97 protein-coding genes, 2 tRNA genes and 1 pseudogene (2 of these 100 only partly in view) are annotated in these 115343 nt (G+C 64.7%); 66 read left to right on the top strand and 34 right to left on the bottom strand.

Going from position 1 to position 115343, the window contains the following annotated elements; translation table 11 throughout:
- A protein-coding gene (locus CLV01_RS26455) for a class I SAM-dependent methyltransferase (protein ID WP_099732854.1) crosses the window boundary here: on the top strand, positions 1 to 40 show its final stretch. Its footprint begins 833 nt before the window's first position; the window shows 40 of its 873 coding nt (coding positions 834-873); its start codon lies off the left edge, out of view; the stop codon is at positions 38 to 40.
- Positions 41 to 341: 301 nt separating this feature from the next.
- Positions 342 to 1799 carry an outer membrane protein assembly factor BamB family protein gene (locus tag CLV01_RS26450; RefSeq protein WP_180288459.1) on the top strand — a complete coding sequence of 486 codons (1458 nt, stop codon included), beginning with the start codon at positions 342 to 344 and terminating at the stop codon, positions 1797 to 1799.
- Between the two features lie 78 nt (positions 1800 to 1877).
- Here the strand turns inward: CLV01_RS26450 and CLV01_RS26445 are convergent, their stop codons facing one another.
- Entirely contained in the window at positions 1878 to 2969 is a 1092-nt protein-coding gene (locus CLV01_RS26445; protein ID WP_099732856.1) for an MBL fold metallo-hydrolase, read from the bottom strand.
- 192 nt (positions 2970 to 3161) lie between these two features.
- Between CLV01_RS26445 and CLV01_RS26440 the strand changes: the two genes are divergently transcribed.
- The 3 genes from CLV01_RS26440 (at position 3162) to CLV01_RS26430 (ending at position 7179) form a co-directional block, all read left to right on the top strand.
- Complete coding sequence (locus tag CLV01_RS26440; protein WP_063328267.1) at positions 3162 to 4577, top strand: alkaline phosphatase; 1416 nt, start codon at positions 3162 to 3164, stop codon at positions 4575 to 4577.
- A gap of 191 nt (positions 4578 to 4768) precedes the next feature.
- The gene (locus CLV01_RS26435; RefSeq protein ID WP_099732857.1) at positions 4769 to 6286 is read left to right on the top strand and encodes an alkaline phosphatase; all 1518 of its coding nucleotides are present in this window, start codon (positions 4769 to 4771) and stop codon (positions 6284 to 6286) included.
- Between the two features lie 95 nt (positions 6287 to 6381).
- Entirely contained in the window at positions 6382 to 7179 is a 798-nt protein-coding gene (locus CLV01_RS26430; protein WP_099732858.1) for a hypothetical protein, read from the top strand.
- Between the two features lie 202 nt (positions 7180 to 7381).
- On the opposite strand, the gene CLV01_RS26425 is transcribed toward CLV01_RS26430, so the two are convergent.
- From CLV01_RS26425 to CLV01_RS26405, 5 genes are all read right to left on the bottom strand, one after another.
- Entirely contained in the window at positions 7382 to 8389 is a 1008-nt protein-coding gene (locus CLV01_RS26425) for a Bug family tripartite tricarboxylate transporter substrate binding protein (RefSeq protein ID WP_099732859.1), read from the bottom strand.
- Between the two features lie 175 nt (positions 8390 to 8564).
- Positions 8565 to 9305, bottom strand: a complete 741-nt coding sequence (locus tag CLV01_RS26420) for an SDR family NAD(P)-dependent oxidoreductase (protein ID WP_016450985.1) — start codon at positions 9303 to 9305, stop codon at positions 8565 to 8567.
- 7 nt (positions 9306 to 9312) lie between these two features.
- Positions 9313 to 10524 carry a 3-oxoadipyl-CoA thiolase gene (pcaF, locus tag CLV01_RS26415; protein WP_099732860.1) on the bottom strand — a complete coding sequence of 404 codons (1212 nt, stop codon included), beginning with the start codon at positions 10522 to 10524 and terminating at the stop codon, positions 9313 to 9315.
- 74 nt (positions 10525 to 10598) lie between these two features.
- On the bottom strand, positions 10599 to 11258 hold the full coding sequence (locus CLV01_RS26410) for a 3-oxoacid CoA-transferase subunit B (RefSeq protein ID WP_026062883.1): 660 nt from the start codon (positions 11256 to 11258) through the stop codon (positions 10599 to 10601).
- Between the two features lie 26 nt (positions 11259 to 11284).
- On the bottom strand, positions 11285 to 11986 hold the full coding sequence (locus tag CLV01_RS26405) for a 3-oxoacid CoA-transferase subunit A (RefSeq protein WP_012207359.1): 702 nt from the start codon (positions 11984 to 11986) through the stop codon (positions 11285 to 11287).
- A gap of 86 nt (positions 11987 to 12072) precedes the next feature.
- Between CLV01_RS26405 and CLV01_RS26400 the strand changes: the two genes are divergently transcribed.
- From CLV01_RS26400 to CLV01_RS26385, 4 genes are all read left to right on the top strand, one after another.
- Positions 12073 to 12912 carry an IclR family transcriptional regulator domain-containing protein gene (locus tag CLV01_RS26400; RefSeq protein ID WP_034396993.1) on the top strand — a complete coding sequence of 280 codons (840 nt, stop codon included), beginning with the start codon at positions 12073 to 12075 and terminating at the stop codon, positions 12910 to 12912.
- A gap of 55 nt (positions 12913 to 12967) precedes the next feature.
- Entirely contained in the window at positions 12968 to 13678 is a 711-nt protein-coding gene (locus tag CLV01_RS26395) for a transposase (RefSeq protein WP_013800776.1), read from the top strand.
- Between the two features lie 188 nt (positions 13679 to 13866).
- Positions 13867 to 18597, top strand: a complete 4731-nt coding sequence (locus tag CLV01_RS26390) for a glutamate synthase-related protein (RefSeq protein WP_099732861.1) — start codon at positions 13867 to 13869, stop codon at positions 18595 to 18597.
- 69 nt (positions 18598 to 18666) lie between these two features.
- On the top strand, positions 18667 to 20142 hold the full coding sequence (locus tag CLV01_RS26385) for a glutamate synthase subunit beta (protein WP_034396989.1): 1476 nt from the start codon (positions 18667 to 18669) through the stop codon (positions 20140 to 20142).
- 210 nt (positions 20143 to 20352) lie between these two features.
- Here the strand turns inward: CLV01_RS26385 and tatC are convergent, their stop codons facing one another.
- From tatC to galE, 10 genes are all read right to left on the bottom strand, one after another.
- The gene (tatC, locus tag CLV01_RS26380; RefSeq protein ID WP_013800779.1) at positions 20353 to 21177 is read right to left on the bottom strand and encodes a twin-arginine translocase subunit TatC; all 825 of its coding nucleotides are present in this window, start codon (positions 21175 to 21177) and stop codon (positions 20353 to 20355) included.
- Positions 21178 to 21327: 150 nt separating this feature from the next.
- Entirely contained in the window at positions 21328 to 21825 is a 498-nt protein-coding gene (tatB, locus tag CLV01_RS26375) for a Sec-independent protein translocase protein TatB (RefSeq protein WP_099732862.1), read from the bottom strand.
- 21 nt (positions 21826 to 21846) lie between these two features.
- Positions 21847 to 22086, bottom strand: a complete 240-nt coding sequence (gene tatA / locus CLV01_RS26370; protein ID WP_013800780.1) for a Sec-independent protein translocase subunit TatA — start codon at positions 22084 to 22086, stop codon at positions 21847 to 21849.
- 193 nt (positions 22087 to 22279) lie between these two features.
- A complete protein-coding gene (locus tag CLV01_RS26365; protein ID WP_012207351.1) occupies positions 22280 to 22642 on the bottom strand; it encodes a histidine triad nucleotide-binding protein in 363 nt (120 codons plus the stop codon).
- Positions 22643 to 22683: 41 nt separating this feature from the next.
- Positions 22684 to 23715 carry a patatin-like phospholipase family protein gene (locus CLV01_RS26360; protein ID WP_065345563.1) on the bottom strand — a complete coding sequence of 344 codons (1032 nt, stop codon included), beginning with the start codon at positions 23713 to 23715 and terminating at the stop codon, positions 22684 to 22686.
- A gap of 19 nt (positions 23716 to 23734) precedes the next feature.
- A complete protein-coding gene (locus CLV01_RS26355; protein WP_013800783.1) occupies positions 23735 to 24127 on the bottom strand; it encodes a DUF4870 family protein in 393 nt (130 codons plus the stop codon).
- Positions 24124 to 24537 (bottom strand): phosphoribosyl-ATP diphosphatase, encoded by a 414-nt coding sequence (locus CLV01_RS26350; protein ID WP_043822256.1) that lies wholly within the window; start codon positions 24535 to 24537, stop codon positions 24124 to 24126. Before CLV01_RS26350 ends, CLV01_RS26355 begins: the two co-directional genes overlap by 4 nt.
- Complete coding sequence (gene hisI, locus CLV01_RS26345; RefSeq protein WP_013800785.1) at positions 24534 to 24932, bottom strand: phosphoribosyl-AMP cyclohydrolase; 399 nt, start codon at positions 24930 to 24932, stop codon at positions 24534 to 24536. Before hisI ends, CLV01_RS26350 begins: the two co-directional genes overlap by 4 nt.
- A gap of 244 nt (positions 24933 to 25176) precedes the next feature.
- Positions 25177 to 25977: an imidazole glycerol phosphate synthase subunit HisF gene (gene hisF, locus CLV01_RS26340; RefSeq protein WP_016450993.1), complete on the bottom strand. Its 801-nt coding sequence runs from the start codon at positions 25975 to 25977 to the stop codon at positions 25177 to 25179.
- 76 nt (positions 25978 to 26053) lie between these two features.
- A complete protein-coding gene (gene galE / locus CLV01_RS26335; RefSeq protein ID WP_099732863.1) occupies positions 26054 to 27064 on the bottom strand; it encodes a UDP-glucose 4-epimerase GalE in 1011 nt (336 codons plus the stop codon).
- Positions 27065 to 27299: 235 nt separating this feature from the next.
- Here galE and CLV01_RS26330 point away from each other — a divergent pair, with 235 nt between their 5' ends.
- The 29 genes from CLV01_RS26330 (at position 27300) to hisA (ending at position 56930) form a co-directional block, all read left to right on the top strand.
- Complete coding sequence (locus CLV01_RS26330) at positions 27300 to 30128, top strand: bifunctional glycoside hydrolase 114/ polysaccharide deacetylase family protein (protein ID WP_099732864.1); 2829 nt, start codon at positions 27300 to 27302, stop codon at positions 30126 to 30128.
- Positions 30094 to 33933: a tetratricopeptide repeat protein gene (locus CLV01_RS26325; protein WP_099732865.1), complete on the top strand. Its 3840-nt coding sequence runs from the start codon at positions 30094 to 30096 to the stop codon at positions 33931 to 33933. Before CLV01_RS26330 ends, CLV01_RS26325 begins: the two co-directional genes overlap by 35 nt.
- Before the next feature lie 25 nt (positions 33934 to 33958).
- Positions 33959 to 34510, top strand: a complete 552-nt coding sequence (locus tag CLV01_RS26320; RefSeq protein ID WP_099732866.1) for a penicillin-binding protein activator LpoB — start codon at positions 33959 to 33961, stop codon at positions 34508 to 34510.
- 23 nt (positions 34511 to 34533) lie between these two features.
- Positions 34534 to 35913 (top strand): PelD GGDEF domain-containing protein, encoded by a 1380-nt coding sequence (locus CLV01_RS26315; RefSeq protein WP_099732867.1) that lies wholly within the window; start codon positions 34534 to 34536, stop codon positions 35911 to 35913.
- Entirely contained in the window at positions 35906 to 36928 is a 1023-nt protein-coding gene (locus tag CLV01_RS26310) for a hypothetical protein (protein WP_012207340.1), read from the top strand. Before CLV01_RS26315 ends, CLV01_RS26310 begins: the two co-directional genes overlap by 8 nt.
- On the top strand, positions 36925 to 38481 hold the full coding sequence (pelF, locus tag CLV01_RS26305) for a GT4 family glycosyltransferase PelF (protein ID WP_099732868.1): 1557 nt from the start codon (positions 36925 to 36927) through the stop codon (positions 38479 to 38481). The genes CLV01_RS26310 and pelF overlap by 4 nt, the downstream gene beginning before the upstream one ends.
- Complete coding sequence (pelG, locus tag CLV01_RS26300) at positions 38481 to 39854, top strand: exopolysaccharide Pel transporter PelG (RefSeq protein ID WP_012207338.1); 1374 nt, start codon at positions 38481 to 38483, stop codon at positions 39852 to 39854. Before pelF ends, pelG begins: the two co-directional genes overlap by 1 nt.
- Positions 39855 to 40062: 208 nt before the next feature.
- Complete coding sequence (locus CLV01_RS26295) at positions 40063 to 40869, top strand: amino acid ABC transporter substrate-binding protein (protein ID WP_012207337.1); 807 nt, start codon at positions 40063 to 40065, stop codon at positions 40867 to 40869.
- Between the two features lie 131 nt (positions 40870 to 41000).
- Positions 41001 to 41654, top strand: coding sequence for an amino acid ABC transporter permease (locus CLV01_RS26290; RefSeq protein WP_012207336.1), 654 nt, complete (start codon positions 41001 to 41003; stop codon positions 41652 to 41654).
- Positions 41635 to 42423 carry an amino acid ABC transporter ATP-binding protein gene (locus CLV01_RS26285; RefSeq protein ID WP_373681080.1) on the top strand — a complete coding sequence of 263 codons (789 nt, stop codon included), beginning with the start codon at positions 41635 to 41637 and terminating at the stop codon, positions 42421 to 42423. Before CLV01_RS26290 ends, CLV01_RS26285 begins: the two co-directional genes overlap by 20 nt.
- A gap of 218 nt (positions 42424 to 42641) precedes the next feature.
- Positions 42642 to 43481 carry an ABC transporter ATP-binding protein gene (locus CLV01_RS26280; protein WP_099732869.1) on the top strand — a complete coding sequence of 280 codons (840 nt, stop codon included), beginning with the start codon at positions 42642 to 42644 and terminating at the stop codon, positions 43479 to 43481.
- Entirely contained in the window at positions 43478 to 44260 is a 783-nt protein-coding gene (mlaE, locus tag CLV01_RS26275; RefSeq protein ID WP_012207333.1) for a lipid asymmetry maintenance ABC transporter permease subunit MlaE, read from the top strand. Before CLV01_RS26280 ends, mlaE begins: the two co-directional genes overlap by 4 nt.
- 44 nt (positions 44261 to 44304) lie before the next feature.
- Complete coding sequence (gene mlaD, locus CLV01_RS26270) at positions 44305 to 44790, top strand: outer membrane lipid asymmetry maintenance protein MlaD (protein ID WP_012207332.1); 486 nt, start codon at positions 44305 to 44307, stop codon at positions 44788 to 44790.
- Positions 44787 to 45590: an MlaA family lipoprotein gene (locus CLV01_RS26265; RefSeq protein ID WP_013800795.1), complete on the top strand. Its 804-nt coding sequence runs from the start codon at positions 44787 to 44789 to the stop codon at positions 45588 to 45590. The genes mlaD and CLV01_RS26265 overlap by 4 nt, the downstream gene beginning before the upstream one ends.
- Positions 45591 to 45706: 116 nt before the next feature.
- Entirely contained in the window at positions 45707 to 46348 is a 642-nt protein-coding gene (locus tag CLV01_RS26260; protein WP_012207330.1) for an MlaC/ttg2D family ABC transporter substrate-binding protein, read from the top strand.
- A gap of 20 nt (positions 46349 to 46368) precedes the next feature.
- On the top strand, positions 46369 to 46650 hold the full coding sequence (locus tag CLV01_RS26255; RefSeq protein WP_043822279.1) for an STAS domain-containing protein: 282 nt from the start codon (positions 46369 to 46371) through the stop codon (positions 46648 to 46650).
- A gap of 73 nt (positions 46651 to 46723) precedes the next feature.
- Positions 46724 to 47653: an ABC transporter ATP-binding protein gene (locus tag CLV01_RS26250; RefSeq protein ID WP_017405469.1), complete on the top strand. Its 930-nt coding sequence runs from the start codon at positions 46724 to 46726 to the stop codon at positions 47651 to 47653.
- The gene (locus tag CLV01_RS26245) at positions 47650 to 48405 is read left to right on the top strand and encodes an ABC transporter permease (protein WP_012207327.1); all 756 of its coding nucleotides are present in this window, start codon (positions 47650 to 47652) and stop codon (positions 48403 to 48405) included. The genes CLV01_RS26250 and CLV01_RS26245 overlap by 4 nt, the downstream gene beginning before the upstream one ends.
- Positions 48406 to 48531: 126 nt before the next feature.
- Entirely contained in the window at positions 48532 to 48780 is a 249-nt protein-coding gene (locus CLV01_RS26240; RefSeq protein ID WP_012207326.1) for a BolA family protein, read from the top strand.
- A gap of 96 nt (positions 48781 to 48876) precedes the next feature.
- Positions 48877 to 50145, top strand: coding sequence for a UDP-N-acetylglucosamine 1-carboxyvinyltransferase (gene murA, locus CLV01_RS26235; protein WP_099732870.1), 1269 nt, complete (start codon positions 48877 to 48879; stop codon positions 50143 to 50145).
- Positions 50142 to 50792 (top strand): ATP phosphoribosyltransferase, encoded by a 651-nt coding sequence (hisG, locus tag CLV01_RS26230; RefSeq protein WP_012207324.1) that lies wholly within the window; start codon positions 50142 to 50144, stop codon positions 50790 to 50792. Before murA ends, hisG begins: the two co-directional genes overlap by 4 nt.
- The gene (locus CLV01_RS26225) at positions 50776 to 51447 is read left to right on the top strand and encodes a DUF6348 family protein (RefSeq protein ID WP_099732871.1); all 672 of its coding nucleotides are present in this window, start codon (positions 50776 to 50778) and stop codon (positions 51445 to 51447) included. The genes hisG and CLV01_RS26225 overlap by 17 nt, the downstream gene beginning before the upstream one ends.
- A 17-nt stretch (positions 51448 to 51464) precedes the next feature.
- The gene (gene hisD, locus CLV01_RS26220) at positions 51465 to 52781 is read left to right on the top strand and encodes a histidinol dehydrogenase (RefSeq protein ID WP_013800800.1); all 1317 of its coding nucleotides are present in this window, start codon (positions 51465 to 51467) and stop codon (positions 52779 to 52781) included.
- Between the two features lie 134 nt (positions 52782 to 52915).
- Positions 52916 to 53164, top strand: coding sequence for a DUF6364 family protein (locus CLV01_RS26215; protein ID WP_099732872.1), 249 nt, complete (start codon positions 52916 to 52918; stop codon positions 53162 to 53164).
- Positions 53161 to 53598, top strand: a complete 438-nt coding sequence (locus tag CLV01_RS26210) for a PIN domain-containing protein (RefSeq protein WP_012207320.1) — start codon at positions 53161 to 53163, stop codon at positions 53596 to 53598. Before CLV01_RS26215 ends, CLV01_RS26210 begins: the two co-directional genes overlap by 4 nt.
- A gap of 53 nt (positions 53599 to 53651) precedes the next feature.
- The gene (gene hisC / locus CLV01_RS26205; protein ID WP_099732873.1) at positions 53652 to 54776 is read left to right on the top strand and encodes a histidinol-phosphate transaminase; all 1125 of its coding nucleotides are present in this window, start codon (positions 53652 to 53654) and stop codon (positions 54774 to 54776) included.
- Entirely contained in the window at positions 54773 to 55378 is a 606-nt protein-coding gene (gene hisB, locus CLV01_RS26200) for an imidazoleglycerol-phosphate dehydratase HisB (RefSeq protein ID WP_099732874.1), read from the top strand. The genes hisC and hisB overlap by 4 nt, the downstream gene beginning before the upstream one ends.
- 81 nt (positions 55379 to 55459) lie before the next feature.
- Positions 55460 to 56128 carry an imidazole glycerol phosphate synthase subunit HisH gene (gene hisH, locus CLV01_RS26195; RefSeq protein WP_013800802.1) on the top strand — a complete coding sequence of 223 codons (669 nt, stop codon included), beginning with the start codon at positions 55460 to 55462 and terminating at the stop codon, positions 56126 to 56128.
- A gap of 61 nt (positions 56129 to 56189) precedes the next feature.
- On the top strand, positions 56190 to 56930 hold the full coding sequence (gene hisA, locus CLV01_RS26190; protein WP_012207316.1) for a 1-(5-phosphoribosyl)-5-[(5-phosphoribosylamino)methylideneamino]imidazole-4-carboxamide isomerase: 741 nt from the start codon (positions 56190 to 56192) through the stop codon (positions 56928 to 56930).
- An 85-nt stretch (positions 56931 to 57015) separates the two neighbouring features.
- Here the strand turns inward: hisA and CLV01_RS26185 are convergent, their stop codons facing one another.
- Positions 57016 to 58206, bottom strand: coding sequence for a spherulation-specific family 4 protein (locus CLV01_RS26185; RefSeq protein ID WP_099732875.1), 1191 nt, complete (start codon positions 58204 to 58206; stop codon positions 57016 to 57018).
- A gap of 85 nt (positions 58207 to 58291) precedes the next feature.
- Between CLV01_RS26185 and CLV01_RS26180 the strand changes: the two genes are divergently transcribed.
- Positions 58292 to 59194, top strand: coding sequence for a D-hexose-6-phosphate mutarotase (locus tag CLV01_RS26180; protein WP_099732876.1), 903 nt, complete (start codon positions 58292 to 58294; stop codon positions 59192 to 59194).
- Positions 59195 to 59264: 70 nt separating this feature from the next.
- Here CLV01_RS26180 and CLV01_RS26175 read toward each other — a convergent pair whose 3' ends face one another.
- Positions 59265 to 60416 carry a S1C family serine protease gene (locus tag CLV01_RS26175; RefSeq protein ID WP_012207313.1) on the bottom strand — a complete coding sequence of 384 codons (1152 nt, stop codon included), beginning with the start codon at positions 60414 to 60416 and terminating at the stop codon, positions 59265 to 59267.
- A gap of 358 nt (positions 60417 to 60774) precedes the next feature.
- Here CLV01_RS26175 and CLV01_RS26170 point away from each other — a divergent pair, with 358 nt between their 5' ends.
- The 8 genes and pseudogenes from CLV01_RS26170 to CLV01_RS26145 all read left to right on the top strand — a co-directional run bounded on the left by CLV01_RS26170 (position 60775) and on the right by CLV01_RS26145 (position 80784).
- Complete coding sequence (locus CLV01_RS26170) at positions 60775 to 65247, top strand: IPTL-CTERM sorting domain-containing protein (protein WP_180288458.1); 4473 nt, start codon at positions 60775 to 60777, stop codon at positions 65245 to 65247.
- Positions 65248 to 65510: 263 nt separating this feature from the next.
- A complete protein-coding gene (locus tag CLV01_RS26165; protein WP_099732878.1) occupies positions 65511 to 66194 on the top strand; it encodes a hypothetical protein in 684 nt (227 codons plus the stop codon).
- A 135-nt stretch (positions 66195 to 66329) separates the two neighbouring features.
- Positions 66330 to 70718 (top strand): hypothetical protein, encoded by a 4389-nt coding sequence (locus tag CLV01_RS26160; protein ID WP_099735334.1) that lies wholly within the window; start codon positions 66330 to 66332, stop codon positions 70716 to 70718.
- A gap of 13 nt (positions 70719 to 70731) precedes the next feature.
- A complete protein-coding gene (locus tag CLV01_RS28995; protein ID WP_180288457.1) occupies positions 70732 to 75012 on the top strand; it encodes an Ig-like domain-containing protein in 4281 nt (1426 codons plus the stop codon).
- Positions 75013 to 75191: 179 nt separating this feature from the next.
- A complete protein-coding gene (locus CLV01_RS26155) occupies positions 75192 to 79265 on the top strand; it encodes an RHS repeat-associated core domain-containing protein (RefSeq protein ID WP_180288456.1) in 4074 nt (1357 codons plus the stop codon).
- A complete protein-coding gene (locus CLV01_RS28990) occupies positions 79262 to 79687 on the top strand; it encodes a hypothetical protein (protein WP_143290000.1) in 426 nt (141 codons plus the stop codon). The genes CLV01_RS26155 and CLV01_RS28990 overlap by 4 nt, the downstream gene beginning before the upstream one ends.
- Before the next feature lie 130 nt (positions 79688 to 79817).
- Positions 79818 to 79916: pseudogene (locus tag CLV01_RS29750) on the top strand (integrase core domain-containing protein); the annotation flags it as partial.
- Between the two features lie 60 nt (positions 79917 to 79976).
- A protein-coding gene (locus CLV01_RS26145; RefSeq protein WP_099735050.1) for an IS5 family transposase occupies positions 79977 to 80784 on the top strand; the annotation gives its coding sequence in 2 pieces (ribosomal slippage) (positions 79977 to 80314 and positions 80313 to 80784; 810 coding nt in all).
- 211 nt (positions 80785 to 80995) lie between these two features.
- Here the strand turns inward: CLV01_RS26145 and CLV01_RS26140 are convergent.
- Positions 80996 to 83143 (bottom strand): LamG domain-containing protein, encoded by a 2148-nt coding sequence (locus CLV01_RS26140; RefSeq protein ID WP_143290001.1) that lies wholly within the window; start codon positions 83141 to 83143, stop codon positions 80996 to 80998.
- A gap of 753 nt (positions 83144 to 83896) precedes the next feature.
- On the opposite strand from CLV01_RS26140, the gene CLV01_RS26135 reads away from it, so the two are divergent.
- From CLV01_RS26135 to pdxA, 3 genes are all read left to right on the top strand, one after another.
- Positions 83897 to 85222: an MFS transporter gene (locus tag CLV01_RS26135; protein ID WP_016445594.1), complete on the top strand. Its 1326-nt coding sequence runs from the start codon at positions 83897 to 83899 to the stop codon at positions 85220 to 85222.
- 74 nt (positions 85223 to 85296) lie between these two features.
- Positions 85297 to 86049, top strand: a complete 753-nt coding sequence (locus CLV01_RS26130; protein ID WP_099732882.1) for a Nif3-like dinuclear metal center hexameric protein — start codon at positions 85297 to 85299, stop codon at positions 86047 to 86049.
- A 101-nt stretch (positions 86050 to 86150) separates the two neighbouring features.
- Positions 86151 to 87212: a 4-hydroxythreonine-4-phosphate dehydrogenase PdxA gene (gene pdxA, locus CLV01_RS26125; RefSeq protein WP_099732883.1), complete on the top strand. Its 1062-nt coding sequence runs from the start codon at positions 86151 to 86153 to the stop codon at positions 87210 to 87212.
- A 92-nt stretch (positions 87213 to 87304) separates the two neighbouring features.
- Here the strand turns inward: pdxA and mscL are convergent, their stop codons facing one another.
- Positions 87305 to 87733, bottom strand: coding sequence for a large conductance mechanosensitive channel protein MscL (gene mscL, locus CLV01_RS26120; RefSeq protein WP_012207302.1), 429 nt, complete (start codon positions 87731 to 87733; stop codon positions 87305 to 87307).
- Between the two features lie 149 nt (positions 87734 to 87882).
- Between mscL and petA the strand changes: the two genes are divergently transcribed.
- The 6 genes from petA (at position 87883) to CLV01_RS26090 (ending at position 92203) form a co-directional block, all read left to right on the top strand.
- Positions 87883 to 88479 (top strand): ubiquinol-cytochrome c reductase iron-sulfur subunit, encoded by a 597-nt coding sequence (petA, locus tag CLV01_RS26115; RefSeq protein ID WP_012207301.1) that lies wholly within the window; start codon positions 87883 to 87885, stop codon positions 88477 to 88479.
- 14 nt (positions 88480 to 88493) lie between these two features.
- Positions 88494 to 89909 carry a cytochrome b gene (locus tag CLV01_RS26110; protein WP_013800811.1) on the top strand — a complete coding sequence of 472 codons (1416 nt, stop codon included), beginning with the start codon at positions 88494 to 88496 and terminating at the stop codon, positions 89907 to 89909.
- 17 nt (positions 89910 to 89926) lie between these two features.
- Positions 89927 to 90682, top strand: coding sequence for a cytochrome c1 (locus tag CLV01_RS26105; RefSeq protein ID WP_012207299.1), 756 nt, complete (start codon positions 89927 to 89929; stop codon positions 90680 to 90682).
- Positions 90683 to 90785: 103 nt separating this feature from the next.
- Positions 90786 to 91397, top strand: coding sequence for a glutathione S-transferase N-terminal domain-containing protein (locus tag CLV01_RS26100; RefSeq protein WP_012207298.1), 612 nt, complete (start codon positions 90786 to 90788; stop codon positions 91395 to 91397).
- A 101-nt stretch (positions 91398 to 91498) separates the two neighbouring features.
- Positions 91499 to 92029, top strand: a complete 531-nt coding sequence (locus CLV01_RS26095; RefSeq protein WP_065345739.1) for a ClpXP protease specificity-enhancing factor — start codon at positions 91499 to 91501, stop codon at positions 92027 to 92029.
- 98 nt (positions 92030 to 92127) lie between these two features.
- Positions 92128 to 92203: transfer RNA gene (locus tag CLV01_RS26090), tRNA-Thr, on the top strand.
- Between the two features lie 70 nt (positions 92204 to 92273).
- On the opposite strand, the gene CLV01_RS26085 is transcribed toward CLV01_RS26090, so the two are convergent.
- Positions 92274 to 92579 carry a hypothetical protein gene (locus CLV01_RS26085; RefSeq protein ID WP_034396930.1) on the bottom strand — a complete coding sequence of 102 codons (306 nt, stop codon included), beginning with the start codon at positions 92577 to 92579 and terminating at the stop codon, positions 92274 to 92276.
- Between the two features lie 311 nt (positions 92580 to 92890).
- Between CLV01_RS26085 and secA the strand changes: the two genes are divergently transcribed.
- The 4 genes from secA to CLV01_RS26065 all read left to right on the top strand — a co-directional run bounded on the left by secA (position 92891) and on the right by CLV01_RS26065 (position 98828).
- Positions 92891 to 95638, top strand: a complete 2748-nt coding sequence (gene secA / locus CLV01_RS26080; RefSeq protein ID WP_013800813.1) for a preprotein translocase subunit SecA — start codon at positions 92891 to 92893, stop codon at positions 95636 to 95638.
- Positions 95639 to 95904: 266 nt separating this feature from the next.
- A complete protein-coding gene (gene argJ / locus CLV01_RS26075; RefSeq protein ID WP_099732884.1) occupies positions 95905 to 97137 on the top strand; it encodes a bifunctional glutamate N-acetyltransferase/amino-acid acetyltransferase ArgJ in 1233 nt (410 codons plus the stop codon).
- Positions 97138 to 97302: 165 nt separating this feature from the next.
- A complete protein-coding gene (locus CLV01_RS26070) occupies positions 97303 to 98259 on the top strand; it encodes an ATP-binding protein (RefSeq protein WP_099732885.1) in 957 nt (318 codons plus the stop codon).
- A 50-nt stretch (positions 98260 to 98309) separates the two neighbouring features.
- Positions 98310 to 98828 (top strand): (deoxy)nucleoside triphosphate pyrophosphohydrolase, encoded by a 519-nt coding sequence (locus CLV01_RS26065; protein ID WP_099732886.1) that lies wholly within the window; start codon positions 98310 to 98312, stop codon positions 98826 to 98828.
- A 10-nt stretch (positions 98829 to 98838) separates the two neighbouring features.
- Here CLV01_RS26065 and CLV01_RS26060 read toward each other — a convergent pair whose 3' ends face one another.
- The 8 genes from CLV01_RS26060 to CLV01_RS26025 form a co-directional block, all read right to left on the bottom strand.
- A complete protein-coding gene (locus tag CLV01_RS26060; RefSeq protein ID WP_085930583.1) occupies positions 98839 to 99075 on the bottom strand; it encodes a DNA gyrase inhibitor YacG in 237 nt (78 codons plus the stop codon).
- A 17-nt stretch (positions 99076 to 99092) separates the two neighbouring features.
- The gene (gene zapD / locus CLV01_RS26055; protein WP_012207290.1) at positions 99093 to 99848 is read right to left on the bottom strand and encodes a cell division protein ZapD; all 756 of its coding nucleotides are present in this window, start codon (positions 99846 to 99848) and stop codon (positions 99093 to 99095) included.
- Positions 99849 to 99937: 89 nt separating this feature from the next.
- The gene (coaE, locus tag CLV01_RS26050; RefSeq protein WP_099732887.1) at positions 99938 to 100582 is read right to left on the bottom strand and encodes a dephospho-CoA kinase; all 645 of its coding nucleotides are present in this window, start codon (positions 100580 to 100582) and stop codon (positions 99938 to 99940) included.
- 14 nt (positions 100583 to 100596) lie between these two features.
- Positions 100597 to 101484: a prepilin peptidase gene (locus tag CLV01_RS26045; RefSeq protein ID WP_099732888.1), complete on the bottom strand. Its 888-nt coding sequence runs from the start codon at positions 101482 to 101484 to the stop codon at positions 100597 to 100599.
- Positions 101484 to 102701, bottom strand: coding sequence for a type II secretion system F family protein (locus tag CLV01_RS26040; protein ID WP_099732889.1), 1218 nt, complete (start codon positions 102699 to 102701; stop codon positions 101484 to 101486). Before CLV01_RS26040 ends, CLV01_RS26045 begins: the two co-directional genes overlap by 1 nt.
- Before the next feature lie 38 nt (positions 102702 to 102739).
- Positions 102740 to 104482, bottom strand: a complete 1743-nt coding sequence (gene pilB, locus CLV01_RS26035; RefSeq protein WP_099732890.1) for a type IV-A pilus assembly ATPase PilB — start codon at positions 104480 to 104482, stop codon at positions 102740 to 102742.
- A gap of 130 nt (positions 104483 to 104612) precedes the next feature.
- Positions 104613 to 104689: transfer RNA gene (locus tag CLV01_RS26030), tRNA-Pro, on the bottom strand.
- A gap of 33 nt (positions 104690 to 104722) precedes the next feature.
- Complete coding sequence (locus CLV01_RS26025; RefSeq protein WP_034396917.1) at positions 104723 to 105652, bottom strand: polyprenyl synthetase family protein; 930 nt, start codon at positions 105650 to 105652, stop codon at positions 104723 to 104725.
- A gap of 230 nt (positions 105653 to 105882) precedes the next feature.
- On the opposite strand from CLV01_RS26025, the gene rplU reads away from it, so the two are divergent.
- The 4 genes from rplU (at position 105883) to proB (ending at position 108964) form a co-directional block, all read left to right on the top strand.
- Positions 105883 to 106194: a 50S ribosomal protein L21 gene (gene rplU / locus CLV01_RS26020; RefSeq protein WP_012207284.1), complete on the top strand. Its 312-nt coding sequence runs from the start codon at positions 105883 to 105885 to the stop codon at positions 106192 to 106194.
- Between the two features lie 15 nt (positions 106195 to 106209).
- Entirely contained in the window at positions 106210 to 106467 is a 258-nt protein-coding gene (rpmA, locus tag CLV01_RS26015) for a 50S ribosomal protein L27 (protein ID WP_012207283.1), read from the top strand.
- A 149-nt stretch (positions 106468 to 106616) separates the two neighbouring features.
- Positions 106617 to 107732, top strand: coding sequence for an Obg family GTPase CgtA (cgtA, locus tag CLV01_RS26010; RefSeq protein WP_012207282.1), 1116 nt, complete (start codon positions 106617 to 106619; stop codon positions 107730 to 107732).
- 83 nt (positions 107733 to 107815) lie between these two features.
- Entirely contained in the window at positions 107816 to 108964 is a 1149-nt protein-coding gene (proB, locus tag CLV01_RS26005; RefSeq protein ID WP_012207281.1) for a glutamate 5-kinase, read from the top strand.
- A gap of 66 nt (positions 108965 to 109030) precedes the next feature.
- Here proB and CLV01_RS26000 read toward each other — a convergent pair whose 3' ends face one another.
- On the bottom strand, positions 109031 to 109720 hold the full coding sequence (locus tag CLV01_RS26000; protein WP_099732891.1) for an RNA pyrophosphohydrolase: 690 nt from the start codon (positions 109718 to 109720) through the stop codon (positions 109031 to 109033).
- A gap of 93 nt (positions 109721 to 109813) precedes the next feature.
- Between CLV01_RS26000 and CLV01_RS25995 the strand changes: the two genes are divergently transcribed.
- On the top strand, positions 109814 to 111559 hold the full coding sequence (locus CLV01_RS25995; protein WP_065345749.1) for a proline--tRNA ligase: 1746 nt from the start codon (positions 109814 to 109816) through the stop codon (positions 111557 to 111559).
- Entirely contained in the window at positions 111556 to 112209 is a 654-nt protein-coding gene (locus tag CLV01_RS25990; RefSeq protein WP_034396910.1) for a lytic transglycosylase domain-containing protein, read from the top strand. Before CLV01_RS25995 ends, CLV01_RS25990 begins: the two co-directional genes overlap by 4 nt.
- A 54-nt stretch (positions 112210 to 112263) precedes the next feature.
- Here CLV01_RS25990 and CLV01_RS25985 read toward each other — a convergent pair whose 3' ends face one another.
- The 4 genes from CLV01_RS25985 to prfA form a co-directional block, all read right to left on the bottom strand.
- On the bottom strand, positions 112264 to 113637 hold the full coding sequence (locus tag CLV01_RS25985; RefSeq protein WP_099732892.1) for a hemolysin family protein: 1374 nt from the start codon (positions 113635 to 113637) through the stop codon (positions 112264 to 112266).
- Positions 113638 to 113824: 187 nt separating this feature from the next.
- Positions 113825 to 114148, bottom strand: a complete 324-nt coding sequence (grxD, locus tag CLV01_RS25980; RefSeq protein ID WP_012207276.1) for a Grx4 family monothiol glutaredoxin — start codon at positions 114146 to 114148, stop codon at positions 113825 to 113827.
- A gap of 116 nt (positions 114149 to 114264) precedes the next feature.
- A complete protein-coding gene (gene prmC / locus CLV01_RS25975) occupies positions 114265 to 115119 on the bottom strand; it encodes a peptide chain release factor N(5)-glutamine methyltransferase (protein WP_099735333.1) in 855 nt (284 codons plus the stop codon).
- 24 nt (positions 115120 to 115143) lie between these two features.
- Positions 115144 to 115343 carry the end of a peptide chain release factor 1 gene (gene prfA, locus CLV01_RS25970; RefSeq protein ID WP_099735051.1) on the bottom strand. 883 nt of this gene lie beyond the right edge of the window, so 200 of the gene's 1083 nt are visible here — the last part of the coding sequence; its start codon lies off the right edge, out of view; it ends in the stop codon at positions 115144 to 115146.

The raw sequence follows: 115343 nt of genomic DNA, 5'->3' as shown, positions 1-115343 counted from the left end.
CTTGTCAGGGTCTGCACTGGCGCACCGCTTTGGCCAATAGTGATACAGATTGCTGCGCAAGGTGTGCGCACCTGACTCTTTGTGTGGCGTCTGATTTTTATTTTGGATAGCTATTGGGTGAGCGATAGATGTAATTTTTTGAGTATCGAGGTTTGTGGATAATGGTGCTCGGATATATTTGTTAGCTCTCACCATCGGTGGAAGTTCCACAGCTTCAAATAGATACAAGGCAGAAAATGTATAGATACTCGCTATGGCTGGCACTCTCTCTGGTAGCTTGCGGTGGTGGCGGAGGTGGGGATACGACGCCACCAAAGCCCACTGAGCCTGAAAATGGTTGGTTGACGTTTGACAAGCCGGATGTCGTGGTGCTCCAGGGCGATTCGGAGCAAGTTACGGTGAAGGCTACGTCTACCAAGGCGCTTTCCGCGCCGCTGAATGTGCGTGTCGATGCTACGGATGAGTTCGTTTCTGGTACGACGGTTACCTATGAAAAGATCGCAGGTTTCGAGTTCAATCTGAGTACAGCTACTAGTGCACCGGTTGGCAAGCGCAGCGGCGTATTGAAGGTCTTTTTGTGCAGTGATGATGCACGCGTATGCAACTCACCCTATCCAGGCTCGCCCTGGACCGTTCCCTATGAAATCGAGGTGGTCTCCAAGGCTTTGAAGCAGACCCCGCTGGCCATGCTGCCTGGTGCTGTGGCTTGGAACAACTTGGGTGGCAATGCTGCGCGCACGGGTTATGTGCCGACCAATATCACCTTGAGTCCGGCTAATTTTTCCTTGCGCTGGGCAAAGCGGGGAGGACCTTCAACCTCAATGTGGAGACTGACAGAAGCCGTCGTGGTCGATGGACGGGTTTACACAGGCGGTAATAGCCTTCGTGCCTATGGAGAAGCCGACGGCACGCTGCTCTGGGGGTCGTCGTTTAACTCTGGCCCAGCGGTTGTCAGCCAGGGCAACGTATTTTCTTATGCGGATGAAACGACTTTTGCTCCCAATCGTCTGTATGTGCGCAATGCCGTGACTGGATCCTCGGTGAACACGCCCGATCACTACGAAGGACAGGAAGACCGCTCGTTGCTGGTTGCGGATGATGACTCGGTCTATGCCCCGTTCACCTTCAGAATGACGGCTGTGGACGGTATTGTGGCGTGGCGGGATTATGCGCCCATGCGCAGTCTGCCTTCCAGGGCTTCCGATCGGTTGTATATGGCAGATGCGTCCAACGTCTATGCCCGGGATATCAAGGATGGCAGAGAGATAGCGCGCATTGCAACCGGAGGTGAGCAAAGGGAAGTCCGCAGGGCGACCGGTACCCTCGCCGATGGTCAGGATCGCGTGCTAGTCTCGCATTTCAACCAGGGCAATGCCTCGCTTGGCAGCTACTCGATTGGGCAAAAGCAAAAACTCTGGGATGTCGAGGCTTCCTTTCTGAGCCGCCCAGCCTTGGCGGACGATACGGTCTATGTAGTCAATGTGCCGCAGCCCGCCAAGGGCGTCGCCACGCTGGAGGCGCGTTCATCGGCAACAGGTGCCGTGGTCTGGTCCACGCCGCTGCCTGATGCCGTGGTGCCGGTCGGCGAGGAGGCTGTCTATCACGTTGCTGTGGTCGGCAACTTGGTCTTTGTGTCTTCTGACCGTAAATTCGGGGCGTCCACCTACGCGATTGACCGTTCCAGCCATGCTATTGGCTGGCGCCATCCCGTCAATGGAAGTCTGGCAGTTTCCGACAACGGCATCCTGTATGTCGCGCAGGCGCTCGACGCCAGCCTGTTCGCCATCAATCTGCGTTGATGTAGTAAGGGAAAGCGGCTGGAAATTCGAGCCGCTTTCTTATTTGCTCTTGTATTTCCGCTGGCGAGGTCTTTTTTCTCAGCGCGTTGCGCGATACCAGGCGATGCCATCGGCATCGATGCTGCGCTCCACCTGCCCTGCATGCATCAGGTGGTTGAGGCAGGCCAGGCTCTCGCCCGTGGCCATGCCCAGCAGGGCGGGGCTGGATTCGCTGATGGGGCGTGAGAACAGGGCGCCGAAGACATCGACGGCGCGACGCGGTTCGGCCAGTGCGGCCAGCAAGCGGGCGTTGGCGCGTTCCTGGCCTGCGGCCAGTGAATCGATGCGTGCATGCAGGCCGCGAAAGCAATCGCCATGCGCGGGCAGGACGAGCACATCGTCGGGCACTTCGCGCCTGACCTTTTCCAGAGAATCCATCCAGTCGGCCATGGGGTTGGCGTCTGGCTCCATGGCATGGACCGAGACGTTGGACGAGATGCGCGGCAGTACCTGGTCGCCCGAGATCAACAGCTTGAGATCGGGGCAGTAGAGGCTGGCGTGCTCGGGCGAGTGGCCGCTGCCGACCACCACGCGCCACAGGTGCTTTCCTATGCGCAGTTCCTCTCCGTCGTGCAGGCGGCGGTAGCTGTCGGGAAGGGCGTGGATGTGCTTGCCGAAATTGCCGAAGCGGGCGCGGTAGGACTCCAGCGCGCTGTCACTCCAGCCTGCGCGGCGGTAGAAGGCGATGGCGTCGGGCGGCGCCTCGCGGCTGCAGTCCGAGACCACGACGCGGCAGTTCAGATATTCCAGGCGCGTCATGTACAGCGGCACATGGAACTTGCGCGTCAGCCAGCCGGCCAGGCCCACATGGTCGGGGTGCATGTGGGTGACCAGCACGCGCGTCAGCGAGCGGCCATCGGTGGATTGGGAGAACAGCGCGCGCCAGGTGGCCACGCCTTCGTCGGTGCGCGCACCGGTATCGACGATGGCCCAGCCCTCGCCGTCATCGATGGCCCAGAGATTGATGTGATCCAGCGCATAGGGCAGGGGCATGCGTATCCAGAGCACGCCGGGTGCGACCTCCAGCGTCTGCCCGCGCTGCGGTGGCGCCTCGAACGGGTAGTCGAGCACCGGCTTGGGCGGCGCATCCGTGGCGTGCGAGGCGTTCGGGGCTTGGGCTTTCTGGTCCATGGGGTTCCTTGTTCAGTCGCGGGGGTGGCCGGGTGCTCCCCGGCTGGCAGCGCATCCCCGCAACGATACGCCTGCCGCTGCTGCCTTGCTGTCACGGGCTCGTCACAGGTCGCTCCTACAGTGCACGGGTCAATCAACAGGGGGAGGGCGCGGCCGTGCTGCGGGGTCCCCTGCCTACAGAGGGATATCCGCATGAAATTGAAGATGTTGTGCAGCGCGCTGGCTGGTGCCTCGCTGCTGTTGAGCGCCTGTGGCGGCAGCGACGGTTCGTCCGCAGCCGCTCCGACCAAGAACGTGCTGTTCTTCCTGGGTGACGGCATGGGCATCACCACCATGACCGCCGCGCGCATCTACAGCGTGGGCGAAGACGGTGAGCTGACCATGGACAAGCTGCCCGAGACGGCCTTCGTCCACACCTTCTCGAACGACGCCCAGGTGACGGACAGCGCGCCCTCGATGGCCGCCTACATGACCGGCGTGAAGATGAACAACGAAGTCATCTCCATGACGCCCGACACCAAGGCCACGGACGCTGCGGGCAAGGCCTATCACACCAACTACGACAGCACCTGCCCCAGCGGCAACGGTCAGGCCGTTCCCACGCTGCTCGAGCAGATGAAGTCCGCCGGCTACGGCACGGGCGTGGTCTCCACCGCGCGCATCACGCATGCCACGCCGGCAACCACCTACTCGCACGTCTGCCACCGCGATGCGGAGAACACCATCGCCGCGGCCCTGGTGCCCGGCGGCTCCGGCTACAACAGCAAGCTCGGTGACGGCGTGGACGTGATCCTGGGTGGCGGCTCCTACTACTTCACGCCCAAGGCCGACGGCGGCCGCCGCAACGACAGCCGCAACCTGATCGCCGAGTTCAAGACGCAGAAGTACAGCTACGCCGCCAACAAGAGCGAGTTCGACAAGCTGCCCGTGGACGGCAGCAAGATCGCCGGCCTGTTCACCAAGGACCACATGGCCTATGACCTGGACCGCGATGCGACCAAGGAACCGAGCCTGGCCGAGATGACGGGCAAGGCCATCGACGCACTGTCAGCCAAGAAGAAGGGCTTCTTCCTGATGGTGGAAGGCGGCCGCATCGACCATGCGCTGCACGCCACCAACGCGCGCCGCGCGCTGCAGGACACCGTGGCCTTCGACAACGCCATCCAGACCGCGCTGGACAAGATGGCCAAGCTCGATCCGGGCCTGAAGAACACGCTGATCGTCGTCACCGCCGACCATGACCACACGCTGCACCTGAACGGCTATGCCGCGCGCACCGGCAAGACCGAGGCCGGCAAGCCCGGCGTGCTGGGCCTGGTCAAGAACTACGTGGACGGCAAGGCCTCCACCGATGTGGACGGCAATCCCTACACCATCCTGGGCTTCGGCAACGGTCCCAAGCGCCTGGCCACGCGGGGTCCCATCGACGCAGCCTCGCTGGAGAGCCCCGACTACCTGCAGGAGGCCGTGGTGCCCCTGGCCTCCGAAACCCACGGCGGCGGCGACGTGTTCCTGGGCGCGCAAGGCATGGGTGCCGATACGTTCTCGGGCGTGATCGACAACACGGCCGTGTTCAACCTGATCAAGAAGAGCATCGGCTTGCAATGAAACACCCCCTGAGCGACTGCGTCGCTTCCCCCTCTCTCGCTTCGCGGGAGGGGGACGACGCCCTCGCTGCGGGGCGGCCCTTGCTCGGCGTCCGCCGCCTGGGCCACGCCGGTTTCATGCGGTCCTAGCACGCTGTACGACCAGGGTCTTGTACCGCAATCAAGGCATTCAAAGTATTCAAGGAATTCCACATGCATCCGATCCTCCAAAAGACCTCCCTCGCCCTGGCTGCGGCCGGCGCGCTGGCGCTGCTGGCTCCCGCCGCCCATGCGGCTGGCGAGGCCAAGAACGTCATCTTCTTCCTCGGCGACGGCATGGGCCCGGTCACCGTGACCGCCGCGCGCATCTACAAGGGTGAGAAGCAGCTGGCTGCCAATCCCACGGCACTGACCAGCAGCGAGCGCGCCACGCTGACCATGCAGTCCCTGCCTTACGCCAGCCGCGTCAAGACCTTCTCGCGCGATGGCCAGACCACGGACAGCGCGCCTTCGATGGCGGCCTACATGACCGGCGTGAAGATGAACAACGAAGTCATCTCCATGTCGGCCGAGACCCTGGCCTATGCGGCCAACGGCCAGCAGTACATCAACGGCGAGGACACCACCTGCCCGGCCGGCAACGGCCAGCCCGCGCAGACCCTGCTGGAACTGTCCAAGGCCAAGGGCCGTGCCGTGGGCGCCATCTCCACCACGCGCGTGGGCCATGCGACGCCTGCGGCCACCTACGCCCACATCTGCAACCGCAATGGCTACAACAGCATTGCCGAGCAGTCCGTGCCCGGCCATGCCAACTACAACGCCAAGCTGGGCGACGGCATCGACGTGCTCATGGGCGGCGGCCAGCGCAACTACCTGCCCAAGTCGGTCAACCCCAGCAGCAAGCGCACGGACACGGCCAACCTCGTGGACATGATGAAGGCCAAGGGCTACGCCTATGTCGCCAAGGGCAGCGAGCTGGCGGCCCTGGACGCGACCAAGGCCCCCAAGCTGCTGGGCCTGTTCACGCAAAGCGAAATGGCCTACGAGCTGGACCGCGTCAAGCAAAAGCTGGACGAGCCCAGCCTGGCCGACATGACCGGCAAGGCGCTGGACGTGCTCAGCCGCAATGACAAGGGCTTCTTCCTGATGGTGGAAGGCGGCCGCATCGACCACGCACTGCACGGCACCAATGCCAAGCGCGCGCTGGAAGACACGCTGGCCTTCGACCGCGCCATCGAGACCGCCATGGCCTACATGGAAAAGAAGGACCCGGGCCTGAAGAACACGCTGATCGTCGTCACGGCCGATCACGACCACAACATGGTGTTCAACGGCTACTCCAAGATCGGCAACCCGATCCTGGGCAAGGTGCAGGACTACCAGACCGGCCAGATGGCCAAGGCCCAGGACGGCAAGCCCTACACCACGCTGGCCTTCGGCAACGGCGGACGTCCTAACGCCACGGCCTCCAGCCAGGTCAATGCCGAAGATGGCAACAAACCCTGGATCGCTCCCACGCGCGGCGCCTCGCGCGACGACGTGACGGCCGTGGACACCACGGACGACAACTACCTGCAGGAAGTCGGCCTGAACCTGGGCACGCCGGGCTCCGAGACCCATGGCGGCGGCGACGTGATGCTGTTCGCCGGCGGCGCGGGCGCCAAGATCTTCAAGGGCACGATGGACAACACCAAGGTGTTCTCCAAGGTCCGCGAAGCCGCTGGACTGTAATTGTTTCTTCCTTCGTTGGCTGCTTGCCAACCCCTGGCCGGAGCCGTGGCACATGCGTGTGCCCGGCCCCGGTTTTTTCGCATTGGCTGGATTCCATGACGCTTTCCCTTCCGGCGCCGCGCGCGGCGCGCCACATCTACGCGGCCGCGCTGCTGGCCTGTTCCGTCTCCGCAGCATGGGCCGCCGAGCCGGCCAAGGCGGCGGCATCCGCACCCACGGCCGCAGTCCCTGCGGATTCCGTGGCGCGCACCACGGCCGCCGTACAGGCCACGCCCGAAGCCGACCTGCGCATCACCTACGAAGCCATGAGCGTGGGCAGCGACGGCGTGCAGCGCAGCAGCGTCTATACCAACCGCGTCTACCGCCGCAAGGCCCAGCTGTGGATAGAGCGCGAAATGCCCGCCGCCCTGCGCCAGAGCCAGGACCACGGCCATGACCACGCCCATGGCCCGCACGCCGGCCACGCCCATGACGAAGCCCGCGCCGCACCCCTGTCCATCCGCCGCGCCGATGACGGCAAGGTCGGCGTGGAAGTCATCCTGGCCAAGCTGCGCCGCGTCATCAGCGTGGACCTGGCCCACCACGGCAACGTCGGCTACGGCGGCTCCTTCGACAACGTGTACTGGATCGTGCCTCCCACCGCGCTGCAGGGCATGGAGCGCGTGGGCAAGCCACACAACGGCGTGCAGCGCTACCGCGGCACGGCAGGCGAACAGACCACCGTCATCGACTGGGACGTGGCCAACCAGTTCGCCCGCCGCGTGGAACGCAGCGACTCCCACGGCACCGAGCGCATCGTCGTCACCGCCACCAAGCTGCCCGCCCCGCTGGCCCAGCCCTGGAAGACCATCGAAGGCTATGACAAGGGCGACTACTCCGATCTGCTGGATTGAAATGATTACCCCCTGAGTCGCTTCGCGCCTTCCCCGTTGCACGGCGCCCTCGGTGCGGGGCGGCGCGGCCGGCTCAGGCCCTTCCTCGGTGTCCCTGAGTTGGGCCGCGCTCGTTCGTGCGATGTGGGCGGTGCTTAGCAATAGGTCGGTGCTCCAATGAAAAAGAGCTGCACGCAGCAGCTCTTTTATACGGAAACGAAGGTCAGACTTGCGCCCCGGAGTCCTTGACGACCTTGCTCCACTTGGCGGACTCGGCCTTGATATAGGTGAGGAACTCGGCCGGCGTGTCGATCACGACATCACCGCCTTGGTCGTTGATCTTCTTGACCACGGCCGGGTCCTTGAGCACCTTGGCAATGGCCGTGTACAGGCGCTGCTGCACGGCGGCGGGCGTCTTGGCCTGAGTCCAGAGGCCGAACCACGAAGTGGCCTCGTAGCCGGGCACACCGGCTTCGGCCACGGTGGGCACATCGGGCAGTTCGGGCGAGCGCTTGGCGGTGGTCACGGCGATGGGACGCAGCTTGCCCGAGCGCACATGCTGGATGGCCGAGGGCATGTTGTCGAACATGATGGCTATCTGGTTGCCCAGCAGGTCGGTGATGGCCGGGGCGCTGCCCTTGTAGGGCACGTGCACCATGTCCAGGCCCGTCATGGAGCGGAACAGCTCGCCCGACAGGTGGATGGAGCTGCCGCTGCCCGAGGAGCCGTAGTTCAGCTTGCCGGGATTGGCGCGCGCGTAGGCGATCATTTCCTTGACGGTCTTGAACGGCTGGCTGGGGTGGGCCACCAGCAGGTTGGGCACGTTGGCCACGCGCGTCAGGGGCGAGAAGTCCTTGATGGGGTCGAAGCCGGGCTTGGCGTAGAGCGCGGCATTGATGGCATGCGTGCCCACGGTGCCCATGAACAGCGTGTAGCCGTCGGCCGGTGCACGCGCGGCGGCCACGGCGCCGATGTTGCCGCCCGCGCCGGGCTTGTTGTCCACGATCACGGTCTGGCCCAGTTCCTGCTGCAGCGCCTGGGCGACGATACGCGCCAGGATGTCGGTGGTGCCGCCAGCGGCGAAGGGCACGAGGATGGTGATGGGCTTGCTGGGGAAGCCGTCCTGGGCCAGGGCGGCGGTGCCGGACAGGGCGCCGAGGGCGGTCAGGGATGCGGCGGCCAGCGCCTGCAGGCCACGGCGGCGGGTGAAGTGGGTGGTTTGATCGGACATCGAGAGGTCTCCTGATTCGGCAATAAGGTGGATGGCCGGGCCCGGCAACGCCGGTCTGGGCCAGGGCAAGGCCCTGTGTGGCGCCCGCCTGTGCAGGCGGGCGCTTCCAGTGGTTCTTCTTGAAGGGTGTTGTGCCTGGGAAGGCGTTCGGTCAGATGGTCGGTCCGACGTTCGGTCAGACGGGCGCCACGCCCAGCGTGGTGCCGCCGCAGATGTAGAGCACCTGGCCGGTGACGAAGCCGTTGTCGGGCGACAGGAAGAACAGCGCGGCACGGGCCACGTCTTCCGGTGTGCCCATGCGGCCCACGGCAATGCTGTTGAGGATGCGCTGGGTCTGCGGCGCGCCCTCGGGGTTGCTCTTGGTGAACAGCTCGGTGGCGATGGGGCCGGGGCCCAGGGCGTTGACCGTGATGCGGTCGCGGCCCAGTTCCATGGCCAGGGTGCGCGTCAGGCCGATCAGGCCGGCCTTGGTCGCCGAGTAGACGATGCGGTCAGGCTTGCCCAGCGCGGCGCGCGAGGACATGTTCACGATGCGCCCCTCGCCGCAGGCACGCAGTGTGGGCAGGAAGGCCTGGACCAGCAGCATGGGCGCGCGCAGGTGCAGTCCCACCACGTCGTCGAGATGCTGGGTGCTGGCGTTGTCGATGGTGCCGGGGCGCGTGGCGCCCGCGTTGTTGACCAGGGCCACCACGTTGTGCGCGGCGGCAATGCGGGCTGCCGCCTCGGCGGTGGCCTGCTCGCTGGTCAGGTCGGCCTGGTAGCTCACCAGCAGCGGATGGCTCCAATCGGGCAGCACGTAGTCGAGGTTGACCACGGCGCGGCCCTGGGCCAGCAGGGCCTCGGCGATGGCACGGCCGATGCCGTTGCTGGCGCCGCTGACCACGGTGACGGGTGTCTTGTTATCCACGGTGCTCATCGCAGTCTCAGACCTTTTCCAGGATCACGGCAATGCCCTGGCCCACGCCGATGCACATGGTGCACAGCGCGTAGCGGCCGCCCAGCGTGTGCAGCTGGTTCACGGCGGTGGTGGCCAGGCGCGCGCCCGATGCACCCAGCGGATGGCCCAGCGCAATGGCGCCGCCCCATTGGTTGACGCGGCGGTCATCGTCGGCAATGCCCAGATCGCGCAGCACGGCCAGGCCCTGCGCGGCGAAGGCTTCGTTCAGCTCGATCACGTCCATCTGCTCCAGCGTCAGGCCGGTCAGGGCCAGCACCTTGCGCACGGCGGGCGCCGGGCCGAAGCCCATGATGCGCGGGGCCACGCCGGCCACGGCCATGCCGACCACGCGGGCGCGGGGCACCAGGTTGTATTGCTGGGCGGCTTCCTCGTTGGCCAGCAGCAGGGCGCAGGCGCCGTCGTTCACGCCGCTGGCATTGCCGGCCGTCACCGTGCCATCCGAGCGCACCACGCCCTTGAGCTTGGCCAGCGCCTCGATGGTGGTGGCGCGCGGATGTTCGTCCTGGCTCACCACGATGGCGTCGCCCTTCTTCTGGGCAATGGACACGGACACGATTTCCTTGGCCAGGTAGCCGGCCGCGATGGCGGCGGCGGCCTTTTGCTGGCTGGCCAGGGCCATGCGGTCCTGGGCTTCGCGCTCGATCTTGAAGTCGTCGGCCACGTTCTCTGCCGTCTCGGGCATGGAGTCCACGCCGTACTGCTGCTTCATCAGCTTGTTGACGAAGCGCCAGCCGATGGTGGTGTCGTACACGGCGTTGCTGCGGCTGAAGGCGCTTTCTGCCTTGGGCATGACGAAGGGCGCACGGCTCATGCTTTCCACGCCGCCCGCGATCATCAGGCGGGCCTCGCCCGCCTTGATGGCGCGCGCGGCCGTGCCCACGGCGTCCAGGCCCGAACCGCACAGGCGGTTGATGGTGGCGCCCGGCACATCGATGGGCAGGCCGGCCAGCAGGGCGGACATGCGCGCCACGTTGCGGTTGTCTTCGCCGGCCTGGTTGGCGCAGCCGTAAAGCACGTCGGCCACGGCCGTCCAGTCCACGCCGGGGTTGCGCTCCATCAGCGCCTTGATCGGCACGGCGCCGAGGTCATCGGCACGCACCGGGGACAGGGCGCCACCGTAGCGGCCGAAGGGGGTGCGGATGGCGTCGCAGATGAAGGCCTGGTTGGACTGGCTCATGGTGTCTCCTGGGAAAAGAATGAAGAGGTGCCTGGGTGCGCCGCAGCGCACCCACTGGATGGGGAGCTGAGGGATCAGGCCGTGGCCGTCGCGTCCTTGATGGGCAGGCCCACGATGGACTGCAGCTCGGCGTGCGAGAGGCCGGGCACGGTGTCGATCAGGCGCAGGCCCTCGGGCGTGCATTCCAGCGTGCACAGGTCGGTGTAGATGCGCTTGACGCAGGACAGGCCCGTGAGCGGATAGCTGCAGGCCTCGACGACCTTGCATTCGCCGGTCTTGGTCAGCAGGTCCATCATCACCCAGGTCTGGCGTGCACCCACGGCCAGGTCCATGGCGCCGCCCACGGCGGGAATGGCACCGGCCTCGCCCGTGCTCCAGTTGGCCAGGTCGCCCGTGGCCGAGACCTGGAAGGCGCCCAGCACGCAGATGTCCAGGTGGCCGCCGCGCATCATGGCGAAGCTGTCGGCATGGTGGAAGTAGCAGCCGCCCGGCAGCAGGGTGACGGGCTGCTTGCCCGCATTGGTCAGGTCATAGTCCTCCTGGCCTTCGGCGGGCGCCGGGCCCATGCCCAGGATGCCGTTCTCGCTTTGCAGGATGACCTCGCGGCCGGCCGGGATGTGGTTGGCGACCTGGGTGGGCATGCCGATGCCCAGGTTGACATAGGCGCCGTCGAAGATGTCTTCGGCCACGCGCCGGGCCAGCTCTTGCTTGCTGCGTTTCTGGTAGCTGCTCATGCTCTTGCTTTCGGCGGTTGGGGCGCTCATGCGGTTTTCTTGAAGCCGCCGGCCTGGGTGGCCACGCGGTCGATCTTCACGATCTGGCTCACGTAGATGCCGGGCGTGACCACGGCCTCGGGGTCCAGCGCGCCCAGCTCCACGATCTCGTGCACGGTGGCGATCGTGTGCTTGGCCGCCGTGGCCATCACGGGTCCGAAGTTGCGGGCCGACATGCGGTAGGTCAGGTTGCCCCAGCGGTCGCCCTTCTCGGCCTTGACCAGTGCCACGTCGCCGTGGATGGGATGCTCCAGCACATAGTGCTTGCCGTTGATCTCGCGCGTTTCCTTGCCGTTGGCCAGCTCCGTGCCATAGGCCGTGGGGCAGAAGAAGCCGCCGATGCCGGCGCCGGCAGCGCGCAGGCGCTCGGCCAGGTTGCCCTGGGGCACGAGTTCCAGCTCGATCTTGCCGCTGCGGTACAGGTCGTCGAACACCCAGCTGTCCACCTGGCGGGGGAAGCTGCAGATGATCTTGCGCACCTGGCCGCTCTTGAGCAGGGCCGCCAGCCCCTGGTCTCCGTTGCCCGCGTTGTTGTTGACCACGGTCAGCTCGCGTGCGCCCTGGGCGATCAGGCCGTCGATGAGTTCGGTGGGATTGCCCGAGGTGCCGAAGCCCCCGATCAGCACGGTGGAGCCGTCCTGGACGCCCGACAACGCCTCGGCGATGGTGTCGGTGATTTTGTTGATCACTTGCTTGTCTCCGGTATGCAGGCCGCTGGCGCTGCGCTAAAATGTTCGTATGTAGAACAAAAGTTCGCAGAAAGAATTATAGAGCCATGGAAAAAAATGCCGCTTCCGTAATTTCCACAGGTGGGGTTGAAGAAGAGGGCGGCACGCCGCGCCCCGGCGACAGCTATGTGCAGTCCTTCGCGCGCGGCCTGGGCGTGATCCGCTCGTTCAGTGCCGAGGCGCCCGCGCAGACGCTCAGCGAGGTGGCGTCGCGCACGGGGCTCACGCGCGCCGGGGCCCGGCGCATCCTGCTGACGCTGCAGACGCTGGGCTATGTGAAGAGCGACGGCAAGCTGTTCCAGCTCACGCCGCGCATCATGGAACTGGGCTTTGCCTACCTCAGCTCCACCCCGGTCTGGAACCTGGCCGAGCCCGTGATGGAAAACCTGGTCGACGAGGTCAAGGAGTCCTGCTCGGCCGCCGTGCTCGATGGCGGCGACATCGTCTATGTGCTGCGCGTGCACACCCACAAGATCATGAGCACCAACCTCGGCGTTGGCTCACGCCTGCCGGCCTGCTGGACCTCGATGGGGCGCGTGCTGCTGGCCGGCGAGAGCGATGAATCCCTGCAGGCCCTGCTGGATGCGCGCGAGCGCCGGCAGTTCACGGCCCTGACCGAGCAGGATGATGACCGCCTGCGCCAGCGCATTCTGGAGGTGCGCGCCCAGGGCTGGGCCCTGGTGGATCAGGAACTGGCCGAAGGCCTGATCTCCATCGCGGCGCCCGTGAAGAACGCGGCCGGGCGCACCGTGGCTGCGCTCAACATCAGCGGCCAGGCCAACCGCAACAGCGCCGAGATGATGCGCGGGCAACTGCTGCCCCGGCTGCTGGCTGCCACGCAGCTGGTGAGCCAGCTGCTGCGGGCCTCATCGCGGCTTTCCCTGTAGGGCGGCGGGCGGCGCGGCGCTCCATAATTGCCGATCCACGCCCCGCACTCGCACCATGGCCCGCCTGCCCCGACTCACCCTTGCGGATCTGCCGCACCACATCATCCAGCTCGGCAACAACGGCGGGGACATCTTCATCGATGCCCAGGACCGGGAAACCATGCTGGGGCTGCTGCGCGAGATGGCGCGCAGCTGCGAGTTGGCCGTGCATGCCTACGTGCTGCTGCCCAGCCAGTTCCACCTGCTGGCCACGCCCCGCACCGGCGATGGCCTGCCCAAGTTCATGCAGGCCGTGGGCCGGCGCTATGTGCGCTACTTCAACGACCGCCACGGCCGCAGCGGCACGCTGTGGGAAGGCCGCTATCGCGGCACGGTGCTGCAGCCCAGCTGGCTGCTGCCCACCATGGTCTTCATGGACGACAGCCCCGTGCGCGCCGGCTTGGTCCAGCGGCCGGCCGACTGGCCCTGGTCCAGCTACGCGCACAACGCCGGCCTGCGCAGCGACGCGCTGATCCAGCCGCATGCCGTGTTCTGGGAGCTGGGCAACACCCCGTTTGCGCGGGATGCGGCCTATGTGGAAGCCGTGGAAGAGGGGGTTGGCGCCGACGACGCCGAACGCATCAGCCAGTCGGCGCTGCGGGGTTGGGCGCTGGGCGATGAGCAATTCATTGCCGATTTACAACAGCGCACCGAGCGCCGTGTGACCCGCCAACGTGCCGGTCGTCCGCCCGGACGGACCAATGAGCGCACCACAACAGTGCGTTAGTACCCACTGATGGCCTGCAAGTGCTTGATTCCTCACTACAGGTCTTTGTGAAATAAATATGTCCCTTATTAATTTCCGATTTTTTTGTTCTGGAATTAATTGGGATCTGACCCTTATATAAATTTATTGCATGAGGTGATGCCTTGCCTTAATCTTGCGTTCCCTGCGAAAAATTTGAGGATTCCGCCATGACGACGGCTGCCGAGATCAAGCATCTCCAAGACCACGGTCTGTACTCCAAGAGCAACGAGCACGACGCCTGCGGCCTCGGCTTTGTTGCACATATCAAGGGCGTCAAGCGCCATGACATCGTCACCGGCGCGCTCAAGATCCTCGAAAACATCGACCATCGCGGCGCCGTGGGCGCCGACAAGCTCATGGGCGATGGCGCGGGCATTCTGATCCAGATTCCCGACCAGCTCTACCGCGAAGAGATGGCAAAGCAGGGCGTGGCCCTGCCGCCGGCGGGCGAGTACGGTGTGGGCATGATCTTCCTGCCGAAGGAACACGCCTCGCGCCTGGCCTGCGAGCAGGAGATGGAACGCGCCATCAAGGCCGAAGGCCAGGTCCTGCTGGGCTGGCGCGATGTGCCCGTGAACCGCGACATGCCCATGTCGCCCACGGTCCAGGAAAAGGAGCCCATCCTGCGCCAGGTCTTCATCGGCCGCGGCGCCGACGTGATCGTGCAGGACGCGCTGGAGCGCAAGCTGTACGTGATCCGCAAGACGGCCAGCGCCGCCATCCAGAATCTCAAGCTCAAGCACAGCAAGGAATACTACGTTCCCAGCATGAGCAGCCGCACCGTGGTCTACAAGGGCCTGCTGCTGGCCGACCAGGTGGGCGTGTACTACAACGACCTGTCCGACGAGCGCTGCGTCTCGGCCATCGGCCTGGTGCACCAGCGCTTTTCCACCAACACCTTCCCCGAGTGGCCGCTGGCCCACCCCTACCGCTACGTGGCCCACAACGGTGAAATCAACACCGTGCGCGGCAACTACAACTGGATGCTGGCGCGCGAAGGCGTGATGGCCTCGCCCGTGCTGGCCGAGGACCTCAAGAAGCTCTATCCCATCAGCTTCGCAGGCCAGTCCGACACGGCAACGTTCGACAACTGCCTGGAACTGCTGACCATGGCCGGCTACCCCATCAGCCAGGCCGTGATGATGATGATTCCCGAGCCCTGGGAGCAGCACGAGTCCATGGACGAGCGCCGCCGCGCCTTCTATGAATACCACGCCGCCATGATGGAGCCCTGGGACGGCCCGGCCTCCATCGTGTTCACCGACGGCCGCCAGATCGGCGCCACGCTGGACCGCAACGGCCTGCGCCCCTCGCGCTACGTGATCACCGATGACGACCTGGTCATCCTGGCTTCCGAGGCCGGCGTGCTGCCCGTGCCCGACAGCTCCATCGTGCGCAAGTGGCGCCTGCAGCCCGGCAAGATGCTGCTGATCGACCTGGAGCAGGGCCGCCTGATCGAGGACGACGAGCTCAAGGCCAACATCGTCAACACCAAGCCCTACAAGCAGTGGATCGAGAACCTGCGCATCAAGCTGGGCAGCGTGGGCGGTGACACCCATGCCGGCCCCGAGGCCGCCAGCCTGCCGCTGCTCGAGCGCCAGCAGGCCTTCGGCTTCACGCAGGAAGACATCAAGTTCCTGCTGGCCCCCATGGCCAAGAACGGCGAGGAAGGCATCGGCTCCATGGGCAACGACAGCCCGCTGGCCGTGCTGTCGGACAAGAACAAGCCGCTGTACAACTACTTCCGCCAGATGTTCGCGCAGGTGACCAACCCGCCGATCGACCCCATCCGCGAAGCCATCGTGATGTCGCTGGTGTCCTTCATCGGACCCAAGCCCAACCTGCTGGACATCAACCAGGTCAACCCGCCCATGCGCCTCGAAGTGCACCAGCCCGTGCTGGACTTCGCCGACATGGCCAAGCTGCGCGACATCGAACGCCACACGCAGGGCAAGTTCAAGAGCGCAACGATCGACATCACCTACCCGCTGTCCTGGGGCAAGCAGGGCGTGGAAGCCAAGCTGGCATCGCTGTGCGCGCAGGCCGTGGACGCCATCAAGGGCGGCGCCAACATCCTGATCATCAGCGACCGCCATGTGAGCGCCACCCAGGTGGCCATCCCCGCGCTGCTGGCGCTGTCGGCCATCCACCAGCACCTGGTGCGCGAGGGCCTGCGCACCACGGCCGGCCTGGTCGTGGAAACGGGCACGGCGCGCGAAGTGCACCACTTCGCCGTGCTGGCAGGCTACGGCGCCGAGGCCGTGCATCCCTACCTGGCCATGGAAACCCTGGCCGACATGCACAAGGAGCTGGGCGGCGACCTGTCGGCCGACAAGGCCATCTACAACTACGTCAAGGCCATCGGCAAGGGCCTGTCCAAGATCATGTCCAAGATGGGCGTGTCCACCTACATGTCCTATTGCGGCGCCCAGCTGTTCGAGGTGATCGGCCTGAACAGCGACACCGTGGACAAGTACTTCACCGGCACGGCCAGCCGCGTCGAGGGCATCGGCGTCTTCGAGATCGCCGAGGAAACCATCCGCAACCACCGCGCGGCCTTCGGTGACGATCCCGTGCTGGAGACCATGCTGGACGCCGGCGGCGAATACGCCTGGCGCGCCCGTGGCGAAGAGCACATGTGGTCGCCCGACGCCATCGCCAAGCTGCAGCATTCCACGCGCTCCAACAGCTGGAGCACGTACAAGGAATACGCCCAGCTGATCAACGACCAGAGCAAGCGCCACATGACGCTGCGCGGCCTGTTCGAGTTCAAGTTCGACCCGGCCAAGGCCATTGCACTGGACCAGGTCGAATCGGCCAAGGACATCGTCAAGCGCTTTGCCACGGGCGCCATGTCCCTGGGCTCGATCAGCACCGAGGCCCATGCCACGCTGGCCGTGGCCATGAACCGCATCGGCGGCAAGAGCAACACCGGCGAAGGCGGGGAAGATCCCCAGCGCTACCGCAACGAGCTCAAGGGCATCCCGATCAAGAAGGGCGAGACCCTGGGCTCCATCATCGGCGCCGACAAGGTCGAGGCCGACATCGAGCTGCAGGACGGCGACTCGCTGCGCTCCAGGATCAAGCAGGTGGCATCGGGCCGCTTCGGCGTCACGGCCGAGTATCTGTCGTCCTCGGACCAGGTGCAGATCAAGATGGCCCAGGGCGCCAAGCCCGGCGAAGGCGGCCAGCTGCCCGGCGGCAAGGTGTCCGACTACATCGGCAAGCTGCGCCACTCCGTGCCCGGCGTCGGCCTGATCTCGCCCCCGCCCCACCACGACATCTACTCCATTGAGGATCTGGCCCAGCTGATCCACGACCTGAAGAACGTGGCACCGCACGCCGACATCTCGGTCAAGCTCGTGTCCGAAGTGGGCGTGGGCACCATCGCGGCCGGCGTGGCCAAGTGCAAGAGCGACCACGTGGTGATCGCGGGGCACGACGGCGGCACGGGCGCATCGCCCTGGTCGTCCATCAAGCATGCGGGCTCGCCCTGGGAAATCGGCCTGGCCGAGACCCAGCAGACCCTGGTGCTCAACCGCCTGCGCGGCCGTATCCGCGTTCAGGCCGACGGTCAGATGAAGACCGGCCGCGACGTCGTCATCGGCGCGCTGCTGGGCGCCGACGAGTTCGGCTTCGCCACGGCGCCCCTGGTCGTCGAGGGCTGCATCATGATGCGCAAGTGCCACCTGAACACCTGCCCCGTGGGCGTGGCCACGCAGGACCCGGTGCTGCGCGCCAAGTTCTCGGGCAAGCCCGAGCATGTGGTGAACTACTTCTTCTTCATTGCCGAGGAAGTGCGCCAGATCATGGCCCAGCTGGGCGTGGCCAAGTTCGACGACCTGATCGGCCGTGCCGACCTGCTGGACACCCGCAAGGGCCTGCAGCACTGGAAGGCCCAGGGCCTGGACTTCTCGCGCCTGTTCGCCCAGCCCGAAGTGCCCGCCGACGTGGCGCGCTTCCATGTCGAAAAGCAGGACCACCTGCTGGACAAGGCGCTGGACGTGAAGCTCATCGAGCGTTGCAAGCCCGCCATCGAGAACGGCGAGCGCGTGCGCATCATGGAAGTGGCGCGCAACGTCAACCGCTCCGTGGGCGCCATGCTCTCCGGTGCCGTGACGCGCGTGCATCCCGAAGGCCTGCCGGATGACACCATCCGCATCCACTTCGAGGGAACCGGCGGCCAGTCCTTCGGCGCCTTCCTGTGCAACGGCATCACGCTGAACCTGCGCGGCGATGCCAACGACTACACGGGCAAGGGCCTGTCCGGCGGCCGCGTGGTGGTGCATGCCAGCCATGAATTCCGTGGCGACACGACGACCAACACCATCGTCGGCAACACCGTGATGTTCGGTGCCACCAGCGGCGAGGCCTTCTTCGGCGGCGTGGCCGGCGAGCGTTTCGCGGTGCGCCTGTCGGGCGCCACGGCCGTGGTCGAAGGCGTGGGCGACCACGGCTGCGAATACATGACCGGCGGCACCGTGGTGGTGCTGGGCAAGACGGGCCGCAACTTCGCGGCCGGCATGAGCGGCGGCGTGGCCTATGTGTATGACGAGGATGGCCGCTTCGCCGAGCGCTGCAACAAGGCGTCCGTCTCGCTGGACCAGGTGCTGCCCCACGACGAACACCTGGCCCAGGTCTCGCCCGCCGTCTGGCACCGCCGCGAAACCGACGAACGCCAGCTGCGCGCACTGATCGAGGCGCACAGCCGCTGGACCGGCTCCAAGCGCGCCCGCGACCTGCTGGACAACTGGGCGGCGGCCCGCTCCAAGTTCGTCAAGGTCTTCCCCAGCGAGTACAAGCGTGCCCTGTCCGAGATGTACGAGCGCCAGGTGATGGAAGAGCCCGCCACGCCCGAGGTCGAGGAACACGCCAAGGAAGCCGTGGCCGCCAAATAACAAGGAAGTGAAGGATGCGGGCAGCAGCCCGCATCCATCCCTGCACCCCACACATCAGGACAACGAATCATGGGAAAGACCACCGGCTTCATGGAATATGAGCGCCTTGAGGAGGGCTACGCGCCCGTCGTCGAGCGCGTGAAGCACTACAAGGAATTCGTCATCGGCCTCGATGACAGCCAGGCCAAGATCCAGGGCGCGCGCTGCATGGACTGCGGCACGCCGTTCTGCAACAGCGGCTGCCCGGTCAACAACATCATTCCGGACTTCAACGACCTGGTCTTCCACGGCGGCTGGAAGAGCGCCAGCGCCGTGCTGCACAGCACCAACAACTTCCCCGAGTTCACCGGCCGCATCTGCCCCGCACCCTGCGAGGCCGCCTGCACGCTGAACATCAACGACGACGCCGTGGGCATCAAGTCCATCGAGCACGCCATCATCGACCGTGCCTGGGCCGAAGGCTGGGTCAAGCCCCTGCCCAGCAGCCGCAAGACCGGCAAGAAGGTCGCCGTGGTCGGCGCAGGCCCCGCAGGCCTGGCCGCATCGCAGCAACTGGCGCGCGCCGGCCACGATGTCACGCTGTTCGAGAAGAACGACCGCGTGGGCGGCCTGCTGCGCTACGGCATTCCCGACTTCAAGATGGAGAAGTCGCACATCGACCGCCGCGTCGAGCAGCTCGTAGCCGAAGGCGTCAAGATCCGTACCGGCGTGCTGGTGGCGGGCAAGGACGGCCTGGGCGAAGACTCCAAGGTCACCAACTGGGCCAAGGAAACCGTCAGCCCCGAGCAGCTCATGGCCGAGTTCGACGCCGTGCTGCTGACAGGCGGTGCCGAGCAGTCGCGCGACCTGCCCGTGCCGGGGCGCGAACTCAAGGGCATCCATTTCGCCATGGAGTTCCTGCCGCAGCAAAACAAGGTCAACGCCGGCGACAAGCTCAAGGGCCAGCTGCGGGCCGATGGCAAGCATGTCATCGTCATCGGTGGCGGCGACACCGGCTCCGACTGCGTGGGCACCAGCAACCGCCACGGCGCTGTCAGCGTGACCCAGTTCGAGCTGATGCCCATGCCGCCCGAGCAGGAAAACAAGCCCCTGGTCTGGCCCTACTGGCCGATCAAGCTGCGCACCAGCTCCAGCCACGAGGAAGGCTGCGAGCGCGAGTTCGCCATCGCCACCAAGGAGTTCATCGGCGAGAAGGGCCAGGTCACGGCCGTCAAGACCGTGCGCATCGAAATGAAGGACGGCAAGATGGTCGAAGTACCCGGCAGCGAGCAGGTGCTCAAGGCCGACCTGGTGCTGCTGGCCATGGGCTTCGTCAGCCCCGTGCAGGCCGTGCTCGACGCCTTTGGCGTGGACAAGGACGCACGCGGCAACGCCAAGGCCACCACCGACTTCACGGGCGGCTACGCCACCAGCGTGCCCAAGCTCTTCGCCGCCGGCGACGTGCGCCGCGGCCAGTCCCTGGTCGTCTGGGCCATCCGCGAAGGCCGCCAGGCCGCTCGCTCCATCGATGAATTCTTGATGGGCGCGTCCGACCTGCCGCGTTGAGATGCCAACCCCGGAAGGGGCTTGGCCATAGACAAAGAAAAAGCCCTTGGTGATGAACCAAGGGCTTTTTATTACAGATTCCTCGTGTTTCAGCGTAGGCCCTTGAAACTGGCGCGCCCTAAAGCGAGGGACACCGAGGAAGGGCCTGGGCCGGCCGCGCCGCCCCGCACCGAGGGTGTCGTCCCCCTCTGGGGGAAGGCGCGAAGCGACTCAGGGGGAGGGTTTATCCTCTGCCGGCTTGTCCACTGCGGTGCCGGGCTCGGCTTCTTCTTCCGGTGCCTTGGAGACGCGGCTGAACCAGCCGGCGCCCAGGATGCCTATTTCGTAAAGAATGCACATCGGAATGGCCAGGGCCAGTTGGGAGATCACGTCGGGCGGCGTGACCACGGCGGCGATGATGAAGGCCACCACGATGAAGTAGCCGCGGAAGGACTTGAGCTTGGCGATGTCCACCAGGCCGAAGCGCACCAGCAGCATGACCACGATGGGCACCTGGAAGGCCAGGCCAAAGGCCAGGTACAGCGACAGGATGGCCTCCACATACGATGCAATGTCCGGCGTGGCCGCCACGCTGTCCGGGGTGAAGCCCTGGATGAAGGCAAACATCTTGTCGAGCACGAAGAACTGCACGAAGGCGATGCCGATATAGGCCAGCAGGCTGCCGAAGATGATCAGCGGCAGCGCAAAGCGCTTTTCATGGCTGTACAGGCCGGGCGCCACGAAGGCCCACATCTGGTACATGATCCAGGGCAGCACGGCCAGCACGCCCACCATCATCAGCACCTTGAGCGGTACGAAGAAGGGCGTGAACACGCCCACCGCGATGAGCTTGGCATCGGGCGGCATGTGGGCCTTGATCGGATGGGCGATGAAGTCGATCAGCCCGTTGGGGCCGGGCCACACGGCCAGCACGGCGATCGCCAGACCGATGCCGTAGATGCAATAGAGCAGGCGGTCGCGCAGCTCCATCAGGTGCTGGACGAAAGGCTGCTCGGTGCCTGCCAGCTCGTCGTCTTTAGGTGGAATGTCGGACATGGTGCGAAACCGCGGCGGGCCGCAAGGGCATCCACGGACCTGGGGTGAAAAGCAGAAAGCCCGACGGATCGGGCAGGATTCGGCAATGGCGGGTGCCCGGGTGGCAGAGGCTGGGCTGGTTGCCTCGTGGCCCGCGGCGCGCCGGCATCTTCAGCGGGACTTCTGGGGGCGAAAGCGCGCCACGCGCGCCGCGCCCGACTGCGCCTTGGTGCGCACGCCGGCGCGGGCCTTGTACCACTGGGGCACGGCGGCACGCTTGAGGCGCCAGTTCTTGCCCGGGTGGCGGTAGGCCGGCGCCACGGCGCTGTACGTATCGCTGTCGGTGCCGTAGGAAGAGGAGTCGTACGAGGAAGACGTGCCGTTGAGCGATGCCGTGGACTCGTTCCAGTCCTTCTCGAAGTTGGCGGCCGAAGTGTGGATGGACTGCTCGACGTCACGCGCCGCGCCTTCCACCGTGTCCTTCATCTTGCGCAACTCGTCGAGTTCCATCGAACGGTTGACCTCTGCCTTCACATCGGAGACATAGCGCTGGGCCTTGCCCAGCAGGGTGCCGACGGTACGCGCCACGCGCGGCAGCTTCTCGGGACCGATGACCACGAGGGCCACGGCACCGATGAGCGCCATCTTGGAAAGGCCAATATCAAACATGGAAGCTTGGCGTGCGGGCCATCAGCTCTTTTGCTTGGCTTCGACGTCGATGGTGGTCTTGTCGGCAGCCGTCTGGCCGGCAACCTGGCCGGGAGCGGCTGCGGGAGTGTCGGTGGAGGTCGAGCCGTCCTTCACGCCGTCCTTGAAGCCCTTGACGGCGCCGCCGAGGTCGGAACCGATGTTCTTCAGCTTCTTGGTGCCGAACACCAGAACCACGATGGCCAGGACGATCAGCCAATGCCAGATGGAAAACGAGCCCATGAGAATCTCTCCTAAGAATTGCAGGTCATTTTAGACGCCGGGCCATGGCGGCAGTTCGCAAGGCCCCACAAAAGCCGTTTGGCCGACGCAAGAAACAGGGGGTGCCTCAAGCAAGAGACGGGCCACCTTGTGCCGGGCGTCAGCCGTCTGCCGCAGGCAGCGTGGCCGCCGCGGCGTTTTCAGCCCTTGAGTTTCAGCCCTTGAGCCAGGGGCGGGGGCCGCCCATGACGTGGATATGCAGGTGGTGGACTTCCTGGCCGCCTTCGGTGCCCGTGTTGACCACCAGGCGAAAGCCGCCGTCGGGATACGGGTTGCAGCCTTGCTCGGCGGCCAGGCGGGGCGCCAGCGCCATCAGGCGGCCCAGCAGCGGGGCGTCCTCGGCCTGGACCTGGGCCATGGAGGGGATGTGCTTCTTGGGCACCATCAGGAAGTGGATGGGCGCGCCGGGATGGATGTCGTGGAAGGCGAAGACGTCCTCGTCCTCATAGACCTTGCGGGAAGGGATCTCGCCTTTGGTGATGCGGCAAAACAGGCAGTTCGGGTCGTGGTCGTGCATGGCGCTACAGGAATCCTGGGAAGCTGGCGGTAGGTTGGAAATCAGGCCGGATTGTCGTTGATGCGCAGCGTCTGGCGTACGCCGATGTCGCTGCGGTGCTGCTGGAGCCACTGCTGGCCCTGCTCGCGTCCGAGCTCGAACAGCTCGCGCACGAAGCGCATGTCGGAGCGCGTCTTGGTCGAGGCGCCATAACCCTTGAGCACAGAGCCGCCGTCCACGCGGTGCAGCAGCACCTTTTTGTAGCGTGCCGGGTCCAGCTTGCCCTGCTCTAGCAGGCGCTTGACGAACTCGATGGCGCGCAGCTCGGCCAGCAGGCCGGCGTTGAAGGTGACCTCGTTCATGCGGTCCATGATGTCGGCCGCCGTGTTGGGCAGATCGGTGTGCTCGATGGGGTTGATCTGCACCAGCAGGATGTCGCTGGACGCCGTGCCGTAGATCAGCGGGTACAGCGCCGGGTTGCCCGAAAAGCCGCCATCCCAGTACGGCTCGCCGTCGATTTCCACGGCCTTGAACAGCTGGGGCAGGCAGGCCGAGGCCATGACCGCGTCGGCACTGAGTTTTCTGCCCGAAAAGATGCAGCCCCGGCCCGTGCGCACATTGGTGGCGCAGACAAAGACCTTGGGCACCACGCCTTCCACGGGCGGATGCGTCAGCGCCTCGAAATCCACGACCCGTTCGAGCAGCTTGCGCAGCGGGTTGATGTCCAACGGGTTGGTCTGGTAGGGCGAGAAGAACTGGTTGAGCACGCCCATGAAGGGGCTGCCCGGCAGGGGCGCGCCCCACATCAGGCTGCCCATGGTGCCCACGCCTTCCCACAGTTCGGTCAGCGTGGCGCGGGCCAGCTCGGCCCCCAGCGCCTGGGCGGCCACCGGATCGCTTTCCTGGCGTGCAGCCTTGGCAAAGCCCTGGGCCAGGGCCACTGCATTCATGGCACCGGCGCTGGTGCCGCTGATGCCGTCGAAGACAAAGCTGCCGTCTTCCAGCAGCGCATCGAGCACGCCCCAGGTCAGGGCACCGTGCGAGCCCCCGCCCTGCAGGGCGAGGTTGATCTTGCAGGTCGGGGTCGGAGTCATGGCGGTTTGCCCGGGACCTTCAGCGGTCCACGGCCTGGTTGCGGTTCATGGCGACCATGCCGCGCACGATGCGGTAGAGGAACCAGATGGAGATGACGGTCCAGGCGATCCAGCCGGGCACGAAGAACAGCAGCCACAGCGGCGCCGTGACCAGGTACAGGATGCCGGCCCAGATCACGCTGCGGATGCGCCACGAGAAGTGGTTGGCCATCCAGCTGCCTTCGGCGTCGCCGCGCTTGACCAGATCGATGATCAGGGCGATCACCAGCAGCGCAATGCTGGGCTGTGCGCCCGGCACGACGGCGGCCACGGCCACCACCAGGTGCAGCAGGTAGCTGACCCAGCCCCAGGCCTTGAGGCCCTCGATGCGGGACTGGTCCAGGGCACGGACTTCGATGTAATCGTCATTCATGGCAGCGGTCCTTTCTCGTTCACATCACGTTCCTGGGCCTTGCGCAGCGCCTTTTCCTCGATGCCGCTGGTGCCTTCGCGGCGTTCCAGTTCGGCAACGACCTGGGCGGGCGTCAGGCCATAGTGGGCCAGGGCGATCATGCTATGGAACCACAGATCGGCCACTTCGTAGAGGATTTTGCCGGCGTCCCCGCCATGGTCTGCGTCCTTGGCGGCCATGACCACTTCGGTGGCCTCTTCGCCGATCTTCTTCAGAAAGGCATCCGGGCCCTTGTGCAGCAGGCGGGCGACGTAGCTCTTGTCGGGGTCGCCGCCGTTGGCGGGCTTGCGGCTTTCGATGACGGCGGCCAGGCGCGCCAGGGCGTCCAGCGAGGAAGTGCTTGCGGTGTCGTTCATGTTCGTGGAATTCATTTGTAGATCGATTCGGGGTCTTTCAAGACCGGATCGACGGCCTGCCACTGGCCGTTCTGCAGCACGCTGTAGAAGCAGCTGTGGCGCCCCGTGTGGCAGGCAATGCCGGGCTCGTGGCCGGTCTGGGTGATCTTGAGCAGGACCACGTCGTTGTCGCAGTCGATGCGCACTTCGTGCACGGTCTGCACGTGGCCCGATTCCTCGCCCTTGAACCACAGCTTGTTGCGCGAGCGGCTGAAGTAGACGGCGCGGCCGAGCTCGGCCGTCTTGGCCAGGGCCTCGCGGTTCATCCAGGCGAACATCATCACGTCGCCCGTGTCCTTTTCCTGCGCGATCACGGGCACCAGGCCCTGCGCATCCCATTTGACTTGATCTAGCCAGTTCATTGCCTGCATTGTGAATATCCTGGGTGGGCATCCCTGTGACAGGATTGTCAGGAATTGCCTGGATTGAAAATACACCCCCTGAGTCGCTTCGCGCCTTCCCCCTCTCTCGCCGCGCGGGAGGGAGACGACAGCCTTGCTGCGGGGCGGCCCTTGCTCGCTGTCCCTGGTTCCTTGGGCCGCGCCGGTTTCATGGGTTGTGGGCGGCGCGAGCGCCATGGAAAACTGAAATGAAGGAGTCCGCCGACGCGCCGTATCAGAGGCGCACGGGCACGCCGCGCTCGGCCATGCGCTGCTTGGCCTGGCCCACGGTGAATTCACCGTAGTGGAAGATGCTGGCGGCCAGCACGGCGTCGGCGCCGCCCAGGGTCACGCCATCGGCCAGGTCGTCCAGCGAGCCCACGCCGCCCGAGGCGATCACGGGTACGGGCACGGCGTCGCTGACGGCGCGCGTGAGCTTCAGGTCGAACCCGGACTTGGTGCCGTCGCGGTCCATGCTGGTCAGCAGGATCTCGCCCGCGCCGCGGCGCGCCATTTCGGCGGCCCACTGCACGGCATCCAGGCCGGTGTTCTTGCGTCCGCCGTGGCTGTACACGTCCCAGCCGGGGCCGGCAGCGCGGCCATCGGCTCCCATGCGCTGCTCGTCCTCGGCGGTGCGCCGCTTGGCATCGATGGCCACGACGATGCATTGCGCGCCGTACTTGTCCGAGGCCGCATTGATCACATCGGGATTGGCGATGGCGGCCGAGTTGAAGCTGGTCTTGTCGGCGCCCGCGTTGAGCAGGCGGCGCACGTCCTCGACGGTGCGCACGCCACCGCCCACGGTCAGCGGAATGAAGACCTGGCTGGCCACCGATTCGATGATGGGCAGGATCAGGTCTCGGCCATCGCTGGTGGCCGTGATGTCCAGGAAGGTCAGCTCGTCCGCGCCCTGGGCGTTGTAGCGCGCGGCGATCTCCACCGGGTCGCCCGCATCGCGCAGTTCCACGAAGTTCACGCCTTTGACGACGCGCCCTCCCGTGACGTCAAGACAGGGGATGATGCGTTTGGCAAGCATGGGCAGACTCGTGGCTAGGGCGTGAAACAAGGGCGAAAAGATACCACGCCCTCGGCGCCCGCAGGCGCTGCGGGGTTCAGCGCTTGAGGCCTGCGGCCTGGCTTTGCCAGCGCCATGCGTCCTCGCACATGCGATCGATATCCAGCGCAGCCTTCCAGCCCAGCAGGCGCTCGGCCTCCGCGGGGTCGGCCCAGCACTGGGCCACGTCGCCGGGGCGGCGCGCCACGATCTGGTAGGGCACGGGGCGGCCGCTGGCGCGCTCGAAGGCCTTGACCATCTCCAGCACCGAGACCGGGCGCCCCGTGCCCAGGTTCACGGTCAGCAGGCCCTGCTGCTCGCGCAGATAGCGCAGCGCCGCCAGGTGGCCGCGCGCCAGGTCGGTGACGTGGATGTAGTCGCGCACGCCCGTGCCGTCCGGCGTCGCATAGTCATCGCCATAGACACTGAGCTGCTGGCGCTGGCCGATGGCGACCTGCGAGACATAGGGCATGAGGTTGTTGGGGATGTCGCGCGGGTCCTCGCCGATCAGGCCGCTTTCATGGGCGCCCACGGGGTTGAAGTAGCGCAGCCGTGCCAGGCTCCACTGGCCGGGCTCGGCCCGGTCCAGATCGGCCAGCATTTCCTCGATCCACAGCTTGCTGCGGCCGTAGGGGTTGGTGGCGGACAGCGGAAAGTCTTCGCGGATCGGCAGGCTGGCCGGATCGCCGTAGACCGTGGCCGAGGAGGAGAACACCAGGCTGCGCACGCCCGCCGTCCGCATGGCCTGCAGCAGGGCCACCGTGCCGCCCACGTTGTGTTCGTAGTAGCGCAGCGGCTGGGCCACGGACTCGCCCACGGCCTTGAGCGCGGCGAAGTGGATCACCTCGCGGATGGAGTGCTCGGCAAACAGCCGCTCCAGCGCGGCGCGGTCGCGCACGTCGCCCTCGACGCACAGCGGGCGCCGGCCCGTGATGCGTTCCATGCGGTCGAGCACATCGGGGCTGCTGTTGCTGAAGTTGTCGTAGATCAGGTAGGGCTCGCCCGCAGCGGCGAGTTCCACGCAGGTATGCGAGCCGATGAAGCCGGCGCCGCCTGTGACCAGAATCATGAATACCTTTCATTGGTGATTTTTCTGCCTGCCTAGTATCGCCATAACCCAGCTTCCCCCGTGCTTCAAGGGCGCCGAGCACAAAAGTAGGGAGAAGACACGTTTGCAGACAAAAACCGGTATGCTCGCGCCCGCATTTCGTCGGACTGACGATAGCTTTTATCAAATCGACTAGAAATTTGATGTACAAAAACTATGAATTGACTGTGCGTGGCCGCACCCCAAGGAGAAGGCCGTGAACGCTTTCCTGCGAACCTGCCTGTTTTGCTGGGGGGTGCTGTGCGGCTGGGCGGTGCAGGCCGCCGAGCCAGCGGTTGCCGTCTATTACGGGAACAAGGCCTTGCTCAGTGAACTGAGCCTCTACGACATCGCTGTCGTGGAGCCGGGCCACGGCTACGACCCCGTTCAATTCCGCAAGCAGGCTCCGGGCAGCGAACTCTACGCATATGCCTCCGTGGCCGAGGTGCTGCCCGAGCGCGCCTACTTCAGCAAGATTCCCGAGGCCTGGAAGATGGCGCGCAACGGCGCCTGGCAGTCCATCGTCCTGGACCAGACGCCTGCCCAGTGGCCCGCCTTCTTTGCCGACGAGGTGATCGCACCGCTGTGGAAGCAGGGCTTTCGCGGCTTCTTCCTGGACACGCTGGACTCCTACCGCCTGGCCGCGAATTTCGACGAAAAGGCCCAGCAGGACGGCCTGGTGCGCGTCATCGAGACGCTGCACCAGCGCTACCCCGGCATCCGCCTGATCCTGAACCGGGGCTTCGAGATCGTGCCGCGCGTGCGCGACAAGGTACAGATGGTGGCGGCGGAGTCGCTGTTGCGGGGCTGGGATGCCAGCCTCAAGCGCTATGTGAACGTGCCCGAGAAAGACCGTGAATGGCTGCTGCAGCAACTGCAGACCATCCGCGAGCGTGACCGCCTGCCGGTGCTGTCCATCGACTACGTGGCCCCGCACGACCGGGATGCCACGCGCGAGACGGCCCGCCGCATTGCGCAGCTGGGCATCATTCCGTGGGTGTCGGATGCAGGCCTGCAGACCCTGGGCATAGGCCAGGTGGAGGCGGTGGCGCGCAGGGTGTTGATTCTCTACAACGGTGCCGACTATCCGTCCATCAACGGCGCATCGGCGCACCGCTTCCTGGAAATGCCCATCAACTACATGGGCTATGTTGCCGACTACGCCGATGTGCGCGAGCCCCTGCCCGAAGGCGTGGCGCGCGACCGCTATGCCGGCGTGGTGAGCTGGTTCGGCGGCGCGGTGCCCGAGATGCGGGCCAAAAGCGTGCGGCAGTGGCTGGCGAATCAGGTGCAGCAGGGCATGCCGCTGCTGGTGCTCAATACGCTGGGCCTGTCCCAGGACCGCACCATGTCGGCCGCCCTGGGCACGCGCAGCACGGAAGCGGCACCTGTGTTCCCGCTGCGGCGCGCCGAAAAGGCGCCGCTCATGGGTTTCGAGATACAGCCGGCCGAGCCAGCGCACGATTACGAAGGCTGGGAGTTCACTCCACAGATGGCCAGGGGCAGCCGTGAGCTGCTGTCCTTCGACGACAAGCGGGGGCGCCGCTTCGTCTCTGCCGCCATCACGCCCTGGGGCGGCTTTGCGCTCATGCCCTATGTGGTGGTGAGCATGCCGGGCACCGACCAGTCGCGCTGGGTGATCGATCCGTTCGCGCTGCTGCGCGAGGCGCTGCGCCTGAAGGATTTCCCCGCGCCCGATGTCTCCACGGAGAACGGCCGCCGCCTGTTGCTGGCCCATGTGGATGGCGACGGCTTTCCCTCCAAGGCCGAGCTGCCGGGAACGCCCTTCGCGGGCGAAGTGCTGCGCCGCGAGATTCTGGAGCGCTACAAGATCCCGCACACCATCTCGGTCATCGAGGCCGAGGTCTCGCCGCAGGGCCTGTATCCGCAGTGGGCCGAGCAGCTGGAGGGCATTGCCAAGCGCATCTTCGCCATGCCCCATGTCGAGATCGCCAGCCATTCCTACTCGCACCCCTTCTTCTGGGAGCCCGGGGCAGCGCCCGACGGGGATGACAGCAAGGAGGTGAACCTCAACCTCCACATCCCCGGCTACCAGATGGACATGAACCGGGAGATCAATGGCTCGGTCGACTACATCCGCAAGCGCCTGGCGCCGCCCGGCAAGCCGGTGGACGTGTTCCTGTGGACCGGCAACACGGCGCCCAGCGCCGAGGCCCTGGCCATCTCCGATGCCGCCGGCCTGCTCAACATGAATGGTGGCGACACGGCCATCACGCGCAGCAATCCTTCGCTGACCGAGGTGCGCAGCTGGGGTCTGCGCAAGGGCGGCCACCTGCAGATCTATGCGCCCGTCACCAACGAGAACATCTACACCAACCTCTGGCACGGGCCGTTCTACGGCTTCGAGCGCGTCATCGAGACCTTCGAGATGACCGAGGCTCCCCGGCGCTTGAAGGCCGTGGACATCTACTACCACTCCTACTCCGCCAGCAAGCAGGCCAGCATCAAGGCGTTGCACAGGATCTACCAGTGGGCGCTGGCGCAGCGGCTGAACCCGGTCTACAGCTCCGAGTACATCCGCAAGGTGCAGGATTTCTACGAATTCGCCATCGGCCGCGACGCGCAGGGCTGGCGCCTGCGGGGTCCGGGCCAGCTGCGCACGCTGCGCATGCCGCCCGGCATGGCCCTGCCTTCCATGGCTGCCAGCAGCGGCATTGCCGGCTATGCCAAGGGGGCAGACGGCAGCTACCTGCATCTGGCCGGCAGCGCCGGATACCTGGTGCAACAGACGCAACAGGACGCCGCAGGCGCGGCCGCCCACGCGGCGCGCCCCTATCTGGTGGATGCCAATGCCCGGCTCACGCAATGGCAGCCCCAGGCCGACGGCGGCGTGCGCTTCGCCCTGCAGGGCCATGTGCCGCTGGAGCTGCGCATGTACCTGCCTGCCGGCTGTTCGCTGAGTTCTGCGAACGCCGCCACGCCCCTCCTTGCCGTGGCGGGTGCCGATACCGGCAACGCCAACCTCCGTTCCTTCAGAAGTACCCAAAACAGTGTCGAACTCCAAGCGCAATGCCGGGGGCTCTGAGCGCCCCATCACGGTTCCCTTCTGGCTGATCGCGCTGCTGGCGGTACTGATCGGTGGCGCCCTGTGGATGCTGTTTCCCAAGCAGGATCTGGAGCGCCGGCTCTCCGTCACCGGAGATGACTCCGAGCTGTCCTACAACTACCTGAGCAACCTGCTCAAGAGCGATCCCGGCAACGAGAACCTGCGCGCCCTGCTCAAGGCCAAGGAAGAGCGCCTGCAGGCCATCAAGCTGGCGCGGGAAGAGGCGGCCAAGCAGGCACTGCCCAGCGCAGCCGTCCAGGCCTGGGACCACTGGCAGGCCGCCTACCAGGGCTATCTGGAGGCGCAAAAGCAGGACCACCGCGCGGGCGGCCAGGCCGAGGCGCTGGCGCCGCAGGTGATGCAGGCGTTGAAGGACGTGCCGCTGCAGGGGCTGACCCAGGAGCAGGCTCTGTACCTGGCCTCGTCGGCGCTGGTGCTCAAGGACGCACCGCTGGCCCTGGGCATCTACGACGACGTGGCAGGCCGCCAGGCCGATCCCGCGCGCAAGGCGCAGGTCTATGAATCCGCAGCGCGGCAGGCGCTGGGCATGTCCCTGTACGAGGAATCGGCCCGGCTGCTGCGCCAGGCCAGCGCCACGACCGAGGACGTCCAGCAGTCGCGCGCCTACCTCTGGCAGGCCCTGCAGGTGCTGCAGTCCGGCAACCGTGCCAACGAAGCGCTGGCGCTGGCGCGCCAGCAGGAAGAACTGCTGGGCAGCGACCCCGAGACGCTGCGAAGGCTCATCGGCCTGGCGCGCGCGGCCGGCAACCGGGCCGAGGCTGAGCGCTATGCCAAGCGGCTGCTGCAGCTGTCGCTGCTGCAGCAATGGCAGACGCAGGTGGCCGGGGCTTCGGGTGTCGGTCCGGACCCGGTTGCCGACGACGGCGCCTGGGCGCTGCAGCCCGTGGCCTGGACCGCCCCGGGCTGGCGCATGCTGCGCACGGCCGATCCCGTGCGCAAGCCGCCGCCGGGCCTGCCCTTTGACGACAAGACCTACCTGCTGGGCTACGAGGTGTTCCTCGAAAACCGCAACCTGGAAGATGCCTGGCGCGTGGCCACGGCCGCCGTGCGCCAGGCGCCGCAGGACATGGCCTGGCGCGAACGCCTGGCCCAGGTGTCCGAATGGATGGGACAGCAGCAGCAGGCCCTGGACAACTGGCTGGTCATTGCGCAGAACACGGGGAGCGAGGATGCCTGGAGGACGGTGATGCGCCTGGCGCCGGGCCTGTTCGACGACCGCGCCCTGATTGCCGGCCTGCGCCACCAGCTGAGCCGCCGTCCCCAGGATGCCGCGCTGCAGCAGGCTCTGGTCCAGGCCTACGAGCGCCAAGCCGAGCCCGGCGAGGCCATCGACTATCTGCAAAAGCACGGCAGCACGCCGCAGTCGCAGATCCTGCTGGCCCAGCTGGCCGAACGCGCAGGCCGGTCGCAACTGGCGCTGCAGGCCTGGAAGCGTGTGCTTGCCGATCCCGAGCAGCGCACGCCGGCCCACGCCATGCCCGCCGCCGTGCTCGCGCTGCTGCAGGGCGAGCCGGCGCTGGGTCTGCGCTGGCTGGAGGATGCGCAGACGCGCATTCCCGCCGGCATGCAGGACGAGGGCGAGTACTGGCGCCTGCTGGGCGACCTGGCCCAGGACCAGCGCCAGGAAGCACTGACGCTGAAGGCCTACCGCCGCCTGCTGCAGACGCCGCACGCCGGCATCAGCGACTACGACGAGGTGATACGCCTGCTGCAGCGCGCCGACCGGCGCGAGGCGGCCCGGATGTCCCTGCACGCCTGGGAGCAGTTCCATGACGTGCGCCATCTGACGCAGGCCTTCTACCTGCTGGAGGACCTGGAGGACTGGACCCAGATCGGCAGCCAGGTCGAACGCATCTTGGCCGACCCGGCCCTGGTCAAGCGCCTGCAGGGCCAGCCCACCTTCTTCCAGATACTGGGCGCCTACTACCAGCGCACGGCGCAATCGAAAAAGGCCATGGAGGCCTTCGAGAAGGGCCTGGCGCTGGACCCCGGCTCCACGCCGCTGCGCCAGGGCCTGATGTGGCTGCTGATCGACACGCAGAATGCGGCGGCCCTCAAGCTGCTGCTGGCGGCGGCCGAGCCTGTCTGGGCGCGCGATGCCGACATGCACGGCGCCCTGGCGGCGGCCTACATGACGCTGTCGCGCCCCGCCGTTGCGCTGGAACGCTATCTGAAGCCGCATCGCGCCGAGCATGCCGACGACTTCCTGTGGATGATGCAGTACGCCGACGCGCTGGAGCAGAACCAGCAGGCCGATCGGGCCTGGAGCCTGAGGCAGCAGCTGTGGACGCGCGAGAAGGTGCGGGCACGCGCTCAGGACGGCGCAGCGGCGCTGGCCGCCCGCAAATGGCTGACGGCCGAGGGGCTGGACGAGGTTCAGCGCCAGGCCCGCAGCCGGCTCATGCTCTTTCATACCCAGGGCGATGCCGAATTCGCCCTGATGCGCGAGCTGCTGCGCATGGACCTGGAAGGCGGGCGCCGCGAGCATTCCGCCGCTGCGGCCGAGCTGGCCATTGCCTGGCTGCAGGAGCGCGGCGAGTACCAGGCCGAGCGTGGCTACCTGTGGCAGCAGTACGCGCGCAGCCGCAGCAAGAGCACCAGCTCGCCGCTGTGGGCCGAGATTACGGTGGCCCTGGCGGAAAAGGATGTGGCCCAGGCCGGGCAGCTGCTGCAGCGCCATGACGAGGCGCTGCCGCGCTATGACCGCATCAACGCGGCAGCCATGGTCGGCGATGTGCGGCTGGCGCAGACGGCGGCCTTCGAAAACATGGCCGACCAACCCGACGACGATCCCCTGCACCTGGCGCTGACCGAGCAGCTGCTGGCCTTCAGTGACTACGGCGGCCTGCAACTGCGCAACCGCCGCATGGACGCCATCGACGAGCAGGTCTCCCGGCTGCGCTGGCATGTGGGCCTGAACCCCCGCTGGGCGCTGGACCTGGATGCCGAGGACGTGCGCCGCACGGTCAACAAAAACACCCTGGTGCGCGACCCCTCTCAGGAGCGGGGCATCGGCCTGCGCCTGACGCGCAAGACGCAGTCGGCCTCCAGCGAATTCATGCTGGGCCGGCGCGAAAGCCTGGAGGGCTACACGCCCATGCAGTTCACGCAGACCTACAACGTGGACAGCCGCTGGAGCCTGCAGGCATCACTGGGCCGGCACCTGGCCACGCAGGAAACGCTGGCCATGCGCATGGGCGGCATGAAGGACCGCGTGTCCCTGGGCAGCAGCTACCAGCTCTCGCGCCTGGACCAGATCACGCTGGAGCTGGCATCGGAGCGCTACCGCGTGCAAAGCGGCGCACGCGTGGGCTCCGGCAACCATGCGACGCTGCAATACCTGCACACCTACCGCAGCGAGGCGCCCACCCTGCAGTTCGGCGCCTTCACCTCCTGGCATCGCTACAGCCGCAACGACCCGGCGCTGCTGCAGGGCCGGGATGCGGCCATCCTGGGTTACCTGCCGCCGTTCAACGATCCCACCATCGACTATCTGCTGCCGCGCAGTTTCCGCTTCTCGGGCCTGCAGATGATGTTCAACACGGGCTACGAGCAGCAGTACACGCGCGCGCTGCGGCCCTACGCCAGCCTGGCCCTGACGCACCACAGCGTCAACGGCGCGGGCTACGAGCTGGGCATGGGCCTGGCCACCAGCCTGTTCGGCGCGGACCACCTCGCGCTGGGCCTGAATCTGTCCAAGTCGGGCATCAACACCGTGGGCAATACCCGCGAGCTGTTGCTGACCTACCGCCTCCACTACTGATCCGAAGACTTCAAGGAGCCTCTCCATGACACACCGCACCACTTTCGCCTCCCGCCTTCGCGTGCTCACGGGTATTGCCCTTGTCGGCCTGCTGTCTGCCTGCTCGACCATCGACCGGGGCACGGCGCCCGCGCTGGAGACGAACGCCAGCTGGGCGGTGCTGCCCTTCGAGAACCACACCGAAACGCCCATGGCCGGCAACCGCGCCGCCGCCATTGCCACGGCGCTGATCAATGCGCGTGGCGTGGGCCAGGTCAAGCGCTACACGGGCGATGCACTGCAGGAAACCCTGTTCGACGGCCGCGAAGTCAAGCGCCGCGACGACGCCCTGGCCTGGGCGCGCGGCGAAGGCGTGCGCTATGCGCTGACGGGCGCGGTGGACGAATGGCGCTACAAGGTGGGCGTGGATGGCGAGCCGGCCGTGGGCGTGACCTTGGAGATCGTGGACGTGGGCACCGGCGCCACCGTGTGGAGCGGCGCGGGCGCGCAAAGCGGCTGGAGCCGCGAGGCCCTGGCCGCCGTGGGCCAGAAGCTGATCCGCAACCTGCTGGGCACAGGCCTGGCCAACGCCCGATAAGCGAATCCAGGGAACGACTCTTCATGCCAGACCAAGCCAGCACGCCCAAGGCGGCACCGCATTCCGCTGCACCGCGCCGCGCCGGCATTGCCGCGGAATTCAGAGGCTCGCCGCTGGGCCTGCTCGTGCAGACGAGCGCCAAGCCCTGGGTGGTGGTGGGCGAGACGCTGCTGCTGCCGGTGCTGGCCGTTTTGATCGGCATGTGGGCCAACCCGGACAACCCCCTGTGGGTGGAGTCCGAGTTCCCCTGGGCCTGGCTGGCGCCCGTGGTGGTGGCCCTGCGCTACGGGCCGGTGGCCGGTCTGTCGGCGGCCGGCGTGCTGCTGCTGGCCTGGCTGGGCGTCAACCAGCGCGATCTGTCGCTGTTCCCGGAACAGTACTTTCTGGGCGGCCTGATCCTGGTCATGGTCGTGGGCGAGATCTCCAGCCTCTGGCGCGCACGCATACGCCGCGCGCGCACGGCGCAGAACTACATGGACCAGCGCACCGAGCAGTTGATCCGCCAGCATTACCTGCTGCGCCTGTCGCATGACCGGCTGGAGCAGGAGCTCATAGGCCGCCCCGTGTCCATGCGCGATGCCATCAACGTGCTCAGCGGCCTCAGTGGCGCCGAGGGCGATGCGCAAAGCCTGCTCAACCTGCTGTCGCGCTTCAGCCAGATCAGCGTGGCCAGCCTGGTGCCCGTGCGCAATGAGGTGCTGGACCCCACGCCCATTGCCCAGCTGGGGGGCGAGCGGCCCATCCATGTCCACGATCCGCTGGTGCGCCAGGCGCTGGACAGCCATGTGCTGTGCCATGTCTCGCAAAGCATGGCGGAGGGCCAGCAGACGCAGTACATCGTCGTGGCGCCCATGCTGGACCTGGAGGGCGAGATCTACGGCCTGCTGCTGGTCGAGGAAATGCCTTTCTTCGCATTGCAGGAAGAGGCGCTGCAGACCATCAACCTGCTGCTGGGCTACTACACGGACAGCGTGGCCGCCAACAGCCTGGCTGCGCCGCTGCTGCAGGCCTATCCCGATTGCCCGCCGCATTTCGCGTTCGAGCTGCAGCGCATGGAGCATGTGAACCGCAGCGCGCGCCTGAGCAGCGTGGTGGTGGCGCTGGAGCTGTCGCCCTCGGCTGTGCAGGCCCAGATGGCCCAGCAGATCATGCGGCTGGAGCGCATGCTGGACCGCTCCTGGCTGCAGGAAAGCGATGGCCGGCAGCTGCTGGCCATCTTCATGCCGCTGGGCACCAACGCCACGGCCGAGGGCTACCTGAACCGCATCGAGGGCTGGCTGGCCCAGCGCGGCGTGGCTTCGCTGGCCGATGCGGGCATCTTCCCGCGCACCATCTTGCTGGACCGCTGCTCGGCCAGCAGCGTGCTGGAGCGGCTCCATCAGATGGGGCAGGGCCATGCTTAACCTCAAGCTGGCCCTGGGCGCGCTGGCCGCGGAAATCGCCTCATGGAGCAGCCTGTGGCTGCTGCGCAGCCAGTCGGACGCGGCCCTGCTGGGCTATCTCACGGCCCACGGGCTGGCCAGCGGCCTGCTGGCGCTGTGCCTGGCGCCCTTCCTGGCCACCTCGGCCAAGTCGGTGCGCCAGCGGCTGGCTTTGGTGGTGCTGATGGGATTGTTTGCCTATGCCGTGCCGGTGGCCGGCATTTTGGGCGCCGTGGTCGCCACCATTGCGCTGCACACCCAGCGCGGCCCGCGTGGCGGCCCGCGTTTCCCGGTGATGCCCCTGCCTGATTTCGACCCGCACCAGCAGGCCAGCACCAGCCGCCGCCAGGCGGGCCTGCAGTCCTTCCTGGCCAATCCCAATGTGCCGGTCGCCTCGCGCATGCGGGCCATGGTGGCGCTGGGCAGCGTGCCGGGGCGCATTGCCTCGCCCATGCTGCGCACGGCGCTGGGCGATTCCAGCGAAGACCTGCGCCTGCTGGCCTACAGCATGCTGGACGCCAAGGAGCGCGAGATCAGCAAGACCATCCACCAGGAGCTGCAGCTGTTCGAGCATGCCCGCCAGTCCGAGGGCGATGCGCCCTACGGGCCGCGTGGCCTGCAGGCGGCGCGGGCGCTGACCGACCTCTACGCGGAGCTGGTCTACCAGGGCGTGGCGCAGGGCGATGTGCGCGACCACGCCATCAAGCAATCCCTGCACTACTGCGACCTGGTGCTCGCACAGCGGCCCGACAACGCCTTGCTGCTGCTGCGCCGTGGCCGGCTGCTGCACATGCAGGGCAGGGCGGTGGAGTCGCTGGCCTGCTATGAGCGCTCGCTGGCGCTGGGCATGGAGCCGGCACGCGTCGTGCCCTACCAGGCCGAGCTGCTGTTCGATCGGCGCGAATTCGCCAAGGCGCAGGCCCTGATGCGTTCGCTGGACATCGAGCAAGCCCTGCCGCGCCTGAAGCCCAGCATCCGCTACTGGAGTGCCTCATGAGCCGTGCGAGCCAGTTCCCCACGGCGGCCAATGCGGACATCGCGCTGCTGCTGGAAGGCACTTTTCCCTATGTCAGCGGTGGTGTGTCCAGCTGGGTCAACCAGATCCTGCAGGCCTATCCCGAGCACCGCTTTGCCATCGTCTTCCTGGGCAGCCGGCGCGAGGACTATGGCGATTTCCGCTACGCACTGCCGCCCAACGTGGTGCACTTCGAGCAGCACTACCTGTTTGACGCGCTGCACTCCAATATCCAGCCCGCCCCTTCGCGCGGCCATCCCGAAGCCCTGGCCAAGGCCCGGGAATTCCTGGGTGCGCTGGAGGCGCATGACGGCAGTGCCGAAAGCCGGGCCAAGGTGCTGGCGGCCATGCGCTCCATTGCGCTGGAGCTGCAGCCCGGCGGCAGCCTGCCGCTGGAGGATTTCCTGCACAGCGAATTCGCCTGGGACCTGATCCGCGACAGCTACCGGCGCCACTGCACCGACCCGTCGTTCGTGGACTTCTTCTGGACCGTGCGCATCATGCTGCAGCCGCTGTGGCTGATGGCGCGCATCGCCCACGGGCTGATCCCGGTGCGCGTGCTGCATACCGTCTCGACCGGCTATGCAGGATTTCTGGGCGGCCTGCTGCACCATTCGCGCGGCCTGCCGCTGGTGCTGTCCGAGCATGGCATCTACACCAAAGAGCGCCAGATCGACCTGCTGCAAAGCTCCTGGATCCGCGACAACCGCAACATCTTCCAGCGCGACCCCATGGAGGTGTCGTTCTTCCGGCAGATGTGGATACGGTTTTTCGACTGGATGGGGCGCTTTTGCTATGGCGCGGCCGATCCCATCATTGCGCTGTACGAGAACAACCGCCTGCGCCAGGTGGCCGATGGCGCGGCCGCCGAGCGCACGGTCAGCATCCCCAACGGCATCCGCATAGAACGCTTTGCGCCGCTGCGCACCCAGCGGCCCGCCGAGGTGCCGCCCGTGCTGTGCCTGATCGGTCGCGTGGTGCCCATCAAGGACATCAAGACCTTCATCCGCGCCATGCGCCGTGTGGTCAACCGGATGCCCCAGGCCCAGGCCTGGGTGGCCGGCCCCACGGCCGAGGACCCGGCCTATGCCGAGGAATGCCAGAACCTCGTGGACAGCCTGGGCCTGCAGGCCAACGTCCGCTTTCTGGGCATGCAGAAGGTGGAGGAGCTGCTGCCCAAGGTGGGCGTGGTCGTGCTGTCGTCCATCAGCGAGGCGCTGCCCCTGGTGATCCTCGAAGCCCAGGCCGCAGGCGTGCCCGTGGTCAGCACCGACGTGGGCTCGTGCCGCCAGCTCATCGACGGGCTGGAGCCGCAAGACCAGGCTCTGGGCTCATGCGGGCGCGTGGTCGGCATTGCCAACCCCGAGGCGCTGGCCGACGCCTGCCTGGAGCTGCTGAGCTCGCCCGCGCAGTGGCAGGCCGCCAGCGCGGCCGGGATTGCGCGCGTGGAGCGCTACTACTCCGACCGGCTGCTGTTCGAGCGCTACAGGCAGGTCTACGACAGGGCGCTGCAACAGTCCGAGGAAAAACACTGATGGCCGGCATTGGATTCGAACTGCGCCACCTGCTGCGCAAGAACACGCTGACCAGCGTGCTCCAGGCCTACGCCTATGCGGGCGTCATCGGCTCGGGGCCGTGGGTGTTCTCCATCATCGGCATCCTGCTGGTGGGGGTGTTCAGCGTCAGCGTGGTGGCGCCGCCGCTGCTGGTCACGCAGTTCCAGACCTCGGTGACCTATCTGGTGGCCAGCAGCCTGATCCTGACCGGGGCGGCGCAACTGGCCTTCACGCGCTTTGTGTCGGACCAGCTGTTCCTCAAGAAGGACGAGAGCATCCTGCCCAACCTGCATGGCCTGCTGCTGGTGGTCGTGGCCACGGCCAGCGCGCTGGGCACGCTGGCGCTGTTCGTGGTGCTGCCGGGGCAGGGCCTGCTGTACCGCGTGCTGATGCTGGCCGGCTTCACGCTGATGTGCGTGGTCTGGGTCATGACCGTGCTGCTGTCGGGCCTCAAGCACTACCGGGCCATTGCCGGGCTGTTCGGCGCCACCTACCTGCTCATCGTGCTGCTGGCGCTGCCGCTGCGCTACTGGGGGCTGGAAGGGCTGCTGGCCAGCTTCGTGATCGGCCATGTGCTGCTGCTGGCCGGCATGTGGATGATCGTGCTGCGCAGCTTTCCGCTGCAGCAGCGCTGGATCGCCTTCGACTTCACGCAGCGCTCGCTGATCTTTCCGGCGCTGATCGGCATCGGCGTGCTCTACAACCTGGGCATCTGGATCGACAAGTTCATGTTCTGGTACTACCCGCCGACCTCGCAGCAGATCATCGGCGGACTCAGGGCCTCGCTGATCTACGACCTGCCGGTGTTCCTGTCGTACCTGTCCATCATTCCGGGCATGGCGGTCTTCCTGGTGCGCATCGAGACCGACTTCGTCGAGTACTACGACAAGTTCTTCGACGCCGTGCGCGGCGGCGGATCGCTGGAATACATCGAGTCCATGCGCAACGAGATGGTCTACGCCATCCAGGCGGGCCTGGGCGAGATCGCCAAGGTGCAGACGCTGGCCGTCCTCGTCACCCTGGTGGCCGGGCCGGCCATCCTGCAGTTGCTGGGCATCTCCCAGCTGTACCTGCCGCTGCTGCACGTGCAGGTGGTGGGCGCCGGCTTGCAGGTGGGTGTGATGGCCGTGCTCAACGTGTTCTTCTACCTGGACGAGCGGCGCATCGTGTTCATGCTCTGCCTGCTGCTGGTGGCGCTGAACATCGCCTTCACGGGCATCTCGCTGGCGCTGGGCGCCGCGTTCTATGGCTACGGCTTTTGCCTGGCCATGCTGGTGACGCTGTGCGTGGGGCTGTACCTGCTCTCGCGCGAGCTCAACCGGCTCGAATACAAGACCTTCATGCTGCAGTGACCGGCAGGCATCTCTCGCCATTTGCCGATTTGCACGGTCTTGATCCAGCGTGTTGGCGGGGGGCGCCGGTCTGCGCGACAATACGGGATTCGGCGCCGGCACCCAACCGAGACAAAGGTTCCGCCGAGGAACCATTCATTACAACGATTGCGCACCTTGCGTGCAGCGGCCGCCGCCTTTCGCTTTTTCCACTCCAAAGCTTTAAGCCATGAAAAAACGCACCCTCTTGGCCATGGTGGCCCTGTCTGCACTGCTGGCAGCCTGCGGCAAGAACGAGTCCGCATCGACCGCCGCCGCGCCGGTTGCCGCCCCCGTGCCGGCAGCCATGACCAAGTTGGTGATCGGCCTGGACGACAACTTCCCGCCCATGGGCTTTCGTGACGACAAGAACGAGATCGTCGGCTTCGACATCGACATGGCGCGTGAAGCCGCCAAGCGCATGAACGTGGAAGTGGACTTCAAGCCCATCGACTGGAGCGCCAAGGAGGCCGAGCTGGTCGGCAAGCGCGTCGACGCGCTGTGGAACGGCCTGACCATCACCGAAGAGCGCAAGAAGAACATCGCCTTCACCGCGCCCTACATGGAGAACCACCAGATCATCATCGTGCGCGCCAACTCCGACATCAAGGACAAGGCCGGCCTGGCAGGCAAGGTCGTGGGCGCGCAGGATGGCAGCTCGGCCGTGGACGCCATCAAGAAGGACGCCGCCGTGGCCGCCAGCTTCAAGGACCTGAAGACCTTCGGCGACAACATCACCGCGCTGATGGACCTGTCGGCCGGCCGCCTGGACGCCGTCGTGGTCGACGAGGTCGTGGGGCGTTTCCACGTGGCCAAGAAGGCTGGCGAGTACCTGGTGCTCGAGGACAACTTCGGCACCGAGGACTACGGCGTGGGCCTGCGCAAGGAAGACACCGAAGTTCTGGGCAAGCTCGAAGCCGCGCTGGCCGAGATGAAGAAGGACGGCAAGGCCGCCGAAATCGCCTCCAAGTGGTTCGGCAAGGACATCATCAAGTAAATCCGGCACACCATGCGACCGGCAAGGCCAGCCTGGCATTGCCGGTCTTTTGCGTTCTGGGACGCACGCGCCCGTGGCTGCCCGGATCCTGCCGATGCCGGCGGGGCCGCGCACCGCACTGAGGCCATTCGATGGAATATGTAATCTCGCTCATGGGGCCGCTGTCCGCCGGCGCCCTGGTCACCCTCAAGCTCTTCGTCATCACCCTGGCGCTGTCCATTCCCCTGGGACTGTCGCTGGCGCTGATGCGCATCTCCCGCTTTCCCGCCCTGAGCCGGCTGGTAGGCGGCTACATCTGGCTGATGCGCGGCACGCCGCTGATGCTGCAGATGCTGTTCATCTACTTCGCGCTGCCCTTCGTGCCCGTGATCGGCGTGCGCCTGCCCGATTTTCCTGCCGCCGTCGTCGCCTTCGCGCTGAACTACGCCGCCTACTTCGCCGAAATCTTCCGCGCGGGCATCCAGTCCGTGGACCGCGGTCAGTACGAGGGTGCCAAGGTGCTGGGCATGAGCTACGGCCAGACCATGCGCCGCATCATCCTGCCGCAGATGTGGGCGCGCATCATCCCGCCTGTGAGCAACGAGACCATCACCCTGGTCAAGGACACCTCGCTCATCTACGTGCTGGCCCTGAACGACCTGCTGCGCGCCGCGCGCGGCATCGTGCAGCGCGACTTCACCATCACGCCCTTCGTGGTGGCCGCAGGCTTCTATCTGGTCATGACGCTGGTGCTGACCTGGATCTTCCAATACCTAGAAAAACGCCATGCCAAATACGACGCGTGATAACGCGCCCGAGACCATGATCTCGGCGCAGAACATCTGCAAGGGCTTTGGCGGTGTGCCGGTGCTGCGCGGCGTTTCGCTGGAGCTGGCGCGCGGCGAGGTGGTGGCCGTCATCGGTCCTTCGGGATCGGGCAAGAGCACGTTCCTGCGCTGCCTCAACCACCTGGAAACCATTGACAGCGGCCGTGTCGCCGTCGAGGGCGAGGTGCTGGTGGACAGCGGCGCGGACGGCCGCGCCCACTACGTGCCCGAGGCGCAGATCCGCCAGATCGGCCGCAAGATGGGCATGGTGTTCCAGTCCTTCAACCTGTTCCCGCACCTCACGGTGCTGGAGAACATCATCGAGGCGCCGATCGTCGTCAAGGGCCTCAAGCGCGAGCAGATCGTGCCCAAGGCCGAGGCGCTGCTCCACAAGGTGGGCCTGCTGGAAAAGCGCGATGCCTATCCCAACCGCCTGTCGGGCGGGCAAAAGCAGCGCGTGGCCATCGCCCGGGCACTGGCCATGGAGCCGGACATCCTGCTGTTCGACGAGCCCACCTCCGCGCTGGACCCGGAGCTGACCGGTGAAGTGCTGCGCACCATGCGCGAGCTGGCCCAGGAGCACATGACCATGCTGGTCGTGACCCACGAGATGGGCTTTGCCCGCGAAGTGGCCAATCGCGTGATCTTCATGGACAAGGGCGAGATCGTCGAGCAAGGCCCGGCGGAAGCCTTTTTTGCAGCGCCGCAGCACGCCCGGACCCAGGCATTTCTGCAGAACATGTTGTAAAAAAACATCTGTCCAGTCCGGACTTTCCCCAGGTCCAGAGAGCGTGCAACGCTTGTGTAGCAAGCGAAGCATGCTCTTTTTTTTATGGCGTTTTCTGCCATGACTTTTTGAGAAACATACACGGATGTATGTTTATCTCAGGGGGTGATGAGCAGGCATCGGCACCTGTCTGCACAATAGCGGGCTTGCCTGCGAACATTTATCGACCGCACCACAGCATGATCCCAACCGCCTCTTTCGTGGAGTTGCGCAACGTCACCTTCGGCTATGGCGAGCGTGTGATCCTGCGCGACCTGTCGCTGCAGGTGCCGCGCGGCAAGGTCACGGCCCTGATGGGGGCGTCGGGCGGCGGCAAGACCACCGTGCTTCGCCTGATCGGCGGCCAGCAGCATGCCCAGCAGGGGCAGGTGCTGTTCGATGGCAAGGACGTCACCACCATGGACGCCGCAGGCCTGTACGCCGCGCGCCGGCGCATGGGCATGCTGTTCCAGTTCGGCGCGCTGTTCACCGACATGAGCGTGTTCGACAACGTGGCCTTCCCGCTGCGCGAGCACACCGATCTCCCCGACGAACTGGTCCGCGACATCGTGCTCATGAAGCTGCATGCCGTGGGCCTGCGCGGTGCGCGCGACCTCATGCCCAGCGAGATCTCGGGCGGCATGGCCCGCCGCGTGGCGCTGGCGCGGGCCATTGCGCTGGACCCCGAACTGATCATGTACGACGAGCCCTTCGCCGGGCTGGACCCCATCTCCCTGGGCACGGCCGCCCAGCTGATCCGCGAGCTCAACGATGCCATGGGACTGACTTCCATCCTGGTGTCCCATGACGTGGAGGAAACCTTCCACGTGGCCGACCATGTGGTCATCCTGGGCAACGGCGGCGTCGCCGCCCAGGGCTCGCCAGATGAGGTGCGGGCCAATCCCGACCCGCTGGTGCAGCAGTTCATCCACGCACGGGCCACCGGTCCCGTGCCTTTCCACTACCCCGGCGTGAGCGCCGAGGAAGATTTCGGCAACCCCGCAAGTTCCGGCAGGAGCAACGGCAGGAGGCACGCATGAACCGGCTGCATCCCGCACGCATTGGCGCGGCGGTACGCCAACAGCTGACGCAGCTGGGCATGGGTACGCGCCTGTTCGGCCGCCTGCTCGCCCTCATGGGGCCTGCGCTGGGCCGCCCGCGGCTGATCGGCGACCAGATCCATTTCCTGGGCAACTATTCGCTGGCCATCATTGGCGTCTCCGGCCTGTTCGTCGGTTTCGTGCTGGGCCTGCAGGGCTACTACACGCTGCAGCGCTATGGCTCGGCCGAGGCGCTGGGCCTGCTGGTGGCGCTGTCGCTGGTGCGCGAACTCGGCCCCGTCGTCACGGCGCTGCTGTTTGCCGGGCGTGCCGGCACGGCGCTGACGGCCGAGATCGGCCTGATGAAGGCCGGCGAGCAGTTGTCGGCCATGGAGATGATGGCCGTTGACCCGGTGCGCCGCATCCTGGCGCCGCGCTTCGTGGCGGGCCTGATCGCCATGCCGCTGCTGGCGGCCGTTTTCAGTGCCGTCGGCGTGATCGGCGGCTGGCTGGTGGGCGTGGTCATGATCGGCGTCGATGGCGGCGCCTTCTGGGGCCAGATGCAAAACGGCGTGGACTGGTGGTATGACCTGGGCAACGGCGTTCTCAAGAGCCTGGTGTTCGGCGTGGCGGTGACCTTCATCGCGCTGCTGCAGGGCTATGCAGCCAAGCCCACGCCCGAAGGCGTGTCCCGCGCGACCACGCGCACGGTGGTGATGGCCTCGCTGGCCGTGCTGGGGCTGGACTTCCTGCTCACGGCCACGATGTTCAGCCTTTGACCCGGCACCGGTGCCACCTCTCGCAAATCAAGGAAAAACAAACCATGCAGCAATCCAAGAGTGATGTCTGGGTCGGACTGTTCGTGCTGATCGGCGCTGCGGCGCTGGTGTTCCTGGCGCTGCAGTCGGCCAACCTGCTGAGCCTGAACTTCCAGAAGACCTATACGCTGACCGCGCGCTTCGACAACATCGGCGGACTCAAGCCCAAGGCAGCCGTGCGCAGCGCGGGCGTTGTCGTCGGCCGCGTGGAATCCATCACCTTCGACGACAAGGTCTTTCAGGCCAGCGTGACCATGGCCCTGGAAAACCGCTACGCCTTTCCCAAGGACAGCTCCCTGAAGATCCTGACCAGCGGCCTGCTCGGCGACCAGTACATCGGCATCGAAGCCGGTGCAGATGACCACAATCTCAAGGATGGCGACCGCGTCGTCGCAACCCAGTCGGCCGTTGTGCTGGAAAATCTGATCGGACAGTTCCTCTACGGCAAGGCCGAGCAGGGTGGCAGCTCCGGTGCAGGAGGCAAAGAATGACAACCAACCACCATGAACAGGCGACCGCGGGTCGCCCTGCCGCCCAGGCAGCCTCCTGGCAGCGCGCCGCCATGCTCGGCACGCTGGCCGCCGCTTCGCTGCTCGCCGGCTGCGCCACCGCTCCGGGCGAGGCACGCAACCCCCAGGATCCGTTCGAGCCGTTCAACCGCAGCATGTACTCGTTCAATGACGGGCTTGACCGTGCCGTCCTGAAGCCGGTGGCCACGGCCTACCGCGATGTCACGCCGCGCCTGGCGCGCGATGGGGTGAGCAACTTCTTCTCCAACCTGAGCGACGCCTGGTCGTTCGTGAACAACGCGCTGCAGGGCCAGGCCGAGGGTGCCTACAACTCCATGGTGCGCTTCTCGGTGAACACGGTCTTCGGTCTGGGAGGCCTGCTCGACATCGCCAGCGAGGCCGGCATCGAGCGCCAAAAGCAGGACTTCGGCCAGACGCTGGGCCGCTGGGGCGTGCCCACGGGGCCGTACCTGGTGCTGCCGCTGCTCGGCCCGTCCACGGTGCGTGACACGGCGGCTCTGCCTGTGGATGCCTGGGGCAACCCCCTGACGGCGATCAACGACATCCCGGTGCGCAACAGCCTGTATGTGCTGCGACTGGTGGATACGCGTGCACGCCTGCTCAATGCCTCGGACACGCTGGACTCCGTCGCCCTTGACCGCTACAGCCTGACGCGTGACGTCTACCTGAACCTGCGGCGTGGCAAGTCCGGCGATGACGGCCGCATCGAGGACTACGACGAAGATGCCGGCAAACTGCCGCCCGAAGACGGCGCAAAGTAAGCAGTTCGTAACATCCCGAGATGAAAAACGGTCCGCGCCTGACACGGCGCGGCCGGAAAAATGTGCAATATCAACCCGGTCCGGGGCATTGAGGCCCTGCTGGGAAAGGAAGAGTGATGATCAATCGACGTGCCTGGAGCGCTGCCGCGGCAGCCGTGCTGGCCATGGGAACCTGGGGCGCTGCGCTGCCCGTCCACGCGGCCGACGAAACCCCTGATGCGCTGATCAAGCGTGTCTCCACCGACGTGCTGGAAACCATCAAGAAGGACCCCTCGCTGCGCGAGGGCGATGTCTCCAAGGTCAATGCGCTGGTCAATGACAAGGTCATGCCCTATGTGAATTTCCGCCGCATGACCTCGGCTTCGGTGGGCCCGGCCTGGCGCCAGGCCACGCCTGCACAGCGCGAGAAGCTGGAGACCGAGTTCAAGGCCCTGCTGATCCGCACCTACTCCGGCGCGCTGACCCAGGTCAGCAACCAGACCATCAATGTCAAGCCGGTGCGTGCTGCGCCCGGCGACATCGATGTGCTGGTACGCACCGAAGTGCTGGGCCGCGGCGAGCCCGTGCAGCTGGACTACCGGCTCGAGAAGTCCGGCGACGGCTGGAAGATCTACAACCTGAACGTGCTGGGCGTGTGGCTGGTGGAAACCTACCGCAACCAGTTCAGCCAGGAAATCAATGCCCGCGGCATCGACGGCCTGATCGAGACCCTTGCCACGCGCGGCAAGATGCCTGCCACGCCGGCCTCCAAGGGCTGACGGCCATTGATGCGCGCGCCATGCTGCAGCTCCCCCGTGAACTGACCTACCGCCAGGCGCGCAGCTGCCTTGTGCAGCTGCAGCCCCAGGTGCAGGCCTTCGATGGCGCCCAGGTGCGCGTCGATGCCAGCGGCATCGAAGTCTTCGACTCGGCCGCCCTGGCCGTGCTGCTGGCCTGCCGCCGCACCGCGAAGGCGGCCGACAAGCAATTGGTGGTCGTGGGCCTGCCGCAGGGCCTGCAGTCCATGGCGGCGCTGTACGGCGTCGATGGGCTGCTGACCGACGCATCCTCCCCCTCCTGAGCCGACGCAGCGCGCCGCTGCAAAGAGCCCTGCAAGGCAGGTTTGGCTGCAAGGGCCTAGAATCGCGCCTCGCATGTCTGCCGTCTCATTCCAATCCATCTCCAAGACCTACCAGACCCCCAAGGGGGCCTTTCAGGCGCTCAACCACGTGAGTCTGGACATCGAGGAGGGCGAGTTCTTCGGCCTGCTCGGTCCCAATGGCGCTGGCAAGACCACGATGATCAGCATCCTGGCCGGCCTGTCGCGCGCCACCAGCGGCCGCGTGCTGGTCCAGGGCAGCGACGTGCATGCCGACTACTCGGCTGCCCGGCGCAAGCTGGGCATCGTGCCGCAGGAGCTGGTCTTCGATCCCTTCTTCAATGTGCGCGAGGCGCTGCGCTTTCAGTCCGGCTATTTCGGCGTCAAGAACAATGACGACTGGATCGACGAGCTGCTGCACAGCCTGGGGCTGACCGACAAGGCCAACTCCAACATGCGCCAGCTGTCCGGCGGCATGAAGCGCCGCGTGCTGGTGGCCCAGGCCCTGGTGCACAAGCCGCCCATCATCGTGCTGGACGAGCCCACGGCCGGCGTGGACGTGGAGCTGCGCCAGACGCTGTGGCATTTCATCGCGCGCCTGAACCGCGAAGGCCATACCGTGCTGCTCACCACCCATTACCTGGAAGAGGCCGAGGCGCTGTGCAGCCGCGTGGCCATGCTCAAGCAGGGCAACATCGTCAAGCTCTCGACCATGTCGGATCTGCTCAAGTCCGCCTCCTCCAACGTGCTGCAGTTCAAGACCGATACCGCCTTGCCGCCGGCCCTGGCCGCGCGGGCACGGGTGACCGGCCGCATCGTGCAGATACCTGCCAACGACGCCAGCGATGTGGAGCGCCTGCTCGCCGCGCTGCGCGAGGGCTCCGTCGTCCCCGAGGACGTGGAAATCCGCCGTGCCGATCTGGAGGATGTCTTCATCCACGTGATGAACGAGCAAGGCCAGACCTCGCAGGGAGCCTCGGCATGAACGGCTGGCAGACCCTGCTCAAGAAGGAAGTGCTGCGTTTCTGGAAGGTCAGCTTCCAGACCGTGGCCGCACCCGTGCTCACGGCTGTGCTCTATCTGCTGATCTTCGGCCATGTGCTCGAAGGCCGGGTGCTGGTCTACGACCGCATCAGCTACACGGCCTTCCTGATCCCCGGCCTGGTGATGATGAGCGTGCTGCAGAACGCCTTCGCCAACAGCTCATCGAGCCTGGTGCAGAGCAAGATCATGGGCTCCATGGTCTTCGTGCTGCTCACGCCGCTGTCGCACTGGGCGTGGTTTGGCGCCTACGTGGGTGCTTCGGTGCTGCGCGGGCTGCTGGTGGGCGTGGGCGTTTTCATCGTCACGCTGTACTTCGCCATTCCCGAATTCACGGCGCCGCTGTGGATTCTGGTCTTCGGCCTGCTGGGCGCGGCGCTGCTGGGCACGCTGGGCGTGATCGCCGGCCTGTGGGCGGACAAGTTCGACCAGATGGCGGCCTTCCAGAACTTCCTGATCATGCCCATGACGTTCCTGTCGGGCGTGTTCTATTCCATTCAGTCGCTGCCGCCTTTTTGGCAAAAAGTCAGCCATCTGAACCCGTTTTTCTACATGATCGACGGCTTCCGCTACGGCTTCTTCGGCCAGAGCGACGTGTCGCCCTGGGTCAGCCTGGCCATCGTCGGCTCGGCCTGGCTGGCGGTGAGCGCCCTGGCCGTGCACCTGCTGCGCATCGGCTACAAGATCCGCGGCTGAGGTTTTCCACAGGCTGCGGCGGGCGCTGCGCCCGCATTGTTGAATCCACCCATGAACAGGCGGCCGGCGCCCGGCGCCGCCGCCAACCAAGGCCATGCCACGATGCATGGCAGGAAAGCTTCCCCCATGACTGCAGACCAACTCAAGGAACTGATTGCCACCGGCCTGCCTTGCGAACACATTGCGCTGGAAGGTGATGGACGGCACTGGTTTGCCACCATCGTCTCGGCCCAATTCGAGGGCCAGCGACTGCTGCAGCGCCAACGCCTGGTCTACGCCACGCTGGGCCAGCGCATGCACACCGACGAGGTCCATGCCCTGTCCATGAAGACCTATACGCCCGCCGAGTGGGCTGCCCAGGCCGGCCAGGCCTGAGCCGGCGGTCAGGCACTTCAGACTCCTGCTGCACCGGTCGCCACGGCCCGTGCGGCATCTTCTTTTCCCCGATTTCCAGATTCAAGGCTGTCAGCCATGGACAAACTCCTGATTCGCGGTGGCCGAGCGCTGCATGGCGAGGTGACGGTCTCCGGCGCCAAGAATGCCGCCTTGCCCGAGCTGTGCGCCGCGCTGCTGTCGTCCGAGCCCGTCACCCTGTGCAACGTGCCGCGCCTGCAGGACGTGGCCACCATGCTCAAGCTCATCCGCAACATGGGTGTCAGCGCCGAGCACGATGACAGCGGCACCGTGCGCATCAACGCCGGCTCTCTGTCCAACCCCGAGGCACCCTACGAACTGGTCAAGACCATGCGCGCCTCGGTCCTGGCCCTGGGCCCGCTGCTGGCCCGATTCGGCCAGGCCCGCGTGTCGCTGCCCGGCGGCTGCGCCATCGGCTCGCGGCCCGTGGACCAGCACATCAAGGGCCTGCAGGCCATGGGCGCCGAGATCGTGGTCGAGAACGGCTACATGAACGCGTGCCTGCCCGGGCATCTCAAGCGCCTGCAGGGCGCCCGCATCACCACCGACATGGTGACCGTCACGGGCACCGAGAACTTCCTGATGGCCGCCGTGCTGGCCGAAGGCGAGACCGTGCTGGAAAACGCCGCCATGGAGCCCGAGATCGGCGACCTGGCCGAAATGCTCATCAAGATGGGCGCAAGAATCGAAGGCCATGGCACCGGCCGCATCGTCATCCAGGGCGTGGAGCGCCTGGGCGGCTGCGAGCACCAGGTGGTGGCCGACCGCATCGAGGCCGGCACCTTTCTGTGCGCCGTGGCCGCCACGGGCGGCAATGCGCTGCTGCGCAATGGCCGCGCCGACCATCTGGGCGCCGTCATCGACAAGCTCAAGGATGCGGGCGCCGAGGTGTCCGCCGAGGACGGCGGCATCCGCGTGCGCGCGGCCGGCAAGCTCAAGGCCCAGAGTTTTCGCACCACCGAATACCCGGGCTTTCCCACCGACATGCAGGCGCAGTTCATGGCGCTGAACCTGGTGGCCGAAGGCTGCAGCATGGTCACCGAGACCATCTTCGAGAACCGCTTCATGCACGTGGATGAAATGCTGCGCCTGGGCGCGCAGATCACCACCGACGGGCGCGTTGCCACCATCACCGGCAGCCAGTCGCTGTCGGGCGCGGCCGTCATGGCCACCGACCTGCGCGCTTCGGCCAGCCTGGTCATCGCCGGCCTCGTGGCCAAGGGCGAGACCCTGGTCGATCGCATCTATCATCTGGACCGCGGCTACGATCGCATGGAAGACAAGCTGCGCGGCCTGGGTGCCGACATCGAAAGAGTTTCCCAATGACCATCACGATTGCCCTGTCCAAGGGCCGCATCTACGACGAAACCGTGCCGCTGCTGGCCGCTGCCGGCATCTCGGTCAGCGAAGACATTGAAAAGTCGCGCAAGCTGATCTTCGAGACCAACAAGAGCGACGTGCGCGTGGTGCTGGTGCGCGCCTCCGACGTGCCGGTCTATGTGCAGTACGGCGGCGCCGATCTCGGCGTGGCCGGACTGGACTCGCTGATCGAGCATGGTGCCCAGGGCCTGTACCAGCCCCTGGACCTGAAGATCGCGCGTTGCCGCGTCAGCGTGGCCGTGCGCAACGGCTTCGACTATGCGCTGGCCGTCAAGCAGGGCGCCCGCCTGCGCATCGCCACCAAGTACCCCGAGATCGCGCGCAACTTCTTCGCCACCAAGGGCGTGCACGTGGACATGGTCAAGCTCTACGGCTCCATGGAGCTGGCCCCGCTGACCGGCATGGCCGACGCCATCGTCGACTTGGTGTCCACCGGCAACACGCTCAAGGCCAATGACCTGGTCGAGGTCGAGCCCATCATGGAGATCAGCTCGCGCCTGGTGGTCAACCAAGCGGCGCTCAAGCTCAAGCGCGAGCCGCTGCGCCACATCATCGATGCCTTCGCCGAGGCGGTAAATGGCCCCAGGGGCTGAGCCCGGAGATCCCGCGAAGGAGGCGCTTGCGCTGTGTTTCGCCGCGCATGGCCTGCCCTGCGAGGAATACAACGGCTGGCTGCTGCCTGGAGGCCAGGCACCAGGCGTGCTGGCCGATTGGCGCGGTGCCTACCCCAGCCATCCCCTGGTCGGTTCCCTGGCCGTGGTGGTTCGCCTGCCGGACCGGCGCGAGATCATCGAGAATTTCACGGGCCTGGGTGAAGGCCTGCAGGGAATGCACGACGCATTCGGCCACTTCGCTGTCAGCGACCTGCATGTGATGCTCTCCGCCCTGTGGACGGCGCGCGATGAGGATGCCGTGCCAGCCGAGGCCTGGCAGGTCCAGGGCCGACAATGGCAGGCCTATCCGGGCCCCTGGCATCTTCGCAACGATGCCCCGCTGCCCGAAGGCATCACTGAGCGCCTGCGCGCCTTGATCGAGGCCGAGGCGCTGGACAAGGACGAGGACCTGCACTGGTTTCGCTTCTTTGTCGGGCAGAACAATAGTGATTTCACCATTGAAGCGCTCAAGGACAATCAGAAGTGGCCCAGCGCTGAGGCCCTGCTGCGCGACCAGGACTGGCCCCTGCGCGACGGCTACTACGGCGCGCGCCTGTTCTTGATACTGAAGCACGGCTGCGAGACGGCCTGCTAGACCCCAAGGAAACCACAATGGAATATGTAGCTGCCCCTGCCCGCCTGTCGACTGCGGACGCCAACTTCGAACACGATTTTGCGCAGCGCCTGCATTGGTCGGCAGACACGGACGCGGCCATCGAGCAGCGCGTGGCCGACATCCTGGCCGATGTGCAAAAGCGCGGCGATGCGGCCGTGCTGGAGTACACGGCGCGCTTCGACGGATTGCAGGTGGACGGCATGGCCGCGCTGGAGCTGACGCAGGCCGAGCTCAAGGCCGCCTTCGACAGCCTGGGCGATGAGCAGCGCGATGCGCTGACGGCCGCCGCCCAGCGCGTGCGCACCTACCACGAGGCACAAAAGCGCGCCAGCGGCGAGAGCTGGAGCTACCGTGACGCCGATGGCACCCTGCTGGGCCAGAAGGTCACGCCGCTGGACCGCGTGGGCATCTATGTGCCCGGCGGCAAGGCGGCCTATCCGTCCAGCGTGCTGATGAATGCCATTCCCGCCCACGTGGCTGGCGTGCAGGAAATCATCATGGTCGTGCCCACGCCACGCGGCGAGAAGAATGCCCTGGTGCTGGCCGCCGCCTATGTGGCCGGCGTCACGCGCGGTTTCACCATCGGCGGTGCCCAGGCCGTGGCGGCCCTGGCTTACGGCACGGCCACCATCCCGAAGGTGGACAAGATCACCGGCCCCGGCAACGCCTATGTGGCCAGCGCCAAGAAGCGGGTGTTCGGCACCGTGGGCATCGACATGATTGCCGGCCCCAGTGAAATCCTGGTGCTGGCCGACGGCAGCACGCCGCCCGACTGGGTGGCCATGGACCTGTTCAGCCAGGCCGAGCATGACGAGCTGGCGCAAAGCATCCTGCTGTGCCCCGATGCCGACTACATCGCCGCCGTCCAGCGTGAGATCGACCGCCTGCTGCCCGAGATGCCGCGGCGCGCCATCATCGCCAAGAGCCTGAGCGACCGGGGTGCCCTCATCCTCACGCGCGACATGCAGGAGGCCTGCGCCATCAGCAACCGCATCGCGCCCGAGCACCTGGAAGTCTCCAGCAACGATCCCCACCAGTGGGAGCCGCTGCTGCGCCATGCAGGCGCCATCTTCCTGGGGGCCTACACCAGCGAGAGCCTGGGCGACTACTGCGCCGGCCCCAACCATGTGCTGCCCACCAGCGGCACGGCGCGCTTTTCCTCGCCGCTGGGGGTCTATGACTTCCAGAAGCGGTCCAGCCTCATCGAGGTCAGCGAGCAGGGCGCCCAGACCCTGGGCCGCATCGCCTCGGTACTGGCGCATGGCGAAGGCCTGCAAGGCCATGCGCGTGCGGCCGAAATGCGTTTGAAGTAGACACTCGCTTCGTGTTGAGTGAAGGCGCCGTCACCGAAAGGGGCGGCGCTTTTTGCTGCCTGAACGCCAGAGCAAGCGTGTCAAGAATTGACACGAAATCAGTGGAACACGAATTTCGTGTAAACTTGCGCCCTGTGAAGAACCTCACCATCACCGTCGAAGACAGCGTGCTCGAATGGGCCCGCATCGAGGCCGCGCGCCGCGGCACCAGCGTCTCGCGCATGGTGGGCGACTTCATGGCCGAGATGCAGCGCCGCGAGGACGCGTACGAGCGCGCCTACCTGGCCTGGCGCACGGACGAGCGCGGCTGGGAAGGCGGCCAGCCGTCATCCACGCAGCCCGCCCAGCGCAGTGCCGCGCTGCGCCGCGAGGGCCAGGCATGAACACTGTCTTTGTCGATACCTCCGTGCTGGTCGCTGCCGAAGACACGGGGCAGGGCGCCTTGCATGCCGCCGTGCTGCAGTGGCTGGACCTGCTGTGGCGCACGCGCAGCGGGCGCACCGGCAGCCAGTCGCTGTGCGAGTTCTATGAACAGGTCACCACGGCCGCCCAGCCTTTGCCGCAGGGCGATGCGCGCGCCGCCATCCGCCGCTACCAGACTTGGACGCCCTGGAAGACCGATGCCGCCACGCTGGAAACCGCCTGGGCCGTGCAGTCGCGCCACCAGCTGGCCTTTGGCGACTGCCTGGCCGTGGCCTGCGCCCAGCACAGCGGCTGCGAGCAGATGCTGACCCTGCACCTGCCGCACGGCACCCAGTTTGGCGGCGTCGCCATGGTGCACCCGCTGCACCAGGCGCCGCCGCAGCAGCAGGCCTGAGCGGCTTCGCTGATGGATTTCTTCCCCCACCGACTCGTGAAAGTGTGCATGCCATGACAGCTTCCATTCCGCAGGTTCAGGCCCTGGCCCTGGAGCGCATCCGCGCCGATGTCCGCTCCATGCATGCCTACCATGTGCAGCCCTCGCAAGGCCTGCTCAAGATGGACACGATGGAGAACCCCTTCCGCCTGCCCCCTGAATTGCAGGCCGCGCTGGGCGAGCGCCTGGGCCGGCTGGAGATCAACCGCTACCCTGGCGAGCGCCAGGAAGTGCTCAAGGACATGCTGGCCCGCTACGCGCAGGCGCCGGCCGGCAGCGCCGTGCTGCTGGGCAATGGCTCGGACGAGATCATCACGCTGCTGGCACTGGCCTGTGCCCAGCCCCACGCCGAGGGTCGCGCCACCATGCTGGCGCCCATGCCGGGCTTCGTCATGTACCCCATGAGCGCCAGGCTGCAGGGCCTGGATTTCGTGGGCGTCAACCTGACGGCCGACTTCGAGCTGGACGTGCCCGCCATGCGCGCCGCCATTGCCGAGCACCGCCCCGCCATCACCTATATCGCCTATCCCAACAATCCCACGGCCACGCTCTGGGCCGAGGCCGATGTGCAGGCCGTGATCGACGCGGTCGGCGCCATCGGCGGCCTGGTCGTCATGGACGAGGCCTACCAGCCCTTCGCCCGCCGCAGCTGGGCAGATAACATGCGCGCCGACCCGGCCCGCAACGCCCATGTGCTGCTGATGCGCACGCTCAGCAAGTTCGGCCTGGCAGGCGCGCGCCTGGGCTACCTGATCGGCCCGGCCGCCATCGTCGGCGAGATCGACAAGGTGCGCCCGCCCTACAACATCAGCGTGCTCAACTGCGAGACGGCCATCTTCGCGCTGGAGCACGAGGCGCTGTATGCGCAGCAGGCCGTGGCCATCCGCGCCGAGCGCCAGCCGCTGATCGATGCGCTGGCCACGCTGCCGGGTGTGGAAAAGATCTGGCCATCCGAGGCCAACATGGTCTTGCTGCGCGTGCGCGATGCCGCGCTCGCCCAGGCCGAGATGAAGGCCCGGGGCGTGCTGGTGAAGAATGTCTCTGCCATGCACCCGCTGCTGGCCAACTGCCTGCGACTGACCGTGGGCACCCACGAAGAAAACGCCCAGATGCTGGCGGCCCTGAAGGAATCCCTATGAGCAATGCAGCTCCCGCACGCACCGCCGAAGTGCAGCGCAATACCGCCGAGACCCGGATCAAGGTCGCCATCAACCTGGACGGCACGGGCAAGGCCAGCCTGCACTCGGGCATCGGCTTTCTGGATCACATGCTCGACCAGATCGCGCGCCATGGCCTGATCGACCTCGATATCGACTGCGAGGGCGACCTGCACATCGACGGCCACCACACGGTGGAGGACATCGGCATCACCCTGGGCCAAGCCTTTGCCAAGGCCGTGGGCGACAAGAAGGGCATCCGCCGCTACGGCCATGCCTATGTGCCGCTGGACGAGGCCCTGAGCCGCGTGGTCATCGATTTCTCGGGCCGCCCGGGCCTTCACATGGACGTGAAATTCACGGCCGGCAGCATCGGTCAGCTCGACACCCAGCTGGTCTACGAATTCTTCCAGGGCTTCGTCAACCACGCGGGCGTGACCATGCACATCGACAATCTCAAGGGCTTCAACGCCCACCACCAGTGCGAGACCATCTTCAAGGCCTTCGCACGCGCCCTGCGCTTTGCGCTGGAGCATGACGAGCGCATGGCCGGCGTCATCCCCTCGACCAAGGGCGCTCTGTAAAGAGAAGCGATTGACTCCGGTCTGAGCTTGATCTGACCGGGCAATCCAGCCGAAAATCCGACCGAACACGCGCCACACGCTATGAGTTTGACTGACAACACCGTCGCCGTCGTCGATTACGGCATGGGCAATCTGCGCTCGGTTTCCCAGGCCGTGCGCACGGCCGCCGCCGACTCCGGCTGGCAGGTCGTGGTCACCGCCGATCCCGAGGTGGTGCTGGCCGCCAACCGGGTCGTGCTGCCGGGCCAGGGCGCCATGCCCGACTGCATGCGCGAACTGCGCGAATCCGGCCTGCAGGACGCCGTGCTGCACGCCGCTGCCAACAAGCCCCTGTTCGGCGTCTGCGTGGGCATGCAGATGCTGCTGGACCACAGCGACGAGGGCGATGTGCCTGGCCTGGGCCTGATCCCCGGCAATGTGCGCAAGTTCGATCTGGCGGGCCGCGTCCAGGCCGACGGCAGCCGCTTCAAGGTGCCGCAAATGGGCTGGAACCGCGTGCACCGCAAGCACAATGCCGGGCAGTCCCACCCGCTGTGGCGTGGAATTCCCGAAGACAGCTTCTACTACTTCGTGCACAGTTTCTACGCCGTGGTGCAGCAGCCCCAGCATTGCGCTGCAGAGGCCGACTACGGCGGGCGCTTTGCCTGCGCCATCGCACGCGATAATATTTTCGCCACCCAGTTTCACCCCGAAAAGAGCGCGGACCAGGGCCTGGCCCTGTTCCGCAACTTTCTGGGCTGGAAGCCCTGAACCCTCTTTCCCTCCCCGCACCGGCCGCTGCATCCCAGGCCTTCATTGCTCGCAAACCATCATGCTGCTCATTCCTGCCATCGACCTCAAGGACGGCCACTGCGTACGCCTCATCCAGGGTGATATGGACCAGTCGACCACGTTCGGCGAAGACCCGGCCATCATCGCCCGCCGCTGGCTCGACGCCGGCGCACGCCGCCTGCACCTGGTGGACCTCAATGGCGCGTTTGCGGGCCAGCCCAAGAACCTGGTGGCCATCAAGGCCATCCTCAAAGAGGTGGACGGCCGGATTCCGGTGCAGCTCGGCGGCGGCATCCGTGACCTGGACACCATCGAGAAATACATAGACGCCGGCATCAGCTACGTGATCATCGGCACCGCTGCCGTGAAGAACCCGGGCTTTCTGCAGGACGCCTGCAGCGCCTTCGGCGGCCATGTGATCGTCGGGCTCGATGCCAAGGACGGCAAGGTGGCCATCGACGGCTGGAGCAAGCTCACGGGCCAGGACGTGCACTCGGTGGCCAAGCGCTTCGAGGACTGGGGCGTGGAGTCCATCATCTACACCGACATCGGCCGCGACGGCATGCTCACGGGCATCAACATCGACGCCACCGTCAATCTCGCGCAATCGCTGAAGATTCCCGTCATCGCCTCGGGCGGCCTGGCGGGCATGGCCGACATCGAAGCGCTGTGCAAGGTCGAGGACGAAGGCATCGAAGGCGTGATCTGCGGCCGCGCCATCTACTCGGGCGACCTTGACTTCGCCGCGGCGCAGGCCCGCGCCGACGAGCTCAGGGCCTGAACGGCCTGCGCCTTCCCTGTATCCGCGGGCGCCTGTGCTTCACAGGCGCCCGCGCTGCATTCAGCGCCAGGGATTCAGGCTTTCTTTAGGAGCAGGCGGGCATGGCCTGCCCGGCATTGGCGGCGCGCACGGTCTGCACAAAGGCATCCCAGTAATTCGGCAGCCCGGCCCAGGGGTTGCCCACGCCGGTGCTGGGCTCGAACTCCAGCTGGGTCACATAGATCCATCCCGCCTGGTAGCGGGCCGAGGCGGCCGACTGCACGGCCGTCTGCATGGCCGCGCAGCCCGACACGTTGTGCACCAGCGAGGCCTGGTGGCTGTTGGGCAGCCCGTACAGCCAGTCAAAACTCGTCGTGCGCGGATCGTAGGTGGCGTAGGTGGAGCCCTTGCCCTCGAACGTGGTCAGCACATCGGCCACATCGGCATAACCGGCCACGGGCACGAGGCCCGGGTTGCCGATCACGATCAGGTTGGGATTCTTGGCCTTGATGTACTGGTAGATGGTGCGGTAGAAGTCCAGCCGGTTGGTGGTGGCCGCCATCTCGTCAATGAAGAAGCCCTTGACCAGGCCCGCGCCGTAGTGCGTGAAATAGTTGTCGATATTGGCCTGGATGCTGGCCAGCGATCGCGTGCCCGTGCCATAGCTGGAGCTCACATAGCCCACCAACTGCCCGCCCGCGTTGGCAAAAGCGGTGGCGGCGCGCGTGATGTTCGCGTCCGGGCCGCTGAAAATGCCATTGGCCGGATTCAGGATGGCCGTCATCTGCACGGTCGGATTCGCCTGTGCGCTGGCCGTCAGCGCATTCCAGGCCGTGGCTCCCGAGCCGGTGGGATAGAAATACGTGGGCACCAGCACCCGCAGCGGTGCAGGTGCAGGACGCAGATAGAACGTCTGGGAAGCGCTGCCCGTGCGGCCTGCCACGGTGGCGCTGGCCTGCACCTGCTGGCGGCCCGGCGTGGTGCCGGTCAGCGAAGCCGTTGCCACGCCGGAGCTGGTCAGCGCCGAGGTGCTGACGCCTGTGGCTGCGCTGAAGCTCACCACGGTTCCATCGGCGGCATTCACGCCATCGGCCAGAACACCTGCGCGCAGGGTCAGTGCCGAGCCTGCAGTCACCACATCCCTGGCGGCCGGGGCCGTCCATTGCACGGTGACCGAGGTCACTCCGGGCTGGCCGGTGCCGCCGTCACCCCCATTACCGCCATTGCCACCGCCAGCGTTGCTGTCACCACCGCCGCCTCCGCCGCAGGAGGCCACCGAGGCGGCCAAGGCGAGCATGCCGAGTCGCAGGACAAGAGGAGAGGGAGCGTGGGAACGTTGCATGACAGAGGAGGGCTGAGCGGGGGAAAGGCTATATTCAAGCATGAAAGTTACATCTTCCTTTCCCGCAGTAACAGCTTTACCTGCGGCCGCGCAAGCTCCCGGCGCCTGCGCTGATGCATGGCAGGGCCTGCCCGCCATCCGCCTGAGCCTGGCCTGCGGCGATACCGCCCTGGTGGCCTTGCAGGGCGCGCAACTGCTGTCCTGGCAGGCCGGTGGCGAGGAGCAATTGTTCCTGAGCCCTCATGCCGCCCATGACGGCCACACACCCATACGCGGCGGCATTCCGGTCTGCTTTCCCCAATTCAACCAACGCGGCCCGCTGGTCAAGCACGGCTTTGCGCGCACCCTGCCGTGGCAGGCTGATGCAGCACAGGCCGAGGTTCTTGCCGACGATGGCTTGTTCCTGCGGCTCAAGCTTGCCGATACGCCGCAGACGCGCGCCGTCTGGCCGCACTTCTTCGAGACCTGGCTGGAGGTCACGCTGTTGCCCGGCCGGCTTGACGTGGAGCTGGTGGTGCATAACCGGGGAGACACGCCTTTGGCCTTCACTGCCGCCTTGCACAGCTACCTGCGCGTGGCGGACGTGGAGCAATGCCGGCTGCAAGGCCTTGACGGCATGCCCTACTGGGATGCCGTGGCCGACACCCACCCCACGCAGCAAGGCGACGTGCGCTTTGGCGAAGAGCTCGATCGCGTCTACCCCCGGCCCGGGAAGACCATGGAGCTGGACGCTCCTGCCGGAGGCTTGCGCATCTCGCAGGATGCTGCCTGGAGCGAGACCGTGGTCTGGAACCCCGGTCCTGCACTGTGTGCCCGCCTGGCCGACATGCCGCCACAAGGGTGGCGGCAGATGCTGTGCGTGGAGGCCGCCGCCATCGATGCGCCCGTGCATGTGGCGCCCGGCGCGCATTGGCGCGCGGCGCAGCGCTTGAACAAGCGGTAGTCCGGCACCCGCTCTTGAACGAAAAAAGCGCCTGTGAACAGGCGCTTTTTTCATGGGTTCGTGAGCCGGGTCAGCGGCGCTGCATGCGTTGTGCCGACTGCGCTGGGCGCAGGCCCGGGGTGATCTGCAGTTCCACTGGGCCTTCGCCCCGGCGCACATCGAATTTCGCGGCCTCGCCGGGTTTGAGCGCGGCCACCGCGGTCAGCAGCTCGGACACATTGCGGATGGGCTTGTCGCCCACCTGCACGATCACATCGCCCGGGCGCATGCCGGCCTGGGCAGCGGGGCCTGCCTGCAGCACGCCGGTGATGATCACGCCGGAGTCGGCCTTCACGCCAAAGGTCTCTGCCAACTCTGGCGACAGTTCATTGGGTTCCACGCCGATCCAGCCGCGCACCACGCGGCCGTCCTTGACGATGCCGTCCAGCACCAGCTTGGCCGTGGATACGGGAATCGCAAAGCCGATGCCCATGCTGCCACCCGAGCGCGAATAAATGGCGGTATTGATGCCCAGCAGATTGCCGCTGGCATCCACCAGTGCGCCGCCCGAATTGCCAGGGTTGATGGCGGCGTCGGTCTGGATGAAGTTCTCGAAGGTATTGATGCCCAGCTGACTGCGGCCCAGTGCGCTGACGATGCCGCTGGTCACCGTCTGGCCCACGCCGAAGGGATTGCCGATGGCCAGCACGCGGTCGCCCACGTCAATCTGGTCGGAATTGCCCAGAACGATGACGGGCAGCTTGTCCAGGGCGATCTTGAGCACGGCCAGGTCGGTCTCGGGATCGGTGCCGATCACCTGGGCCTTGGCCTGGCGGCTGTCGGTCAGCGTGACCTCGATGTCGTCCGCACCCTCGACCACGTGGTTGTTGGTCAGGATGTAGCCGTCGGTGCTGATGATCACGCCGCTGCCCAGGCCTGCCTGCTCCTGCGTGCCCTGGTCGCCGAAGAAAAACTGGAACCACGGATCGTTGCTGCGCGGATGGCGCACCGCCTTGCTGGTGTTGATGCTCACCACGGCCGGCGCTGCCTTCTTGGCCGCAGGTGCAAAGCTGCCGGGGCTGACTTCTCCGACGGGCGTGGCCGGCGCCTCCAGCAACGCGATGCCGGCATTGCTGCGCACGGCTCCACGGCGCAGCCAGTCCGGCTGCAGGGTGGCGACGACAAAGTAGGCAGCCACCAGGATGGTGACCGCCTGCGAAAACAGCAGCCAGGTGCGTTTCATGAAGTGTGGTGTTCTGTGCGGGAGTACAAGGCCTCATTGTGAGGCATGTCGTACACAGGGCGGTGGTGGGCGCGTTCGCTGGGGCGCTGGGTGATCGATGAATCACCGGACAACCGACATTGCTATATCGGGATGTGCCGATTTTGCTTTTTTCTGAAGCGCTGAAGGGCGTGTCAATTTTTTTGTTGCGCCATTTGAAATGGGACAAGTCTTATTTAAATTGGCTTGCTAATTATTTTTTCAAGTCACGATTTGATACGGATGAGGAATCTCAATACAATCGCGACCCAATGAATAGAGCGGGGACGGAGGGGCTATGGAGTGGAAAGACTCGGGGAGGATTGCGCCCAGATGGCTGATGCTATTGGTTGGCGCGGTGTTTGCCATTGCAGGAACCATCGGCATTGCCTTTGCACAGGCCGCCGATGCGGTATGTGCCGAAGTCAAGATTGTCATAGAGCAAAAACTCTCGCTGGAGCGCCAGGCATTTGACGCCAGGATGGTGATCACCAATGGCCTGGCGGACCAAAAGCTGGAGAACGTCAGCATCACGCTGCAGTTCCTGGATGCGAACAACCAGACGGTGATCGCCACCACGGATCCCGCAGCCTCCGAAGCCCACTTTTTCTACCGCACGGATGGGGTCGAGGGCATCACTTCCCTGCAGGGCGGCACGATTGCTCCCAAGGCCGTCGCCAATGTCCGATGGCTGATCATTCCCGCAGCCGGCACGGGCGGCCGCGATCCCCAGGGTGCGGTCTACTACATAGGCGCCAAGGTCACCTACACTCTGGATGGCAAGACCGACACCGTGGAGGTGGCACCAGAGTCCATCGTCGTGCGGCCCCAGCCTGAACTGGTGCTTGACTACTTCCTGCCCCGTGATGTTCCGGGTGACGATGCCTTCACCCCCGAGGTCGAGCCTTCCGACCCCTTCACGCTGGGCGTGCGCATCAAGAACAGTGGTGGCGGCACTTCGTACAAGACAAAGATCGATACCGCGCAGCCCCGCATTGTCGAAAACCGGCAAGGGCTGCTTGTCAATTTCCAGATTCTGAGCGGCTATGTCAACGATGCGCCAGCAGGCAAAAGCCTGCTGCTCGACTTTGGCGACATCACGCCGGGATCGTCCCTGCATGGGCGCTGGAACATGGTGTCCAGCCTGGCCGGCAAATTTGTCGAATTCACGGCCGGATTCACCCATGCGGATTCGCTGGGCGGTGCCCTGACGTCCCTGATCAAGACCGTCAATACCCATCAATTGGTCCAGGATGTGCGTGTCGATCTTCCAGGACGCGACAAGGTCCGCGATTTTCTGGCCCTGGATGGAAATGTCTACCGCGTCTATGAATCCGATGGCGTGGATACCGAGGTCAGCGATCAAAGCCGATCCGCGCAATTCGTGCCCTCCGGTGCCACCGCCAGCCTGCAGTTCAATCCCGTGGCCAATGGCATGGCCTATGCGCGCGTGCCCGATCCCTCCAGGGGCACCCGTCTTCCCCGGCAGGTGGTCCGCTCCGACGGCTACGTCGTTCCTGGCGAAAACGTCTGGCTGTCCAGGCAGCGCAACGAGGACCTGAGCTGGAGCTATTACCTGAACCTGTTCGACGTGAACACCACGGGCCGCTACACCATCGGCCTGGTCGCTGGCGAGGCACAGGCCAGCATTGCCGGCGCGGCCTTCGAGGACCGCAATGCCAACGGGCTGCGCGATGCAGGCGAGCCCGCCATCCCCGTGCTCGAAATCAAGCTCACCGGCACGCGGGCAGGCACCGGGGAGTCGGTGCTGGCCACTGCCCACACCGATGCCCAGGGCCAATTCCGATTCGATGGACTGCTGCAGGGCAGCTATGCGCTGTCGGCTGCCGTCAGCGAGGGGCTGGTCGATGGCGCTGCGCTTGCGGGCACGGCGGGCGGCCAGTCCGCGCCGGGACGCATATCGGGCATTGATCTGGCCACCGGTACGGCGGCTGCGGGCTATCTGTTTGCAAAGCGCTCCGCCAAGGCGACCGGGCCAGATCCCGAACCGGAAGCGGACACTGGCATCAGCGTGACGGCGGCACCGGCCACCATGGCGCGCGACGGTGGCTCCACGGTCACCATCACGGCACGCAATGCCGGGCCGGCCATGGCAGCGGCCACCGTCGTCCATGTGGACCTGCCCCAGGGGCTGGAGATCGCCAGCCAGTCGGCATCGGTGGGCAGCTATTCGCAGGGCCGCTGGACCCTGGGCGACATGGCCAAGGACTCCGCCCCCACTTTGGTGCTGCAGGTGCGTCCTGCAGCAGGCTCCACGGCCAGGGAATTCCTGCTGGCCGCACGCATCGGCGCGGCCACCCGCGATCCCGTCACCGGCAACAACGCGGCCAGTACCCTGCTCAGGCGCGAGCAGGAGGCCTCCGTGGCCGCCTCGCAGACCCTGGACCAGGGCCTGCGTGTGCTGGCCTATGCCGCATGCGGCGCCGATACCGCTTGCACGGACGGCAAGCGCCAAGCCCTGCAGGATCTGCTGGCGCAGGCCGATGGTTCGGTGCAGTTGGCGGTCACGCCAGGTGAGCTCCGCAAGGCCTTGCGTGCCGGTGACTTCAGCGCGCTCTGGCTCCATGGATCGGTGGACGACCTGGCCGCTTCCCAGATGGAGGAAGTGCGGGCCGCCGTCTACCGAGGTGCCTCGCTGGTCATCGATGGCGCACCAGGCGCGTTGCCGGACACCCTGGCCGACGTCTGGGGCGGCAGCCGTTCAGGCCAGCCACTGCCTGCGGGCGTCTCTGTGCACCTGGGCGATGCAGGCTTGGGCGATGCGGCGCTGGCGCTGCAAGGCCGGGCGTGGGCGTTGCAGAACGAGGGTGCAGGCTCGGAACTGGCCCGCTATGGCACAGGGCAGACCGCTGCGTTGGGCGTGGCCCACGGCAAGGGCCAGGTTCTGGTGATCGGCTTCGATGCCCTGGCGCAAGGCGCGGTTGCGGCTTCGTGGAAAGACTGGACCAAGACGCGCTTCACTGCCCTGGTTCCGCCTGTGTCCGAGCCCATGCTGGCGCAATCCGCCGTGCGCGTCAGAACCAGCATTGCCAACCGCAGCACACAAGCCATTGCGCTGGAGCAGGCCATGACCCTGGCCAGTGGCATGAAGCTGCGTTCCTCCTCGCCGCAGGCCGTGGTCGACGGTGATCGGGTCAGGTGGACCCTGGAGCCCGCCTCCCAGGCCGAGTTGCAGGTGCAGGCCTGGCTGGACCTGCCCGGCACCTCGCTGGCCACCACGGTCGAGACGCAGTTGCGCAAGGCCGGCGACAAGTCGCCGGTGGACAGCTGGTCGCAGCCGGTCACCGTCATCGCAGAACCTCAAGCCGCCGCTAACACCCGGGCCGCAGTGGCTGCGCTGGCGCAGGCCACGGCAGACCAGCGGCAGGCCGTCGAGGCATTGCTGGGCCAGGCCCGGGTTGCCATGGAGCAGCAAAAGCCGGCCCAGGCCCTATCGGCCCTGGTGCAAGCCCAGCCCCTGTTGAGGGCGCTGCCATCCCACGGTACCCGGAATGTGGCCCTGCAATCGCTGGCGCAGTGGATAGGCCTGGTCGCCGCCCAGTGGAAGGAGGAGCCCGCGCGGGATTGGACGCTTTCCATCGTGTCCGGCGACCTGCAGTCCGCCAGGCTGGAACAGCCGTTTGCGCTGCCGCTGCAGGTGCGCCTGCGGACGGCTGGTGGCAACCCGGTGGCAGGGCAGGAGGTCACGTTTGACGCGCCTGCCAGCGGGGCCTCCGCACGCTTTGCCGGCGGCAGCCGCCAGGCGCGCGTGCTCACCGACGCACAGGGCCTGGCACGCAGCCCGGTCATGACAGCCACTGGCGCTGCGGGCAGCTTCACCGTATCCGCCGGCGTCGAGGCCTTGCCCGGCGGCGTGCGCTTCACGCTGGGCAACCTGGATGGCACGGCGCCCGTGCTGCGCATTGTCAAACTGACCGGTGACGGGCAGACGGCCACCGTGGGAGCCGCCTATGCGGCACCCGTACGTGTCAAGGTCACCGATGCGAAGGGCGCCGCCGTGTCCGGCCACGCCGTGGTCTTTGTGCTGCCGGATAGCGGAGCGAGCGCCGTGTTTGACGGCGGCACGCTCGCAGCGCAGACCGTCACCGATGCGGCAGGCGTTGCCGCGTCGCCCGCTCTTCGAGCCAATGGACTGGTAGGAGCATTCGAGATGCGCGTGACGGCGGCCGGTGCGGGCGAAGCCTTGCGCGTGCCCCTGCAGAACCAGGCCGCGCCCGCAGGAAGCAAGGATGTGGCCCTGCCCACGCCAACGGGCTCCGGCACGCTGAAAGCCTCGGTGGTGGGCGGCGGCGCCAACTGCCGCTTCAACCCGGACAAGACAGCCGTACGCAAGCCCGAGGGCTGGCTGCCGCTGTTCAACGTGCTGCTCTTCCCGCATGGCGTGTTCGACTACGAACTCACCGGCTGCGATGTCGGAAGCACGGTCACCGTCACCACCGAGTGGCCCAACCTGTTCGGCATCAGCAGCTACTTGAAGTACGGGCCTGTGCCCCATTTGCGGGGCCGCAGCATCTGGTACGCGCCCAGGAACCTGTCGATCAACGGTAATCGCATCAGCTACACCATCACCGATGGCCAGCTGGGCGACGACGACCTGCAGGCCAATGGCGTCATCAAGGACCCGGGCGGCCCCGTTATTCAGTCTGGGCCGTTGCCTGAGGATCAGTTGACGGCGGTGCCTGGGCTGGAGGCGGCGAGCCTTGCCCTGTTGTCCGCCCTCATGGCCTTGGGCGCCTGCCTGCAGCACAGGCGCCGACGCGCCGCACGTGCAGGCGCGGGGATGGATGCATGAGGCTGCGTTGTTTTTGTGGCGCTGGCCTGGCGCATGCAGTGGCGGTGTGCGCAGCCGTCCTGGTGGCTGCACCATTGCGGGCGCAGACCGATGCCGAGCCGCAGTCCTGTCGGGCAGACGCGCATGCCGTACGGGACGCAAGGGCCGCCGAGTCCCCTGTGACGTGGCCCCGTCAGGTGCCGTCTCTGGCGTTGACCACTTCCTGCTGGATGAGTCCGGCCGAGTGGCGGCAGCGCCTTGTTTCCCCTGACGCACAGGCGGCCATGCTCGTTGACGTTCGGCCGGCGCAGCACAGGCGCGCTACCCCCATCGCGCAGGCCCTGCAGATGGATTTGCCGCAGCTGCAAGGCAAGCGCTTTCTGATGCAGGAGGAAGTCATCCTGCTGGGCACCGGGCTGGACCATGCGGACCTTGACTCGGCATGCCGGCAATTGCGCAGTCAGGGCTTTGGCCGTGTGAAGGCCTTGCTGGGCGGCGCGGCGGTGGCCCTGCATCCCACGGCATCGGCCAGGCTGCAGGACCTGTCCGCCAGCGACTGGATCGCCAGCCTGGGACAAGGCATTGAATGGACGGTGCTGTCCCTCAGCAAGGCCCTGGATGCGGCGCCGGCTGTGCAGTCACCCGTTGACGAACAACAAACGCACCGGCTGGTCGCCACGCACGATCTGGCCATCCAACTGAACGCCATGGCCAGCGGCAAGGCACGCGGCGACCAGCCAGGAGGCCCCGCATCCCGGGCTTTGGTGGTCATAGCCGACGCTTCGACGGAGCCTGAGCTGCGTGCCCGATTAGCCGCGCAACGGGCCTCTTTGGGTGAGCGGCCTGACGCAGTGCCCGTGTACTGGCTGCTGGGCGGGTGGCAGGCCTATCAGGCCCAGGTGGCGAGCATGCAGGCCATCGGAACAACGGCAGGCCACCGGCTTCAGGCGGCCTGCGGGCGGTTTTGAGCAAGCACAACGATTAAACGAGCCAAGGATTGGGGGGAAGTGGTGATGCAGGACAGCGGGCGATCTGAAGAGTCTGTGAGTGTGTGCATGGGTGAGGTCACAGGGAGGGCGAGAAATCCCGTGCAGTGGCATGCCATGGCCCTGGCCGCACTGGGCAGAAAGGCTGGCTCGGCAAGGATATGGCTGGCAGCCTTTCTTGCTTTGCCGCTGATGCTGCTCTCTCCGGCCTGGGGCCAGACAACGTTGAGCGGCACCATCTCCAGCAACGCGGTGCTGCGTGCCGCCCAGTCGCCGTACCTTGTGCAAGGCGATGTGGTACTGGATGCCGATGCAACGCTGACCATCGAGCCGGGGGTGACCCTGCGCATGGCCCCTGGCGCCAGTTTCCTGCTCAAGAAAGGTGCGCTGCAAGCCGTGGGCACGCCGGACAAGCCCATCCTCATCACCTCGGCGGCCGCAACCCCGGCGCCCGGGGACTGGCGCCAATGGCGCATGACGGCCGGCACGCGCAGCGCCCAGACGCTGCTGGACCACGTCACCATCGAATACGGCAGCGGCGTGGTCATCGAGAACGCTGCCCCTTCCATCAACAACACGGCCTTCAATCACCACAGCGGCCCGGCCATCGGCGTTGATCTTGCGTCCTCGCCGGCCGGCAAGGGAAACTCGGCAAAGGGCAACTCGCTGAATGCCATTGCAGTCCCTTCGGGCACCATTCGCTCTCAGGTCATCTGGGGCATGGTCGGCATTCCCTACCTGGTGCAGCGGGGCCTCATCCAGATAGGTCAGGCGCCCTTGTCCATCGAGCCCGCCAGGCTCCGGCTCAGTCCCGGCGTGGTCGCCATGCTGAGGGTCTCGCTCAACGCGCCTGCACCTGCACAAGGCGTGGTAGTGGACATCACCAGCAGCGTGCCCTCGGTGGCATCTGCCGTGTCGCGGGTCACCGTGGCGCCGGGGCAGACCAGCGCGGACCTGGAGGTACAGGCCAGCACCCTGGGCGCCACCCGCATCACCGCAAGCCACGCCACGCTGGGCTTTGCCGAAACGCAGATCGAAGTCGTCAACCTGCCTTCGCTGGGCCTTGTCCCCGGCAGCCCCACGGTCGGTGTCAACCGGCCGTATCCCATGACCGTGTCGTTGCCCGCGCCGGCACCCGTCGGTGGTGTGAACGTGCAGTTGGGCAACTCCGACGCCAACGTGCTCTCTGTCCCATCGTCCGTGCTGGTTCCGGCCGGTCAACAAGGCGCCAGCTTCGAAGTGACGGGCCTTGCCGATGGCAGCAGCCGGCTGACGGCCCAGGCCGAAGGCCATGCCAGTGCGCTGGCCACGGTCTCCGTGCGCGGCAAGGCACTGGTGCTGCCGGCCAGCGTCATCGTGGCGCCTGGTGCGCAGGCCAGCGTGACCATCGAAACCACTGAGCCAGCTCCCTCGGCAGGGCTGGCCGTGAGCCTTGCACTGGAGCAGGCAGGACTGGCGCAGGTCCCGGCGTCCGTGCAGATTCCCTCTGGCCAGAGCAAGGCAGCCTTCACGGTGGCAGGCCAGACCCTGGGCATGACCCGTATCACAGCCACTGCTGCCGGCTATCAGCCGGCGCAGGCCATGCTGCGCGTGGATGCCATCAGCCTCAATACTGACCCAGCTGCCGACCTGGTGATGAATGAGGAACTGACCAGGGTCCTGCGTGTGCAGTTGAGCAAGGCGGCTCCACAAGGCGGCGTCACGGTGTCTGTGATCAGCCGTGATCCGGCGGTTGCCGGCGTGAGCCCTGCCGAGGTGTTCATTCCCCAGGGACAGATCTATGGGACGACGCCGATCACGGTCAAAGCGCTGGCTGTGGGGCAGACAGTGCTGGATTTCGCATCTCCAGGCTTGATCGCCAAGGCGGTGAAGGTGGATGTGAAGGCGAAGTTCGCGCTGAGGCTCACGAGGTATGGAGGAAGCAAGTTGATCGTGGGCAAGGGGCTGTACAGCGTCTCGGACGAGTTGTATGTGGAGCGGCTGGTCAACGGTGTGGTCAGCAACGGAGCTGATGCGGTGACGGTGAACCTGCGCTGTGTGGCGGCGGAGATCTGCGAGACGCCGGCGACGGTGACGATTCCTGCGGGACAGAGCCGGGCCTACATCAACGTGGGCGGCCTGGAGTTGGGTTCCACGCAGATCGAGGCCTCTGCGGAAGGGGCGACGGCTGCTGCACCCATGCCGGTGGAAGTCATCTTGCCGCAGATGCGGTTTGAAGGCCTGGATGGACAGCGGTCTACGGTCAGTCTGAGGGACAACTTCTATGTGGTGCTGAGCGTACCCGGCGCGTACTGGTCAGAAAGTCAATATGCGATCAAGCCGATGACGGTACAGGTGGGCCTGGGGGACCAGGACCCGGCTGGTGTGGTCACAGGCATCTACTCTGCTGCCAATGGGGGTAGCCTGATCTCGCAGATGGTGATCGATCGAGGGCAGAGGGGCACGGGCTGGGTCTACGTGGAACGCCCTGTTTCAGCGGGAACCTACAGAGTGCAAGCGCAGGTGCAAGGCCTTGTTGAGAGCAAGTCGAATGTGCAGACCGTGGTGGCTGCCAGCCAGGCGCTGAGGCTCACGAGGTATGGAGGAAGCAAGCTGATCGTAGGCAAGGGGCTGTACAGCGTCTCGGACGAGTTGTATGTGGAGCGGCTGGTCAACGGTGTGGTCAGCAACGGAGCTGATGCGGTGACGGTGAACCTGCGCTGTGTGGCGGCGGAGATCTGCGAGACGCCAGCGACGGTGACGATTCCTGCGGGACAGAGCCGGGCCTACATCAACGTGGGCGGCCTGGAGTTGGGTTCCACGCAGATCGAGGCCTCTGCGGAAGGGGCGACGGCTGCTGCACCCATGCCGGTGGAAGTCATCTTGCCGCAGATGCGGTTTGAAGGCCTGGATGGACAGCGGTCTACGGTCAGTCTGAGGGACAACTTCTATGTGGTGCTGAGCGTACCCGGCGCGTACTGGTCAGAAAGTCAATATGCGATCAAGCCGATGACGGTACAGGTGGGCCTGGGGGACCAGGACCCGGCTGGTGTGGTCACAGGCATCTACTCTGCTGCCAATGGGGGTAGCCTGATCTCGCAGATGGTGATCGATCGAGGGCAGAGGGGCACGGGCTGGGTCTACGTGGAACGCCCTGTTTCAGCGGGAACCTACAGAGTGCAAGCGCAGGTGCAAGGCCTTGTTGAGAGCAAGTCGAATGTGCAGACCGTGGTGGCTGCCAGCCAGGCGCTGAGGCTCACGAGGTATGGAGGAAGCAAGCTGATCGTAGGCAAGGGGCTGTACAGCGTCTCGGACGAGTTGTATGTGGAGCGGCTGGTCAACGGTGTGGTCAGCAACGGAGCTGATGCGGTGACGGTGAACCTGCGCTGTGTGGCGGCGGAGATCTGCGAGACGCCAGCGACGGTGACGATTCCTGCGGGACAGAGCCGGGCCTACATCAACGTGGGCGGCCTGGAGTTGGGTTCCACGCAGATCGAGGCCTCTGCGGAAGGGGCGACGGCTGCTGCACCCATGCCGGTGGAAGTCATCTTGCCGCAGATGCGGTTTGAAGGCCTGGATGGACAGCGGTCTACGGTCAGTCTGAGGGACAACTTCTATGTGGTGCTGAGCGTACCCGGCGCGTACTGGTCAGAAAGTCAATATGCGATCAAGCCGATGACGGTACAGGTGGGCCTGGGGGACCAGGACCCGGCTGGTGTGGTCACAGGCATCTACTCTGCTGCCAATGGGGGTAGCCTGATCTCGCAGATGGTGATCGATCGAGGGCAGAGGGGCACGGGCTGGGTCTACGTGGAACGCCCTGTTTCAGCGGGAACCTACAGGGTGCAAGCGCAGGTGCAAGGCCTTGTTGAGAGCAAGTCGAATGTGCAGACCGTGGTGGCTGCCAGCCAGGCGCTGAGGCTCACGAGGTATGGAGGAAGCAAGTTGATCGTGGGCAAGGGGCTGTACAGCGTCTCGGACGAGTTGTATGTGGAGCGGCTGGTCAACGGTGTGGTCAGCAACGGAGCTGATGCGGTGACGGTGAACCTGCGCTGTGTGGCGGCGGAGATCTGTGAGACGCCAGCGACGGTGACGATTCCTGCGGGGCAGAGCCGGGCCTACATCAACGTGGGCGGCCTGGAGTTGGGCTCCACGCAGATCGAAGCTTCCGCTGCGGGGATGGATTCCATCTATATCAACGTGGAAACAGTGGCACCGACGTTGCGTCTGCAATCAGTTCCGGCTTCGTTGAAAGCCGGGCAGAAAGCGAATTCCATCTATGTGTCTGCCGAAGTACCCGGGGCCTATTGGTCAACAAGCCAATATCCGTCAAATCCCCTGACCATCACCTTCACCAGTTCCGTTCCTTCCATAGGCAACGTCACAGACACCGTGACCTGGAACGCCAACACTGGTAGTTCTACCTACGCCACCTTCACGGCCGTCGCCCCCGGTACCACCCAGATCACGGCCAGTTCGCCCGGGTTCACGCCTGCCATCAGTGCGTCGATCACGGTGAATCCATAAGAAGGAGATGACCATGCAACGCTCCCGATTTTTCCAACATGCCCGCTCCGTCCTGTCGGAGCCCGGCTGGCTCAACCCGCTGACAGTGCTGCAGCGGCTGTCCGTGGCGGCATTGGCCGTCGTCCTGGGCATGAGCACGGCCATCGCAGCCGATACGGCCCAACTGACCATTGCCGATGGCGTGATCGTCAAATTCGGCCAGGGCGCCGGCATCAGCGTGCGCGGCGGCCTGCACACGGGATCTGCCGTTGTGCTGACCAGCAGTCACGACGACTCGCAACTGGGCCCGGTGCAGCCGCAGGGGCCGCAAACCCGGGCGCCGCAGGCCGGCGACTGGCTGGGTGTGCTGGTGGCACCTGAAGCCCTTCCCGCCAACCTGAAGCTGGATGGCCTGTCCATCCACCATGCCGGTGGTACCGATGGCTTGCCAACCCATATGGCAGGAGGTGCGGGTTTGGTGCTGGCGGGCGCCAGCTACCGCTTCGACCGGCTGCAACTTGCTGGCAACGCCGTTGGCATCCGCATCGTCGGCAGCGGCATCCCCCGCATCACACGCTCGCGTATCACAGGCAACGGCGTGGGTCTGCTGGCCGAGCAGGGGGCCACCCCGTCCATCGGTGAATCCGATATTTCGGGCAACACCCAGTTCGGCATACGCAACACCAGTCCGTCCAGCATCGTTCAGGCCAAGGGTAACTGGTGGGGCCATGCCAGCGGCCCGCGCGATGCGGTGGCCAACCCTGCAGGCCAGGGCAATGCCGTCAGCACGGGAGTGGACTATGGCGCCTACCTGACGGCCGAGCCCGTACTGGCCTGCACCATCGTTCCCACGCAAGGCTATGCCACGCGCGTGCGTGCCGTGGAGCTGCGCCTTGACTGCCCGCAGGCCTCGCAATTCCGTCTGCAGGAAAGCGATCAGTTCGAAAGTGCTGCATGGCAGAGCATGACGGGCCACCCCATGCTGGCAAGCTACACGCTGTCCCTGGGGGCGGGGGACAAGATGATCCATGTGCAGTTCCGTACGGCACAGGGCGGCGTCAACCAGTTCTCGCTGGCACAACCCATTGCCTACGCACCTGAAGGCCCTTTGGTGCAGTTCGACCAGCCAGCCGCTGGTGCCGTGCTGGAGCAGGACACGACGATCGCCATCAACGTGACCGATCCTGAAGGCGTGCAGCAGGTGGAAATCCTGGTGGATGGCCAGCGTCTGGCCCTGCTGACCGAAGCACCTTTCCAGACCACCTGGGCGCTGGCTGCCGTGCGCAACGGCAACTACACCCTGCAGGCCAGGGCCACCAATGGCATAGGCCTGAGCAACACGGCAACGCGCCCCGTGCAGGTGCAGAAAAAGGGTGGTCAAGGTCCGGTCATCACCGCCACTTTGGCAGGCGCGGCGCTTGTGCCCGATGCGACCATTTCCGCCGCAGGCGAATTGGCCGTGTCCGCGCAAAGCCCCATCGGCATTGCCAACGTCAAGGCCACCATCAACGGCCTGCAGATCTTCGAGCGCAGCGGTGGCAACACCAGCCCTTTCAACCACAGCCAGTTCATCGACTTTGCACAACTGCCCAATGGCGCGCATCGGTTCAGCATCACCGCCACTGACTCGGACGGCATTGCGGCCGTGCTGGACATACCGTTCACGCTCAGTCTCAGCGCACCACCTGCCCCGGTCATTGCGCAGCCCGTCAACAACGCACAGGTGTCCACGCCGCAACTGGCCGTCTCCGGCACGGCCATGGCGGGCTCGCAGGTGCAGCTGTATCTGGGCGGCCAGGCCGTGGGCAGCCCGATGGCCGTGCCAGCCAATGGCAGCTTCTCCGGCAGCCTGAACCTGCCGGCCGAAGGCACGCACCGCATCGAAGCGACGGCCGGCAATGCGCGTGGCACCAGCCCCAGGAGCGCGGCGGTTGCCGTGACCTATGCCATCGCGGCTCCGACGGTGAACTTCACCATGCCCGGCCAGGATGCCACCGTGGTCGGCAGCACGGCCGTCGGTGTCGCCGCCTCGGCACCGGACGGTATTGCCAAGGTCGATTTCTTCGCCAATGGCAGCCTGATCGGCTCGGCCACGCAGGCTCCGTTCAGCGTGCAGTGGGACACGTCGGGCGTGGCCAACGGTGCCCTCACGCTCAGGGCCGTGGCCACCAGCAAGGCAGGCAAGACCGGTGACGCCACGCGCGCCGTCACCGTGAACAACAAGCCGCCCGAGCCCGAGCAGCCCAAGACGCCCTACACGGGCACGGTCAGTTCCGTCAGCCCGGCGGTCTCGTACGGCGCGCAACGCGTCGTCATAGCCGGTGCCGCCGTGTCACGCGCCAGCGGGCAGCCCATGCCCAACGCAGCATTGCGCATGGTGCTGGACATCTCGGGCTTCAAGCGGCGCATAGGCATCGCCACCGACGACAGCGGCCAGTACCGCTACGAATTCGTGCCCACGGCCAATGACAACGGCACCTACATCGTCTCCGTCATCCACCCGGAAGAAACCGTCACCACAGAGCAGGGGCGCTTCACCATCAACCGCCTGAGCTTCGACCTGGCCAGCTACCAGCTCACCGCGCCGCGCGGCTTTGCCGCCAGCATCACGGTCAACGCGCGTGCCAGCGCGGGCACGGGCGCCACCGGCGTGCGCTGGGCCGTGGTTCCGGCACAGCAGCCCAGCGGCAGCCTGCTGCCGGGCATCAGCGTGGAGCCGGGTGCGCCGGTCAATGTGGCAGCAGGCGCCTCGGTGCCAATGGTTATCCGCTTCACGGGCAGTGCATCGGCCGGGGAGACGGGCACCGTCGTGCTCACGGCCTACGCCAGCGAGACAGGGGACACGCCCCGGGGCAGCTTCACCATCCACTACCGGCTGGTGCAGGCCCTGCCCGAGCTGTTTGCCAATCCCACCTACATAGAAACCGGGGTACAGCAGGAAAAGACGGTCACCGAAAGCATCACCATCGGCAACCGTGGCCTGGTGGCCGCCCAGGACGTGAAGGTCCAACTGGTGGACAAGGATGGCAAGGCCGCGCCTTCCTGGATCTTCCTGTCCAGCGCCAGCCACATCGGCGCCGTGGACGTGGGCGCCCAGGTGCCCATCCAGGTCACGGCCAGCCCGGGCAAGGACGTGGCCGACGGCATCTACAACTACCGACTGCAGATCACGGCCAGCAACCAGGGCACGGGCACCATACCCGTCTCGGTGGCCGTCACGCAAAGCGGGCAGGGCGGGCTGAGCTTCCATGCCACCGACCTGTTCACGGAAACGCTGGACGCGGGCGGCAAGCCCATACCGGGCGTGGCCAACGTGCGCATACGCCTGCAAAACGATGCCGTGCTCACCTATCTGCGCACCCTCACTACGGACGCGCAGGGCAAGGCCGTGCTCACCGACCTGCCGCCCGGCACCTACACCTACCGCGCCAGCGGCCCGCGCCATGCCGACAGGTCGGGCCGCATCTTCGTGCGCCCGGGCGTCACCACCTCGGAGCGCGTGCACCTGCAGTACCAGACCATCAGCATCGACTTCAGCGTGACGGAAACCACCATCAAGGACGAGTACCAGATCACCCTGGAAGCCACCTTCCAGACCCAGGTACCGGCCCCCGTAGTGCTGCTGGAGCCCCTGTCCATCAGCCTGCCCGAGCTGCAGGTGGGCGAGGAATTCACGGGCGAGCTGACGCTGACCAACTACGGCCTGATCCAGGCCGACAAGGTCGTCTTCACACCGCCGCAGTCCGACGAGTACTACCGCTATGAATTCCTGGCGGACATCCCCAAGACCCTGGCCGCCAAGCAGCGCGTGGTCATTCCCTACCGCATCACGGCCGTCAAGCTGCACCCGCGCAGCATGGGCTTCAGGCAGGCGCGCTCGGCGGAGATGGGTGCCGTGCAGAGCATCGTGGTGAATGCGCGCAATGCGCGCAGCTGCTCGTCCTATGCGCAGTGGGCCACGGCGGAATGTGGCTGGGTCTGTGCCAATGGAGAGGAAGAAACGCGCACGGTTTCCTCCACCTTCGGCCGGCTGGTCGGGGGGGCCTGTGGTGGTGGCTCTGGTGCAACTCCTCCTTGGCAGCCCGACACCAGATGCCAGGTGATCAATGGCCGTGAGTATTGCGGCCCAGGCTACCCGGGCTGGGGTGGTGCGGGCGGCGGTGCGCAAGGAACCCCGCTGCCGCTGGCCCCCGAATGCACGCCCACCTGCCGTGGCCAGTGCTGCGCAGGCGGTGGCGCGGGCCCCGGTGGAGGAGGCTCTGGCGGAGGCGGTTCGGGCGGCGGAGGCGCAGGAGGTGGGGGCGACTTCCGCTAATGCAAAAAGCATTCACCACACATCAGCCACGACCGGACATCGCCCGGTCGTCAGCCCAAGAGATGCATTCAACAAGGCAAACGATTCGCGAGACGAGAGGGGAAGAAATGAGAAATAGAAAACATGCTGTGCACGGTTGGCTGTGCGCAGTCCTTGCAGCAGCAAGCCTGCTGCCATCGATGGCCAATGCGCAGGAGTACACCAGCCCCAGCGCCTTCACCCGTCCGGGCGACCCCGGCTACTCCCTCACCACCCAGGCCAGCGAACCCCAGGTGCGCTGGATCAACGGCGAATACACCGAAACCCACATCGACCTGCGCGTACAGGTCCTGGGCGGCCCGCTGGATATCGTGCGCAGCTGGAGCCAGGGCCGCTGGTGGCTCAATCCGGCCTGGGCGCCGCTGAACTTTGAACTCGACCCGCTGGGTCGTGACGCCCGGCTCATCGAACGCGCAGGCGTTCTGTACGAGCGCAGCGGCCAGGCCGACCTCTACATCGCCAAGGGCAAGAACAACGCCCCCGTCTTCATCAAGCGGCTTGCCGAAGGCGGCAGTGCCCAGAACCCGCAAGCACAGTGGCGCTGGTACGACCGCCTGGGCAACAGCATCGACTACGACGCACAAGGCCGCATCCTGGGCTATGCCAACACCAACGGCATCAGCGTGCGCTTTGCCTACGACAGCGCCACGCGGGCCCGCATCCTGGACCACCATGGCGGTACCGTCTACACGGCCACCCTGACCAATGGCCTCATCACCCGCATCGAAGACCGGGCCGGGCGCAGCGTCAGCTACCAATGGAATGGGCAGTTGCTCACCCAGGCCACCGACGTCATGGGCCAGCGCTGGAGCTACACCTACGACGGCAACGGCCAGCTCACCAGCCGCACCGACCCCCTGGGCGCCCAGGTCACGGTCCAGTACAGCCAAAGCATCCCTGCCCCCGCACCGCTGCTCACCCTGGGCGCCGCCGGCAAGGTCCTGGACCCCACGGGCACCAGCGGCACCACCAGCAAACTCGCCAACCTCTGGGGCGGTGGCCGGGTCGGAAAACTCGATGGACAGGGCTGCGCTTCCACGGGCAAGAACCAGTACCTGCGAGAGAAACGCCAATTCCTCGTCACCTACTTGGACTGCCGGGGCAACACCACCGTCTACCTCTACGACCGTGAAGGCAACGAACTGGAGAGAGCCTTCAACGGCAAGCCTGCAGCCAAAACCCTGTGGGACGGCAACTACCAGACCCGCGCCATCGACGCCCGGGGCCTGACCATCACCACACACTACGACTACAACTACCAGCCGCTGCAGATCATTTACCCGGATGGCAGCCGGGACCAATACGAATACGAGCCTGTGCGCGGCCTCAGGACAAAGCACATCAACCAGGGCGGCATCACCAGCACCTGGAGCCATGACGACAAGGGCCGCGTCACCACCTGGACCGAAGCCTTGGGCCGGCCCGAACAGCGCACCACGCGCTACCAGTACGACAGCTACGGTCAACTGACCAGCCGCAGCACAGGCGCAGGCGACGGCACGGGCGAAGACAGCAGAACGACCACCTACCGCTACGACAACAACGGCAGCCTGATCGAGGCCACGGATCCGTTGGGTCATACCAGCAAGGCGAGCTACGACGCCAGGGGTCTACCTGCAACGCAGACCGATGCCCTGGGCAACACATCTACGCTGAGCTTTGACGCTGCAGGTCGCCTCACCCAGGCCACCAACGCCCTGGGCCAGAGCACGATCCACCAATACGACGCCAGAGGCCGGCGCACCCAGAGCACCAGCGCAGCAGGCCGAACAAAGCAAACCCGCTACGACCCGCAAGGTCGAGTCATAGAAACCATTGCCCCGGGCCAGACCCAAGGCGCAGGCACGCGCATCACCTACGACAACACGGGCCTGCCCCTGAGCACCACCAGCCCCAGCGGCCTTGTCACGCAGACCACCTACGACAACCGTGGTCGCACGGCCCGCAGCATTGATGCCGCAGGCAACACCATTACCTACACATACGGGGAAGACGAAACAGCACAGGCAGGCCTGCTTATCGCCACCCAGTACCCCACGTACAAGGAAACCTACCAGTACGACCCGATGGGCCGGCAGACCGCCGTCACCCAACACTTGGCCCGTCCCTCGACGCCGGAGCAGACCCTCACCCAGCACCAGCAATACAACAGCCTAGGTCAGAGGGTCGCTACCACCTACCCCGCAGACCGCACCACCATCCACGAATACGACGGCCTGGGCCGCATCGTCAAAACCATCGACCCCATGGCCCAGGCCACGCAGCAGACCTGGAATGCCCACGACCAACTCACCAGCCTCACCGACGCCAAGGGCAACATCCACCGCTTCGAATACGATAAGGTCGGGCGCCTGATCAAGGAAACCCGTCCCATGGGCGGTGCAATCCAGTACAGCTACGACGCCGCAGGCCAACTGACCCAACGCACCGACGCCGGCGGCAACACCCGCAGCTATGCGTATGACAAGGCCAGCCGCATGGTGCAGGAAGAGCATAGGCTCCAAGGCAAGGAAACAGACCAGCAGATCAGCTATCAATACGACGCCGACGGCCTGCTGACAGGCTACGAACAAAGGGACGGTCAGCACAACCTCATCAGCAGCGTCACCCACGATAAAGATGCCCAAGGCCGTACCACACAGAACAAGTTCACCTACGGCAAGGTCGACAACACGGGCAGTTTCAGCTTCACAGTAGGCCAAAGCTACAACGCTGACGGCCAACTGGCTGGCCATACCTATCCTGATGGCAGTGCAGGCCAATACCGCTACGACAAGGGTCGCCTGAGCCTGGTGACCCTGCCCGACCAGAGCCAGATCCGTTACGGAAACTATCAATGGCTCACGGCCACGCGCATAGAAACACCGGGTGCCACCAAGACCTTGAGTCTGGACTCCCTTCAAAGGCCGCTGTCCATCGAAGTGAAGAACGCCGCAGCCGAACTGCTGGCGAGTCGTCACTACCAATACGACAAGGCCGGCAACATCACCCAGATCAACAGCGACCTGGGCCAGACGCAATACGGCTATGACCCACTGGACCGATTGACCAAGGCGGCACCAGATCAAAAGCTGCAGGACCTGGGCCTGCCCACGGAGCAATACCAGTACGACGCCGTGCACAACCGCAGCTTCAGCGGCCATCAGGTGGGCCAATGGAACTACAACGCGGACAACCAGCTCACAAGCTACCCGCGCCTGCGGCCCTTTGACAAAGCAGCGCAACCCACGCAAACGGAGGTGGAATACACACCTCAAGGCAATACCGCTAAGGAAAGCGGTAACAAAGGCGAACGAACCTATAGCTACAACGCCGCAGAGCGCTTGATCCGCTACGCCAGCATGTTGGCGGGCCAGAGCACTCCGAACATTGAAGCCCAGTACCGTTATGACCCGCTGGGGCGACGTATCTCCAAAGAGGTCAAAGAGGGGCGGGCCACTAAGGTCACTTACTTTTTCTACAGCGACACGGGTCTTCTGGGGGAGGCCGATGAACAGGGGCAAATAGCGAGGGCCTATGCCTTTGATCCGCAGAAGGCGCAGCAGGGGCTATGGAGCACGGACCCCATCTGGCTGGCGCAGGTCGGCGAGGTACCGTTGACGAACGAGAGCAAAAGTGTCCACTATATGTATACGGATCATCTGGGAACGCCGATGTTAAGCACAAATAAACAGGGCGCAATAACGTGGAAATCTTTGGCGGAGGCTTTCGGGGCGACCGGGGGCTTGCCCGAGAGCGGTATCACCATGAATCTGAGGTCGCCAGGGCAGTATTTTGATGAAGAGACCTATACACATTACAACTTCCACAGGGATTACAAGCCCGACACAGGAAGATACGTTCAAATTGATCCAATTGGGCTGGAGCCGGGTCCCAATTTATATTTATATGCCTCTGGAAATTCTCTGGTATCAATTGATCCAAAAGGATTGGAGGATTTTTTGGAAAACTGCAAAGGCAGGTATGCGCAATGTGCGAAAACTCAAGATCCCGGAGCAAGTACAATCGGCAATTGGTTGAGATGGAGGCTTTGTAAGAAAACATTTGATACTGGCTGTGACAAAGGACCTCAGATTTGTTGCGATGCAGATAGAAAAGATTGTTTAGGGGATGTTGATCCAAATGAACCAATCGGAATAGAACAGATTAAAAAGGTGGCAGAGTGCCAAGCTGAATATGCTTCATGCATGGCAAGTTTCGGGAGAAATAAATGAAAAAATTATTAGTGGGTTTCATTTTTATACTTGTCTTTTTGTGTGGTTTTGTATTTTGCTTATTTTTTTCAGTCAAAGCTAGTAAATTATGGGTTGCTGAAGAGGATATCAGAAGAGCGTTTTATTACGAATCGAAAGCTGTGGAAATGTATAATTCTGGGAATATTTCTGCTGCACGAGATAATATTGTGGCAGCCAGTGCTCTGGTTGATAATATTGTTAAGCGGAATGAATGGGACTTGTTTGCGCCACTATTTATTATCGTTCTTCAGGAACCTGAGTCGAGAGAAGATTACAATAAATGTTTATTGAGCTATCTTGATAAGGTGAAGGAATATGGTAAAGAGAAATATGATTCGAAAGACTATTGTAGTGTTTTAGGGGAGGCGCTATTCAAGCGCAGAAGTGGAGGGGGAAATTAGGACTTGCGCAAAATCCGTGTCAACGTGACCTGCCGATTTCTTCGGGCCAGTGATTTATGGGAGGAGAGCGTGCTTAGATGTACGGTCCCAGGAACATTCGTCAGCTGGAAGAGGAGAAAGCACTACGGCAATCCGCCTGCATGGCAGTGCCCGCACAACGCCGCGTATCCGCGCAGAACTCCAGCTAGCGACCGGCTCGCATCGGTCCTTGGCCAAGCTCTACGGCATTAAGAGCGGCTAACACCACTTGGTCAGAAGCCCCCCGCAGAGCGTTATGCTCGCTGCCCTCATGGCACGACGACCCGTAAGCAAAGAACTGTGGCGACAGCTACAACCTCTCATCCCAGCCTTCGTACCTTCCGCCAAAGGTGGTGCCCGCAAGCTCGCAGTCAGCGATGAAGCCGCTCTCAACGGCATCCTGTTCGTGCTGCAAACAGGCATTCCATGGGAAGACCTTCCCCAATCTCTTGGGTACGGTAGCGGCATGACTTGCTGGCGGCGCCTGCGCGACTGGAATGCCGCTGGTGTGTGGGAACAGTTGCACCAGGCCATGCTGACTCGCTTGCGTGAACATGACCAAATCGATTGGAGCCGAGGCAGCATTGATGGCTCCTCGGTACCAAGCCCCCGGGGGCCAGGCAACGGGGCCCAACCCGACGGACAGAGGCAAGCTCGGCTCCAAGCGACACATCGTTGTAGATGCCAGAGGCATCCCGCTGGTGATCTTGGTCAGCGGCGCGAACCGGCACGACTCCAAGATGTTCGAGAGGTGCGTGGACGCGATTCCTGCGATTGCTGGCTTGCCAGGACGTCCCCGTAGAAGACCGGCAAAGCTGCACGCCGACAAAGGCTACGACTTCAAGCGATGCCGAGCCCACCTGAGGCAGCGGGGCATCATTGGCCGAATTGCCAGACGAGGCATTGAGAGCAGCGAGAGGCTGGGCAAACACCGGTGGGTGGTGGAGAGGACGCACAGCTGGTTTGCAGGCTTTGGCAAGCTGAGAATCCGCTTTGAACGACGGCTGGATATCCACGAAGCGCTGCTGAAATTGGCAGCGGCGATCATCTGTGCACGCTTCGTGGATCGGCGGTGTTAGCCGCTCTAAGAGACGGGGACTCATTACCATGCAGGATGCGCGGGAGAAATTGAAGGCTTGCAGCATGACTATAACCATCATCGCCCGCGCGGTTTGCTTGGCCACCTGACCCTAAGCGAATTCGTCAAAGAGATATTAGATCAACAGCTGGAAAGTCGCTCAACTCCAATTTTGAAGTGACCAGATATGTGGAAAATGCCCGCGAGAAATCTCATCGCGGAAAATCCGACGCCCGAGTAGGCGGGGTGAAGCCACCGATGTAGCGAGCCACTCCCTTAGTGATGCGCAATTCATCCACATTGGCGTTGAGGTACGAATCGCCATACCCAAGACTTTGGCCAAACTGTGTAATGAGGGCTGAGTTGTTCAAATTACGTGAAAGTGTCACTCGGTTCATCTCTACTCCATTGCGGTAGCCATAGAGCTGATTGCCCAGGCGTGATACTGCAAAGTGAGCCCATTGATTCTGTGCCACATCATGCAGCCCCATGCTAAACCATGCGTTGCCTGCCGTTGGGCTGGCATATTGAAAACCAATTTCTGCATCGTTGTTGATGATGCTGTAGTCATGATCGACTCCGCTGGTTCTTTTGGAAAGCACCGTCCCGTAAAGCGACGTTCCACTCCAGGCTCGCAAATACAGCCAAAACTCAATGGTGAAGTCCGAGCTGGAGAGATTCATGTCTTCCGAATATGGAACATGCAACATCGATCCGCTGCCATCAAAGCGCACGCTCGCAGTGCCTACTTTTTTCACATCCCCCATCGTGAGCACCGTACCGTTTCTGGATACATTTTTTCCCGTCTCTTCGAAAAAGGTGGTTCCAGAATTCTCTCCGTCAAAATGCATCAGCAGTACAACTGCACCAACCCCCATTTCGACGTCAAATGACTCCAATACATTGCTGCCGGGATCAAAAGCCTGAACCGCGAACTTGTAGTACCCATTGGCAGCGGTACTCACGCCGCTGATGAGGCCTTGCGCATTCAGCGTCAGCCCGTCCGGTAGTGTTCCTGCAGCAAGCATCCAGACAACAGAAGAAGATGCAGACGAAACAACTTGGCCGGAAAGCTGGCTGAAATAGCTCTCTCCCCGTGCCGCAGAAACCAGAAGGCGCTTGTCCGTCGGCACCGACACTGTCGTCTCGCCACGCACGACGAGGGTTGCGAGTACAGAGGAGAAGTTCTCGGCGTGAGCGGTCAAACGGGTCGCACCGGCAGCCAGACCAGTCACATCAAAACCGGCACATTGCTGCCCAGCCTGCAAGACAACCGATGCAGAGACATTCAGTACCGAAGGATTTGCCACTGTCAGCTGAACGGGGACGTCGCGAGCTTCGGGATTCGGCAGACACACAGTCATGGCAGTGCGAACGCCTTGATTGAGCACGGCACTCGAAGGCGCCAGACTTAGCAAAGGCATATCTCGCACTTCAACCTGAGCCTCCGCAATGCCCAGACTGACATGACTGACGGTGATCTTTGCGAGGCCAAGATTGTTGGCTTGAACTTTAAGATCCGCGCTATGTTGCCCCTCCGGAATGAAGATGCTGGTGCTTGTTGAGGCAACTGAAGGATTGCTGCTGCCTGCGTCCAGAGTCATGCCGCCAGAAGGCGCCGCTGTATCGATTGATATCTGAAGAGAGCTTTCAGTACCAGGATTGAGTTTGAGGCTGGCGGGCTTAATAGCAAGAGCCTCTTGACCCACATGAATCAAGCCCTGTTGTACGAGATAGGGAATGCCCAGCAAACCCCAAGTTATTGAATTTCGGATATGGCCAGATGGCACAACGATCGCATTCAGAAGATTTCCGTAAGCCGAGTTGCCGTTTCCCACGGGAGAAGACTCCAGATCCATTATCACTGCAGGCGCGTTGTGATGATGAATGATCGTATTGGATATTTGTGGAGACGAAGCCTCGATGGCGATACCCTCACCATATTCAAAATGTACATAGGCCAACCGTGTCAGCGAATTGTTGGTGCCAGCAGTAAAGCGCCATGTCCCCCAATCCCCAGCAGCCGGAGTGCTTTCGGCAGAGGTGATCACGATCGGCTTGGTTGAAGTGCCAACAGCGTTGAAGGCACCTTTTTGAAGAGTAAAGCTGGAATTCCGTGCCATGCGAATCGTCACGCCGGGCTCGACGCTCATGGTTGCGTCATTGCCCAGCACGACGGCGCCTTGGAATGTATAAGGCGACTGTGCGGCGCGCAGTGTGATATTGCTTTCAATGCGGCCAGTGATTTCTGTGAGGCTTTGGGCTATAGGTTGACTGCTGCTCGCCAGCATTGCGAGCAGTAAAAGAAATTTAGCGCCAGCTTGACGGGCTATGCGCTTCACTTTGAACAATTCACTCACCGCACGACCTCTGTGTGTTGAACCAACCGGAACGCGAGTATGGATGAAGTACAGTCCGCATACCCATTCTTGGTATTTGTTGGTTGTCGTTTTTTTGCAATATGCGGGCCATGGCTTTTGCGTTCCGCCGGAATCGGCTGGGCTGGACTTCTTGAAGAGTGAAATTGACGGCCGTGACCCTTCATCGGGAATACCTGCGTCGGCGAGCGGCGGTGATCAGCGAACCAGATGCTCACGCAGCAGCCTGTTCATGTCCGCAAAAATAGGATTGGTCTGACCGTCATGCCTTTTCGCGGGCAGAGTCTGGAGGGCTTGTGAAGGAAGCCGATCCAGGGCCGATTCAAAGGCTCCTTGCCTGCGACCCGCAACAGACGCCGCAAGGGTTATGAACGATCAATTCCATCGGGCTGGCGCGATGCAAGCGCTGCACCGTTGAAGAGCGTTTGCGCGCCTGCCGGTAAGCCCGCCATCCCATGACCCATACGCCAGAGCGGGTAGACGGTCCGCCGTGATGCTGTGGCTGAACCCAAGGGTCCCAAAGCCGCGCTCCCCACACAGCTACAGTACAAACCCTAGAATCCCCCGACGACTGCGCCACGCCGCGTTCGCTGTTGCGCCGGCCCACAAGCTGGCCCCAAGAGAGAGCCAAGTCCTCCGATCCCGAAGTCTTGCAGAACGATCTGCCGCTGCACGCTCATCCGTTGCCGTGGTATTCACCGCGCCGTCCTGCTGTTCGATCCCTGGAAAAAAACCATGACTACGCTTGACCAAGCGCAGCCGGGCATGGCCCCCGCTGTTGCGACCGCACGTCCTCTCAACCGACAGGACTACAAGACCCTGGGCCTGTCGGCCCTGGGTGGCACCCTGGAGTTCTACGACTTCGTCGTTTTCGTTTTCTTCGCCAATGTCATCGGCAAGCTGTTCTTCCCGGCCGAGATGCCGGACTGGCTGCGCCAGTTGCAGACGCTGGGCATTTTTGCGGCGGGCTACCTGGCCCGGCCCATCGGCGGCATTCTGATTGCGCACTTTGGCGACATCCTGGGCCGCAAGAAGATGTTCACGCTGTCCATCTTCCTGATGGCCGTGCCCACGCTGGTGATCGGCCTGCTTCCCACCTATGCCTCCATCGGCATTGCCGCGCCGATTTTGCTGCTGGCCATGCGCGTGCTGCAGGGCGCGGCCATTGGTGGCGAGATGCCGGGCGCCTGGGTCTTCGTGGCCGAGCATGCGCCGGCGCGCCACTATGGCTTTGCCATCGGCTCGCTGACTTCGGGCATCACGGGCGGCATTTTCCTGGGCTCCATCATCGGCGTCTGGCTCAACAGCACCTACAGCGCCGAAGAGATCCACGACTGGGCCTGGCGCATGCCCTTCATCCTGGGCGGCGTGTTCGGCCTGGTGTCGGTCTACCTGCGCAAGTTCCTGCATGAGACCCCCATCTTCCAGGAGCTGATGGCTCGCAAGCAGGCCGACCGCGAACTGCCGCTCAAGACCATCGTGCGCGACCACCGCCAGGCCTGCGTGCTGGTGGCGCTGATGACCTGGGTGCTGTCCACGGCCATCGTGGTGGTGGTGCTGTTCACGCCGGCCTATCTGCAGAAGGTCTTCCACATCGATGCGGCCCTGGCCATGAAGGCCAATGCCGTGGCCACGGTGACGCTGACGCTGGGCTGCGTGTTCTGGGGCTGGCTGTCCGACCGGATGGGCACGCGTGTGGCCATGGTCACGGGCTGGCTGGGCATGACGGTGACGGCCTATGCGTTCTATCTGAACCTGCCGGGCACGGCGTCCTCGCTGGTGTGGAGCTATGCGCTGGTGGGCTTTTTCGTGGGCAGCATTGCGCTGCTGCCGGTGGTGGGCGTGCGCGCCTTCCCGGCCGAGGTGCGTTTCACGGGCCTGTCCTTTGCCTACAACATGGCCTATGCGGTGTTCGGCGGCATGACGCCCATGCTGGTGTCCGTGTGGCAGCAGGTGGATGTGATGGCGCCTGCGCACTATGTGGCGGCCATGGGCATCCTGGGCGCGGCCATCGGCTTCTGGCCCCTGGCCTGCCGTGGTTGGCAACCCAGGCGCGGCTGAGCTTGGCAGTGGAATGAAGGGCAGCATGGCTGCCCTTTTTCTTGGGCGCCGCATGGATCGCTGACAATCCTTTCATGAGCACCACGCGACAAGAACTCCTGGCCCACTTCGACGGTTTGCTGCAACCCGAGCGCTTCAAGGACTATGGTCCCAACGGCCTGCAGGTGGAGGGGCGCGGCGAGATCCGCCGCATCGTCAGCGGGGTGACGGCCAGCCGCGCGCTGATCGAGGCGGCCATCGAGGCGCAGGCCGATGCCATCTTCGTGCACCACGGCCTGTTCTGGCGCGGCATGGATGGCCGCATCACGGGCTGGCTCAAGGAGCGTATCCGCCTGCTGCTGGCCCACGACATCAATCTGTTTGCCTACCATCTGCCGCTGGATGCCCATCCGCAATGGGGCAACAACGCGCAGTTGGGCGTGCAGCTGGGGCTTGAGGGCCAGGCAACGTTTGGCGAGCAGAACCTCGGCTGGATGGCCGCGGCGGAGTTTGCCGACGCGGCGGCGCTGGGCAGGCATGTGGAGCAGGCGCTGGGGCGCACGCCTATCTGCGTGGGGGGAGAGCGCTTGCCCCCCATTCGCCGCATTGCCTGGTGCACGGGCGGCGCACAAGGTTTCTTCGAGGCCGCGATTGCCGCTGGGGCCGATGCCTTCATCACGGGCGAGATTTCCGAGCCGCAGGCGCACCTGGCGCGCGAGACAGGCGTGGCCTTCCTGGCCGCCGGCCACCATGCCACCGAGCGCTACGGAGCGCCGGCCCTGGCGGGGCAGGTGGCATTGGAGCTGGGGCTGGAGCACCGTTTCATCGAGATCGACAATCCGGCCTGATGCTGGCCTGTTAGTGGCCCACTATTGGCCCGCCCAGGGGGCGAGGCCTTTTGCTGCAAGCGCGGCGCGAATGACCGGCTTGCCTGATCCGGATACTGAAAATGCCTGATTCCACACAGTCCACGGCCTTGATGGCCATCACCCAGGGCGACTCTGCCGGGGTGGGGCCCGAGACCATCGCCAAGGCGTTCATGGGCGCGCCCGAGCAGATGCGCGGCTGCTTCGTCGTCGGCGAGTTGCAGACGCTGCGCCGGGCAGCCGCCGTGGCGGCGCGTGCGCGCGATGGCGACAACGCCATTCCCATGCCCGTAGCTGTCATCGAGTCGGCTGAGCAACTAAAACAGGTGCCGCCGAACTGCATTCCCTTGCTGGAGCTGCCCGGGCTGCCCGGTCCTGCGCCCTGGGGCCAGGTGAGTGCCAGCGCCGGTGACGCGGCTGCGCGCTGCGTGGTCTGGGCCGCGCGGGCTGCCTTGCGCGGCGAGATCGCGGCTCTTGTGACGGCGCCTCTGCACAAGGAGGCGCTGCATGCTGCGGGCGTGGACTTTCCTGGTCATACCGAGCTGCTGCAGTTCGAGGCTGCGCAGCATGCGGGTGTGGGCCTGGACCGCATGCCGGTGCGCATGATGCTGGCCAACGATGAGCTGCGCACGGTGCTGGTCAGCATCCATACCTCGCTGCGCAAGGCGATCGATGCGGTAACGAAGGACAACCTGCTGCAGACCTTGCGCATCACGCATGAGGCCCTGTCGCGCAGCCTGGGCCGCCCGCCGCGGATCGGTGTGGCAGGGCTGAACCCGCATGCGGGCGAGGGCGGCCTGTTCGGCAGCGAGGAGGTGGAGATCATTGCCCCGGCCATCGCCCAGGCGCGTGCCGAGGGCCTGGACGCCCATGGACCTTTTGCGCCCGATACGGTGTTCATGCGCGCCCGCAATGCGCCCGGCCACCCCGGTGAGTTCGACGTGGTGCTGGCCATGTACCACGACCAGGGACTGATTCCCGTGAAGTACCTGGGCGTGGAAAAGGGCGTGAATGTCACATTGGGGCTGCCGCTGGTGCGCACCAGTCCGGACCACGGCACGGCTTTCGATATTGCGGGGCAGGGCGTTGCAGAGGCGAGCAGCCTGATTGAGTCCGTGCGAATGGCGCGTAAATTGGCGGCTTGAATGGCTAGCCCAAGCATCGGGAGTCTGCAGTAATGGAAAACGCCCGTGGCAACCATGCCACGGGCGTTTTGATTTGCGTCAAAACACGAATTTCAGCGCTTGAGGCTGTCGCGAATCTCGCGCAGCAGCACGATGTCTTCAGGTGTGACGGGAGCCGGCGCGGGGGCGGCCGGGGCCTCGCGGCGCAGGCGGTTGATCTGCTTGACCATCATGAAAATGATGAAGGCCAGGATGATGAAATTCACCGCCACCGTGATGAAGTTCCCATAGGCAAATACGGGGACGCCGGCCTTCTTGAGGGCATCGAGCGTCATCGCTGTTCCGGGGGGCACGCTGCCCAGCACGACGAACAGATTGGAGAAGTCCAGCTTGCCGAAAACCAGGCCAACGACCGGCATGATCAGGTCGTTTACCACGGAATCGACGATTTTGCCAAACGCTCCGCCGATGATGACGCCCACGGCGAGATCTACCACGTTTCCCTTAACTGCGAACTCACGAAATTCCTGCATCATGCCCATGGCTGGCTCCATCTGGAAAGAGTTTGAGATAGCGCAGTATTGCGCGGCTTTGGAGCCTGTCAATGTCGGAGTCGGTATGGAATAACCATACTCGCCCCGCTACAATTTATTGTTGACCCCAACTCAAGCGACGTAGTTCGAGGAACCCCATGAGTGACACTCCAATCGACTCCAGCAAGCGGACGTGGATCATCACGTCGGCGTGTGCTGGCGCGGTGGGCGGCGTGGCGACAGCCGTCCCGTTCGTGAGCACCTTCCAGCCATCCGAGAAGGCCAAGGCCGCCGGGGCTGCAGTGGAGGTCGATATCTCCGCACTCAAGGACGGCGAGAAGCTCACGGTCGAGTGGCGCGGCAAGCCAGTCTGGATCATCAAGCGCACGCCGGAACAGATCAAGGAACTGCCCGAGCTGGACAGCCAGCTGGCCGATCCCCAGTCCAAGCGCCACCCTGAAGAGTTCACGCCGCCCTACGCGATGAATGAAGCCCGCTCGATCAAGCCCGAAGTGCTGGTCGTCGTCGGCATCTGCACGCACCTGGGCTGCTCGCCTTCCGACAAGTTCCAGCCCGGCGCGCAGCCTTCGCTGCCCAATGACTGGAAGGGCGGCTTCCTGTGCCCCTGCCATGGCTCGACCTTTGACATGGCTGGCCGTGTCTTCAAGAACAAGCCGGCCCCCGACAACCTGCAGGTGCCACCGCACATGTACCTGTCGGAGACCAAGCTCCTCATCGGTGAAGACAAGGCTTGAGGGAGACAAGAACAATGGCCCACGAATTCAAGGACATCGATCCGAACGCGCCTGCGGGCGCCAAGCTCACGAACTGGTTCGAGAACCGTTTTCCAACGGCTTTCGACGCCTACCGTGTGCACATGTCGGAGTACTACGCTCCGAAGAACTTCAACTTCTGGTACATCTTCGGCTCGCTGGCGCTGCTGGTGCTGGTGATCCAGATCGTCACCGGCATCTTCCTGGTGATGCACTACAAGCCGGACGCCGAGAAGGCGTTCGCCTCGGTCGAGTACATCATGCGCGATGTGCCCTGGGGCTGGCTGATCCGCTACATGCACTCCACGGGCGCGTCGGCCTTCTTCGTCGTCGTCTATCTGCACATGTTCCGCGGCCTTCTGTACGGTTCGTACCGCAAGCCGCGTGAACTGGTCTGGATCTTCGGCTGCGCCATCTTCCTGGTGCTGATGGCCGAGGCCTTCATGGGCTACCTGCTGCCCTGGGGCCAGATGTCGTACTGGGGCGCCCAGGTGATCGTGAACCTGTTCTCGGCGATCCCCTTCATCGGCCCGGACCTGGCGCTGCTGATCCGTGGTGACTATGTGGTGGGCGATGCCACGCTCAACCGCTTCTTCAGCTTCCACGTGATCGCCGTGCCCCTGGTGCTGCTGGGCCTGGTCGTGGCCCACTTGCTGGCGCTGCACGACGTGGGCTCCAACAATCCGGACGGCATCGAGATCAAGGGCCCCAACGCGCCCAAGGACGCCAAGGGTCATCCGCTGGATGGCATCCCCTTCCATCCCTACTACACGGTGCACGACATCTTCGGCGTGACGGTGTTCCTGTTCCTGTTCTCGGCCGTGGTGTTCTTCGCGCCCGAGTTCGGCGGCTACTTCCTGGAGTACAACAACTTCATTCCGGCCGATCCGCTGAAGACGCCTTCGCACATTGCGCCGGTCTGGTACTTCACGCCGTTCTACTCGATGCTGCGTGCCATCACCAGCGAGATGATGTATGTGCTGATCGCCTGCGTGTTGCTGGGTGCGGGCTTTGGCGTGCTCAAGTCGCGCCTGCCGGCCGCCGTCAAGGGCGTGGTCGCCATCGTGGCCCTGGGCGTCATCGCCATGATGCTGTCCATCGACGCCAAGTTCTGGGGCGTGCTGGTGATGGGTGGCGCCGTGATCATCCTGTTCGCGCTGCCCTGGCTCGATTGCAGCCCGGTCAAGTCCATCCGCTATCGTCCGAGCTGGCACAAGTACCTCTACGGCATCTTCGTGATCAACTTCGTGATCCTGGCCTATCTCGGTGTGCAGCCGCCTTCGCCCATCGGCGAGCGCGTGTCCCAGGTCGGAACGCTGTTCTACTTCGGCTTCTTCCTGCTGATGCCCTGGTGGAGCCGCCTGGGCAAGACCAAACCCGTTCCCGATCGTGTGACGTTCAAGCCGCACTGAAGCTGGAGAGAACAACAATGAAGAAACTGATTCTCACGTTGATCGCGGCCCTGGGCATCATGACCGGTGCACAGGCTTCCGAAGGCGGCATCGCCTGGGACAAGGCCCCGGGCAAGACCAATGACACGGCATCGTTGCAAAACGGCGCCAAGCTGTTCGTCAACTACTGCCTGAGCTGCCACTCGGCTGCATTCATGCGCTTCAACCGGCTGCAGGACATCGGACTGACCGAGCAGGAAATCAAGGACAACCTGCTGTTCACCACCGACAAGGTGGGCGAGACCATGAAGGCGGCCATCAACCCGAAGGAAGCCAAGGAGTGGTTCGGAGCCAATCCGCCGGATCTGACGGTGATCGCGCGCTCGCGCGCAGGCCACAACGGCACGGGCGCCGACTACCTCTACACCTTCCTGCGCACCTTCTACCGCGATGACACCAAGGCCACGGGCTGGAACAACCTGGCCTTCCCCAGCGTGGGCATGCCCCATGCACTGTGGCAACTGCAGGGCGAGCGCCGTGCCATCTTCGAAGAAGCCGAAGAGCACGGCGTGAAGACCCAGGTTTTCAAGGGGTGGGAGCAGGTCTCTCCCGGCTCCATGAGCCCAGTGCAGTACGATCAGGCAGTTGGCGATCTGGTGAACTACCTGCAATGGATGGGTGAGCCGGCACAGAACAGCCGCATCCGCATTGGCGTGGGCGTGCTGCTTTTCCTGGCGGTCTTCATCTTCATTGCATGGCGCCTCAACGCCGCGTTCTGGAAAGACGTCAAATAAAACCGTGACTGCAGAAGGTCGTGCAAGCGATTGCGCGGCTGAACTGTGTGCAGAGTGGGCGCCGCGAGCGACCCACTCTTTTTGATTTTTAGGAGCCTCCACCATGATGGTGCTTTATTCGGGAACGACCTGCCCCTTTTCACACCGTTGCCGTTTCGTCCTGTTCGAAAAAGGCATGGACTTCGAGATCCGCGATGTGGACCTGTTCAGCAAGCCTGAAGACATCAGCGTGATGAACCCGTACGGCCAGGTGCCCATCCTGGTCGAGCGCGACCTGATCCTGTACGAATCGAACATCATCAACGAGTACATCGACGAGCGCTTCCCGCATCCCCAGCTGATGCCCGGCGACCCGGTGGACCGCGCCCGCGTGCGCCTGTTCCTGCTGAACTTCGAGAAGGAACTGTTCGTGCACGTGAGCACGCTCGAGGAGCGCAACGTCAAGGGCAACGAAAAGGCCATCGAAAAGGCGCGCGCCCACATCCGCGACCGCCTGACGCAACTGGCTCCCGTGTTCCTCAAGAACAAGTACATGCTGGGCGAGAACTTCTCCATGCTGGACGTGGCCATTGCCCCGCTGCTGTGGCGCCTGGACTACTACGGCATCGAGGTGTCCAAGAACGCTGCCCCGCTGCTCAAGTACGCCGAGCGCATCTTCTCGCGCCCTGCCTACATCGAAGCGCTGACGCCTTCCGAGAAGGTGATGCGCAAGTAATTCGCATCGGTTGACGACTGATTGCGCGGGCAGGGAAGGCGGTCAACCGGTCGCCATCCTGCCCGTTTTCGTATTACGACCACTCTTTTCCTGGGATCGTCATGACTGCCCCCGAAGCAACTTCCACCCGCCCCTACCTGATCCGGGCACTGTACGAGTGGTGCACCGACAACGGCTTCACACCCCACATCGCAGTGCGCGTGGACCGCAACGTGCAGGTGCCGCGCGAGTTTGTGCGCGACGGCGAGATCGTGCTCAACGTCAGCTACGACGCCACCAGCGGCCTGCAGATGGGCAATGACTTCATCAGCTTCACGGCCCGCTTCGGCGGCAAGCCACGCGAAATCATGGTGCCTGTCGAGCAGGTGATGGCCATCTACGCACGGGAGACCGGCCAAGGCATGGCTTTCCCGGCGCCGGAGTCGGATGCCGACGCCGACAACGAAGTTTCGGTCGAGCAGGAATCCGATGAGCCTGTGTCGCAGGACGCAGCTGCTGAAGTGCCGGCCGAGCCAGCTGCCGACGAACGCGTGGTGCAGCTGGTGAGTATCCAGAACGAGGGCGATGATGAAGAGCCCCCGCGCACGCCGCCGCCCTCGGGCACGCGGCCCTCGCTGAAGCTGGTGAAGTAGGTTTTTCGTACCCCGGGCCTGTGATCACGCGTGCAAGCGGGCTCGCAGGCGCCAGGAACGGCTGAAGCGGTCTTTTTCTGCGCTAGAATTCGTGCTTCGCCGGTTTAGCTCAGTTGGTAGAGCACCCGCCTTGTAAGCGGTAGGTCGTCAGTTCGAATCCGACAACCGGCACCAAAAGGTCTCCTTCGGAGGCCTTTTTTCATTGCTTTCTTCATTTTTGGCCGCGTTTGTTTCAGCCGGCCGATCAGGCCTGCACTTTGAGCCGGATCTCGGTCACATCCCATCCCTTGGTGCGCAGGTGGGCGGCCATGGCGGGCAGCAGCTGGCGGATCTTGGCGGCGGCCGCATTGTTTCGCACCAGCAGGCACCAGGTGCTGCCCTCGATGGGTCCTGCCTGAAGGCTGGCGCGCAGCAGCGGCGGCACCAGGGGCAGGATGGCCGTCAGGCGGTTGCTGGAGTCCCGCGTGAGCTGTGCGAGCCGCGCCAGCGTGGGCGAGTTCTCGACGGCGTGCAGGGCGGTGACGGCGTGGTGGCGGCGTGTGAAGGTCATGGGCTTGAAGGGCTGGACTGGCAGCGTTGGCATGCGCCGGCCCGGAGGGTCGTTATAGCAGCATCTGCGGGGTGGCGCGGGTCCGGGGATTCGGGTTCGGGGCTGTGCGGCTGCATGCGTCGGCCTGCCTGAGAGAGGGTTGGACAGAGGCAGTTAGAATCAATTGTTCGGTTCTCGCTTCGGCCCGGTCGCATGTGTTCTTCAGAAGAGCACTTGCAGGCAGGTGGAGCGGCCCCATCTGAAATCCAACAATCTAGGGATTCCAGGCACACCGCAGTCCGCTTCAGCGGGCGGCGGTGTGTCTTTTTCGCATGGCCACCAACTTCCTCACCAAACTATTCGGCAGCCGAAACGATCGGCTTCTCAAGCAATACCGCAAGACGGTTGTTCGCATCAATGCGATGGAGCCCGACTACGAGAAGCTCAGCGACGAGGCTCTGCGTGCAAAGACGCAGGAGTTCAAGGAACGTGTGGCCAAGGGCGAGTCGCTGGACGACCTGCTGCCCGAAGCCTTCGCCGTGGTGCGCGAGGGTTCCAAGCGCGTCATGAAGATGCGCCACTTCGACGTTCAGCTGCTGGGCGGCATGGCGCTGCACTACGGCAAGATCGCCGAAATGCGCACCGGCGAAGGCAAGACGCTGACCGCCACGCTGCCGGTCTACCTGAACGCACTGTCGGGCAATGGCGTGCACGTGGTGACCGTGAACGACTATCTGGCCAATCGCGATGCGACCTGGATGGCGAAGCTGTACAACTTCCTCGGACTGTCGGTGGGCATCAACCTGCCCAACATGCCGCGCGAGGAAAAGCAGGCCGCCTACAACAGTGATATCACCTACGGCACCAACAACGAATACGGCTTCGACTACCTGCGCGACAACATGGTCTACGAGTCGGGCGACCGCGTTCAGCGCGTGCTCAACTACGCCATCGTCGACGAGGTGGACTCCATCCTGATCGATGAGGCCCGCACGCCGCTGATCATCAGCGGCCAGGCCGAAGACCACACGGCCATGTACGTGGCCATGAACAAGATCGTTCCCAACCTGGTGCGCCAGGAAGGCGAGGCCGACCCGCGCACCGGCGAAGGCGTGACCAAGCCCGGCGACTTCACCGTGGACGAGAAGAGCCACCAGGTGTTCCTGACCGACCAGGGCTACGAGGCTGCAGAGCGCCTGCTGGGCCACGCCGGCATGATTGCTGAGGGCGCCTCGCTGTACGACCCGGCCAACATCACCCTGGTCCACCATCTCTACGCGGCGCTGCGTGCCAACAACCTCTACCACCGTGACCAGCACTATGTGGTGCAGAACGGTGAGATCGTCATCGTTGACGAGTTCACGGGCCGCCTGATGGCAGGCCGGCGCTGGAGCGACGGCCTGCACCAGGCGGTCGAGGCCAAGGAAGGCGTGACCATCCAGGCCGAGAACCAGACCATGGCCTCGATCACCTTCCAGAACTACTTCCGTCTCTACGGCAAGCTGGCTGGCATGACGGGCACTGCCGATACCGAGGCCTACGAATTCCAGGAAATCTATGGTCTCGAGACCATGGTGATTCCGCCCAACCGTCCCAGCAAGCGCGACGACCAGCTCGACCGTGTCTACAAGACCACGCGCGAGAAGTACGAGGCGGCGATCCGCGATATCCGTGAATGCCATGAGCGCGGCCAGCCCGTGCTGGTGGGCACGACTTCGATTGAGAACTCCGAAATCATCGACGAGCTGCTCAACAAGGAAAACCTGCCCCACCAGGTGCTCAACGCCAAGCAGCACGAGCGCGAGGCCGACATCGTGGCCCAGGCCGGTCGTCCCGGCATGATCACCATCGCCACCAACATGGCCGGCCGCGGTACCGACATCGTGCTGGGCGGCAACATCGAAAAGCAGGTGGCTGCTGTCGAGGCCGATGAATCCCTGTCCGAAGCCGAACGCCAGCAGCGCATCGAACAAATGCGCGCCGACTGGAAGATCGAGCACGACAAGGTCTCGGCCCTGGGTGGCCTGCGCATCATCGCCACCGAGCGCCATGAATCGCGCCGTATCGACAACCAGCTGCGTGGCCGTTCGGGCCGCCAGGGCGATCCCGGCTCCTCGCGCTTTTACCTGAGCCTGGACGATGCGCTGATGCGCATCTTCGCGGGCGACCGTGTGCGCGCCATCATGGACCGCCTGAAGATGCCCGATGGCGAAGCCATCGAAGCCGGCATCGTGACCCGCTCCATCGAAGGCGCTCAGCGCAAGGTCGAGGCCCGCAACTTCGACATCCGCAAGCAGCTGCTCGAATACGACGACGTGTCCAACGACCAGCGCAAGGTGATCTACCAGCAGCGCAACGAGATCCTCGACGCCTCGGACCTGTACGAGATGATCACGGTGATGCGCGACGACGTGGTGTCCGATCTGGTGCGCCAGTACGTTCCTGCCGAGTCCATGGAAGAGCAGTGGGACCTGGCCGGTCTGGAAAAGGCGCTGGAAAGCGAATGGCGCATCCAGCTGCCGCTGCAGTCGCAGGTGCAGTCCGCGCACGCCATCACCGACGAGGAAATCCTCGAAAAGGTGCTGCAGGCCGCCCGCGAAGTGTTTGATGCCAAGGTCGAGCTGATCGGCCGTGAGAACTTCACGCAATTCCAGCGCGCCGTTCTGCTGCAAAGCTTCGACACCAACTGGCGTGACCACCTGTCTGCACTCGACTATCTGCGCCAGGGCATCCACCTGCGCGGCTATGCGCAAAAGCAGCCCAAGCAGGAATACAAGCGCGAGGCCTTCGAGCTGTTCCGCCAGCTCATCGACCAGGTCAAGACCGAGGTCACGCGCGTGCTGATGACCGTGCAGGTGCAGTCGCGCGAACAGGTGGAGCAGGCCACCGAGGCCCTGGAGCAGCGCAGCGCCCACAGCCTGGAGCACATGACCTATGGCGCTCCGTCGGATGGCGACATCGGTGGCTCCGTCGAAGACGAGCCGCTGGAGCTGCCCGAAGGCGCTCGCGTGGGCCGCAATGATCCCTGCCCCTGCGGCAGCGGCAAGAAGTACAAGCAGTGCCACGGCAAGCTTTCCTAAAGCTCCCCCTGAGTCGCTTCGCGCCTTCCCCCTCTCTCGCTTCGCGGGAGGGGGACGACACCCTCGGTGCGGGGCGGCCCTTCCTTGGTGTCCCTGAGCTGGGGCGTGCTTTTTTGGGGTTCACTGCACACAGCAAGCTTCAATAGACAACACGGGCTTCGGCCCGTGTTTGCATTGGGGTGTGTTTGTGATGCTCTGAAATACGCACGGCCCTGGTTTGTTCCGATAATGGAGCGCGTTTTTCTTTCACTGTAGGAAGCCCCTCAATGCCTGTGAATCTCTCCGCTCCCGTGCACGCCGACCTGTTGGCGATCGACGGCGTTCGCATCGGCGTCACCGAAGCCGGTGTGCGCAAGGCCAACCGCAAGGACCTGTCCGTGTTCCTGCTCGACGAGGGCGCTTCGGTGGCTGGCGTGTTCACGCAGAACCGTTTCTGCGCAGCGCCTGTGCAGGTCAGCCGCGAGCATCTGGTTCAGACAGCGGGCGCCATCCGTGCCATGGTCATCAACACAGGCAATGCCAATGCAGGCACTGGCGTCGACGGCCTGGCACGTGCGCGCCGTACCTGCGCAGATCTGGCAGCGCTGCTGCAGCTCAAGCCCGAGCAGATCCTGCCGTTCTCCACTGGCGTGATCATGGAAGAGCTGCCTGTGGACCGCATTGCAGCCGGCCTGCCGGCTGCCATTGCCGCAGCCAAGGCCGACAACTGGGGCACGGCTGCCGAGGGCATCATGACCACCGACACCCTGCCCAAGGCCTTCAGCCGGGCCGTGGACATTGGCGGCAAGCGCGTGAGCATCACCGGCATCAGCAAGGGCGCGGGCATGATCCGCCCCAACATGGCGACCATGCTGGGCTTTCTGGCCACCGATGCGGCCATCGCTCCCGAGCTGCTGCAGCCCCTGGTCAAGGAACTGGCCGACGGCTCGTTCAACCGCGTGACCATCGACGGCGACACATCGACCAACGATTCCTTTGTGCTGGTCGCCACGCACAAGGCCGGCAATGCGCAGATCACTTCGCTGACCAGCGCCGAAGGCCAGGCCCTGAAGGCTGCATTGCTGGATGTGTCGCGTTTGCTGGCCCAGGCCATCGTGCGCGATGGCGAAGGTGCCACCAAGTTCATCACCGTCAAGGTGGAAGGTGGCAAGACCGAGGCCGAGTGCCGCCTGGTGGCCTACTCCATCGCGCATTCGCCCCTGGTCAAGACGGCGTTCTTTGCCAGCGACCCGAACCTGGGCCGCATCCTCGCGGCGGTGGGCTATGCTAGCATCGACGATCTGGACCAGACCAAGATCGACCTGTACCTGAACGATGTGCATGTCGCAGTCAATGGCGGCCGCAATCCTGCCTATCAGGAGGAAGACGGCCAGCGCGTGATGAAGCAGCAGGAGATCATCGTGCGCGTGCTACTGGGCCGAGGGGAGGCCGAGCAGACCGTGTGGACCTGCGATCTGAGCCACGACTACGTGAGCATCAACGCCGACTACCGCTCCTGACTCTCCACCCACCGTGCCGCCGGCAGCCGCAGGCCTTGTGCCTGGCTGCTGCCAGCTTTCAATGGCGGCCGGCGCGCAAAAGCTCTGGCGTTGGCATGAGATCCATCTCGATTCCCGGGCATATCCAGCGTCGGTGGCCGTGAGATCCGTATTCGAGAGAAATCCATGACATTGCCCACAGAAGCCGTCGCCGCCCCCTTGCTGCAACTCGTGCAGCGCGCCGAGCAGCTGATGCAGCGCATCGAGGCCATCCTGCCCCAACCGCTGCAATCCCCCGCAGACTGGAACACCGCGATCGCCTGGCGCTATCGCAAGCGCGCCAATGGCTGCGGCCTGCTGGAGCCCGTGCGCCACGTCGGCGCCATGCAACTGTCCGACCTGCAGAACATCGACGTGCAAAAGGACAAGATCGCGCGCAACACCGAGCAGTTCGTGGCCGGCCGCACGGCCAACAACGTGCTGCTCACCGGCGCGCGCGGCACGGGCAAATCCTCGCTGATCCGTGCCTGCCTGCATGCCTTTGCGTCGCAGGGCCTGCGCCTGATCGAAGTGGACAAGGCCGATCTGACCGACCTGCCCGACATCGTCGATGTGGTGGCCGGCCGGCCCGAGAAGTTCATCATCTATTGCGACGACCTGAGCTTTGAGGAAGGCGAGCCTGGCTACAAGGCCCTGAAGTCCATTCTGGATGGATCGGTCAGCGCCGCCAGCCCGAACGTGCTGGTCTATGCGACCAGCAATCGCCGCCACCTGCTGCCGGAGTACCAGTCCGAGAATCTGACCTACCAGCGCGGCGAGGATGGCGAGCTGCATCCCGGCGAGGTGATTGAGGAAAAGATCTCGCTGTCCGAGCGCTTCGGCCTGTGGGTGAGCTTCTATCCCTTCAGCCAGGACGAGTACCTGCGCGTGGTGGCGCAATGGCTGGAGGCCCTGGGACTGGACCAGGCCACGATCGAGGCCGCGCGTCCTGAGGCCCTGGTTTGGGCGCTGGAACGAGGCTCGCGCAGCGGCCGCGTGGCCCATCAGTTCGCCCGTGACTATGCGGGCCGCGCCGAGCGCCCGAACCAGCGCCAGACCGGCATCGCCGATGTCCATGGGCTGGCCGAAGAGGCCGAGCTCTGACAAGCCTGCTGCCTGGCCTTGGGGTCGGGCGGTTTTTTGCGAAAGATCAAGTGACTGAAAAAGAAATCTCCCTGAACACCGGCGCCGATGCTGCCCAGTCTCAAACGCCGTCTCAAGCGCCGGCCCAGCGCAAGCACACAGAAGTCGCCGTTGGCGTGCTCCTGCGCGAGTCCGATGGTGCGCTGCTGATCACCAGCCGGCCGCCGGGCAAGCCCTATGCCGGCTATTGGGAGTTCCCTGGTGGGAAGATTGAAGCCGGCGAGACCGTGGATCAGGCATTGCGTCGCGAGCTTCAGGAAGAGCTGGGCGTCGAGATCGCAGCAGCCCCCGTCTGGAAGGTGACCGAGCATGACTATCCGCATGCCCTGGTGCGCCTGCACTGGTGCAAGATCACGCGTTGGAGCGGGGAGTTCGAGATGCGAGAAGGCCAGCAGATGGCCTGGCAGCAACTTCCGCTGCAGGTGCAGCCGGTGCTGCCTGGCGCCTATCCGGTGCTGCAATGGCTCAGCGAGGAACGCGGGCTGCCTTTTGATGCCGGCTTCTACGAGGCAGGCCAACCGAAAGTCTGATCAGGCCTGATCAGGGTTCAGTACGAGGATCGCCGAAGGGCGAATCCTCGGGAGGCATGGGCGCAGGCACGCGGAATTCCTCGTTGGCCCAGGCGCCCAGGTCGATCTGGTAGCAGCGCTCGCTGCAAAAGGGCCGAAAGCGGTTGGCCGGCGCGAACAGGCTGGGGCCGCTGCAGGTCGGGCAGCGCACCGTGGGCCCTGCGGATGCGGATGATGCATCGACAGAGTGCGTGGCTTTCGTGGACATGCCGGCAGTCTTTTCCATCAGCTGCAAAGCGTGACCTCGAACGAGGCATCTTCGCTGCAAGGCTGGGGTTTGGCGCCGCTCTCGGGGCGAAGCAGGCGCACTGAAACCAGCAGGCGGTTGCCGCTGATTTCCGGAACAAGATTCAATGCCGGGTCTATGCGAAGGCGCAGCAGCTGAAAGCTGCGACCGGGCGGCATGGCCTGCTGGAACACGCCCTTTTCTGCGGCCACCCATTGCGGCACGCCGGTTTCGCGCAGCATCTTGAGCAGCAGCTGCAGCGACTGACCCAGCGGGGTCAGTGTGCTGGCCCAGTCCTCCAGATCACGCAGTCGCACCTGGGGGTCATGGAACTGCCAGGCGTGATAGGCCGGCAAATCGAAACCGCAGGTGCCGCCAGGGATGCCGATGCGGCTGCGCACGGCCATCAGCCATTCGTTGTCGGTCAGGGACTGGCCGGCCTTTCCGTTCTGGGCATTGAGCTGGGCAAAGCACTGCTCCACATGGCGGGACACCTGGTCGAGCATGTGCTCGGCGATATCGGGGTTGCCGCGCAGGCTGTCGAGCAGGCTCTTGTGGCGTTCGAGGTCCTTGAGCACGTCCGTCTTCAAGTCGGTGCGTGCTGCCACATCCATGATCTCGAAGATGGTGACCAGCGCGAAATGGTGATCGATGGAATGAGCGCGCGACAGCAGCTCGCCCAGGCGGCGATACAGCTGCTCCAGCCTGAGATAGGTCCTCAGGCGCTCATTGAAAGGATATTCGTACAGGATCACGCTTGCTGGGCTCCTCGGGGTGCTCAGGAATCAGCTGTCTACGTCGTGCACATGCTGAATTACACGCACAGGCCAAGCCATGGCGTGCATCATAGCCCGAACCATGCCGAGATTCGATCGCTGCATGCGCGCAAAGCCTCTATCGTCATGGCTTCGTCGTTGTAGAGCACCCAGTCGGCTGCCGCCAGCCGTGCCGCGCGGGTGGCCTGGGCGGCGATGATGGCTTGCACGGCATCGCGGGGCAATCCGTTGCGGGCCATGACGCGTGCGATCTGTGTTTCCGTGCGGCAGTCCACGACCAGCACGGCATTGAGCAGGGCAGGCCAGCGGCCGGACTCCACAAGCAGCGGGATGTCATGCACGATGAGCGCGCATCCGCCATCGGTGGCCTGCTGGACTTCAAGGGCCGTTTGCCGAGCCACCAGGGGGTGGATGATGGCTTCCAGCTGCTGGCGTGCGGCAGGCTGCTGGAAGACCAGTTCGCGCATGCGCGCACGGTCCAGAGCACCGTTCGCATCGATCAGTTCAGGTCCGAAGATGCGTGCAATCTCGGGCAATGCGGCACCTGCCGGGGCGGTGAGGCTGCGCGAGATCTGGTCTGCATCGATGATGCTTGCTCCGCGCAAGGCAAGCTGTGCGGCCACGGTGCTCTTGCCGCTGCCGATGCCGCCGGTCAGGCCCAGCCGGAAAGGGCGCGGGTGCGGACGTGGTGGCGGGGCGTTGCTGGATTCCATGCCGCAGTGTCGGATCAAAGACCGATGGCCGCCAACAGGGATTGCAGCATCTGCTGAGGTCCGAACACCATGGCGGCAAAGCCGGCGCCCGCAAGAAAGGGGCCGAAGGGAACATAGCCACCTTCGCGCAGGCGGCTGTTGATCTTCAGCGCAATGCCCACGATGGCGCCAATCACGGACGAGATCAGGATGATGGGCACAAGAGCCTGCCAGCCAAACCAGGCCCCCAGCGCGGCAAACAGCTTGAAGTCGCCGTAGCCCATGCCTTCCTTGCCGGTGACCAGTTTGAAGGCCCAGTAGACCAGCCACAGCGAGAGATAGCCCGCTGCGGCACCCCAGACCGCGTCGGCCAGAGACACGGTGGTCCAGTGCAGTGCCGATGAAAGCAGCCCGGCCCACAGCAAGGGCAGGGTGATGTCGTCGGGGAGCAGTGTGGTATCCCAGTCGATCAATGCCAGGCTCAGCAAGGCGGCGCTGAACAGGCACCAGATGGCGCCCGTGGGCGTGATGCCCCATTGCATCGTGCAGTAGGCGAATAGCGCGGCGCAGGCCAGTTCCACCAGCGGGTAGCGGATGCTGATCGATGCCTTGCATTCCGAGCACCGGCCCCGCAGCGCCAGATAGCTGAGCACGGGAATGTTCTCGTACCAGTGGATGGCATGGCCGCAATGCGGGCAGCGCGAGCGGGGGCGGCTCAGGCTCAGGGGAGCCTCGGCAGGGTCAGTCGCGGCAGCAGATGGAGGTGCGGCGCCGGATTGCTCCTGCGCCCATTGGGCGCATTCCGCATTCCATTGCTGTTCCATCATGCGTGGCAGCCTGTGCACCACCACGTTGAGAAAGCTGCCGACCAACAGGCCCAGCAGGCCGCCCAATGCAGCCTGCATCCAGAGTTCCAAAACCATCAGACCACCTGACCCAGCTTGAAGATGGGCAGATACATCGAAACCACGATGCCGCCGATGAGGGTGCCCAGGAAAACAATGATGATGGGCTCCATCAGGCTGGACAGGCCAGCCACCATGTCATCGACCTCTTCCTCGTAGAAATCGGCTGCCTTGCCAAGCATGTGGTCGATGGAGCCGGATTCCTCGCCGATGGCGCACATCTGCAGCACCATGGAGGGAAAGACGTTGGCATTGGTCATGGCCACCGTGAGGCTGGTGCCGGTGGAGACTTCCTGCTGGATCTTCTCGGTGGCATTGGCGTAGATGGCATTTCCGGAGGCGCCGCCGACGGAATCCAGTGCTTCGACCAGCGGAACGCCTGCAGCAAACATGGTCGACAGCGTGCGCGTCCAGCGTGCAACGCAGGACTTTTCGATCAATGCGCCAAAGACCGGTATCTTCAACATTGCACGATCCATGAACTGCTGCATGCGCTCATTGCGCTTCCAGGCCTGCATGAAGAAGTAGAAGCCGCCTCCGATCACGCCGAAGATTACCCACCACCATTGGACAAAGATGTCGCTGACACCCATCACGAACAGAGTCGGGGCCGGCAGATCCGCACCGAACGAGCTGAACACGTCCTTGAAGGCCGGGATCACGAAAAGCATGATGATGGTCACGACGATGAAGGCCACAACGACCACCGAAATCGGATACATCAACGCCGACTTGATTTTGGACTTGATGGCTTCGGTCTTCTCCATGTAGGTGGCCAGGCGGTCCAGCAGGGCTTCCAGGATACCGGCAGCTTCGCCTGCCTCCACCAGATTGCAGTAGAGGCTGTCGAAGTAAAGGGGGTGCTTGCGATAGGCCGCATTCAGTGAGGTGCCGGTCTCCACGTCGGAGCGGATATCGGCCAGCAGGCGCGTCACACTGGGGTTGGTGTTGCCGCGCCCGACGATGTCGAAGGCCTGTAGCAGAGGGACGCCGGCCTTCATCATCGTGGCCATCTGGCGCGTGAACAGCGCGATGTCCTTGGGCTTGATCTTCTTGCCGCCGCGCGTACGGCGCTTCTTGATCTTGCTGGGAAGCACGCCCTGACGGCGCAGCATGGCCTGGACCTGATTGATGCCCCCGGCCCGGGTTTCGCCGCGGACGATCTTGCCGTTGCGATCCTTGCCCTCCCATTCAAAGACAAATTCCTTGATTCCCTTGGACGCGGCTGTGGCCATCGTGCTCCCTCTTTTGTTGTCTGCGCTGTCCGCGCTATTTACTCATTGGTGACTGCCAGCACTTCTTCGAGCGAGGTCAGTCCTAGTCTGGCCTTGTGCAGTCCGGATCCGCGCAGAGACCGGACGCCTTCACGCTTGGCCTGTGCCGCGATCTCCAGCGCGCTGCCGTCCTGCAGGATGATGCGCTGGATTTCCTCGCTGATCGGCATCACCTGGTAGATGCCGACGCGTCCCTTGTAGCCGTTGTTGCATGCCTGGCAGCCCACGGGCTTGTAGGTGACCCAGCTGCCATCAATGTCCGCCTCTTCATAGCCCGCCTCCAGCAGCGCCTCCCGCGGGATATCCGCAGGCTCCTTGCACTGGGGGCACAGGCGCCTGGCCAGCCGCTGGGCGGTGATCAGAATCACGCTCGATGCGATGTTGAAAGGGGCAATGCCCATGTTGCGCATGCGCGTCAACGTGGTCGGTGCATCGTTGGTGTGCAGCGTGGACAGCACCAAGTGGCCGGTCTGTGCGGCCTTGATCGAGATGTCGGCGGTTTCCAGGTCGCGGATTTCACCGACCATGATGATGTCGGGATCCTGGCGCAGAAAGGCCTTGAGCGCCGTCGCAAAGGTAAGGCCCGCCTTTTCGTTCACATTGACCTGGTTGACGCCGGGCAGGTTGATTTCCGAGGGGTCTTCTGCCGTCGCGATGTTCACCCCGGCCTTGTTCAGCATGTTCAGGCAGGTGTACAGCGACACCGTCTTGCCCGAGCCCGTGGGGCCTGTCACCAGAATCATTCCGTAGGGGCGCCCGATGGCTTCGATCAGACGTGCCTTTTCCTCGGGTTCGTAGCCCAGGGCATCAATGCCCATCTTGGCCGAGCTCGGGTCAAGGATACGGATCACGATCTTCTCGCCAAAGAGCGTGGGCAGGGTGCTCACGCGAAAATCGATGACGCGGTCCGGGCCGACCTTGAGCTTCATGCGGCCATCTTGAGGAACACGTTTTTCCGAGATGTCCAGGCGCGAGATCACCTTGATGCGCGAGGCCAACTTCTCCTTTATGGCAATGGGCGGTGATGCGATTTCGCGCAACTCGCCGTCAATGCGGAAGCGTACGCGATATTGATGTTCGTAGGGCTCGAAATGCAGGTCCGACGCGCGCATGTTGAAGGCGTCGAGCAGCATTTTGTGCAGGAACTTGACGATGGGCGCGTCCTCGACGTCCGCTGCCGCCGTGTTGTCTTTCTCCTCGGCAACCTCGTCGGGCTTGAGGTCGCCAAACTCGAAATCGCCGCCCCCGCTGTAGCTCTCCATGGCTTCGCTGGCGCTTTTGCTCTGCTGAGCTATCAGGCGTTCCAGCTTGTCGGCCTCGACGATGATCCAATCCACGCCTAGCTGGGTGGTGAACTTGATCTGCTCTGCAGCTTCCTGCTGTGTCGGGTCGGCCGTGGCCACCGTGATGCGGTTGCCGCGCTTGCTCAAGGGGAGGACGCGATAGGAGCTGATGATCTTGGCGTCCAGCAACTCGTGCGGCAGGCGCGCGGCGTTGATGGCATCTAGATCGAGCAGTGGCGCGCTGAACATGGTTGAGACCGTCTCGGCCACTTCCAGGGCCGAGAGGATGCCCGCGTTGCTCAACTCGGCAATGAACGAGGTGCGGTTGGTGCCGGCCTTGCTGGCGGCGGCTTCCGCTGCCTGCTGCGATACCTTGCCTGCTGATATCAGGGCTCGCCCGATGCCGGGAAGCGATGCAACAGCGGAAGCATTCTTGAGCGAGGAGTCAGCAACAGCCATGTAGCAAGACGTTTGAGAGGAAAGGACATTTATCCTATCATCCCTGAAGGCTTGAAAGGCCAGACGCACTGTTGCGCGCCCAAGTCTTGAACTTGGCTCAATGGTGGCGTGGTGATGAAGTGACCAGAAATGGTCGGGGTGAGAGGATTCGAACCTCCGGCCTCTACGTCCCGAACGTAGCGCTCTACCAGGCTAAGCTACACCCCGTTGCTTTTGTAGACAAAGCAATGCAGCCTGAAATCAGGTGCGTCGCTCCAAAAGCTGAGAGGCTAATTGTAGCAAACTTGCCGTATGCAAATTGCTCGGGAGCACATTTATTGCGTCGATGGCGCGGCGTGCCTCGGCGTGTGCAGCCTCGCGTGCCACATCCAGCGCACCTGTGCTGCGCACGATATCCACCACGGCAGACAACTGCTCGGTTGAGCCCTGCTCGATGGCGTTGCGCACGATGGCAGCCTGCTCCGGAGTGCCGCGCTGCATGGCGGCAATCAGCGGCAGGGTGCACTTGCCTTCGCGCAGGTCGTCGCCCAGGTTCTTGCCCATTTCCTGGGTGTCGCCCGTGTAGTCGAGCACGTCGTCAATGATCTGGAAGGCGGTGCCCAGGGCCTGGCCATAGATGGCGCAGGCCTGTTCGATCTCGCGGGGTGCGTCGGCCAGCACGGCGCCTAGCTGGGCGCTGGCCTCGAACAACTGGGCGGTCTTGGAGCGGATGACGTGCAGGTAACCGGCTTCGTCCAGCGAGGCATCGTGCGTGTTGATGAGCTGCTGAACCTCGCCCTCGGCGATCACGTTGGTGGCGTCCGAGAGGATCTTGAGCACACGCATGCTGCCCACTTCCACCATCATCTGGAAGGAGCGCGAGTGCAGGAAGTCGCCGACCAGCACGCTGGCCGGATTGCCGAAGGTCTCGTTGGCCGTGGGGCGGCCACGGCGCAGGGTGGACTCGTCCACCACGTCGTCGTGCAGCAAGGTGGCGGTATGAATCAGCTCGACCACGGCCGCCAGGACATGCCTGTCCCTGCCTTCGTAGCCCAGCGCATTGCAGACCATGAGCAGCAGGGCCGGGCGAAGGCGCTTGCCGCCTGCAGCGATGATGTACTGGGAGATCTGGGCAATCAGCGGGACGGTGGTCGTCAGGCGCTGGGCGATCACATGATCCACCTCGCGCATGTCGTCAGTGATCAGGGCAAGCGGATTGGGGGTGGAGAGAGCTGTGGTCAAGGTACTGTGGCCGCCAAGTGGATCGGCAATTATAGGAAGAGCGATCCCGCCTGCGGCCCGCCCTGGCGGTTGTTTGGGCGCGGGGTGGGAGCGCTTCATGCAAAGAATGTGAGTGCGTGCTAGAATCTCCGGCTTCCGTGGAAATTCGTTCGCGGAACTCTCAAATTCAAGAGGTTTAAATGTACGCAGTCATAAAAACCGGCGGCAAGCAGTATCGCGTTGCAGCCGGCGAAAAGATCAAGGTAGAACAGATTGCTGCGGACGTAGGCCAAGAAGTTGTGATCGATCAGGTTCTGGCAGTCGGCAACGGCGCTGAAATCAAGGTCGGCACACCTCTGGTGTCCGGTGCGTCTGTCAAGGCAACCGTGGTTGCTCACGGCAAGCACGACAAAGTGCACATCTTCAAGATGCGCCGTCGTAAGCATTATCAGAAGCGCCAAGGCCATCGCCAGCAGTTCACAGAGCTGCAGATCGTGGCGATCGCTGCTTAATTCAGGAGCTGAGTCATGGCACAGAAAAAAGGCGGCGGCTCTACGCGAAACGGGCGCGATTCCAAGCCCAAAATGCTCGGCGTGAAGGCTTTCGGTGGTGAACTGATCACGGCCGGCTCGATCATCGTGCGCCAACGTGGCACCAAGTTCCATCCCGGCGACAACGTCGGCGTGGGCAAGGACCACACCCTGTACGCTCTGGTGGACGGCCACGTGTCGTTTGCTGTCAAGGGTGCACTGTCCAAGCACACGGTCAATGTGACGGCTGCCTAAGCCCTGTCACTTCGACGCTCGAAGCCCCGACCTGTCGGGGCTTTGTCGTTTCAGGAGGGTTGTGCATCGTGCCTTCGCCCTCTTTTCCGTCTCTGAGGTGTGGCCTGGGGCTGTCTGGTGCACACTGCTTTTTGTAAACTGGATGCCTCATGAAGTTCGTCGACGAAGCTTATATCGACATTTCCGCCGGTGACGGCGGCAATGGCTGCGTGTCATTCCGGCACGAAAAATACAAGGAATTTGGCGGTCCCGATGGTGGAGACGGTGGCCGTGGCGGCCATGTCTACGCGGTGGCCGATGTCAACCTCAACACTCTGGTGGACTACCGCTTCTCGCGCCGGCACGATGCCACGCGCGGTGAGCACGGCAAGGGCTCGGACATGTTCGGCGCAGCGGGCAACGACATCACGCTGCGCATGCCGGTTGGCACCATCATCAGTGATGCCGAAACCGGCGAGGTGCTCTACGAGCTGCTGACGGCCGGTGAGGTAGTCACCATTGCCAAGGGTGGCGACGGCGGCTACGGCAACCTGCGCTTCAAGAGCGCGATCAACCGCGCGCCTCGGCAAAAGACACCCGGCTGGCCTGGCGAGCGCAAGAATCTCAAGCTGGAGCTCAAGGTGCTGGCCGACGTGGGCCTGCTGGGCATGCCCAATGCGGGCAAGTCCACCTTCATTGCCGCGGTCTCCAATGCGCGCCCCAAGATTGCCGACTACCCGTTCACCACGCTGCATCCCAATTTGGGCGTGGTGCGCGTCGCTGCCGAGCAGAGCTTTGTGGTGGCCGACATCCCTGGCCTGATCGAAGGCGCCTCGGAAGGTGCGGGCCTGGGTCACCAGTTCCTGCGCCATCTGCAGCGCACCCGATTGCTGCTGCATGTGGTGGACCTGGCGCCGTTCGATGACAGCGTGGATCCTGTGGCCCAGGCCAAGGCCATCGTGGGCGAGCTGCAGAAGTACGATGCCGAGCTGTACAACAAGCCGCGCTGGCTGGTGCTCAACAAGCTGGACATGGTGCCGGCCGAGGAGCGCGCCGCACGCGTCAAGGACTTCGTCAAGCGTTTCAAGTGGAAGGGTCCGGTCTTCGAGATTTCCGCCCTGACGCGCGAAGGCTGTGAAGTGCTGATCCGCACCATCTACAAACATGTGCATGAGCAGCAGCAGATTGAGGCCGGTCCCAAGGAAATCGATCCGCGCTTCGTCGAAGTCGAGGGTGATGGCGTGGATCTCACCGATCCGCGTTTTGCTCCCCGCGATTCCGAGTAAGAGCCGCCTGCCGCTCCCATCGCCTTGAACACAACAGCGGCGCGGCCTGCCTGGGCCTGCGCTGCAAGAATCACTATCCATCCATGTCTTCCAACTTGTTGCGTGATGCCCATCGCATCGTGGTCAAGGTCGGCTCCAGCCTGGTGACCAATGAAGGTCGCGGTCTTGATGAAGCCGCCATCCAGGAGTGGAGCCGCCAGTTGGCGGCCCTGGTGCGCGGGGATGAGAGCCATGGCGGTCAGCGGCGCGAGGTGATCATGGTCTCCAGCGGCGCGGTGGCTGAAGGCATGAAGCGCCTTGGCTGGGCCGCGCGGCCCAAGGAGATCCATGAGCTGCAGGCCGCTGCAGCCGTGGGCCAGATGGGGCTGATACAGATGTATGAGTCCAAGCTGCGCGAACAGGGCATGGGCAGTGCCCAGGTGCTGCTCACGCATGCCGACCTGGCGGACCGCGAGCGCTATCTGAATGCGCGCAACACCTTGCTGACGCTGCTGGAACTGGGCATCGTGCCGGTGATCAACGAGAACGACACCGTGGTCAACGATGAGATCAAGTTCGGCGACAACGACACCCTGGGTGCTTTGGTGGCGAACCTGATCGAAGCCGATGCCCTGGTCATCCTGACTGATCAGCGAGGCCTTTACAGCGCCGACCCGCGCAGCAATCCCGATGCGCGTTTCATCGACGTGGCAAATGCCGGCGATCCTGCGCTGGAGGAGATGGCGGGCGGTGCGGGCTCGTCCATCGGCAAGGGTGGGATGATCACCAAGATCCTCGCGGCCAAGCGTGCGGCGGGGTCGGGTGCTTCAACCGTCATCGCCTGGGGTCGCGAACAGGACGTGCTGGTGCGTCTGGCTGCGGGCGAGTCCATTGGCACGCTGCTCGTGGCGCAGACCCACAAGAACCAGGCGCGCAAGCAGTGGATTGCCGACCATCTGCAGCTGCGCGGCTCCGTGTCCGTGGATGCCGGCGCCGTGGCCAAGCTGCGCGACGAAGGCAAGAGCCTGCTGCCCATCGGCATGGTGAATGTGGATGGCGAATTCGCCCGCGGCGATGTGATTGCCGTGCGCGATGCGCTGGGCATCGAGGTGGCGCGTGGTCTGGCCAACTATGCAAGTGCCGAGGCGCGCCTGCTTTGTCGTAAGAGCTCGGTGGAGATCGAGCGCCTGCTGGGCTACTCCGCAGGCCCGGAGATGGTGCACCGCGACAACATGGTGATTGCCGGGCACTGATGCCTGCGCAATCGGGGTAACGAAAAAGCGCACCCTCGGGTGCGCTTTTGCATGGAGCCTTTGGCTTCAGGCCTTGCCTGGATCGGGCTGCAAGATCTGCTGCTGCCCTGACTGTGGATCAGGATCGAAGCAGGCGCCAGGCGGCAACTCCATGCCGGGATTGACGCGAAAGCTGCCTGAGCGCGCCGGATGCAAGCCTGGAGCGCCATAGGTTTCGGGGCCTGTTTCATGGGCTTCCCTGGGGCGCATGCCGCTGCGAAGATAGCGGTTGCGCTGCTGCTCGCCCCGTGGCAGAAAGCGTGCCAGCTCGGTCAGGGCCATCTCGTAGACGCCGCGTTTGAACTCCACCACCACATCCAGTGGCACCCAGTAGTCGTTCCAGCGCCAGGCGTCGAATTCGGGGTGGTCCGTGGCACGCAGGTTCAAATCCCAGTCGTGACCCATGAGTTGCAGCAAATACCAGATCTGCTTCTGGCCTTTGTAGTGTCCGCGCGCATCGCGGCGGATGTACCGGTCTGGCACCTCGTAGCGCAACCAGTCCCGGGTGCGGGCGACCACGCGAACGTGGTTGGGCATCAACCCCACTTCCTCATGCAGTTCCCGGAACATGGCCTGTTCGGGTGTCTCCCCCCGGTCAATGCCGCCCTGTGGAAACTGCCAGCTGTGGGTGCGGATGCGCTTGCCCCAGAACACCTGGTTCTTTTGGTTGAGCAGGATGATGCCGACGTTCGGGCGAAATCCGTCCCGGTCAAGCATAATCGAACCCCAATTTTCTGAATTGTGTCCATTATGCACGGTGCCTTGCCAGCGGCAAGCACGCTGCCCCGATTCCCGCGAAGCCCCTGATCCATGAAAGCCTCCCAATTTTTCATCTCCACCCTCAAGGAAGCTCCGGCCGACGCCGAAGTGGTCAGCCACAAGCTCATGACGCGGGCCGGCCTGATCAAGAAGCTGGGCGCAGGCATCTATAACTACATGCCCATGGGGCTGCGCGTGATCCGCAAGGTCGAGGCCATCGTGCGCGAGGAAATGAACCGTGCCGGTGCCGTGGAAGTGACCATGCCCGTGGTCCAGCCTGCCGAGATGTGGGAGGAGACCGGCCGCTTCGAGAAGATGGGCCCCGAGCTGCTGCGCATCAAGGACCGCCATGGCCGTGACTTCGTGATCCAGCCCACCAGCGAAGAGGTGGTGACGGACATTGCGCGCCAGGAGCTCAAGAGCTACAAGCAGCTGCCCAAGAATTTCTACCAGATCCAGACCAAGTTCCGCGACGAGCGCCGCCCGCGCTTTGGCCTGATGCGCGGCCGCGAGTTCATCATGAAGGACGCCTATTCCTTCGACAAGGACCGCGACACCGCCCAGATCAGCTACCAGACCATGCGCGCGGCCTACAAGCGCATCTTCGATCGCTTTGGCCTGCAGTACCGTGCCGTGCGTGCCGACAGCGGCGCCATCGGCGGTGATCTGAGCGAGGAATTCCAGGTGATCGCCTCCACGGGCGAAGACGCCATCGTCTACTGCCCCAGCAGCGACTACGCCGCCAATATCGAGAAGGCCGAGGCCCTGGCGCCTGCAGGCCCCCGTCCCGCTGCAGCCCAGGCCATGGCCCGTGTGGCAACGCCGGGCAACAGCACCTGCGAATCCGTGGCCGCCCAGCTGGGCCTGCCGCTGTCGCAGACGGTGAAGTCCCTGGTGCTGGCCACCGACAAGCTCGACGACAAGGGCGATGTGGCGGGAAGCCAGGTCTGGCTGCTGCTGCTGCGTGGCGACCATGAGATGAACGAGATCAAGGTGGCCAAGGTGCCTGGCCTGGACGTGGGCTTCCGCTTTGCCACTGTGGCCGAGATCGAGGAGCACTTCGGCTGCCAGCCCGGGTACCTGGGCCCCATCGGCCTGAAGCAGCCCGTGAAGCTGGTCGTAGACCGCGAGGTGGCCGTGATGGCCGACTGGGTCTGCGGCGCGAACGAGGCCGACTTCCACATCACCGGCGTGAACTTTGGCCGTGACCTGCCTGAGCCCGATGTCGTGGCCGACCTGCGCAATGTGGTGGCCGGCGACAAGTCGCCCGATGGCGCAGGTGAGCTGGCCATTGAGCGCGGCATTGAAGTCGGCCATGTGTTCTACCTGGGCACCAAGTACTCCCAGGCCATGAATGCCACCTTCCTGGCCGAGAACGGCAAGCCCTCGCTGTTTGAAATGGGTTGCTATGGCATTGGCGTGACACGCCTGCCGGCTGCCGCCATCGAGCAGAACCATGATGAGCGCGGCATCATCTGGCCCGACGCGATTGCACCCTTCACCGTGGTGGTCTGCCCCATCGGCATGGACCGCAGCGAGCCCGTGAAGGAAGCCGCCGAGAAGCTGCATGCCGAGCTGCTGGCACTGGGCGTGGACGTGATCCTGGACGACCGCGGCGAACGCCCGGGCGCCATGTTTGCCGATTGGGAACTGATTGGCGTGCCGCACCGCGTGGTGCTGTCCGACCGGGGCCTGAAGGAAGGCCAGGTCGAGTACCAGCATCGCCGCGACACGGAAGCGACCAAGATGGCCGCTGCCGATGTGCTGGGCCATCTCAAGCAGAGGCTGGGTCTGTGAGCCAGGCCCCCGTGATAGCGCGCCGCGATTGCCTGCGCCTGGCGGCTTCGCTGGGTGCTGCGCCGTTGCTGGGCGCGGTGGCCGCGCCCGCCTGGGCCGGCGGGCAGCTGGAAGAGCCGCTGGCCGATTCGGTGCGCACCGCGCTGAGTTCGGCCGTCACGGGATCGGCGCCGCCCGAGCTGCGCTTTGCCTCCACCGAGGCCCGCATGGACTACCTGCGCTGGCTCACGGCCAGCAGCGAGCGCCTGCGCTCGCGCAAGCCCGAGCTTGCAACACGGCTGGAGTTCCTGCAAACCGTTTGGTACGAGGCCAAGCGCGCCGGCCTGGAAGTCTCGCTGGTGATGGGGCTGGTGCAGGTGGAGAGCGCGTTCCGCAAGTTCGCCATCTCCAGCGTGGGCGCGCGCGGCTATATGCAGATCATGCCGTTCTGGATGCGGCTGATCGGCGATGGCGACATCGGCAAGCTGTTCCACATGCAGACCAATCTGCGCTTTGGCTGCGTGATCCTGCGCCACTATCTGGACCGCGAAAACGGCGATGCCTACATGGCGCTGGGCCGCTACAACGGCAGCCGCGGCCAGCCCCAGTATCCGAATGCGGTGTTTGCTGCGCAGCGCCGCTGGGAGATCGAGCCTTCGCGCTCGGCCTGAGGGGCCGCAGGCTGGCGCCTGGCGGCAGTCCTGCAGGCCTGCCTTGCTGCGTTTTCAGGACGACGTGTCCGGCGACATGCTGGACACCTTGGCCACAGCCGCGGCCGTATCGCCTGCATTGGGCGGGGCGGCCGGGCTGCTGCCGGACATGCGTGTGACCAGCACCTGGTCGATACGGTAGCTGTCCACATCCATGACCTCGAAGCGGTAGCCGCCCCATTGCACGGTGTCCGTGCGCCTGGGAATGCGCCGAAGCATGACCATGAGAAAGCCCCCCAGGGTTTCGTAGTCCTCGGAATGCGGCAACTCGTCGAGCTCCAGGGCCTGCATCACATCCTCGACCGGCGTGACGCCATCGATCAGCCAGGAGTTCTCGTCGCGGCGCAGGATCTGCTCCTCGTCGCCGGGGCTGACGAGGCCGCCCATCACCGTGCTCATCACGTCATTGAGCGTGACCACGCCGACCACCAGGCTGTATTCGTTGACGATGACGGCAAAGTCCTCATGCACCTGGCGGAACTGCTCCAGCACCTCGGCCAGCGTCAGGCGGTCCGGCACGACCAGCACCTTGTGTACCAGCGAGTCGTCCATGAGCGACAGGGACTGGTTGTTCAGCGCGCGCTGGAACAGGTCCTTGGCATCGACATAGCCGACGATGTGGTCGATGTCGCCGTCGCAGACGGGGTAGGTGGAAAAAGGCTCCTCGGCAATGCGGACCCGGATCAGTTCATCGGGGTCGTCGCGGTGGAAGTAGGCGATGCGGTCGCGCTGCGTCATGGCCGAGCCGATGGTGCGCGAGTCCAGCTCGAACAGGTTGGCAATCACCTGCTGCTCCTTCGCGGCCAGTACGCCTGCGCGCGCGCCGGCTTCGGTCATGGCCAGGATGTCTTCGTGCGTGATGCGGTCATCGCGCACCGTGGGCAGGCCGAAGAGCTTGGCAACGGCGTCGGCCAGATGGTTGAAGCACCAGACCAGGGGCTTGAGCACCGCCATGCACCAGAGCATGGGGCGCAGCACGCGGATGGCCAGGGCCTCGGGCTCGGCCATGCTCAGGCGCTTGGGCAGCAGGTCGGCGAACAGGATAAACAGGGAGGTGACGCTGGCGAACGAGAGCAGGAAGCCCACGGTCTGCGCACGGCTTTCAGGCAGCCAGAGCATCAGCAGCTCGGCCAGATAGGGGGTCAATGCCCCTTCGCCCACCACGCCGCCCAGGATGGCGACGGCATTGAGCCCAATCTGCGTGACCGTGAAATATTCGCCCGGCTGGGCCTGCATCTTCATGACCAGTTCGGCGCGGGGTTCGCCGTCCTCCATCATCTGCCGCAGTCGCAGGCGCCGCGAGGCGGCCAGCGAGATCTCGGCCACGGAGAAGAAGGCACTGGTCAATATCAGCGCGACGATCAACAGCAGACTTTGGGACAGACTCATAGGCAGGGCGGAGAAGCGGGCGCAGGCGCGCTTTTCCGGATGTGAAAGATGTGACCATTCGACCACACATCGCATGCCCCTGGCCTTGAGGCATGCCCGGGAAATCCGCCCGCAGCTCGGCGCAGGCGAAAAAAAGCCACCCGAAGGTGGCTCGATGCTGCGCCGAAGGCGCGTGGTGCGATAAGGCTCAGGCCTTGGGTGCCAGCAGCTGCTGCAGCTCGCCCGACTCGTACATCTCCATCATGATGTCCGAGCCGCCGATGAACTCGCCCTGCACGTAGAGCTGGGGGATCGTGGGCCAGTTGCTGTAGTCCTTGATGCCCTGGCGGATTTCCTGGTCTTCCAGCACGTTGACGGTGGAGATGTCCTTGGTTTCCACGCCGCAGGCCTTGAGGATCTGGATGGCGCGGCCAGAGAAACCGCACATGGGAAAGCTGGCGCTGCCCTTCATGAACAGCAGGATGTTGTTGCTCTTGACCAGTTGGTCGATGCGTTGCTGGGTGTCGCTCATCTGTGTGGTGCTCCGGGGTCGTGGTGGGCGCCGCAGGCGCGGCGGCATGGATGGGATTATTTCACTCTCGGCGCGAACTTTGAAAGCATGCGGGATTGCTGCGCCCAGGCCAGAGCTCAGGTCAGAGCTCTGGCCTGCCCTTGCCATTGCCCGCCCGTGCAGCGGGCAATGCCGCCCAGGTCGTGGCGATGCTGCACGTCGCCAAAGCCGGCATGGCACAGCAGGGCGGCCACGGCATCGGCCTGGTCCCAGCCATGCTCCATCAGCAGCCAGCCGCCTCGGGCCAGCAGCGCGGGCGCCTGGGCGATGATGGCGCGGATATCGGCCAGGCCATCGGCACCGCTGGCCAGCGCCGACAGCGGCTCATGCGCCAAGGCCTGCAGGTGCGGATCGTCGTCGCGGATATAGGGTGGGTTGCTGACGATGAGGTCGAACGGTGCCTGCCCTGCCAGCGGCTGGAGCCAGCTGCCATGCGCGAACTGCACGCCCAGTTGCAGGCGCGTGGCATTGGCGCTGGCCACGGCCAGTGCGTCGGCGCTGGCATCCACGGCCCAGACCGTGGCGCTGGGGCGCTGGCTTTGCAGGGCCAGCGCTATGGCACCGCTGCCGGTGCCCAGGTCCACCACGCGGCAAGCGCGGGCTGCCTGGGTCTGGGCAGGCATGAGCTCCAGCGCCCAGTCCACCAGGGTCTCGGTATCGGGGCGTGGGTCGAGCACACGCGCGTCCACGGCCAGATCGAGCCCGTAGAACTCCTTGTGGCCGAGCAGGTAGGCAACGGGTTCCGCGCCAAGGCGGCGTGCGCACAGCGCGGCATAGGCCTCGGCCTGGGGGGCGGTCAGCATGTCCTCGTCATGGGTCAGCAGCCAGGCGCGGCCGCCAGACTGGCGCCCGAGCACGTGCAGCAGCAGCATTTGCGCGTCGATGCGCGCAAGCCCCAGGGCCTGGGCCTGCTGCAGCGCTTCTTTGACGATGGGGGATTGGCCATGGCCCGGGCCTCAGTTGTTGACCTGCAGCTCGGCCAGCAGTTCGGCCTCGCGTGCGGCCTGCAGCGCGTCGAGCACATCGCCCAGGTCGCCTTCCATCACGGCCAGCAGTTTGTAGATGGTGAGGTTGATGCGGTGGTCGGTGAGCCGGCCCTGCGGGAAGTTGTAGGTGCGGATGCGGTCGCTGCGGTCGCCGCTGCCGATCAGGCCCT

The organism is Delftia sp. 60 (assembly GCF_002754395.1).
GTDB classification, from domain to species: Bacteria; Pseudomonadota; Gammaproteobacteria; order Burkholderiales; family Burkholderiaceae_C; genus Comamonas; species Comamonas acidovorans.
Note: the sequence above shows the minus strand (reverse complement) of the source record. Positions and strands in the feature narration are given on the sequence as shown.

Coding starts and splice junctions, on each gene's coding strand:
- CLV01_RS26390 (WP_099732861.1), top strand. CDS start 13,867: ATGACGACGGCTGCCGAGATCAAGCATCTCCAAGACCACGGTCTGTAC.
- CLV01_RS26185 (WP_099732875.1), bottom strand. CDS start 58,206: ATGCTCGCCTTGGCCGCCTCGGTGGCCTCCTGCGGCGGAGGCGGCGGT.
- pilB (WP_099732890.1), bottom strand. CDS start 104,482: ATGGCTGTTGCTGACTCCTCGCTCAAGAATGCTTCCGCTGTTGCATCG.
- hisA (WP_012207316.1), top strand. CDS start 56,190: ATGCTGCTCATTCCTGCCATCGACCTCAAGGACGGCCACTGCGTACGC.
- grxD (WP_012207276.1), bottom strand. CDS start 114,148: ATGAGCGACACCCAGCAACGCATCGACCAACTGGTCAAGAGCAACAAC.
- CLV01_RS26240 (WP_012207326.1), top strand. CDS start 48,532: ATGACTGCAGACCAACTCAAGGAACTGATTGCCACCGGCCTGCCTTGC.
- hisC (WP_099732873.1), top strand. CDS start 53,652: ATGACAGCTTCCATTCCGCAGGTTCAGGCCCTGGCCCTGGAGCGCATC.
- pelG (WP_012207338.1), top strand. CDS start 38,481: ATGGCCGGCATTGGATTCGAACTGCGCCACCTGCTGCGCAAGAACACG.
- CLV01_RS26085 (WP_034396930.1), bottom strand. CDS start 92,579: ATGACCTTCACACGCCGCCACCACGCCGTCACCGCCCTGCACGCCGTC.
- CLV01_RS26045 (WP_099732888.1), bottom strand. CDS start 101,484: ATGGTTTTGGAACTCTGGATGCAGGCTGCATTGGGCGGCCTGCTGGGC.
- CLV01_RS26135 (WP_016445594.1), top strand. CDS start 83,897: ATGACTACGCTTGACCAAGCGCAGCCGGGCATGGCCCCCGCTGTTGCG.
- petA (WP_012207301.1), top strand. CDS start 87,883: ATGAGTGACACTCCAATCGACTCCAGCAAGCGGACGTGGATCATCACG.
- CLV01_RS26245 (WP_012207327.1), top strand. CDS start 47,650: ATGAACGGCTGGCAGACCCTGCTCAAGAAGGAAGTGCTGCGTTTCTGG.
- hisI (WP_013800785.1), bottom strand. CDS start 24,932: ATGCAGGCAATGAACTGGCTAGATCAAGTCAAATGGGATGCGCAGGGC.
- CLV01_RS26365 (WP_012207351.1), bottom strand. CDS start 22,642: ATGCACGACCACGACCCGAACTGCCTGTTTTGCCGCATCACCAAAGGC.
- CLV01_RS26280 (WP_099732869.1), top strand. CDS start 42,642: ATGATCCCAACCGCCTCTTTCGTGGAGTTGCGCAACGTCACCTTCGGC.
- CLV01_RS26175 (WP_012207313.1), bottom strand. CDS start 60,416: ATGAAACGCACCTGGCTGCTGTTTTCGCAGGCGGTCACCATCCTGGTG.
- CLV01_RS26040 (WP_099732889.1), bottom strand. CDS start 102,701: ATGGCCACAGCCGCGTCCAAGGGAATCAAGGAATTTGTCTTTGAATGG.
- CLV01_RS26250 (WP_017405469.1), top strand. CDS start 46,724: ATGTCTGCCGTCTCATTCCAATCCATCTCCAAGACCTACCAGACCCCC.
- CLV01_RS25995 (WP_065345749.1), top strand. CDS start 109,814: ATGAAAGCCTCCCAATTTTTCATCTCCACCCTCAAGGAAGCTCCGGCC.
- CLV01_RS26310 (WP_012207340.1), top strand. CDS start 35,906: ATGCTTAACCTCAAGCTGGCCCTGGGCGCGCTGGCCGCGGAAATCGCC.
- hisH (WP_013800802.1), top strand. CDS start 55,460: ATGAGTTTGACTGACAACACCGTCGCCGTCGTCGATTACGGCATGGGC.
- cgtA (WP_012207282.1), top strand. CDS start 106,617: ATGAAGTTCGTCGACGAAGCTTATATCGACATTTCCGCCGGTGACGGC.
- CLV01_RS28990 (WP_143290000.1), top strand. CDS start 79,262: ATGAAAAAATTATTAGTGGGTTTCATTTTTATACTTGTCTTTTTGTGT.
- murA (WP_099732870.1), top strand. CDS start 48,877: ATGGACAAACTCCTGATTCGCGGTGGCCGAGCGCTGCATGGCGAGGTG.
- CLV01_RS26130 (WP_099732882.1), top strand. CDS start 85,297: ATGAGCACCACGCGACAAGAACTCCTGGCCCACTTCGACGGTTTGCTG.
- coaE (WP_099732887.1), bottom strand. CDS start 100,582: ATGGAATCCAGCAACGCCCCGCCACCACGTCCGCACCCGCGCCCTTTC.
- CLV01_RS26165 (WP_099732878.1), top strand. CDS start 65,511: ATGCTCGTTGACGTTCGGCCGGCGCAGCACAGGCGCGCTACCCCCATC.
- CLV01_RS26295 (WP_012207337.1), top strand. CDS start 40,063: ATGAAAAAACGCACCCTCTTGGCCATGGTGGCCCTGTCTGCACTGCTG.
- CLV01_RS26265 (WP_013800795.1), top strand. CDS start 44,787: ATGACAACCAACCACCATGAACAGGCGACCGCGGGTCGCCCTGCCGCC.
- CLV01_RS26385 (WP_034396989.1), top strand. CDS start 18,667: ATGGGAAAGACCACCGGCTTCATGGAATATGAGCGCCTTGAGGAGGGC.
- pdxA (WP_099732883.1), top strand. CDS start 86,151: ATGCCTGATTCCACACAGTCCACGGCCTTGATGGCCATCACCCAGGGC.
- argJ (WP_099732884.1), top strand. CDS start 95,905: ATGCCTGTGAATCTCTCCGCTCCCGTGCACGCCGACCTGTTGGCGATC.
- hisF (WP_016450993.1), bottom strand. CDS start 25,977: ATGCTTGCCAAACGCATCATCCCCTGTCTTGACGTCACGGGAGGGCGC.
- CLV01_RS26395 (WP_013800776.1), top strand. CDS start 12,968: ATGGCCCGCCTGCCCCGACTCACCCTTGCGGATCTGCCGCACCACATC.
- CLV01_RS26430 (WP_099732858.1), top strand. CDS start 6,382: ATGACGCTTTCCCTTCCGGCGCCGCGCGCGGCGCGCCACATCTACGCG.
- rplU (WP_012207284.1), top strand. CDS start 105,883: ATGTACGCAGTCATAAAAACCGGCGGCAAGCAGTATCGCGTTGCAGCC.
- CLV01_RS26260 (WP_012207330.1), top strand. CDS start 45,707: ATGATCAATCGACGTGCCTGGAGCGCTGCCGCGGCAGCCGTGCTGGCC.
- CLV01_RS26105 (WP_012207299.1), top strand. CDS start 89,927: ATGAAGAAACTGATTCTCACGTTGATCGCGGCCCTGGGCATCATGACC.
- CLV01_RS26420 (WP_016450985.1), bottom strand. CDS start 9,305: ATGAGCACCGTGGATAACAAGACACCCGTCACCGTGGTCAGCGGCGCC.
- mscL (WP_012207302.1), bottom strand. CDS start 87,733: ATGGGCATGATGCAGGAATTTCGTGAGTTCGCAGTTAAGGGAAACGTG.
- CLV01_RS26445 (WP_099732856.1), bottom strand. CDS start 2,969: ATGGACCAGAAAGCCCAAGCCCCGAACGCCTCGCACGCCACGGATGCG.
- CLV01_RS26160 (WP_099735334.1), top strand. CDS start 66,330: ATGGCCCTGGCCGCACTGGGCAGAAAGGCTGGCTCGGCAAGGATATGG.
- mlaD (WP_012207332.1), top strand. CDS start 44,305: ATGCAGCAATCCAAGAGTGATGTCTGGGTCGGACTGTTCGTGCTGATC.
- CLV01_RS26180 (WP_099732876.1), top strand. CDS start 58,292: ATGAAAGTTACATCTTCCTTTCCCGCAGTAACAGCTTTACCTGCGGCC.
- hisD (WP_013800800.1), top strand. CDS start 51,465: ATGGAATATGTAGCTGCCCCTGCCCGCCTGTCGACTGCGGACGCCAAC.
- tatC (WP_013800779.1), bottom strand. CDS start 21,177: ATGTCCGACATTCCACCTAAAGACGACGAGCTGGCAGGCACCGAGCAG.
- CLV01_RS26095 (WP_065345739.1), top strand. CDS start 91,499: ATGACTGCCCCCGAAGCAACTTCCACCCGCCCCTACCTGATCCGGGCA.
- galE (WP_099732863.1), bottom strand. CDS start 27,064: ATGATTCTGGTCACAGGCGGCGCCGGCTTCATCGGCTCGCATACCTGC.
- CLV01_RS26440 (WP_063328267.1), top strand. CDS start 3,162: ATGAAATTGAAGATGTTGTGCAGCGCGCTGGCTGGTGCCTCGCTGCTG.
- CLV01_RS26210 (WP_012207320.1), top strand. CDS start 53,161: ATGAACACTGTCTTTGTCGATACCTCCGTGCTGGTCGCTGCCGAAGAC.
- tatA (WP_013800780.1), bottom strand. CDS start 22,086: ATGGGCTCGTTTTCCATCTGGCATTGGCTGATCGTCCTGGCCATCGTG.
- CLV01_RS26155 (WP_180288456.1), top strand. CDS start 75,192: ATGGCCAATGCGCAGGAGTACACCAGCCCCAGCGCCTTCACCCGTCCG.
- CLV01_RS26110 (WP_013800811.1), top strand. CDS start 88,494: ATGGCCCACGAATTCAAGGACATCGATCCGAACGCGCCTGCGGGCGCC.
- pelF (WP_099732868.1), top strand. CDS start 36,925: ATGAGCCGTGCGAGCCAGTTCCCCACGGCGGCCAATGCGGACATCGCG.
- tatB (WP_099732862.1), bottom strand. CDS start 21,825: ATGTTTGATATTGGCCTTTCCAAGATGGCGCTCATCGGTGCCGTGGCC.
- CLV01_RS26350 (WP_043822256.1), bottom strand. CDS start 24,537: ATGAATTCCACGAACATGAACGACACCGCAAGCACTTCCTCGCTGGAC.
- CLV01_RS26070 (WP_099732885.1), top strand. CDS start 97,303: ATGACATTGCCCACAGAAGCCGTCGCCGCCCCCTTGCTGCAACTCGTG.
- CLV01_RS26315 (WP_099732867.1), top strand. CDS start 34,534: ATGCCAGACCAAGCCAGCACGCCCAAGGCGGCACCGCATTCCGCTGCA.
- pcaF (WP_099732860.1), bottom strand. CDS start 10,524: ATGAGCCAGTCCAACCAGGCCTTCATCTGCGACGCCATCCGCACCCCC.
- CLV01_RS26170 (WP_180288458.1), top strand. CDS start 60,775: ATGCTATTGGTTGGCGCGGTGTTTGCCATTGCAGGAACCATCGGCATT.
- hisB (WP_099732874.1), top strand. CDS start 54,773: ATGAGCAATGCAGCTCCCGCACGCACCGCCGAAGTGCAGCGCAATACC.
- hisG (WP_012207324.1), top strand. CDS start 50,142: ATGACCATCACGATTGCCCTGTCCAAGGGCCGCATCTACGACGAAACC.
- CLV01_RS26100 (WP_012207298.1), top strand. CDS start 90,786: ATGATGGTGCTTTATTCGGGAACGACCTGCCCCTTTTCACACCGTTGC.
- proB (WP_012207281.1), top strand. CDS start 107,816: ATGTCTTCCAACTTGTTGCGTGATGCCCATCGCATCGTGGTCAAGGTC.
- mlaE (WP_012207333.1), top strand. CDS start 43,478: ATGAACCGGCTGCATCCCGCACGCATTGGCGCGGCGGTACGCCAACAG.
- CLV01_RS26060 (WP_085930583.1), bottom strand. CDS start 99,075: ATGTCCACGAAAGCCACGCACTCTGTCGATGCATCATCCGCATCCGCA.
- CLV01_RS26320 (WP_099732866.1), top strand. CDS start 33,959: ATGACACACCGCACCACTTTCGCCTCCCGCCTTCGCGTGCTCACGGGT.
- CLV01_RS26000 (WP_099732891.1), bottom strand. CDS start 109,720: ATGCTTGACCGGGACGGATTTCGCCCGAACGTCGGCATCATCCTGCTC.
- CLV01_RS26435 (WP_099732857.1), top strand. CDS start 4,769: ATGCATCCGATCCTCCAAAAGACCTCCCTCGCCCTGGCTGCGGCCGGC.
- CLV01_RS26400 (WP_034396993.1), top strand. CDS start 12,073: ATGGAAAAAAATGCCGCTTCCGTAATTTCCACAGGTGGGGTTGAAGAA.
- CLV01_RS26410 (WP_026062883.1), bottom strand. CDS start 11,258: ATGAGCAGCTACCAGAAACGCAGCAAGCAAGAGCTGGCCCGGCGCGTG.
- secA (WP_013800813.1), top strand. CDS start 92,891: ATGGCCACCAACTTCCTCACCAAACTATTCGGCAGCCGAAACGATCGG.
- CLV01_RS26225 (WP_099732871.1), top strand. CDS start 50,776: ATGGCCCCAGGGGCTGAGCCCGGAGATCCCGCGAAGGAGGCGCTTGCG.
- rpmA (WP_012207283.1), top strand. CDS start 106,210: ATGGCACAGAAAAAAGGCGGCGGCTCTACGCGAAACGGGCGCGATTCC.
- CLV01_RS26360 (WP_065345563.1), bottom strand. CDS start 23,715: ATGACTCCGACCCCGACCTGCAAGATCAACCTCGCCCTGCAGGGCGGG.
- CLV01_RS26290 (WP_012207336.1), top strand. CDS start 41,001: ATGGAATATGTAATCTCGCTCATGGGGCCGCTGTCCGCCGGCGCCCTG.
- CLV01_RS26025 (WP_034396917.1), bottom strand. CDS start 105,652: ATGCGCGAGGTGGATCATGTGATCGCCCAGCGCCTGACGACCACCGTC.
- CLV01_RS26425 (WP_099732859.1), bottom strand. CDS start 8,389: ATGTCCGATCAAACCACCCACTTCACCCGCCGCCGTGGCCTGCAGGCG.
- CLV01_RS28995 (WP_180288457.1), top strand. CDS start 70,732: ATGCAACGCTCCCGATTTTTCCAACATGCCCGCTCCGTCCTGTCGGAG.
- CLV01_RS26355 (WP_013800783.1), bottom strand. CDS start 24,127: ATGAATGACGATTACATCGAAGTCCGTGCCCTGGACCAGTCCCGCATC.
- CLV01_RS26285 (WP_373681080.1), top strand. CDS start 41,635: ATGCCAAATACGACGCGTGATAACGCGCCCGAGACCATGATCTCGGCG.
- CLV01_RS25985 (WP_099732892.1), bottom strand. CDS start 113,637: ATGAGTCTGTCCCAAAGTCTGCTGTTGATCGTCGCGCTGATATTGACC.
- CLV01_RS26255 (WP_043822279.1), top strand. CDS start 46,369: ATGCTGCAGCTCCCCCGTGAACTGACCTACCGCCAGGCGCGCAGCTGC.